At 41.2% G+C, this 115,343-nt stretch carries 90 protein-coding genes (1 of these 90 running past the window's edge); 54 read left to right on the top strand and 36 right to left on the bottom strand.

Going from position 1 to position 115,343, the window contains the following annotated elements:
- On the bottom strand, positions 1 to 1,121 hold a 1,121-nt coding region (locus G4D82_RS06100), incomplete at its 3' end, for a DUF4397 domain-containing protein (protein WP_166335633.1).
- Between the two features lie 288 nt (positions 1,122 to 1,409).
- Here G4D82_RS06100 and G4D82_RS06105 point away from each other — a divergent pair.
- Positions 1,410 to 2,030: a M15 family metallopeptidase gene (locus G4D82_RS06105; protein WP_166335636.1), complete on the top strand. Its 621-nt coding sequence runs from the start codon at positions 1,410 to 1,412 to the stop codon at positions 2,028 to 2,030.
- Here the strand turns inward: G4D82_RS06105 and G4D82_RS06110 are convergent.
- The 7 genes from G4D82_RS06110 to tsaD are packed head-to-tail and all read right to left on the bottom strand — an operon-like array spanning position 2,027 to position 9,056.
- The gene (locus G4D82_RS06110; protein ID WP_166335638.1) at positions 2,027 to 2,602 is read right to left on the bottom strand and encodes a hypothetical protein; all 576 of its coding nucleotides are present in this window, start codon (positions 2,600 to 2,602) and stop codon (positions 2,027 to 2,029) included. The genes G4D82_RS06105 and G4D82_RS06110 overlap by 4 nt on opposite strands.
- Position 2,603: 1 nt before the next feature.
- On the bottom strand, positions 2,604 to 3,785 hold the full coding sequence (locus G4D82_RS06115) for a THUMP-like domain-containing protein (protein ID WP_166335640.1): 1,182 nt from the start codon (positions 3,783 to 3,785) through the stop codon (positions 2,604 to 2,606).
- A gap of 2 nt (positions 3,786 to 3,787) precedes the next feature.
- Positions 3,788 to 4,876, bottom strand: coding sequence for an AI-2E family transporter (locus tag G4D82_RS06120; RefSeq protein ID WP_166335642.1), 1,089 nt, complete (start codon positions 4,874 to 4,876; stop codon positions 3,788 to 3,790).
- 4 nt (positions 4,877 to 4,880) lie between these two features.
- Positions 4,881 to 5,519 (bottom strand): DUF4159 domain-containing protein, encoded by a 639-nt coding sequence (locus G4D82_RS06125; protein ID WP_166335644.1) that lies wholly within the window; start codon positions 5,517 to 5,519, stop codon positions 4,881 to 4,883.
- Positions 5,520 to 5,525: 6 nt separating this feature from the next.
- Positions 5,526 to 7,292, bottom strand: coding sequence for a T9SS type A sorting domain-containing protein (locus G4D82_RS06130; protein ID WP_166335646.1), 1,767 nt, complete (start codon positions 7,290 to 7,292; stop codon positions 5,526 to 5,528).
- 29 nt (positions 7,293 to 7,321) lie between these two features.
- Complete coding sequence (locus G4D82_RS06135) at positions 7,322 to 8,032, bottom strand: 16S rRNA (uracil(1498)-N(3))-methyltransferase (protein ID WP_166335648.1); 711 nt, start codon at positions 8,030 to 8,032, stop codon at positions 7,322 to 7,324.
- Between the two features lies 1 nt (position 8,033).
- Entirely contained in the window at positions 8,034 to 9,056 is a 1,023-nt protein-coding gene (gene tsaD / locus G4D82_RS06140; protein ID WP_166335650.1) for a tRNA (adenosine(37)-N6)-threonylcarbamoyltransferase complex transferase subunit TsaD, read from the bottom strand.
- Positions 9,057 to 9,228: 172 nt separating this feature from the next.
- Here tsaD and G4D82_RS06145 point away from each other — a divergent pair, with 172 nt between their 5' ends.
- The 5 genes from G4D82_RS06145 (at position 9,229) to G4D82_RS06165 (ending at position 17,508) form a co-directional block, all read left to right on the top strand.
- Positions 9,229 to 13,695 (top strand): translocation/assembly module TamB domain-containing protein, encoded by a 4,467-nt coding sequence (locus tag G4D82_RS06145; RefSeq protein WP_235924312.1) that lies wholly within the window; start codon positions 9,229 to 9,231, stop codon positions 13,693 to 13,695.
- A 176-nt stretch (positions 13,696 to 13,871) separates the two neighbouring features.
- The gene (gene pfkA / locus G4D82_RS06150) at positions 13,872 to 14,858 is read left to right on the top strand and encodes a 6-phosphofructokinase (RefSeq protein ID WP_166335652.1); all 987 of its coding nucleotides are present in this window, start codon (positions 13,872 to 13,874) and stop codon (positions 14,856 to 14,858) included.
- 120 nt (positions 14,859 to 14,978) lie between these two features.
- The gene (gap, locus tag G4D82_RS06155) at positions 14,979 to 15,983 is read left to right on the top strand and encodes a type I glyceraldehyde-3-phosphate dehydrogenase (RefSeq protein ID WP_166335654.1); all 1,005 of its coding nucleotides are present in this window, start codon (positions 14,979 to 14,981) and stop codon (positions 15,981 to 15,983) included.
- Positions 15,984 to 16,200: 217 nt separating this feature from the next.
- Positions 16,201 to 17,052 carry a BadF/BadG/BcrA/BcrD ATPase family protein gene (locus tag G4D82_RS06160; RefSeq protein WP_166335656.1) on the top strand — a complete coding sequence of 284 codons (852 nt, stop codon included), beginning with the start codon at positions 16,201 to 16,203 and terminating at the stop codon, positions 17,050 to 17,052.
- An 87-nt stretch (positions 17,053 to 17,139) separates the two neighbouring features.
- A complete protein-coding gene (locus G4D82_RS06165; protein WP_166335658.1) occupies positions 17,140 to 17,508 on the top strand; it encodes a methylglyoxal synthase in 369 nt (122 codons plus the stop codon).
- 76 nt (positions 17,509 to 17,584) lie between these two features.
- Here G4D82_RS06165 and G4D82_RS06170 read toward each other — a convergent pair whose 3' ends face one another.
- Both G4D82_RS06170 and G4D82_RS06175 read right to left on the bottom strand, forming a co-directional pair.
- Positions 17,585 to 17,965, bottom strand: a complete 381-nt coding sequence (locus G4D82_RS06170; RefSeq protein WP_166335660.1) for a RidA family protein — start codon at positions 17,963 to 17,965, stop codon at positions 17,585 to 17,587.
- A 172-nt stretch (positions 17,966 to 18,137) separates the two neighbouring features.
- Entirely contained in the window at positions 18,138 to 20,897 is a 2,760-nt protein-coding gene (locus G4D82_RS06175; RefSeq protein ID WP_166336059.1) for a putative LPS assembly protein LptD, read from the bottom strand.
- A gap of 51 nt (positions 20,898 to 20,948) precedes the next feature.
- Here G4D82_RS06175 and G4D82_RS06180 point away from each other — a divergent pair, with 51 nt between their 5' ends.
- From G4D82_RS06180 to G4D82_RS06280, 21 genes are all read left to right on the top strand, one after another.
- Positions 20,949 to 22,103, top strand: coding sequence for an N-acetylmuramoyl-L-alanine amidase family protein (locus G4D82_RS06180; RefSeq protein WP_166335662.1), 1,155 nt, complete (start codon positions 20,949 to 20,951; stop codon positions 22,101 to 22,103).
- 48 nt (positions 22,104 to 22,151) lie between these two features.
- The gene (locus tag G4D82_RS06185) at positions 22,152 to 23,114 is read left to right on the top strand and encodes an MlaD family protein (protein ID WP_166335664.1); all 963 of its coding nucleotides are present in this window, start codon (positions 22,152 to 22,154) and stop codon (positions 23,112 to 23,114) included.
- 10 nt (positions 23,115 to 23,124) lie between these two features.
- Positions 23,125 to 24,459 (top strand): (Fe-S)-binding protein, encoded by a 1,335-nt coding sequence (locus G4D82_RS06190; protein ID WP_166335666.1) that lies wholly within the window; start codon positions 23,125 to 23,127, stop codon positions 24,457 to 24,459.
- 96 nt (positions 24,460 to 24,555) lie between these two features.
- Complete coding sequence (locus tag G4D82_RS06195) at positions 24,556 to 25,002, top strand: LNS2 domain-containing protein (protein WP_166335668.1); 447 nt, start codon at positions 24,556 to 24,558, stop codon at positions 25,000 to 25,002.
- A 67-nt stretch (positions 25,003 to 25,069) separates the two neighbouring features.
- Positions 25,070 to 25,858, top strand: coding sequence for a (Fe-S)-binding protein (locus G4D82_RS06200; RefSeq protein WP_166335670.1), 789 nt, complete (start codon positions 25,070 to 25,072; stop codon positions 25,856 to 25,858).
- Positions 25,859 to 25,953: 95 nt separating this feature from the next.
- Complete coding sequence (locus G4D82_RS06205) at positions 25,954 to 26,436, top strand: ABC transporter ATPase (protein ID WP_166335672.1); 483 nt, start codon at positions 25,954 to 25,956, stop codon at positions 26,434 to 26,436.
- A gap of 9 nt (positions 26,437 to 26,445) precedes the next feature.
- Positions 26,446 to 29,421, top strand: a complete 2,976-nt coding sequence (locus G4D82_RS06210; RefSeq protein WP_166335674.1) for a glycoside hydrolase family 3 N-terminal domain-containing protein — start codon at positions 26,446 to 26,448, stop codon at positions 29,419 to 29,421.
- Between the two features lie 78 nt (positions 29,422 to 29,499).
- Positions 29,500 to 31,194 (top strand): FISUMP domain-containing protein, encoded by a 1,695-nt coding sequence (locus tag G4D82_RS06215; RefSeq protein WP_166335676.1) that lies wholly within the window; start codon positions 29,500 to 29,502, stop codon positions 31,192 to 31,194.
- A gap of 81 nt (positions 31,195 to 31,275) precedes the next feature.
- Complete coding sequence (locus G4D82_RS06220; RefSeq protein WP_166335678.1) at positions 31,276 to 32,601, top strand: TlpA family protein disulfide reductase; 1,326 nt, start codon at positions 31,276 to 31,278, stop codon at positions 32,599 to 32,601.
- 84 nt (positions 32,602 to 32,685) lie between these two features.
- On the top strand, positions 32,686 to 33,819 hold the full coding sequence (gene bshA / locus G4D82_RS06225) for an N-acetyl-alpha-D-glucosaminyl L-malate synthase BshA (RefSeq protein WP_166335680.1): 1,134 nt from the start codon (positions 32,686 to 32,688) through the stop codon (positions 33,817 to 33,819).
- Between the two features lie 13 nt (positions 33,820 to 33,832).
- Positions 33,833 to 34,270: a protease complex subunit PrcB family protein gene (locus G4D82_RS06230; protein ID WP_207788134.1), complete on the top strand. Its 438-nt coding sequence runs from the start codon at positions 33,833 to 33,835 to the stop codon at positions 34,268 to 34,270.
- Positions 34,271 to 34,601: 331 nt separating this feature from the next.
- On the top strand, positions 34,602 to 36,959 hold the full coding sequence (locus G4D82_RS06235; protein WP_166335682.1) for a T9SS type A sorting domain-containing protein: 2,358 nt from the start codon (positions 34,602 to 34,604) through the stop codon (positions 36,957 to 36,959).
- 129 nt (positions 36,960 to 37,088) lie between these two features.
- On the top strand, positions 37,089 to 39,899 hold the full coding sequence (locus G4D82_RS06240) for a helix-turn-helix and ligand-binding sensor domain-containing protein (RefSeq protein ID WP_235924314.1): 2,811 nt from the start codon (positions 37,089 to 37,091) through the stop codon (positions 39,897 to 39,899).
- A gap of 294 nt (positions 39,900 to 40,193) precedes the next feature.
- Entirely contained in the window at positions 40,194 to 43,328 is a 3,135-nt protein-coding gene (locus G4D82_RS06245; RefSeq protein ID WP_166335685.1) for a glycoside hydrolase 5 family protein, read from the top strand.
- A gap of 12 nt (positions 43,329 to 43,340) precedes the next feature.
- Complete coding sequence (locus G4D82_RS06250) at positions 43,341 to 45,215, top strand: glycosyl hydrolase family 16 (RefSeq protein WP_166335687.1); 1,875 nt, start codon at positions 43,341 to 43,343, stop codon at positions 45,213 to 45,215.
- Between the two features lie 36 nt (positions 45,216 to 45,251).
- The gene (locus G4D82_RS06255) at positions 45,252 to 46,061 is read left to right on the top strand and encodes a glycoside hydrolase family 16 protein (protein ID WP_166335689.1); all 810 of its coding nucleotides are present in this window, start codon (positions 45,252 to 45,254) and stop codon (positions 46,059 to 46,061) included.
- Between the two features lie 39 nt (positions 46,062 to 46,100).
- Positions 46,101 to 49,577 (top strand): hypothetical protein, encoded by a 3,477-nt coding sequence (locus G4D82_RS06260; RefSeq protein ID WP_166335691.1) that lies wholly within the window; start codon positions 46,101 to 46,103, stop codon positions 49,575 to 49,577.
- 77 nt (positions 49,578 to 49,654) lie between these two features.
- Complete coding sequence (locus G4D82_RS06265) at positions 49,655 to 50,827, top strand: glycoside hydrolase family 17 protein (protein WP_166335693.1); 1,173 nt, start codon at positions 49,655 to 49,657, stop codon at positions 50,825 to 50,827.
- 68 nt (positions 50,828 to 50,895) lie between these two features.
- Positions 50,896 to 52,341 carry a glycoside hydrolase family 30 protein gene (locus G4D82_RS06270; RefSeq protein ID WP_394352285.1) on the top strand — a complete coding sequence of 482 codons (1,446 nt, stop codon included), beginning with the start codon at positions 50,896 to 50,898 and terminating at the stop codon, positions 52,339 to 52,341.
- Between the two features lie 12 nt (positions 52,342 to 52,353).
- Positions 52,354 to 53,784: an MFS transporter gene (locus tag G4D82_RS06275; protein ID WP_166335695.1), complete on the top strand. Its 1,431-nt coding sequence runs from the start codon at positions 52,354 to 52,356 to the stop codon at positions 53,782 to 53,784.
- A gap of 10 nt (positions 53,785 to 53,794) precedes the next feature.
- Positions 53,795 to 54,685, top strand: a complete 891-nt coding sequence (locus G4D82_RS06280; protein WP_166335697.1) for a glycoside hydrolase family 17 protein — start codon at positions 53,795 to 53,797, stop codon at positions 54,683 to 54,685.
- A gap of 69 nt (positions 54,686 to 54,754) precedes the next feature.
- On the opposite strand, the gene G4D82_RS06285 is transcribed toward G4D82_RS06280, so the two are convergent.
- Positions 54,755 to 55,246, bottom strand: a complete 492-nt coding sequence (locus G4D82_RS06285; RefSeq protein WP_166335699.1) for a hypothetical protein — start codon at positions 55,244 to 55,246, stop codon at positions 54,755 to 54,757.
- A 172-nt stretch (positions 55,247 to 55,418) separates the two neighbouring features.
- Here G4D82_RS06285 and aroC point away from each other — a divergent pair, with 172 nt between their 5' ends.
- From aroC to G4D82_RS06300, 3 genes are all read left to right on the top strand, one after another.
- Positions 55,419 to 56,480: a chorismate synthase gene (aroC, locus tag G4D82_RS06290; RefSeq protein WP_166335701.1), complete on the top strand. Its 1,062-nt coding sequence runs from the start codon at positions 55,419 to 55,421 to the stop codon at positions 56,478 to 56,480.
- A gap of 209 nt (positions 56,481 to 56,689) precedes the next feature.
- Positions 56,690 to 57,949, top strand: coding sequence for a dicarboxylate/amino acid:cation symporter (locus G4D82_RS06295; RefSeq protein ID WP_166335703.1), 1,260 nt, complete (start codon positions 56,690 to 56,692; stop codon positions 57,947 to 57,949).
- 64 nt (positions 57,950 to 58,013) lie between these two features.
- Positions 58,014 to 59,102 (top strand): T9SS type A sorting domain-containing protein, encoded by a 1,089-nt coding sequence (locus G4D82_RS06300; RefSeq protein ID WP_166335705.1) that lies wholly within the window; start codon positions 58,014 to 58,016, stop codon positions 59,100 to 59,102.
- A 53-nt stretch (positions 59,103 to 59,155) separates the two neighbouring features.
- On the opposite strand, the gene G4D82_RS06305 is transcribed toward G4D82_RS06300, so the two are convergent.
- Both G4D82_RS06305 and G4D82_RS06310 read right to left on the bottom strand, forming a co-directional pair.
- Entirely contained in the window at positions 59,156 to 59,572 is a 417-nt protein-coding gene (locus G4D82_RS06305) for a thiol-disulfide oxidoreductase DCC family protein (protein WP_166335707.1), read from the bottom strand.
- A gap of 5 nt (positions 59,573 to 59,577) precedes the next feature.
- Positions 59,578 to 61,746, bottom strand: coding sequence for an endonuclease MutS2 (locus tag G4D82_RS06310; protein ID WP_166335709.1), 2,169 nt, complete (start codon positions 61,744 to 61,746; stop codon positions 59,578 to 59,580).
- 191 nt (positions 61,747 to 61,937) lie between these two features.
- On the opposite strand from G4D82_RS06310, the gene ung reads away from it, so the two are divergent.
- The gene (ung, locus tag G4D82_RS06315) at positions 61,938 to 62,618 is read left to right on the top strand and encodes a uracil-DNA glycosylase (RefSeq protein WP_166335711.1); all 681 of its coding nucleotides are present in this window, start codon (positions 61,938 to 61,940) and stop codon (positions 62,616 to 62,618) included.
- On the opposite strand, the gene G4D82_RS06320 is transcribed toward ung, so the two are convergent.
- From G4D82_RS06320 to G4D82_RS06355, 8 genes are all read right to left on the bottom strand, one after another.
- Positions 62,605 to 63,201 (bottom strand): hypothetical protein, encoded by a 597-nt coding sequence (locus tag G4D82_RS06320; protein WP_166335713.1) that lies wholly within the window; start codon positions 63,199 to 63,201, stop codon positions 62,605 to 62,607. The genes ung and G4D82_RS06320 overlap by 14 nt on opposite strands.
- Positions 63,202 to 63,212: 11 nt before the next feature.
- Positions 63,213 to 63,794 carry a DUF3575 domain-containing protein gene (locus tag G4D82_RS06325; RefSeq protein WP_166335715.1) on the bottom strand — a complete coding sequence of 194 codons (582 nt, stop codon included), beginning with the start codon at positions 63,792 to 63,794 and terminating at the stop codon, positions 63,213 to 63,215.
- Positions 63,795 to 63,853: 59 nt separating this feature from the next.
- Entirely contained in the window at positions 63,854 to 64,786 is a 933-nt protein-coding gene (locus G4D82_RS06330) for a transglutaminase (RefSeq protein WP_166335717.1), read from the bottom strand.
- A 19-nt stretch (positions 64,787 to 64,805) separates the two neighbouring features.
- A complete protein-coding gene (locus G4D82_RS06335; protein ID WP_166335720.1) occupies positions 64,806 to 65,657 on the bottom strand; it encodes a substrate-binding domain-containing protein in 852 nt (283 codons plus the stop codon).
- 3 nt (positions 65,658 to 65,660) lie between these two features.
- The gene (locus G4D82_RS06340; protein ID WP_166335722.1) at positions 65,661 to 66,227 is read right to left on the bottom strand and encodes a GNAT family N-acetyltransferase; all 567 of its coding nucleotides are present in this window, start codon (positions 66,225 to 66,227) and stop codon (positions 65,661 to 65,663) included.
- A 98-nt stretch (positions 66,228 to 66,325) separates the two neighbouring features.
- A complete protein-coding gene (locus G4D82_RS06345) occupies positions 66,326 to 67,192 on the bottom strand; it encodes a nucleoside phosphorylase (protein ID WP_166335724.1) in 867 nt (288 codons plus the stop codon).
- Between the two features lie 111 nt (positions 67,193 to 67,303).
- Entirely contained in the window at positions 67,304 to 67,633 is a 330-nt protein-coding gene (locus G4D82_RS06350; RefSeq protein WP_166335726.1) for a translation initiation factor, read from the bottom strand.
- Positions 67,634 to 67,714: 81 nt separating this feature from the next.
- A complete protein-coding gene (locus G4D82_RS06355) occupies positions 67,715 to 68,665 on the bottom strand; it encodes an isopenicillin N synthase family dioxygenase (RefSeq protein ID WP_166335728.1) in 951 nt (316 codons plus the stop codon).
- Between the two features lie 177 nt (positions 68,666 to 68,842).
- Between G4D82_RS06355 and G4D82_RS06360 the strand changes: the two genes are divergently transcribed.
- Both G4D82_RS06360 and G4D82_RS06365 read left to right on the top strand, forming a co-directional pair.
- Positions 68,843 to 70,819, top strand: coding sequence for an alpha-ketoacid dehydrogenase subunit alpha/beta (locus G4D82_RS06360; protein WP_166335730.1), 1,977 nt, complete (start codon positions 68,843 to 68,845; stop codon positions 70,817 to 70,819).
- 153 nt (positions 70,820 to 70,972) lie between these two features.
- Complete coding sequence (locus tag G4D82_RS06365) at positions 70,973 to 76,063, top strand: T9SS type B sorting domain-containing protein (RefSeq protein WP_166335732.1); 5,091 nt, start codon at positions 70,973 to 70,975, stop codon at positions 76,061 to 76,063.
- Positions 76,064 to 76,115: 52 nt separating this feature from the next.
- Here G4D82_RS06365 and G4D82_RS06370 read toward each other — a convergent pair whose 3' ends face one another.
- From G4D82_RS06370 to G4D82_RS06425, 12 genes are all read right to left on the bottom strand, one after another.
- Entirely contained in the window at positions 76,116 to 76,955 is an 840-nt protein-coding gene (locus G4D82_RS06370; protein ID WP_166335734.1) for an SRPBCC family protein, read from the bottom strand.
- 64 nt (positions 76,956 to 77,019) lie between these two features.
- Positions 77,020 to 77,430 (bottom strand): OsmC family protein, encoded by a 411-nt coding sequence (locus tag G4D82_RS06375; RefSeq protein ID WP_166335736.1) that lies wholly within the window; start codon positions 77,428 to 77,430, stop codon positions 77,020 to 77,022.
- Positions 77,431 to 77,488: 58 nt separating this feature from the next.
- Complete coding sequence (locus G4D82_RS06380) at positions 77,489 to 78,238, bottom strand: maleate cis-trans isomerase family protein (RefSeq protein WP_317167562.1); 750 nt, start codon at positions 78,236 to 78,238, stop codon at positions 77,489 to 77,491.
- 158 nt (positions 78,239 to 78,396) lie between these two features.
- Positions 78,397 to 79,311, bottom strand: coding sequence for a fumarylacetoacetate hydrolase family protein (locus tag G4D82_RS06385; protein WP_166335738.1), 915 nt, complete (start codon positions 79,309 to 79,311; stop codon positions 78,397 to 78,399).
- Between the two features lie 247 nt (positions 79,312 to 79,558).
- Positions 79,559 to 80,668 carry a cupin domain-containing protein gene (locus tag G4D82_RS06390; protein ID WP_166335740.1) on the bottom strand — a complete coding sequence of 370 codons (1,110 nt, stop codon included), beginning with the start codon at positions 80,666 to 80,668 and terminating at the stop codon, positions 79,559 to 79,561.
- 110 nt (positions 80,669 to 80,778) lie between these two features.
- Positions 80,779 to 81,762 carry a carbon-nitrogen hydrolase family protein gene (locus G4D82_RS06395; RefSeq protein WP_166335742.1) on the bottom strand — a complete coding sequence of 328 codons (984 nt, stop codon included), beginning with the start codon at positions 81,760 to 81,762 and terminating at the stop codon, positions 80,779 to 80,781.
- A 27-nt stretch (positions 81,763 to 81,789) separates the two neighbouring features.
- The gene (locus tag G4D82_RS06400) at positions 81,790 to 82,215 is read right to left on the bottom strand and encodes an acyl-CoA thioesterase (protein WP_166335744.1); all 426 of its coding nucleotides are present in this window, start codon (positions 82,213 to 82,215) and stop codon (positions 81,790 to 81,792) included.
- Between the two features lie 80 nt (positions 82,216 to 82,295).
- Positions 82,296 to 83,816 carry a T9SS type A sorting domain-containing protein gene (locus G4D82_RS06405; protein WP_166335746.1) on the bottom strand — a complete coding sequence of 507 codons (1,521 nt, stop codon included), beginning with the start codon at positions 83,814 to 83,816 and terminating at the stop codon, positions 82,296 to 82,298.
- A 10-nt stretch (positions 83,817 to 83,826) separates the two neighbouring features.
- Positions 83,827 to 85,428, bottom strand: coding sequence for an AMP-binding protein (locus tag G4D82_RS06410; protein WP_166335748.1), 1,602 nt, complete (start codon positions 85,426 to 85,428; stop codon positions 83,827 to 83,829).
- A gap of 2 nt (positions 85,429 to 85,430) precedes the next feature.
- Entirely contained in the window at positions 85,431 to 86,282 is an 852-nt protein-coding gene (locus tag G4D82_RS06415; protein ID WP_235924315.1) for an alpha/beta fold hydrolase, read from the bottom strand.
- A 44-nt stretch (positions 86,283 to 86,326) separates the two neighbouring features.
- Positions 86,327 to 88,627 carry an oxidoreductase gene (locus tag G4D82_RS06420; RefSeq protein WP_166335752.1) on the bottom strand — a complete coding sequence of 767 codons (2,301 nt, stop codon included), beginning with the start codon at positions 88,625 to 88,627 and terminating at the stop codon, positions 86,327 to 86,329.
- Positions 88,628 to 88,678: 51 nt separating this feature from the next.
- On the bottom strand, positions 88,679 to 89,284 hold the full coding sequence (locus G4D82_RS06425; RefSeq protein WP_166335754.1) for a flavin reductase family protein: 606 nt from the start codon (positions 89,282 to 89,284) through the stop codon (positions 88,679 to 88,681).
- A 240-nt stretch (positions 89,285 to 89,524) separates the two neighbouring features.
- Between G4D82_RS06425 and G4D82_RS06430 the strand changes: the two genes are divergently transcribed.
- The 20 genes from G4D82_RS06430 to G4D82_RS06525 all read left to right on the top strand — a co-directional run bounded on the left by G4D82_RS06430 (position 89,525) and on the right by G4D82_RS06525 (position 109,505).
- Entirely contained in the window at positions 89,525 to 89,944 is a 420-nt protein-coding gene (locus G4D82_RS06430) for an IS1/IS1595 family N-terminal zinc-binding domain-containing protein (protein WP_166335756.1), read from the top strand.
- An 87-nt stretch (positions 89,945 to 90,031) separates the two neighbouring features.
- A complete protein-coding gene (locus G4D82_RS06435; RefSeq protein WP_166335758.1) occupies positions 90,032 to 91,315 on the top strand; it encodes a DcaP family trimeric outer membrane transporter in 1,284 nt (427 codons plus the stop codon).
- Between the two features lie 30 nt (positions 91,316 to 91,345).
- Positions 91,346 to 92,881, top strand: coding sequence for an MFS transporter (locus G4D82_RS06440; protein ID WP_166335760.1), 1,536 nt, complete (start codon positions 91,346 to 91,348; stop codon positions 92,879 to 92,881).
- 10 nt (positions 92,882 to 92,891) lie between these two features.
- Positions 92,892 to 93,119 carry a DUF6814 family protein gene (locus G4D82_RS06445; protein WP_166335762.1) on the top strand — a complete coding sequence of 76 codons (228 nt, stop codon included), beginning with the start codon at positions 92,892 to 92,894 and terminating at the stop codon, positions 93,117 to 93,119.
- A gap of 58 nt (positions 93,120 to 93,177) precedes the next feature.
- Positions 93,178 to 93,372, top strand: coding sequence for a hypothetical protein (locus G4D82_RS06450; protein WP_166335764.1), 195 nt, complete (start codon positions 93,178 to 93,180; stop codon positions 93,370 to 93,372).
- On the top strand, positions 93,365 to 96,049 hold the full coding sequence (locus G4D82_RS06455) for an ATP-binding protein (protein WP_166335766.1): 2,685 nt from the start codon (positions 93,365 to 93,367) through the stop codon (positions 96,047 to 96,049). Before G4D82_RS06450 ends, G4D82_RS06455 begins: the two co-directional genes overlap by 8 nt.
- Before the next feature lie 6 nt (positions 96,050 to 96,055).
- On the top strand, positions 96,056 to 96,427 hold the full coding sequence (locus tag G4D82_RS06460; RefSeq protein WP_166335768.1) for a response regulator transcription factor: 372 nt from the start codon (positions 96,056 to 96,058) through the stop codon (positions 96,425 to 96,427).
- Positions 96,428 to 96,440: 13 nt separating this feature from the next.
- Positions 96,441 to 98,336: an AMP-binding protein gene (locus tag G4D82_RS06465; protein ID WP_166335770.1), complete on the top strand. Its 1,896-nt coding sequence runs from the start codon at positions 96,441 to 96,443 to the stop codon at positions 98,334 to 98,336.
- A gap of 84 nt (positions 98,337 to 98,420) precedes the next feature.
- Positions 98,421 to 99,008 carry a TetR/AcrR family transcriptional regulator gene (locus G4D82_RS06470; protein ID WP_166335772.1) on the top strand — a complete coding sequence of 196 codons (588 nt, stop codon included), beginning with the start codon at positions 98,421 to 98,423 and terminating at the stop codon, positions 99,006 to 99,008.
- Entirely contained in the window at positions 99,005 to 100,090 is a 1,086-nt protein-coding gene (locus G4D82_RS06475) for an efflux RND transporter periplasmic adaptor subunit (protein WP_166335774.1), read from the top strand. Before G4D82_RS06470 ends, G4D82_RS06475 begins: the two co-directional genes overlap by 4 nt.
- Before the next feature lie 2 nt (positions 100,091 to 100,092).
- Entirely contained in the window at positions 100,093 to 101,316 is a 1,224-nt protein-coding gene (locus G4D82_RS06480; protein ID WP_166335776.1) for an ABC transporter permease, read from the top strand.
- A gap of 1 nt (position 101,317) precedes the next feature.
- Complete coding sequence (locus tag G4D82_RS06485; RefSeq protein WP_166335778.1) at positions 101,318 to 101,989, top strand: ABC transporter ATP-binding protein; 672 nt, start codon at positions 101,318 to 101,320, stop codon at positions 101,987 to 101,989.
- A gap of 93 nt (positions 101,990 to 102,082) precedes the next feature.
- Positions 102,083 to 103,990, top strand: a complete 1,908-nt coding sequence (gene acs / locus G4D82_RS06490; RefSeq protein WP_166335780.1) for an acetate--CoA ligase — start codon at positions 102,083 to 102,085, stop codon at positions 103,988 to 103,990.
- Between the two features lie 117 nt (positions 103,991 to 104,107).
- Complete coding sequence (locus G4D82_RS06495; RefSeq protein WP_166335782.1) at positions 104,108 to 105,241, top strand: NAD(P)/FAD-dependent oxidoreductase; 1,134 nt, start codon at positions 104,108 to 104,110, stop codon at positions 105,239 to 105,241.
- Positions 105,234 to 105,944 (top strand): methyltransferase domain-containing protein, encoded by a 711-nt coding sequence (locus G4D82_RS06500; protein ID WP_235924316.1) that lies wholly within the window; start codon positions 105,234 to 105,236, stop codon positions 105,942 to 105,944. Before G4D82_RS06495 ends, G4D82_RS06500 begins: the two co-directional genes overlap by 8 nt.
- Positions 105,941 to 106,993 carry a type III polyketide synthase gene (locus G4D82_RS06505; protein ID WP_166335784.1) on the top strand — a complete coding sequence of 351 codons (1,053 nt, stop codon included), beginning with the start codon at positions 105,941 to 105,943 and terminating at the stop codon, positions 106,991 to 106,993. The genes G4D82_RS06500 and G4D82_RS06505 overlap by 4 nt, the downstream gene beginning before the upstream one ends.
- 42 nt (positions 106,994 to 107,035) lie before the next feature.
- Positions 107,036 to 107,470, top strand: a complete 435-nt coding sequence (locus G4D82_RS06510) for a 3-hydroxyacyl-ACP dehydratase FabZ family protein (protein ID WP_166335786.1) — start codon at positions 107,036 to 107,038, stop codon at positions 107,468 to 107,470.
- A 1-nt stretch (position 107,471) separates the two neighbouring features.
- Positions 107,472 to 108,746, top strand: coding sequence for a beta-ketoacyl-[acyl-carrier-protein] synthase family protein (locus G4D82_RS06515; RefSeq protein ID WP_166335788.1), 1,275 nt, complete (start codon positions 107,472 to 107,474; stop codon positions 108,744 to 108,746).
- Between the two features lies 1 nt (position 108,747).
- Positions 108,748 to 108,999 (top strand): acyl carrier protein, encoded by a 252-nt coding sequence (locus tag G4D82_RS06520; RefSeq protein WP_166335790.1) that lies wholly within the window; start codon positions 108,748 to 108,750, stop codon positions 108,997 to 108,999.
- Positions 108,996 to 109,505 (top strand): 4'-phosphopantetheinyl transferase family protein, encoded by a 510-nt coding sequence (locus G4D82_RS06525; protein ID WP_166335792.1) that lies wholly within the window; start codon positions 108,996 to 108,998, stop codon positions 109,503 to 109,505. The genes G4D82_RS06520 and G4D82_RS06525 overlap by 4 nt, the downstream gene beginning before the upstream one ends.
- On the opposite strand, the gene G4D82_RS06530 is transcribed toward G4D82_RS06525, so the two are convergent.
- Both G4D82_RS06530 and G4D82_RS06535 read right to left on the bottom strand, forming a co-directional pair.
- On the bottom strand, positions 109,476 to 110,075 hold the full coding sequence (locus G4D82_RS06530) for a 3'-5' exonuclease (protein ID WP_166335794.1): 600 nt from the start codon (positions 110,073 to 110,075) through the stop codon (positions 109,476 to 109,478). The two genes, G4D82_RS06525 and G4D82_RS06530, sit on opposite strands and share 30 nt — an antisense overlap.
- A gap of 3 nt (positions 110,076 to 110,078) precedes the next feature.
- A complete protein-coding gene (locus G4D82_RS06535; protein ID WP_166335796.1) occupies positions 110,079 to 111,992 on the bottom strand; it encodes a DUF294 nucleotidyltransferase-like domain-containing protein in 1,914 nt (637 codons plus the stop codon).
- A 468-nt stretch (positions 111,993 to 112,460) separates the two neighbouring features.
- Between G4D82_RS06535 and G4D82_RS06540 the strand changes: the two genes are divergently transcribed.
- On the top strand, positions 112,461 to 114,092 hold the full coding sequence (locus tag G4D82_RS06540) for a T9SS type A sorting domain-containing protein (protein WP_166335798.1): 1,632 nt from the start codon (positions 112,461 to 112,463) through the stop codon (positions 114,090 to 114,092).
- A gap of 60 nt (positions 114,093 to 114,152) precedes the next feature.
- Here the strand turns inward: G4D82_RS06540 and G4D82_RS06545 are convergent, their stop codons facing one another.
- Positions 114,153 to 115,343, bottom strand: the 3' portion of a protein-coding gene (locus G4D82_RS06545) for a DUF2194 domain-containing protein (RefSeq protein WP_166335800.1). 2,766 nt of this gene lie beyond the right edge of the window; 1,191 of the gene's 3,957 nt are visible here — the last part of the coding sequence; its start codon lies off the right edge, out of view — the gene reads right to left on this strand; its stop codon occupies positions 114,153 to 114,155.

The raw sequence follows: 115,343 nt of genomic DNA on the forward strand, positions 1-115,343 counted from the left end.
CCGTGGTGAACCAATACATCGGTGTTTGAAGCGTTGGTCGCGGCTTCTCTGCCTTGTGCATAAATTGCTAGTCCGAAATCTTGGTTTGGAGTATATCCGGTTGGACTCACAATTCCATCTGCAACAATAACATAAGTTTGGTTGGCTGTCAAGGTAACAGTAGCATCGTAAATACTTTCAGCAGCAGAAGTACTCAAGCTAGGAGCCACATCGATTCTGATAGGAACACCGGCAGGAGCGTCGATGAAAGGTGTTGCAGTTCTGAACTTGAAGTTGTCTAATAATAATGTTCCGTTGAGATAAACATCAACAAATTCAGCCGCAGCATCTGCTGAGTTGTGAATGACTTGTAGTCTGGCAGTAGGAGTAACCAATGGTAAAGCCACCAAATCGCCTCCGGTTGGCAAAGCTACCCATAGCCCGAAAGCTGGTCCTTCGCTATTGTTGGCTGGATTCAAGAATCCGCTGGCTACTACAGTAAGCGCTTTTCCTTGAAGGGCCAAAGTAGCCAATGGCGCTGAATAGGTTGCTACAGTCACAGTTCCGCTTGCATCTCTGACATCGAGCGTATAGTTGGCTGTTGGCAATTCGAGATAGCTTGAAGAGAAGTCGGTGTAAGCAAGATCATTGACAATAGTTCCCGCCGGTATACTGGTTTCAACGACATCAACCGTCGGTGCATCGGTAGCTCCGTGGTGAACCAATACATCGGTGTTTGAAGCGTTGGTCGCGGCTTCTCTGCCTTGTGCATAAATTGCTAGTCCGAAATCTTGGTTTGGAGTATATCCGGTTGGACTCACAATTCCATCTGCAACAACAACATAAGTTTGGTTGGCTGTCAAGGTAACAGTAGCATCGTAAATACTTTCAGCAGCAGAAGTACTCAAGCTAGGAGCCACATCGATTCTGACAGGAACACCGGCAGGAGCGTCGATGAAAGGTGTTGCAGTTCTGAACTTGAAGTTGTCTAATAATAATGTTCCGTTGAGATAAACATCAACAAATTCAGCCGCCGCATCCGCAGAGTTGTGAATGACTTGTAGTCTGGCAGTTTGCCCTGATGCTACACTGCTAATCAGAAGCAGAAGCATCAATTTCAGATTGTTTGTAATTCTTTTCATAGTGTTTCATTTAGTTTTGCTGTAAAACTAGTTTAATGTTTTTAAAAAAAGATTAAACAAAAATAAATTTGTTTTTTTTTTAACTACTGTAAATCAGTGTATAAAGCTAAAGTTGAATTTTAATTAAAATTCCGATAAATAGTACACTATGTTGTTAAATATGAAAGCTTTACTTTTAGTTTAAACGAGAATTACTATTAAACAATTTTAAAAATTAGAGTTCTGTTGGGCTAGATTGCTAGAATATCCAGAGATTATTCTGTTTCTTTGTGAACAATCAAAAGCAAAATGAAATTCAGGTATTTGATCATCTTATTTTTAGTTCCTTCACTTCATTGTATCGGTCAAGAGGCAAAACCCAATGACACCACATTTGTCAATCTTAAAGATTACAGTCCGGATTTTATTTACAATATGAAATACGCCACCGAAGACAATTTCTTGAAAACTAAAGTTTATGATTGTGAAGCTTGTTATTTAAGATATAAAACAGTCGAAGCATTAATCGAAGCTAACGAAAGATTCCTAAAACGGGGCTATAAGATTGTGATTTTCGATTGTTATCGTCCGCTGGATATTCAGAAAAAAATGTGGCAGATTGTTTCTAACCCAGATTATGTAGCCGATCCTAAAAAAGGTTCGATACATAACCGCGGCGGCGCTGTCGATATCACTTTAGCAGACAGCACCGGAGCAGTGCTTGACATGGGAACATTATTCGATCATTTCGGTATCGAGGCCAGCCATGACTATGAAGATCTTCCAGATCAAGTAAAGCAAAACCGAAAATTGTTACGCAAAATAATGACGCGTTCAGGCTTCCGTATTTTTCAAAGCGAGTGGTGGCACTACAATCTGAAAAATGCCAGAAAGGAGAGCATTTCAAATTTTAAATGGAAGTGCGATTAGTCTTTGCCCTCGATGCAATGGAAATAATCAATGAAGTACTTTTCAGGCTCGGTTAGCGAACCGTCAATTTCTGATTTTATCGCTTTTCGGATGATATAATCTGCGTTCTCAGTGGCAAATTTGACGCGAATCATCGTGGTAGGGATTTTCTTCAAATCTTCGTAATCGCCTTTCGGAAAAATGAAATAACCGGTCAATACGCGGTTATTTATTCCTTTATCGTCTCGCACCAAAGTTCCGCAACTTTCTTGGTTCAGGTGCAGCAACGTGATGATTTTATTGTTTTCGAGTTGGATGAATAACTTCGAATTTTTATCGAAACACTTGGCTTTGATGAATCCTTCGCTTTTTTCCAAAATCTGCACATTTAGCATTGGCAAACCATCAGTAATCACAATAGAATGAAAAAGATAGCTTGAATTTCCAGCGAAGTTTCTTTCATACATCAAGTATTCTTTAGTGGTTTTGTAATTCCCAATCGAATCCGTGACGTTGGTAGTGAAATCACATGGTTTTTGTGCAAAAGTAGTCGTGATGGTCAGTAAAAAAACAGTCAAGAAAAAGCGTTTCATACTAGTTTTGAATTTTGGCGCAAATTAAAACTATTTTGCGGTTATTTACATCGGTTGTGAAAAAACAAAAACGGTCTCCGCCATTAGTAATTTTCCATTTTTTGCGTATAGTTTCCACAGTATCTGGAAAATTGCGAACGGTAATATTGGCTTTGGTCTGTTCTAAAAGTGTTTTCATTTCGCTTTTTTGGTAAGCGATGTTGTACTCGACTTTGAAAATTCTACCAGGAAAATCAACCAAGGTTTCCGCAGTAAATAGTTGCGAATGCGGATGCAATTTTTCAAGCCCGAATTGTAATCCAATGGCATTGAAACCACCTGATTTCATAATGGCTGCATTGGGTTCGTAAAGATATGTTTTTGGTAAACCGTAGCTCGGTTGCAACGATTCATTCCAATTAAAATCAAAATAGTCATCGCCATTTTTTTTGAGATTGATGGTACTAATTTTAATAACACCATTGTAGCCTTTTGATATTTCCCAAAGCAATTCCTTGACTTCGTTTTCAAGCGCAATGATGTGAATTTGCCTTACATTTCTTAGTTCGCTCAAACCTGCCGTAATATCGAGAATCGGTGCTGTTTTGATTAGTATCTGATTGGAATATTGAAAGTAGAAATCCAGTAATTCAGGAACATTTGGTTCGCAATCACGTAGCATAAAAACTTTTCCTTTCTGTTCATTACGCCGCGAAGGGTCAAGGTAAATCCAGTCGAAATTCTGTTGGAGTTCCTGTAAAATTTCCTTAGAATCTCCGGCGTGAAATTCACAATTCCCAACGCCTAATTGTTCAAAATTGTGCTTAACAATTGCAGAAAGCTTTTCATTGGCTTCACAATGCGTCACCATTTTGAAAGTTTTAGCAAAATAAAAATCGTCTACACCAAAACCGCCAGTTAAATCAATAAGGGTTTCGCCAGAAATTAGGGAAGCTTTGTAGGCAGCCGTTTTCTCAGAAGAAGTTTGTTCAATCGAAATTTTACTCGGATAAAGTATGTTTTTTGCGGCAAACCAATGGGGCAGCTTGTTCTTGGCTTTCTGCCTGCCTAAAATTTGTTCTAAAATTTGAGTAAATGGCAATTCTGGAAACGGATTTTTCTGTAACGCCAAACGATGGATATCCGCCTCAGTATGCGTTTCTATAAACTGCTGAATGTTGGGCGCAAGCAAGGAAAACTGCAAGTCTAGATATTTTTAGTAAACATTTGAATTAACACATTTTCAGGGAAAAATTCTTTGCCAATGACTTTTAAAATTGTAAATAGTGGCACAGCGACAATCATTCCGACGATACCGAAAAGAAAACCGGCGATGAGAATTACCAGAAAAATTTCCAGCGGATGCGAACTCACACTTTTAGAGAAAATCAGCGGTTGCGAAAAATTATTGTCGATGAATTGTACCAGTGAAAACCCTATCAAAACATAAATAGTAGTTGGTAAAGTCTCGGTTTGAAAATCGCCACCAAGATTATTAATCATTGTTAAAATCGCTGCTAAAACAGTAGCGATGATTGGGCCGATATACGGAACGATATTCAAAATGCCACACAAAAAGGCAATCACAATGGCATTCTCCACACCGAAAATCAGCAATACAATCATATACAAAATGAAAACCACCAGTAACTGAACGAGCAATCCGATAAAATAGCGCGAGAGCAACACATTAATCTTGTCTAATGAATTCAAGATTTGCTCCTCATGACTGTCGGGGATTAGTTTTTTCGCGCCCTCAATAAACAATCGTCGGTCTTTCAAGAAGAAGAAAGTAATAAACAGCACCGAGGCCAAACCCATTCCGAAACTGCTAATGGTGCTCAGTAAAGTATTTAAAAAGTCAGGAATGACAGTAATATTTAGGTTAGAAGCGTTTTTTTGACTTCTAAGTAAGGCTTCAGCATCAATGTGATGGCTTTCGAGAAATACAGTCAATTCATCCATCAGCCGGAGTATGTTTTGTTCGATTTCGGTCGTATTCAATAGCGACAAACTTTCTCCTTGATTGATAATCAGCGGAATAAACAAGAGCATAAAACCAACAATGATCAGCACAAAGAACACTATGGTAAAGGCTGCGGCCAAAGTGTGTTTGAACTTCAGTCGTTTTTTTAAAAAATCTAGTATCGGATTGCCAATCAAAGTGAGAATCAATGCCACGACTAAGTATAAAATAACGGTCTGAATTTGATATAGAAAATACACGCCAATACACACTGCTAGGATAATTCCCAAAGCCCTGAGGATTCCGTTGGCGATGATTTTTGCGGTCATTTCTTTAATTGTTAAAAACGTAATTCACGATGTTTGCCCCCATCTTTAGTGCTTTGGTGCGAACCTCTGCCGGATCGTGGTGTACATCAGCATCTTCCCATCCATCACCCAAATCAGTTTCAAAGGTATACAATAACGCCAATCTTTGATCGATAAAAATCCCAAAAGCTTGCGGACGTTTGCCATCGTGTTCGTGAATTTTCGGAACACCGCCGGTAAATGCATATGGTTTCTGGAAAATAGGATGGTTGGCAGGAAGTTCGACCAATTCTGAACCGGGCATTATTTTCTTGATTTCCTTGCGAATGAATTCGTCCATGCCATAATTGTCGTCGATGTGTAGGAATCCGCCAGAAGAAAGATAATTTCTCAAGTTGACGATATCGGCATCGCTAAAAACCACGTTGCCGTGACCGGTCATGTGCACCAGTGGATACGACATCAAATCTGGGCTGGAAGGTTGCACGACCGCTGGTTTGGGCTTCAATTTAGTGTGTATGTTCTGGTTGCAGAACTTGATTAGGTTAGGCAAAGAAGTTGGATTCGCATACCAGTCGCCGCCGCCATTATATTTAAGTAAAGCGATTTCCTGAGCAGAGCTACAGTAGCAAAATAAAAGTAAGAGTATCCAACTTCTTTTCATCCTATTTTATTTTTTCAAGATTTTGATCGAACGATGTTCTTGCTCGCTATCGAGTGTTAAAAAGTAAACGCCATTATTCAATTGTGCCACATTGATTTGCGATTCATTTTGATACGGATGCAACTGTAAAACTTGTTGTCCCAGTATATTATAAATGCGAATAGATTTGATAATTTCTTTCGACTTAACTGTAAGCTTGTCATTCACCGGATTCGGAAACACCGTAAACACGCCGGCTACAAATGTATCATTGGCCAACGAAACCAGATTTACGGTAACCGCAAAACGAGTAGGACTCACACCGCGATTGCTTTCGCATCCGTTGACAATTTGTGTGGCGTAGTAGGTGGTGTCGTCTTGTAACAAAGTAATTGACGGGAGCTGGTTTCCGCCCACAGCACTATCATACCAAGTAATGTTCTCGCCTTGAACTTCCAAGTCTGCCAAGGTTTGACCTTCAGTAAAATCTTGGGTTGGCGCGCCTGTCGGTGGTGAAACAACAGGAAGTACTGTCAATGAAAATGGTTTGACATACAAGCAACCAGTAATTAGGCTCTCGATGACCATATAAATCGTTTTGTCTTGCGTGAAAGTGTATGCTGTAGGATTCGAAATGAAGTTATTGGTCGTATTTTGCGCGTCTTCAAGATTTTCGTAGTATCTGATGTAATAATCTACTGCTGGCAGACCGTTCAAGACTGTGATATCGTTAGATGTCAAATTAGTAGAATAAATAAAAGGAAACTCCCTACAAACACTATAGTCTACAGGAACGCCTATGCCCGGATCAGGCATTAGAATATCAGTGACTGAATTAGAGCTGACTACGGTTGTCAGGTTGCAGTTTACGTAAGTCATTTGAACTTGGTACGTGGCATTTTCGGTAGGGCAGACCAGCATCGAATCTGAAGTTTCATTCAGAACCGGAACCGCATTAATTGTCCATTGGTAAGTAACAGGCAATGCGGCACCATTTGGGCTAAAACGCCAAGCTTCGTTGGTGGTTGACCAAGTACCGGTGTTGCGCGCCGCAGGAACCACTGCAGCCGTTCCGTTCGCGTTCTGCAATCCGATAAGGCCTGATCCTGAATTCCAAGTCGTGCAGGCGGTTCTGCTTTTTACAAAGACTTCAATAATATTGGTGCTTTCGTGAATCACTATTTGTGAAGTTTGGAGTCCGACGTTACTGTTACATTGGAACATCGGTAATTCATTAAAGTTAACCACAAACACCCGGTTGGGTGCCGCATTCACTCCGGTATCCAACACATAATAATTTACGTTTTGCAAACTTGGATTAACTACTGGTGGAACCGCGATATTAGTGTCTTGATAAACGCCATATATTGCATTTTTAACCGGGAAAGCGGCATTGGGAATAGTCTGGGTAAATTGCCACGGACAAGTTCCCGCTGGGTTGTTATTGGTTAAATCAAAAGTGACTAATCCGTTGCTTCCCACCAAAAGCGAATTGTAGCAATTGCCATAGAAACTAAAATTAAATGGCAAATTGATCTCCGGCGACCAAACATCGTCAGCAGAGGTGTTGATTGTTACGCCTCCAACAAAAGGAAAAATCGGGCTGTATGGAATACTCTCGACGGTATAATCGGTCGATGATTTTAAAGTAGCGTGTGTCGTGGTCAGCAAGCTGCACTGCCCGGGAGAACAAACCATTGACGGACTCTCTATACTGATTTGCGCCAAAGGAGTCTGCGCCGTAGTTATAAAGCTGAATGCCAAGAACACAAATATGAAGTAAAGTTTTTTCATGAGTTTTTGTTTGGTTTGTGGAGGTAATATTAGGAATTTTCATTGATAAAAACAACGCTATGGCAAGCAATAACAGCAGCTGTTTCGGTTCTCAGCCGTGTCTGACCTAGCGAAACTGGGACGAACTTTTTCTCTAAAGCTTGTTCGATTTCTTTGCTAGAGAAATCACCTTCAGGGCCAATCAAAATCGTTACATCGAGATTTGGTTTTAAAATATTTTTTAGTGTTTTTTTATCGGTTTCTTCACAATGGGCAATCAATAGTTGGCCTTCGTACGGTTGGTTGATGAATGCTTTAAATGAAACGGCCTCATTGAGTTTGGGCAAATAGAATTGTTTGGATTGTTTCATTGCCGAAACCAGAATTTTCTCGAGTCGGTCTGTTTTGACCACCTTTCGCTCAGAGTGTTCGCAGATGATAGGTGTAATCTCGGCAACTCCAATTTCGGTTACTTTTTCTAAAAACCATTCGTAGCGGTCGTTCATTTTAGTTGGAGCTACTGCCAAATGCAAGTTGAATTTTGATGGTTCGGCTTGTTGAGTTTCGACGATTTTGACACTGCATTTACTGTCTGATGCGATTGTGATTTCTACAACAAATAAAAAACCTAAACCATTTGTAACAAATAATTTATCACCTTCTTTTTTTCGGAGTACTTTAATGATATGTTTGCTTTCTTCGCGGTCGAAGTTGAAGCTCAAAGTACTAGAATCGATTTCCGGGTTGTAAAAAAGCTGCATATCAAAATTGGGTTCTGGCCTTAGAAATTACAGCAGCAGTCTCAAAACTTTTGTTCAAGTATTTCTGATAACCGACAATTCCAATCATGGCCGCATTATCTGTAGTATATTCAAATTTCGGAATGTAGGTTTTCCAGCCGTATTTTGCCTCGGCATCTTTCAATGTTTTTCGAATACCCGAATTGGCCGAAACACCACCACCAATGGCTACTTGCTTGATGCCGGTTTCTTCTACGGCAAGTTTGATTTTATCCATCAAAATCTCGATAATCGTCTGTTGAATCGAAGCACAGATGTCGGCCTTGTTCTCTTCGATGAAATTCGGGTTGGCTGCCACCTGTTTTTGAATAAAATACAGAATTGCCGTTTTCAATCCCGAGAAACTAAAGTCAAGCCCGGGGATTTTGGGTTTGGTAAAAACAAAGGCATTCGGGTTGCCTTCCTGAGCAAATTTATCCACTAATGGTCCGCCGGGATAAGGTAATCCAAGGATTTTAGCACTTTTGTCGAAAGCTTCACCTACAGCATCATCGGTCGTTTCACCAATAATTTCCATGGCGAAGTAATCATCCACACGGACAATTTGGGTATGACCACCGGAAATTGTCAATGCCAAAAACGGAAAAGTAGGTTTGTCAAAGCCTTCTTCGTCAATGAAATGCGCAAGAATATGCGCCTGCATGTGGTTCACGGCAATCAGCGGAATCTGCAAAGCAATCGCCATGGATTTGGCAAACGAACTTCCGACCAACAGCGAACCCATCAAACCTGGACCTTGAGTAAATGCTATGGCAGAGAGTTGTTCTTTGGTCACATTGGCTTTTTTCAGCGCTGCATCAATTACCGGAACGATATTTTGTTGGTGCGCACGCGAAGCCAATTCAGGAACGACGCCGCCATATTGGTTGTGAATCAATTGGTTGGCTACAACATTCGACAGCACTTTGTCGTTTTGCAATACTGCCGCTGCTGTATCGTCGCAGGAGCTTTCAATCGCTAAAATAAATATACGCTCATTGGGCATAAATACTGGTAAATTTTTGGTTGCTATTGCACTAAATGCTTTGAAAAAAATGCTATTTTTACAGCGCTGTCAAAATTAGCCAAATTTTATCAATTGCGCCGGTTCATAGGCATTAATTAAAAAATTAATAAAGAACATTCTCATAAAACGCGTTCGGAAAATAATAGTTCGTTTGCTGCTGCTGCTCATACTCTTGCTATTGGTGTTGGGTATCGCGTTGACCTTGCCAGTTGTACAAACTAAAATTGCACAGTATGCTACCGAACGTTTGAACCGCGAATACAAAACTGATATTGCTATCGGACAAATTGCCATAACTTCTTTTGGTGTGGTCAAGCTCAAGAAAGTGCTTATACGTGACCATCACAAAGACACACTGATTTTTGCCAATCGCATTCACACCGATATTCTCGATTTGAAAAGACTTATCGACGGCGACTTGCTTTTCGGAACGGTTCGATTCCATCGTTTGCTAGTGAATATGAAAACTTACAAAGGCGAGAAAGACACCAATATCGACAAATTCATTGCTGCTTTCGATGATGGTAAACCTTCTTCAGGGAAATTTCTGCTCAAAGCCAATACAGTTTATCTTGAAAATAGTCGTTTTATCTTAATCGACGAAAATCGCGAAGTACCTAAAGATGTTGATTTTACGAAACTCAATGCCAAAGTGACGGATTTTAAAATCAAAGGACCGAATGTCAATACGACAATACAAAAAATGTCATTTCAAGACCATCGCGGTGTTTTTGTTAAGCATCTTCAATCTGATTTTACTTACACCAAGAAAAATATCCTGCTTCAAAAACTAGAGGTGACGACTTTATATTCTCATTTCAAAGGCGAAGTGGCACTGAATTACCGTCGCGAAGACTTTCAGGATTTCAACAACAAAGTGCGTTTCGATATTGACCTCGACCAAGCGGAACTGTCAACCAATGATATTCGGTATTTCTACAACGAAATGGGGCCGAATCAGAACTTTTCGCTGAAGGCCAAAGTGACCGGAACCTTGAACAATCTCACTGCCCGAAGAATGCGTCTTATCGACAGCAAGAATACACAGATTATCGGCGATGTGAATTTCAAGAATCTTTTCGGCAACGACAAGCAGTTCTTCTACATGAATGGTACTTTCAGTAAAGTTTCCTCAAATTACAACAACTTAGTCAAGTTATTGCCGAATATACTCGGTACGAAATTGCCTACTTCGCTCAAAAAAATTGGCCAGTTCGATTTGCACGGAAAGGCCCAAATTACCGTGAAAACGATTGTGGCAGATTTTTATATGGCTACGGCGTTGGGTAACATTCAGTCGCAGCTCGATATGCGTGATATTGACAACATCGACAACGCCAAATACAAGGGCAATATCATACTCGAAGCTTTTGATGTAGGTGCTTTTTTAGGCAGAAATGACGTAGGCAAAGTAACGCTCAACATCGATGTCGACGGGCAAGGTTTCAAGCAGCAATACCTCAATACGGCTTTCTCCGGCGATGTATACAAGATTAGATACAACGGTTATAATTACAGCAAAATTATTGTCGATGGCAAGTTCAAGAATCCGGTTTTTGAAGGTAAGGTTTTCATCAATGACCCGAATTTGTTTCTAGATTTCAATGGTGCGGTGAGTTTGGGCAGGAAGGCCATCAACTATAATTTTGAAACCAAGATTGATTATGCCAATTTGCGCCAACTCAACTTTGTAAAAAACGATTCGGTATCGGTTTTTAAAGGCGATATCAAAGTGAACGTGGTCGGAAACACGCTCGATGATTTGCGTGGCGATGTGCATTTTACCACAACTTCTTACGCCAACAACAAAGACAATTATTATTTTGACGATTTTTCGCTGCATTCTAGTTTTGACCCAAATAATGTACGCACCATTTCGATAGAATCGCCAGATATTGTTCAAGGTAAGGTTGTCGGAAAGTTCGAAATCAATTCACTCAAGAAAATGCTGGAAAATTCTGCCGGTAGTTTGTATGCCAACTATTCGCGCAATCCGGTCAAGAAAGGGCAGTACCTCAAATTCGATTTTACGATTTACAACAAAATTGTCGAAGTGTTTTATCCGGGTATCGAAATCGGCTCTAATACCAGACTGCGTGGCAACATCGATTCGGATACCGATGATTTCAAGTTCAATTTTTCTTCACCTAAAATCAAGGCTTACAGCAATTCGTTTGATAATATCAAGGTCGATATCGACAATAAAAACCCGCTTTATAATACTTATGTTTCGCTCGATACAATCAACACCAAGCATTATAAAGTCAGTGATTTCAGTCTGATTAATATCACTACCAAAGACACTTTGTTTTTGCGCACGGAATTCAAAGGCGGCGATGCTGGCCAAGATGCGTATAGTCTGAATCTTTATCACACCATCGATGCCCAGCGTCAGAACATCGTCGGGATTCAGAAATCAGAACTCAAAGTCAATGATTTTCTCTGGTATCTCAACGAAAATGACACGCGCGACAACCGCATTATTTTCGACAAAAAGTTCAAGAATTTCAATATTGAAGACATCGTACTTTCGCACGACAACCAAAAGGCAAAGCTCACCGGAATCATTAAAGATAAGGCCTACAAAGATTTGAGTCTGAGCTTTAATCAGGTGCAACTCGAACGTTTGCTGCCTAGGATGGACGAGCGTTTTAAAACCACCGGAAGTCTGAGCGGTGAAATTTCGCTCAAACAAGACAATTCAATTTACCAACCGACTTCGGCTTTGCGTATTGACAATCTGAAACTTAATGATATTGCCCTTGGGGTGATGAACCTCAGTATTATGGGCGACGCGAACTTTCAGAAATTCTATGTCGATTCTTCGATTGAAAATGAAAATGTGGCAGCTTTTGAAGCCGAAGGAAATATTGAAATCATTGATAAGCAAACCAATTTCGACTTGGATTTGAATTTCGAGCAGTTCAACCTCGGGGTGCTTTCTTCGTTGGGCGCTGGTGTAATTTCGAACATTCGCGGTTTTGCGTCGGGCCGTGGCAATATCGGTGGCAATCTTGATGATTTGGATATCAATGGTCGTCTTTTAGTTGATAAAGCTGGGCTTGGCATTCCTTATCTCAACGTCGATTACAAAGTAGAAGACCAAACCGTAGTCGATGTCACCGAACGCAAATTCATCATCCGCAACGCCAACATGATTGATACCAAATACGGCACTACCGGAAAACTCTACGGCAGTATCGGTCACAAGGATTTCTCTGACTGGCGGCTTGATTTGGGTGTCGAATCTAAGCGAATGTTGGCTTTAGATACTAAAGACAGTGAAGATGCAGCTTATTTCGGAACTGCATACATGGATGGCGAGGCGACGATTACTGGTCCGATCAGCAATTTGTTTATTAAAGTAGACGGGAAATCCGAGCAAGGCACGACGATTAAAATTCCTATCAGCGATGCAGAAAGTACCGGCGATAATAATTACATCCATTTTGTGACCAAGAACGAAAAGTTCAATGTGAAGAAAGGAATTGCCCAAACACAGAAAAATGATAGCGGCGTAGAACTTGAGTTCAATTTCGATATTACGCCAGAAGCTGAGGTCGAAATTATTCTAGACCGAAATTCCGGTCACGGGATGAAAGGAAAAGGTTTTGGTTCGTTGCTGTTCAAAATCAACACGCTTGGAAAGTTCAATATGTGGGGCGATTTTCAAGCCTATGAAGGAACTTACAATTTCCGTTACGGCGGAATTATCAACAAACTTTTTACTATCAAGAAAGGCGGCTCTGTCACTTGGGAAGGCGATCCGATGCGGGCGAATCTGAATCTTGAGGCAGTGTATAAAACATCAGCAAATCCGGCGGTGCTTATTGAAAATCCGTCGTTCAACAAAAAAGTGGATACTGAAGTTGTTATTGGCCTCAAAGGAAACTTGAGCAACCCGCAACCTGATTTTACGATCAATTTCCCGACGGTAAGTTCGGTACTTAAATCTGAAATCCAGACCAAACTCGATGACAAAGATGTGCGTCAGAAGCAAGCCTTAGTACTTTTATCCACCGGTAGTTTCTTGAGTGTTGACGGTTTGAACCAAACTTCGATTACCAATAATTTATACGAGAAAGTGGGCGATATTTTCGGTTCGATCCTCAACGATAATGAAGATAAGATTGTCGTCGGTGTCGATTTGGTGTCGGCCGATAGAAATCCGGGTAGAGAAACTGATGGTCGCGTAGGTTTGACCGTTTCGACCAAAATCAGCGACCGCATCAGCATCAACGGGAAATTTGGTGTTCCCGTCGGTGGACTGACACAATCTACAGTAGTCGGAGATGTCGAGGTACAATACCGCGTGAATGAAGATGGCACCATGAACCTGCGCATGTTCAACAAAGAGAACGACATCAATTACATTGGGCAAGGCATCGGCTATACGCAAGGCATTGGTTTGACCTATCAAGTCGATTTTACCACGTTCCGACAATTGCTCGCGAAAATTTTCAAGAATCAGAAAATCGAAATCGTCAAACCAGTAGACAAAGTTTCCGACTCCGAAATGTCGCCCGATTATATTCAATTCGTCGATCCTAAGGGAAAGAAAGAAAAGAAATCGCCGTCGGAACCCCACAACCACGAAGCCGTTCCTACTGACGATTAATTTCTTGGCTCGTCTAGCAAAAATTCAGAAATCTGTGAATTTCCGTTCTTTTTACACCCCTTTTTTTAAAACTTATTAACGAAATCGTTTGAAATTCCTCGAAAACACTAAAGGAATAATAATAACCGGATTTTGATAACAGCTATTTGCTAATTTTACAATTCAAAAGCTAAAAAATGACTAAAACCATAAAAAAGATTGGCGTGCTGACTTCCGGTGGTGATTCGCCGGGAATGAACGCTGCAATTCGTTCGGTGGTCAGAACCTGCGCTTACCATCAAGTAGAATGTATCGGTATTTACCGCGGTTATCAGGGCATGATTGAAGGCGACTTCAAAGAAATGGGGCCACGAAGCGTAAACAACATCGTCAACAAAGGCGGAACAATTCTCAAATCGGCGCGCTCCAAAGAATTTATGAGTGCTGAAGGCCGTAAAAAAGCTTATGATCATTTAGTGGCTGCCGGAGTGGATGCTCTAGTGGTGATTGGTGGAGACGGAAGTTTCACCGGAGCCGAAATATTCAACAACGAATTCGGTTTTCCCGTGATGGGCATTCCCGGAACCATAGATAATGACATTTTCGGAACCAGCCATACTTTAGGTTATGATACCGCGCTGAACACGGTTGTAGAAGCTATCGATAAAATTCGTGATACCGCGAGTTCGCACAACCGCCTGTTTTTTGTGGAAGTGATGGGCCGTGATGCCGGTCATATTGCACTGAACGCCGGAATCGGAGCTGGAGCCGAAGAAATCCTGATTCCCGAAGAAGATTTAGGGCTAGAAAGATTACTCGATTCACTCAAGAAAAGTAAAGCTTCAGGAAAATCTTCCAGTATTGTCGTGATTGCAGAAGGCGATAAGATCGGGAAAAATGTGTTCGAGCTCAAAGATTACGTTGATGAGAATATGCCTGAGTATGACGTTCGCGTATCGGTTTTAGGCCATATGCAACGAGGAGGCGCGCCGTCTTGCTTCGATCGCGTTTTGGCAAGCCGTTTGGGCGTGAAGGCCGTCGAATCCATACTCGAAGGAAAATCCAATTATATGGTTGGGCTTATGGCCGATAAAGTGGCACTGACGCCGCTGGAACAAGCCATCAAAGGTCACACGGAAATCGACCGCGAGTTGCTAAGGGTTTCTGATATCATGTCAACTTAAGCGGTCAGCAATAAGCTATCAGCTGTTAGCTTTAAGAAAAGAAATTATAGAAATTATTATACAATCAGTAGGAGGTGACTAGCTAACAGCTAATCGCTGACTGCTAAAAGCTAAAAAAAAATGTCAAAAGTAAAATTAGGAATCAACGGTTTCGGTAGAATCGGGAGAATTGTTTTCCGCGAAACTATGAATAGAGATAACGTAGAAGTAGTAGCCATCAACGATTTGCTCGATGTAGATCATTTGGCATATTTATTAAAATACGATTCAGTTCACGGACGTTTCAACGGAACCGTAGAAGTAAAAGACGGCAAATTGTTCGTTAACGGAAGAAACATCAGAGTAACTGCCGAAAAAGATCCATCAAACTTAAAATGGGACGAAGTACAAGCAGAAGTCGTAGCCGATTGCACCGGAATTTTCACCACTTTAGAAATGGCCCAAGCGCACATTCGCGGCGGAGCTAAAAAAGTAGTCATTTCCGCACCATCAGCCGATGCGCCAATGTTTGTCATGGGTGTCAACCACTTGAAAGCTACTGCTGCAGACACGATTGTTTCCAACGCCTCATGTACCACAAACTGTTTAGCGCCACTGGCCAAGGTTATTCACGACAATTTCGGAATCGTAGAAGGTTTGATGACTACCGTTCATGCAACCACTGCCACACAATTAACCGCCGACGGCCCATCAAGAAAAGATTGGAGAGGCGGTCGTGCCGCTAGTGTCAATATTATTCCATCTTCAACCGGAGCAGCAAAAGCGGTTACTAAGGTTATCCCGGAATTGGTCGGAAAATTAACCGGAATGTCTTTCCGCGTACCAACTGTTGATGTATCCGTAGTCGATTTGACCGTGAAAGTAGCCAAAGAAACTTCGTACGAAGAAATCATGAAAGTGCTTAAAAACGCTTCTGAAACCGAATACAAAAATATCATCGGATACACCGAAGACGACGTGGTTTCGCAAGATTTCGTGTCCGATCCGCGCACATCAATCGTCGACGCCAAAGCCGGAATTGGCCTGAACTCGACGTTCTTCAAAATCGTTTCATGGTACGACAACGAGTACGGTTACTCAAGCAAACTCATCGATTTGTCGGTACACATTGCCGGTTTAAAATAAAAAAGTACATTTACCAAGTCCCGTTATTTCTTAATGGGACTTTTATTTTTTAGAAGCTCAATCCCGCTATCCGCTAAATCTTTTGCTCCATTGCATTACTCAAAAGGATACCGCTGCTATCGGGGCTAGGCATTCAACCCATAACAACAATTCATTAACTAACCAAAGTTGGGAAGCTCAGGCACTAAGGCACTCAGCAACTCAGGCACTCAAAAAAATGAAATTACTCGTAGACAGCGGCTCGACCAAAGCAGATTGGATTGCCATCGACGACCAAGGCAAAGTATTGTTTACCACGCAAAGCCTAGGGCTCAACCCTGAAGTTTTGTCTAAGGATGAAATCATCCACCGACTAGATGACAAATTCGATATCTCGCACAACAAAGACAAAGCGAGCCATCTGTTCTTTTACGGCGCGGGTTGCGGTACCGACCGGATGAAAAATTTCCTGACACAGGTTTTCGAAGAATATTTTACGCACGCTGCAGTTTCTGTTCACGAAGATACTTACGCTGCGGTTTACGCCACTACACCAAAAGACGCAGAAGCTATAGTTTGTATTTTAGGAACCGGCTCCAATTGCAGTTATTTCGACGGAAAAGTGTTGCATCAGAAAGTACAATCACTAGGCTATATCGCCATGGACGATTGCTCCGGAAACCGTTTCGGTCGCCATTTGTTGCGCGGTTATTACTTCAACAAAATGCCTTCGGAACTCGCTAAAGAATTCGAAGAAGAATACAACATCGAACCCGATTATGTGAAGAACAATCTATACAAAGAGCCGAATCCGAATGCGTATCTGGCTACTTTCGCCAAGTTCATCATCAAGCACAAAGACACCGATTTTTGCCGTAAGTACATCTTCGCAGAAATGGAAGATTTTGTAGAGAATTACATTAAGCAATTCGACAACTGCCATGATATTCCGGTGCATTTCGTAGGTTCAATTGCGTTCTATCTCAAAGACGAACTCGACGAAGTGCTCAAAAGACACAAAATAAAACTCGGCAATGTATTGCGCCGCCCGATCGACGGACTGATTGCTTATCACATACTAAATAAGTAAACACAGATTCCACAGATTATCACGGATTTTATTGTTTTTAATCCAATCTGTGTAAATTCGTGCAATCTGTGTTCAAACCCAATTCAAATGGAAATCGCCATCATCGCCCACGACCGAAAAAAAGCCGAACTGGTGCAGTTCTTAAATAAGAACAAAGACATCTTGAACCGCGAGAACATTAAGCTCATCGCTACCGGAACCACTGGCGGGCAAGCCGAAAAAGCAGGTTTCAAAGTCAAGAAAATGCTGTCAGGCCCAATGGGTGGCGACGCTCAAATTGCCGCGCGTGTGGCGGAAGGAAAAACCAAAATGGTACTGTTCTTCAAAGACCCGAATTCGAGCCACGCTCACGAAGTAGATATCAACATGTTGATCAGGGTTTGCGATGTCCACAATGTTCCGTTGGCCACCAACGAAGCTACGGCGCAATTGCTGTTGTTGGGTTTAAATAACTAATTGCCAGTTAGAAACTTCCATTAAAAAAAACCGGTGTTCAACATGAGCATCGTTTTTTTTAAACTATAAACTGCCACTATCTCATGGCAATCATCGAAATCTCGATATTTACGTCTTTCGGCAAACCGGCTACTTCAATAGTTTCTCTGGCTGGTGCTGTCGTTTCATTAAAATAGCTTCCGTAAACGTTATTCACTTTTGCAAAATCTTCCATATCTATCAGGAAAATAGAAGTTTTGATTACATTTTCAAAAGTCATCCCGGCCGCTTCCAAAACAGCTTTGAGATTTTCCATCACTTGTTTGGTTTCGCTTTCAATCGAGCCCAAAACCAATTCCATAGTTTCCGGGTTCAAAGCAATTTGCCCAGAAGTATATAACATATTTCCGGCTAAAACGGCTTGGCTGTAGGGTCCAATCGGCGCCGGTGCTTTTTCTGTGTAGATAATTTTTTTCATGATTATTTTTTATTTTTAATTACGACAAAAGACCGCTTCGCTGCAATAGACAAAACCACTTCGTTCCGATATTTTTCGTATGCTATAGGTGTTCCTTATCTCTTGCTTCTCATTTCTTGTCTCTCATCTCTTGTGTCTTGTCTCTTACTTCTTCTCGTTGCAGCTCACCAATCTATCTCAAAACTCTATCCGGCAAAGTCCGTTTTTCCCACTTAATATCGCTAAGCATACTCGACTTGATTCCAATAAAGAAACTCCAGAAAGCATTGGCTCCAAAAGGCGTCCAACTGAAATCCATCCGCCAGCTCATCAGGTTGCGCTCGAAACGGAATTGGGTGAAAGTCACTCCATCTTGTACAAAATCATAACCTGACGATACTCCGACTTTCCAGTTTTTGGAGAGTTCGGTATTGAGTGACATCATGAGTGAATTACCCGAAATCTGTTTTTCGCGTTTGATATTGGTATAAGTTAATTGATACGCAAGATTAATATCCCAAGGCACTTCGGATTTAAAAAAGCCTTTGAAATTGTCTTCCTCCTCTGAATCGTCATTGCCAAATTGGGTTTGTCTTCGGTCGCTGAAATCAGTGTTGGTTCCAAACAAATCGTCGTCGCGCCCGCCATTTCGGAGCCCTTGCGTGTTCTTGTTTTTATTTTTATTAGTTTCTCCGTCACGGCTAGACAACGAATAATTCAAAGTCATGTTGGCACTGGTCATTCTAAACAAGCTACCACCATTGTCTATGTTGAATTTTTCAAAAGTTCTTCCAGCGTTATCAATCGCATAAGGGTTGAGGGTCATGCCGAAGTTTACATTCATCTTGTTGTTGAACAATGCTGTTCCACCGCTCACCCGCAAAGGCGCCCAATGCAATGAATCGGCAGTGATATCATAACTGGTCGATAAATTCAAGTTGTTGAGCAGCATGACTTTCTTAGGTTCGGTTTTCGTAGTGTCTTTGTCGGTTACTTTGGCTTCGAAAGTATTGCTCAAGCTGAAACCCACATTACTCGAAAGATTTTTTCCCGGCGCGCCAAAAATACCTTGTTCGAATCGCGTGTATTCTTTCACCATAGTTCCGCTTCCATCGGCCGCATAAGTGTCGTAATACTGCTTAAAACTTGGCGTGTAGCTGTAAGAAACCGATGGGCGCATCACATGACGAATCGCTTGTATTTTTTTAGTATCACCAAATTTGAAAGTTCCGTAAATTGTGGTTCCCAAACTTGACGAAAACGAATAGGTACGGAAAGCATCAAATTTGTTCACCTCTGAAACGACTTCTTGGTTGGTCACGACATCAAAGCTTTTTCGAATCGTTTTTAAATACCAAACTTCTTCAAAATTCATTGAAGTTGTAGCGCTAAAATATTTGAAAACCTTGAAGTTAGTACTCAGTGGAATGCTGTGTTGAAAACCTAATTTTGCATTCTTGAACATTTCGGGTTTGAAGAACAATGAGTCGGTTGTAGCAATTCGATTTTCGCTTCTTAAATTATATTGGAGGTTGATGTTTTTAAAAAAGCCTTTCTTGATTCCTTCTTTCGGCGCAAAAGGAAATACACGGTCGACACTAAATTGTAAGGTTGGCAAAGTCATGTTGATTTGCTCGGTGTTGGTATTTTGTGAATGTGTGGCCGTAAGCGATAAATTGGCTTGCGGAATTGTATTGAACGTCTTGGAATATGAAATCGAAGAACTCAAGGTGTTGTTCAAATTCGATCCAACGTTCAACTGGCTGGCTGATTGACGAAAGTACTTACTGCTTCCAAAGTTGACCGAAGCTGAAAAACGAGAATTCGGATTGGCCTTTCCATCTTGTGAATGCGACCACTGAATGTTGTAGATGTTTGTTTTTGAGTAGTCTGGAAAGCCGCGCTCGCTGTTGATTAAGTTCTCATATCGCACATTGAAATTCCCACGAAATTTATATTTCAGCGCATAACTCGATTCAAAACGCAGTGCATAACTACCATTGGTGAAGTAATCTCCGAGAATGGCCAGATCGTAATATTTGCTGAGTGCCAGATAGTAACCGCCGTTTTGTAAGGAATAACCTCGATCATTATTGTCGTTAAAAGTCGGCACAATGATTCCTGATTGACTGGTTTCGGTCATTGGAAAAAAAGCGAAAGGCAAGGCCAGTGGTGTAGGAACATCTGCAATTACCATATTGGTGAGACCAGTAACCACTTTTTTCTTGGGTACAAATTTTAATCGGCTGGTACGGAAATAATATTCTGGGTCTTCGATGTCTTCGGCGGTCGTAAAGCGGGCATTTTTCAAAAAGTAAACAGAATCATTGACTCTTTTGGATACTTCAGCTTTTACTTTGAATTCGCCTTGTTCGGTTCTCGAATTCCATATCAGTGCTTTTTTGGTTTTGTAATTAAAACGTATCGAATCTGGTTCTACTGCATTGCTGCCTTGTTTGAAGTTCGGATATTGAGTGTAATTGCCTAACGAATCTTTAATACGTCCGGCATATACTTCGCTTTTGTCGTAGTTGAATACAATAATTCCAGCTTTTAATTCGATATCTTGGTAGTAGAGTTCGGCTTTGTCGTATAGAGTAATGAGCTTTTTTTTGTTGTCTATTTTGGCGTATTTTTCTGCTTTGTATTTGATTTTGCTCTCAAGAATCGGTTTCTTTGGTTTGACACTATCCGATTTAATGCTGTCGCCAATTTTGGTCAGATCGGCGATGTTGATTTTAGTACTATCTGCTTGCTTTTGAACCGGTATTTTAACCGATTGATTATTTAGTTCCTGAGCGTAATTTTTAGTAATTCCGATTGTTAGGAAAAATGCTGAAAAAACGATATGAAATAAGTTTGTACGCAAAGGTTTTAATGCTATTTTTGTAAAAATATGGCTTATTTCTGACGCGCCAACCGCCCAAAAAAATTTCGTCAAAAATAAGTAAATATCAAAACGAAACCTTTAGGGATTTCATAAAAATTAATTTTATTTGCAACCATGAATAAATCGCATAGAATCAAATATTTATTGCCTTTATTAACCTTTATTTTTTCTTTTTCCGTTTATAGTCAATCTAGTTCGAAATTTAAAGTAACCCTTGATGCCGGCCACGGCGCTCACGATTATGGAGCCATTTACCACGGCCATATTGAAAAAAATATCACCTTGGCGATAGTTCTCAAAGTCGGAAAAATTCTCGAAGCCAATCCGAACATTGAAGTGAATTATACCAGAAAGAACGACACATTTATCGAGCTTGTGGAGCGTTCGAGTATTGCTAATCGGGCTGATGCCAACATTTTTGTTTCTATTCACTGTAATGCCAATAAAAACACTTCGGCCTGCGGTAGTGAAACTTATGTAATGGGTTTGAATAAGAATGCCTCGAATTTAGCAGTAGCGAAAAGCGAGAACGCCGTTATTACGCTAGAGAAAGATTACAAACAGAAATATGAAGGTTTCGATCCGAACAACCCGAGTTCGATGATTGGAATTACGCTCATGCAGGAAGAGTATCTCGACAACAGCATTTCCTTAGCCAGTAAAATACAAGACCAATTTGCCAGCATCAACCGGAAAACTCGTGGTGTAAAACAAGCACCTTTCATGGTATTACACAAAGCTTACATGCCTAGAGTGCTGATTGAAACTGGTTTTATTTCTAATCCAGAAGAAGGAGCGATGCTTGATTCTGAAGAAGGCCAGCAGGAAATGGCCCAAGCGATTGCCAATGCAATTATCAGTTATAAAAAAGAGTATTTTGGTGCCAGCGGTTCCGATGTAATTGAGAAGCCATCCAAGAAAATGGCCCAAGAAACACCAGTTCTTAATGATACTCCGACTGTGGCTAAAAATGAACCAGTCACAGAGAAACAACCCGAACCTACAGTGGCACCAGCAGTTATTTTCAGAGTGCAAATTGCTGCTGCCAACAAAAAGCTCGAGCTAACACCTTCAAATTTCAAAGGCTTGAGTAATGTCAGAGTCACCACTGACGATGGTTTACTTTATAAATACACTTACGGCGAAACGGCTGATTATACTACCGCCAAGAAAAATTTAGAAGAAGCCAGAGCCAAAGGGTACACTTCTGCTTACTTGATTGCCTTCAAAGATGGCAAGCGCGTTTCGGTTCAGGAAGCCCTGAAATAAAGCAGGATTTCTGAATATTTATTTTAAATTTGCCTAAAAATCAAGATTTTGAAAATTACCAGAGAAATTAAAACTGCCATCCTCGTTATTGCGTCTATTTTATTGTTTATATGGGGCTATAGTTTTTTGAAAGGAAGAGATTTATTTACCTCATACAAAACCCTATACGTTCAGTATGACAATGTGGAAGGCTTGACCGCATCTGCGCCGATTACGCTCAACGGTTTAGTGATAGGAAAAGTCAATTCCATCAAATTTTCTGGTAGTTCCGGCAAACTCGAAGTCGAGATGCAAATCAAGTCTGATTTTCCCATTTCAAAATCATCTCTCGCTACCATTTATGAGTCTGGTCTCATCGGCGGCAAACAGATCATGATTGTTCCGAATCTCAAAGATACAAACATGACCGTTAACGGAGATCATTTGCAAAGCGATGTAAAGTTGGGGTTGACCGATATGGCTGCCGAGAAGCTTGCCCCATTGCAAGAGAAACTAGATCGGATTTTATCCAACGCAGACAAAATGCTCGTTGGAATCAACAACGTTTTGGATGCAAAAGGCCAGCAAGATTTGAAGAATACGTTGTCGGAATTGAGTCAAACTATTGCGCAATTTCATCAAGCTTCAGAGAAGATCAACGGTTTATTAGCTGATAACAAATCCAATATCAACGGCATGATGGGCGATTTCAAAAAGGTATCTTCTAATTTCTCGGCCATTTCCGATTCGCTCAAACAAGCCAATTTGGGTAAAACTGCCAAAGATTTGCAACTTACGCTCAGAAAAGTTGATGAAATTATGGCTGGTCTGAATTCAGGCAAAGGAACAGCCGGCAAATTGCTCAAAGACGAAGCGCTTTATAACAACTTCACAAAAACTTCAAAAGAACTCGAACTATTGCTACAAGATTTAAGGCTGAACCCGACACGCTATGTGAATGTGTCGTTGTTTGGCAAGAAAAACAAACCTTATGTAGCACCGCCAGCCGAAGAAACTAAAGAAAACAAATAAACCCGAGACCATGAATTATCTTGACAATATTTTATTTGCAATCTTGCTCGTGGTGGGCATTGGCTATTTTGCGCAGAACGTAAAAAAACTAATCCGCAATATTAAACTGGGACGAGAAGTGAATCGTTCCGATCGCTCTTCAGAACGTTGGGCGAACATGGCTTTAATTGCTTTAGGTCAATCTAAAATGGTCAAAAGGCCCGTTGCTGGTTTCCTGCACATTATTGTTTACGCCGGTTTTGTGATCATCAATCTTGAAGTACTCGAAATCATTATTGATGGGCTTTTTGGCACACACAGAGTCTTTTCTGGTTTAGGAGTTTTTTATGATTTTTTGATTGGCTCGTTTGAAATCCTGGCTTTGTTGGTATTAATTTCGGTAATTATATTTTTAATTCGAAGAAACATCATCAAACTCAAACGTTTCATCAGTTCGGATTTGAACGGATGGCCACGAAGTGACGCCAATTATATCTTGTATTTTGAGATTGTATTGATGTCGTTGTTTTTACTGATGAATGCCGCAGATTACCATTTGCAAAATGTTCCGGGCGGTTTCGGACATTATGCTCAAGCCGGCGCTTTTCCGGTTTCGCAATACCTCGCTCCAATTTTTGACGGAATGGATAATGCATTAGTTGCCTTGCTCGAACGCGGTTTTTGGTGGGTGCATATTGTCGGGATATTGGTGTTTTTGAATTACCTTTATTTCTCCAAACACCTTCATATTTTACTGGCTTTCCCGAATACTTATTACGCAGATTTGAATCAGAAAGGGCAATTCGATAATCTTGAATCTGTCACCAAAGAAGTCAAGTTGATGATGGATCCGAATGCCGATCCTTTTGCTGCGGCGCCTGCTGATGAAAATGCAGTTCCCGGAAAATTTGGAGCCAGTGATGTGCAAGACTTGAACTGGGTACAATTGCTCAACGCGTACACTTGTACCGAATGTGGTCGATGCACTTCTGCTTGTCCGGCGAACCAAACCGGTAAGAAACTGTCACCGCGTAAAATCATGATGGATACGCGCGATCGTCTGACTGAAGTCGGCAAAAATATCGATGCGAACAAAGGCGTTTTTATCCCCGATAATAAAACATTGCTCAACGATTACATCAGCCCCGAGGAGTTATGGGCCTGTACTTCGTGCAATGCTTGCGTGGAAGAATGCCCGGTCAATATCAGCCCACTTTCTATTATTATGGACATGCGCCGTTACCTGGTCATGGAACAAAGCGCAGCACCGATGTCACTCAACGCCATGATGACCAACATCGAAAATAACGGAGCACCTTGGCAATACAGTCAGCAAGACCGTTTGAACTGGAAAAACGAAAATTAAATTAAAAATCAAAACAAGCATAAAAATTCTCTTATAGGTGAGGTTAAGGGTGTTTTTAATCCAAATTGAATCAATTAAATTAGAAACAGAACGAAAATGAAAAAAGAAGACATTGAAAAGCAGTTGATTAGCGCAACAGAGAACGGACACCACATTAGTCCGATTTTGCCTGAGGGAATTAAGAATTACTTGATTGATATCGACGGAACCATCTGCGACGACATTCCGAATGAAGAGCCCGAAAGAATGTTAACCGCAGAGCTTTACCCCGATGCCCTGGTGACTTTGAACAAATGGTACGATGAAGGACATATCATCTTTTTCTTCACTTCAAGAACTGAGGCACATCGAGAGTATACTGAAATTTGGCTCAAAAAGCACGGTTTCAAATACCACGGAATTCTTTTCGGAAAGCCGCGTGGAGGCAACTACCACTGGATTGATAATCACTTGGTAAAAGCCACTCGTTACCGCGGAAAATTCACCGATTTGATCGAGAAAGAAGTAACCATCCAAGTTTTTGACGACGGAAAACACGAATAGAATGCCTGAGCTGCTTAGTGCCTGAGTGGTGAAGATTAGATTAAAATAATTCAGCAATTTAGATGATATGGAGCAATTGACAGTGCCGACAATGGCAGAAATGTTAGCCCAAGGAAAACAGCCCGAAGTTTTGTTTTGGGTAGGTTGTGCCGGAAGTTTTGATGACCGCGCCAAGAAAATCACCAAAGCATTTGTTCGCATCTTGAACCGTGCGAATGTTGAATTTGCTGTTTTGGGAACAGAAGAAAGCTGCACCGGCGATCCGGCTAAAAGAGCAGGGAATGAGTTCCTGTTCCAGATGCAGGCCATGATGAACATTGAAGTGCTGAATGCTTATGAGGCCAAGAAAATTGTTACGGCTTGTCCGCATTGTTTTAATACTTTAAAGAACGAATATCCCGAACTCGGCGGAAAATACGAAGTGATTCATCACACCGAGTTTTTGAAATCTTTACTTGATGGCGGAAGGTTAACCATTGAAGGCGGTCAGTTCAAAGGGAAGAAAATAACTTTTCACGACCCATGTTATTTGGGCCGGGCGAATAATATCTATGAAGCACCACGCGATTTAATCCAAAAACTCGATGCAGAGTTGGTGGAGATGAAACGCTCCAGGGCCAATGGTTTGTGTTGTGGTGCCGGAGGTGCTCAAATGTTTAAAGATGCCGAACCGGGAAACAAGGAAATCAATATCGAAAGAACAGAAGATGCGTTAGAAACCCAGCCGCAGATTATTGCTGCAGGTTGTCCGTTTTGCAATACGATGTTAACCGACGGCGTCAAAAATAAAGAGCGCGAAGCCGACGTTAAGGTGTTAGATGTGGCAGAGTTGATTGCAAATGCCCAAGATCTTTAATTAATTGATAATTTGTCGATTAAAGTCAAAAATTGCTTCGGGATTTTTGGATTCAATGAAATCTGAAATCTACCACCACCTAAAATCTAAATTAAATGTACGTACCCTTTGAAAGTTTACCGGCGGAATCCCGGGTTTGGATTTACCAATCGAATCGAAAATTTACCGACCAGGAGTGGGCCGAAGTGGAAGCAGAAGTGAAAAACTTCATCAATTCATGGGAAGCGCACGGAACTGGGCTCGAAGCTTCTTTTCTATTGAAATACAATCGTTTTATTATACTCGCGGTCAATCAAGAAGTGCAAATGGCTACGGGTTGTTCTATTGACAAGTCTGTTTCGTTCATCCAAAGCTTGGAGAAGAAATATGAAGCTGATTTGCTCGACAAGATGAACGTGACTTTTAAACTGGGCCAACACATCGCGCACAAACCGCTAATCGAATTCAAGAAAATGGCCAAAGACAAAGCCGTTTCTGAAAATACCATTGTCTTCAACAATTTGGTCAATACCATAGAAGAATTCACCGACAATTGGGAAATCCCGGCCGGAGAAAGCTGGCACAGTCGTTTCTTTTAATTTCTGTTGATGAAAAAATCCGTTTTACAAATTGGCTTTTGGTGCAGCATTGTGGTGCTAGGCATCTCTTGCGCGAGTAAGAAAAATGTGGTAACGCCAGCTCCAATCGCAACAGTTGAACCGCCAATAGTTACCGAAAACTTAAATCCGGATTACGAATCTACTATCGAGCAAAAGTGGGTCGACAGCGTTTATAACACTTTGACTTTTGATGAGCGAATCGGTCAGTTATTCATGGTGTCCGCTTATTCAAATAAAGATTCTTTGCATGCCAAATCGATTGATAAACTTATTCAGGAAAATAAGATTGGCGGATTGATCTTTTTTCAAGGCGGTCCAGTGCGTCAAGCCAAGCTTACGAATCGTTTTCAGTCTAAATCTAAAGTGCCATTACTCATTGGCATTGATGCCGAATGGGGTTTGAGCATGCGCCTCGATTCTACTTATCGTTATCCGTTCAATATGACTTTGGGAGCGATTCAAGACAAAAACCTCTTGGAAAAAGTCGGGCGTTATATGGGTGAAGAGAACAAACGCCTCGGAGTTCATTTCAATTTTGCTCCGGTGCTCGATATCAATACCAATCCTAAAAATCCGATTATTGGTTTCCGTTCTTTTGGTGAGAACAAAGAAAATGTGGCAGAAAGCGCTTTGGCTATGATGAAAGGCTATCAAAGCTTGGGATTACTGGCTACCGGAAAGCACTTTCCCGGGCATGGCGACACAGAAATCGATTCGCATCATGCTTTGCCCATGATTACTTTCTCGAAAGAACGCCTTGATTCTGTTGAGTTGTATCCCTACAAGAAAATGTTTAAAGCTGGCTTGTCTTCGGTCATGGTCGCACATTTAAACGTGCCGAGTTTGGAGCCAAGAGAGAATATTCCTTCTTCGGTTTCGCACAATATTATTACCGATGTTTTAAAAAATAAGTTGGGTTTTAAAGGATTGATTTTTACCGATGCGCTCAACATGAAAGCCGCCAAGAATTTCCGTGAACCGGGCGAAATTGACCTCGAAGCTTTTTTGGCCGGCAACGATATTTTACTTTGTGCCGAGAATGTGCCGGTGGCAGCGGAGAAAATCTGCATGGCCTATCAAGACTCCATGATTTCTGAAGCGCGCTTAGCCTATTCGGTAAAGAAAATTTTAAAGTATAAGTATCGGGTAGGTTTGAACCATTACCAACCGGTTTCAATTTCGCAGCTTCACAATGATATCAATCCGACCAAAAACGATGCTTTGCAATATGAGTTGTATGAAAATGCCGTCACAGTACTCAAAAACAAGAACGATATTCTGCCGCTAACGAATCTAGAAAAGGAGAAAATCGCCTACGTTAAAATTGGCGATGATGCCAATAGTGCTTTTGTTTCGACACTGAAAAAGTACACAGAAGTTACTGAGATCAAGGATGATGACCTAGAATGTGTAAAAGATACTTTGAAATTTTACACTAAAGTTATCGTAGGTTTTCACAAGTCGGATAAAGCCTGGAAAAGCCATGCGATGAGTGAGAAAGATATACTTTGGCTCACCGAAATCGCTAAAAACAATATCGTGATTCTCGATGCGTTTACCAAACCTTATGCGTTGATTCCGGTTGCTGCATTTGATGAAATTGAAGCAGTTGTGGTTTCTTATCAAAATAGTGATATTGCGCAAGTTGTCTCGGCTGAGATGCTTTTCGGAGCAGCAGAAGCAAAGGGGAAATTACCGGTTTCAATCAATGAACAGTTTCGCGCAGGCGACGGCTTATCGACCCAAAAAATCAATCGCTTAGGATTTACCGCGCCAGAGAATGTTGGCATGGATACTAAAGTATTGGCTAAGATTGACGAAGTTGCCAATAAAGCCATCAGCAAAAAAATGACGCCGGGCTTGCAAGTTTTGGTGGCTAGAAAAGGTAAAGTGGTGTATCAAAAATCATTTGGTTATTACACCTACGAGAACAAAATAAAAACGACCAATGCCAACCTTTACGACATCGCTTCACTAACAAAAATCATCGCAACATTGCCCAACGTAATGCAGCAATATGACCAGCAGAAAGTTACGATGGAAACGCCATTGAAAGCACTATTGCCCGTTTTTGAAAATTCTGACAAACAAGATATTCCATTCAAAGATTTGCTTTCTCATTACGCACGACTTCAGGCTTGGGTTCCGTTTTACAAAGCGACCTTAGACAGTTCTAAAATGCCATTGCCGAAGTATTATAGTAAGATTAAAAATGAGCAGTTTTCAAAGCAAGTAGCCGACAGTCTTTTCCTGCGCAATGATTACCACGACTCGATTATGAAAATGATTGTCGACAGTAAGCTTTTGCCTAAAAAAGAATACAAATACAGCGATTTTACGTTCATTATTTTAAAAGATTATCTTGAAAAAGTAACAGGAAAGTCACTCGAGGTTTTGGTACAAGAGCAATTTTTCAAACCCATAGGAATGAGCAGTACCTTGTACAATCCGTTACAACGCTTTGCCAAAGACAGTATTCCGCCTACCGAAGACGATCATTATTTCCGCCACCAAAGAATTCAAGGCTATGTGCACGATATGGAAGCTGCGATGGAAGGTGGAGTTGGCGGTCATGCAGGTATTTTTTCCAACGCGATGGATGTAGCGAAAATGATGCAATTGTACTTGCAAAAAGGCAATTACGGTGGGCATCAGTATTTTTCTGAGAAAACGTTCTCGGATTTTAATACTTGCTATTTCTGCGCAGAAGGCAACCGGCGTGGAATCGGGCTAGATAAACCGCAACTTCCCGGAACCAGTGGCCCAACTTGTGGCTGCGTTTCGATGGATAGTTTTGGTCATACCGGATTTACCGGAACCATTGCTTGGGCAGATCCGCAAACCGAATTGGTTTATGTGTTTCTGTCGAACAGAACTTTTCCAGATGCTTCGGTGAACCAACTTTCGAAAGAGAATATTCGCGAAGACATCCAAAAAATAATCTATGAGGCCATCATTAAATAGGGTGTTTTTTTTTAATAGACAATCGCTATTTTAATTCTCACAAAATCAATTACATTTGTTGCAACTTAAATCTGTTCTATGAAAAAGTATGTTTTATTATCGGCTTGTTTTCTTGCAATAGTTAATTTTTTTGTTTTGTCATGTACGCCAGATAGCGATCCGGAATCCAATCAGGTGAATGCGCCAAGAATTTTAACTACACCGGTAACTACAGTGAATCAAACCACAGCTACTTGCGGCGGTAATTTGCTCTCAAGCGGCAACGGAGTGATACTTTCTCGCGGAGTTTGTTACTCAACTTCACCCATGCCAACCATTGATGACAACCGTGTGGCCAATCCCGGAACTTTAGGCACATTTACTTGTACACTTTCAGGCTTAACTGCCGCTACTCAATATTATGTCAGAGCTTATGCTAAAAACAATGTAGCTACAGTGTATGGTCAAGAAATTACATTTACAACCACTTCAACACCCATTACTTTACCTACTGTTACCACTACAGCAGCAAGTGGCGTTAGCGACAACAGCGTGACTAGCGGTGGAAATGTCACTTCAATTGGTGGCGCGGCGCTAACAGCTAGAGGAGTTTGTTGGGCTACTACTGAAAATCCGACTATTTCTAACAGTGTTTTTAATGATACGGCGGCCACTTTGGGAGAATTTACAAGTTCCATCAGCGGTTTAGAATCTGGAACTACTTATTATTTAAGAGCTTTCGCCACCAACAGTGGTGGAACCGGTTATGGCGCGCAAATTACTTTCACTACTACCGGAACAAGTTCAGGTTCTTTGCCAGTACTTACTTCAACAGAGGCGAGTTCAATTACGGACACCTCTGCTTTAAGTGGAGGAAATGTGACTTCTGATGGCGGTTCGGCCATTACAGCTAGAGGTGTTTGTTGGTCAACAGGTCAAAATCCAACTACTGCCAATGAGACCAACGCGGTTTCAGGAACAACCGGAAGTTACGGGACTACTTTATCTAACTTACAGCCGGGAACCACTTATTATGTGCGTGCTTATGCGATTAATGGTGTAGGAACGGCTTATGGCAATCAAGTCAGCTTTACGACTACAGGTGGTTCAAGCAGCGGTCCAACAGAAGGCAACGCAGTTTGTAACGGAACCCAGCCTACCACAGTGGTGACTCTTACTTCTTCAACTGGAAAAGTTTGGATGGATAGAAACCTTGGAGCGAGCCGAGCCGCTACTTCAAAAACCGATCATTTCGCTTACGGTTGTTTGTACCAATGGGGAAGAGGTAATGACGGTCATGCCAGTATCAACTGGCTTAGAGGCGTGACCGGAGATTTTGGCGAACCTACAGCAGATCCAGTCAATGCAACCACTACAGTTCTTTCCAGTACTGATACTCCGGCTAATGCTTTGTTTATAATCGATGGAGCCAGTATGCCTTACGACTGGAGGTCTCCAAGCAATGACAATTTGTGGAATGGCGTTAGTGGAATTAACAATCCTTGTCCGTCAGGTTTTAGGCTGCCCACTATTGCAGAGTTCGAAGCAGAAATAACAGCTTATTCGATTGGCGGAGCAACGTCGGCTTTCAATTCGATTCATAAATTTCCATTAGCGGGCGATCGTGCTTTCGATTCAGGAGCTGTAAGGGGACAAGGACAAGATGCTTTCTTCTGGACTTCCTCAACTCAAGGCCATAATTCATTTAATGTATTGATTCAAACCTCTGATGTTTACACTAGTGAGGCTAATGGCAGAGCCGGTGGTTACTCAGTGCGTTGCATCAGAAATTAGAACTTGAAAATGATAGCTTAGAACTTCCTGATATTTACGGGAAGTTTTTTTTTTTGCTTGCTATCGAATTAAATTAATGATATGAAATTTTGGATACTATTATTGACTACAGTAGCTTTTTCGCAACCGAAATTTACTATAAAAGGTTACTTTAACGGAACGGTAAACAAGGAAATTATTTTGAAAGGGTTCAACGCGCTCGATGATACCGTTATAGATAAAACGACTACCGATGCCAATGGCAATTTTACGCTCACTTATCCTGAAACCTACGTCGGAGCGGCGGTGCTTGAAATTGTAAAAGGAAAGAAAATAGTTTTGCTTTTAAACCATGAAGACTTCACAGTGCAGTGGCCTGATTTGAGCAGTTCCAAAACTTTGTCGTTCACTAATTCTGTAGAAAATAAAACCTTTGATTCGAGCCAGACGTTGTATCAAAACACCCAAGAAAAAAAGGCCGGAATCACTCATCTATTACCGTTCTACAAAGATGAGCCTCAGAAATTGCAATTTTTCAAAACCGAATTAAGCCAACTCGAAAATGTAGTTTCCGATGATTTAAAAAAGATTGATTCAAAAGTTTATGCAGGTTACTATTTGAAAATTAAAATTTTGGCTGCCAATATGCAATTGAGTTCGAAGCGCTACCCGGAGCAATTAGCAGCGTATATCGATCAATTCAAGGAATTAGATTTTAGCGATGATAGACTTCTCCATTCGGGTTTGTATGATGAGTTGCTGCAAACATTTGTTGCGGTCAATATGAATCGCGAAGACAAATACCAGCGGCTTAACGAAGGAACAGATGCCGTATTGAAAAGTTTGAACGCAAAGCCAGAACTGAAGCAAAATTGCGCCGAGTACTTGTTCAATATTTATGAAAAGAAGAGTCTTTTTGAAGCTTCAGAACATCTGGCCATGTCAATGCTCAACGATAAAAACTGTAATTTAGACAGCAAACACCAAGCACTATTTGAACAATACCGCAAGATGGCTACCGGAAAAACAGCGCCTGATATTGTTTTTGAAAATCCACAAAAATCCCATTTGTACGACTTGAAAAATAGATATAAGTTGGTCGTTTTCGGCGCGAGTTGGTGCCAGAAATGCACCGAAGAAATTCCGAAGCTTAAAACCTTTTATGAAGATTGGAAAAACAAGTACAATCTTGAAATTGTCTTTATTTCATTAGATACCAAAAAAGCGGAATACGACCGTTTCGTGAAAGATTTTCCCTGGATATCCAACACCGACCTCAAAGGTTGGGAAAGCAAACCCGTGACTGAATATTGTGTTTTTGCCACGCCAACCATGTACCTGCTCGATGCCCAAAACCAAATCAAACTCAAACCCATTTCTGCCGAACAAATCAAGTCTTGGCTCGAACTGCATCAGAAAGATAATTAACGGGGGTTCTCAGTTTACTTTTTAACTTAATTTTTTAATAAACCACTGGCGGTATTCCTAAATTCGTGCAAGAAAATTTTGCCTATGAAAATTGCGATTGTTTGTTATCCGACCTTTGGTGGAAGTGGCGTTGTGGCTACCGAATTGGGTCTTGAACTCGCCCGTCGCGGTCACGAAGTTCATTTTATTACTTACAGTCAGCCGGTACGTTTGGCGCTGCTCAATGCCAATGTGCATTACCATGAGGTGCATGTGCCTGAATATCCGTTGTTTCATTACCAACCGTATGAATTGGCGTTGTCAAGTAAACTCGTCGATATGGTCAAACTCTACAAAATTGAGTTATTGCACGTACATTACGCGATTCCGCATGCCTACGCGGGGTATATGGCCAAGCAAATGCTCAAAGAAGAAGGTATCGATTTGCCGATGGTGACCACGCTTCATGGCACAGATATTACTCTAGTGGGCAACCATCCGTTCTATAAGCCAGCGGTCACTTTCAGTATTAATAAATCGGATATCGTCACGTCGGTTTCAAAAAGCTTGAAAGACGAGACTTTGAAATTGTTCCAAATCGATAACGAGATCGAAGTCATCCCAAATTTCATCGAACTCAATAAAGACATCGACAGTACCAGCATTCCTTGTTATCGTTCGGCAATGGCTAAAGACAATGAACGCGTGATTACACATATCAGTAATTTCAGAAAAGTTAAGAGAATTCCCGATGTCATTAAGATTTTTCATAAAATCCAACAACAAATTCCTGCCAAATTAATGATGGTCGGCGACGGTCCGGAAAAAGAAAAAGCCGAGAAGTTGTGCCGTAAACTGGGCATCAGCGATCAGGTTATTTTCTTCGGAAACAGCAACGAAATCGACCGGATTTTGAGTTATTCCGATTTGTTTCTATTGCCGTCCGAAACCGAGAGTTTTGGGTTAGCTGCCTTGGAAGCTATGGCGCTGGGTGTTCCGGTGATTTCGAGTAATTCCGGTGGTTTGCCCGAAGTAAATTTCGATGGAGTTTCCGGCTACTTAAGTCCAGTGGGCGATGTGCCAGCGATGGCCGAGAATGCGTTAAAAATCTTGCGAGACGATCAAGTTTTAGCCACTTTCAAAAACAAGGCTTTGGAAACAGCACGTCAGTTTGATATTCAGAATATTTTACCGCTGTATGAAGAATTGTACTTAAGAGCAATTAGTATTTATATGTAAATCATTTCTAAAAATGAATAATATTCAAAAAATTGTTGCCCTCGGATTGATGATGTTGCTGATTGGCTGCGGTGCAAAACATTCGACAAATGATGCCAAACCTTTGTTTGAGGTTCTGACCCAACAGGAAGATGGAGGTGCTAGTATTCGATTTTTTGAAATTTTAACTGAAGAGCGCGAAATAAAAATGCTTCAAAATGATGAATTGCTTAAAAATAAAATCAGTACTGAGGATTTAAAAACAGCCAATTTTGTTATTCTCAATATGGGCGAAAAAACTACGTTGGGCTATAGAATTGCGGTCAAGTCTGTAGAAGAAACCCCAAACCAAATCATCATCAAGGTGCAAGATACCGAACCTAAGTCGGTGAACGCTGCAGAAAAAGACGTTTACTATTATCCTTACTCAATTGTCAAAATAAATTCTAAAAAGGAAATAGTAGTTCAATAAGCTTACTTTTGACATCGAAAGGTTTCAGCCGAATGGTATCTATAAGTGAAATTGAATTTTTTTGGTGTTTTTCTTTTTTTTTACTCACAGTTTTGTTACGAAAACGTAATAGTTCACCGCAACATCACCACAACATTTTATGATTCTGCTTTTACAACCTGTTTTCTTTAATGTTTTTTTAAAGGCTTGTAAATGCTTGAAATAGCTTGTTTTATCAGATATTTCGAGTGTTTTTTTTCTATTGGATTCTGTATAGTTTTTATATATGTGGCCAATCACGATTCAAAACACTTCGTAGCTACATTTGGGAAAACACTAAATCACAGAAATTATGAAAAAAATTACGTTTTTTATATTTCTAATGGCCACTTCATTAGGATATTCACAAACCAACCCGATTGACTTCGAAGCAGCCGGAAATGGTGCTTCTTGGACATGGAACACCTTTGAAAACCCAAGCACGCCTTGTCCGCCACTGTTAATTATTCCTAATCCAGATGCTTCTGGTGCGAATACTTCTGCCACAGTAGCAGGTTACACACCGGTAGTTGGTGCTCCTTTTTATGCCGGAACTGAAACTGCACATGGTTCGCCTCTAGGAACTTTCAATCTAACTGCCGCCAATTGCATTGTAAAAATTTTAGTCTGGAAGCCTGTAATCAGCAATGTAGGGATAAAATTTGCCACACCAAGCGGAGCCTCTACTGGAGAAATCAATGTTGCCAATACTTTGGTGAACCAGTGGGAAGAACTGACTTTCGACTTCTCGAGTAAAATTGGTCAACCAGAATCTACCGGAATTGATCAAATTATCGTTTTCATCGATTCTCAAAACGGAAGAACCACAGACAATACTTGTTATTTTGATAATATTCGTTTTTTACCACAAACGGTTTCTGCTGACCAACCTACAGTAGCTGCACCAACACCAACTGTTCCTGCAGCAAACGTAATTTCAATGTTCAGCAATGCTTACTCGAATGTGAATGTGGATACTTGGAGAACCGTTTGGTCAGCAGCAGATTTAACTGATTTGCAGATTGCGGGCAACGATACCAAGAAATACTCGAACCTAGATTTCGTCGGAATCGAGACTACCGGAGCAAATTTAATCGATGCTTCGGCTATGAACTTTTTCCATGTAGATGTTTGGACACCAAATATTACTACTTTCCGCGTGAAGTTGGTTGATTTTGGAGCCGATGCTGCTTTTGGCGGAGGTGATGATACCGAGCAAGAATTGTCGTTCACACCAACATTATCAGGCTGGAACAGTTTCGAAATTCCGATGGCTGATTTCACAGGTTTAATCAACAGAAATCATATTGCACAGTTGATTTTTGCTGGTAGCCCGGCAGGTTCATCAACGGCTTTTATTGATAACGTATATTTTCACAATGCGCCTATTGTTAACCCAGACGAGCCAACTGTTGCTGCACCAACACCAACTGTTCCTGCGGCTAACGTAATTTCTATGTTTAGTAATGCTTACACAAATGTGAATGTGGATACTTGGCGAACTGTTTGGTCAGCGGCAACTTTGACTGATTTGCAGATTGCTGGCAACGATACCAAGAAATACTCAAACCTAGATTTCGTCGGAATCGAGACTACCGGAGCAAATTTAATCGACGCTTCGGCTATGAACTTTTTCCATGTAGATGTTTGGACACCGAACATTACTACTTTCCGGGTGAAGTTGGTTGATTTTGGAGCCGATGCTGCTTTTGGCGGTGGTGATGATACCGAGCAAGAATTGTCGTTCACACCAACATTATCAGGCTGGAACAGTTTCGAAATTCCGATGGCTGATTTCACAGGTTTGATCAACAGAAATCATATTGCACAATTGATTTTTGCTGGTAGCCCGGCAGGTTCGTCAACGGCTTTTATTGATAACGTGTATTTCCACAATGCGCCTATTGTTAACCCAGACGAGCCAACTGTTGCTGCACCAACACCAACAATTCCTTCAGCAAACGTAATTTCAATGTTTAGTAATGCTTACACAAATGTCAATGTGGATACATGGCGAACTGTTTGGTCAGCGGCAACTTTGACTGATTTGCAGATTGCCGGCAACGATACCAAGAAATACTCGAACCTAGATTTCGTCGGAATCGAGACTACCGGAGCAAATTTAATCGATGCTTCGGCTATGAACTTTTTCCATGTAGATGTTTGGACGCCAAATATTACTACTTTCCGCGTGAAGTTGGTTGATTTTGGAGCCGATGCTGCTTTTGGCGGTGGCGATGATACTGAGCAAGAATTGTCGTTCACACCAACATTATCAGGCTGGAACAGTTTCGAAATTCCGATGGCTGATTTCACAGGTTTGATCAACAGAAATCATATTGCACAGTTGATTTTTGCTGGTAGCCCGGCAGGTTCATCAACGGCTTTTATTGATAACGTATATTTCAGTACCACATCTTTAGCACTAAATAACTTTGATATTACTACTGCAACAGTTTACCCAAATCCAACTGAGAATTTACTACACCTTACTGCTCAAAAAACTATTGAAAATGTTTCAGTTTACAATCTTTTGGGGCAAGAAGTTTTAGTAGCTAAACCCTTAGTATCTGATTCAGATGTAGATTTATCAACACTTCAAAGCGGACAGTATTTGGTAAAAGTAACCGTTGCTGGAGCCACTACAACTACCAAAGTGATTAAAAAGTAAGTTTTTCGTTTTTGTTTTTTAAATCAAAAAAGCACGTTTCAAAAGAGCGTGCTTTTTTTTATGGATGCCATGGTGTTAAATTGTAAATCTATTTTATCTTTAGATGAATTTTTGAATCCCTTTTTCAAAATGCTACAGATTCGATTTACCTTGTATTGTGCATTGTTGTGGCCTTTTTTGGTTTTAGCACAAGAGTTACCGCCGATAGTGAAATACAGCCCGAGTCAATACGGAGCCGGCAATCAGAACTGGATGATAGCGCAAGACAAAAACCGCTATGTTTTTTTTGCTAACAATGAAGGCCTATTGGAGTACAATGGTTCGAACTGGAAACTTTATCCTTCTCCCAACGAAACCATCATGCGCTCGGTAAAAGTTATCGACAATAAAATCTACACTGGTTGCTTTATGGAGTTTGGCTACTGGAAACGAATGGCCGACGGACAATTGCAGTACTTTTCATTAAGCAATAAAGTCAAGAAAAAAATTCTAGACGATGAACAATTCTGGAACATTCTAAACTATGATCAATGGGTCGTTTTTCAATCGCTTAATCGGTTGTATATTTATGATAATGTAACGCATCAATTCAATATCATTAAGCCGAAGAATAATATAATTAAGTCATTTGCTACGGGCAATTCGATATATTTTCAAACCCAAAATGAAGGCCTTTTTGAGATTGAGAACGGCAAGAGCAAATTGGTTTGTAATCATCCTAAGCTGCAAGCTAACAGAATAATTAATGTTTTTGCCACCGACGAAGGCTTACTGATTCAAACCCAACTTGACGGACTTTATAAACTGGTTTCTGGCAATTTGTCAAAAATGAATATGCAGTCTGAAGCGGTGATTTCGGCAAGTAGCATTTACAGTGCTCAGCAATTATCCGATGGTACTTTGGCTTTAGGTACTATTTCGAATGGTCTTTTTATTGTTTCTGCTGAGGGTAAAATTCTGTATAATATTACCCAGAACAAAGGTTTGAGCAACAATACAGTATTATCTGTTTATGAAGATGCCGATAAAAATCTCTGGGTCGGACTCGACAATGGCATCAATTGCATTAACCTTCAAACACCGGTCAAGTGTTTCTATGACAATACCGGAATTTTGGGCACCATTTACACGTCGATTTTGCACCAAAACAAACTTTACATTGGCTCGAATCAAGGTTTGTTTTATAAAAATTATAATAGTGCCGAAGATTTCAAATTCATCGCTGGAACCAAAGGGCAAGTCTGGTCTTTGTTTGCTTATGATGGTAGTTTATTTTGCGGCCACGATTCTGGCACTTTTCTCATCGATAATGATCGCGCTCAATTGATTTTTTCGCAGTCCGGAACTTGGAAATTCTCGAGTATTCCAAATGCAAAGCACAAGTTGTTGCAAGGCAATTATTACGGGCTTTCGGTTTTAGAAAAAATCAATGACCAATGGGTTTTCAAAAACAAAATCAATGGTTTTAATTACTCTGCTAAATATTTCGAAATCAACAACAACAATGAAGTTTATTTGAGTCATGAATACAAAGGCGTTTTTAGGTTAAACCTAAATAATGATTTTACTGTCGTTACTCAGAAATTAGCTTATGCTTCTCCGTCTAAAGGGAAAAATGCCAGTTTGGCCAAATTCAATAACGATATTTATTATGCCTATAAAGACGGAATTTTCGTACTCAACCCCAAAACGAAACAGTTCGATAAAGACAATACACTAAGCAGAATTTTCGAAAAAGACGAATACACTTCCGGCAAACTTATCGTAGATTCATCCAACAAAATATGGCTCTTTTCCAAAAACTATATCCATTATTTTACGCTAAGCAAACTCAGCCATCAAATCAAGCAGAATATTATTCCGATTCCTGCTTCGCTTACCAATTCGATGTTGGGCTACGAGAACATCAGTCAATTATCTAATTCAGTCTATCTGATTGGCACTACTGATGGCTATTACACCATCAATATCAACGATTTGAGTTTTAAGAATTACGAGGTTTTCATCTCTAATGTGAGTGTGAATCAATTGAATTACAAGGATCGCAATTTCTCTATAGCTCAAGAAGGTGATTTTAAATCGTCAGAAAACAATATTGCGATTGGTTTTACGGTTCCCGAATACAACAAATACATCAACACAGAATACCAATATTTACTAGAAGGCTTTCAAGAACAATGGAGCGAGTGGAGTGCCAAATCGACTGTGAATTTCAAAAACTTATCTCCAGGAAGTTATGTTTTTAAAGTTCGGGCTAGGTTGGCCAATTCCGCTTCAGAGAAAATGGCTACTTATCGTTTTACCATTTCTAAACCTTGGTATGCTACCCATTTGGCGTTGTTGATTTACTTTGTATTGTTTTTGATTTTAGCTCGTGTTGTTCACAAAGCCTACAAGAGTTATTACCAAAAGCAAAAAGACAAACTCATTGAGGAAAACAATTTGTTGCTCGAAATCAAAGAACTTGAAAGTGAACGACAGTTGATGAAATTGCGCAATGAGCAACTTTCTCAAGATGTCGATTCTAAGAATAAAGCTTTAGCCGTGTCGACGATGAGCTTAATTAACAAAAACGAACTCTTGTCGGTAATTAAAGAAGATCTGAAGAATACCGGAACTGATGACGGCAATAGAAGTATTAAATCACTCATCAATACCATCAACAAAAACATTTCAGAAGAAGACAATTGGAATATTTTCAAAGAAGCTTTTGATAGTACCGACAAAGATTTTCTAAAGAAAATGAAGGCCTTGCATAGTTCATTGACTCCAAATGATTTAAGACTTTGTGCCTATCTCAGATTGAACCTTTCTTCCAAAGAAATTGCTCCTTTGCTCTACATTTCGGTTCGAAGTGTTGAAATCAAGCGATATCGTTTGCGTAAAAAAATGAACTTGCCTCACGAAATGGGTTTGGTTGAGTACATTTTGTCTATTTAAATCTCCGGTAGCAACATCATTTAAACTATACATTAACTATACAAACTGTTTTTTTGGAGCTTAAAATGAAGGTCAGCTTTTAGGGTTAACACCAATGAAAGCAAGAATTTTCAACTGTTGTTTGTGCTTAATTTGAAAACGATTATTGTATAGTTTCTATAAACACCCTTTTATTTTTCGGATGGGTTTTACAATTAAGTTTATAAAATCAACTTTTGAGTTTTTGACTTGAATGTAAAGTTGTGTCTGAATTTCTTACTGATTTTAATACAATCGAAAACCTGAATTATACACATGAAAAAAATTATTTTCTCAATTCTCGGTCTATTTTTTACCGGCTATGTATTCGCACAAGCCCAGCAGGTCATTGTCGAGAATAGCCCGAGCGGAACCAAACTCAAGGTAGACGGAAAGGATTTCATCATCAACGGAATGAACTGGGATTATTTTCCTATAGGAACCAATTATTCCTACAGTCTCTGGACCCAACCGGATGCTTTTATCCAACAAGCGCTTGATGACGAAATGGGCTTGCTCAAGAACATGGGTGTCAATACGATTCGCGTCTATTCAGGAATGCCAAAAAAATGGATTGAGTATGTCTATAATAACTATGGCATCTACACCATGATTAATCATTCCTTTGGTCGTTATGGTTTGTCAATAGATGGCGTGTGGAAACCTACCACAGAATATTCTGATGCCAAAACTCAAGCTTTACTTTTAAAGGAAACCAAGGATTTAGTGACCGAATATAAAGACACCAGAGGCTTGCTTTTGTTTTTGTTAGGAAACGAGAACAATTACGGTTTGTTTTGGGATGGTGCCGAGACAGAGAATATCCCGATTCAGGACAGAAAGTCTACCCAACGGGCTCATGCGCTTTATGCACTTTTCAACCAAGCGGCAAAAGAGATGAAGGCTATTGATACTAAACATCCGATAGCCATTTGCAATGGAGATTTGCTTTTTCTGGATTTAATCGCCCAGCACTGTAAAGAGGTGGATATACTTGGAACCAATGTTTATCGTGGTGTTTCTTTTGGCGATTTGTTTGAAAGAGTTAAAAAAGAATACGGAAAACCGGTTTTTTTTACAGAGTTTGGTGCTGATGCTTTTAATGTATCAACCAATGCCGAAGATCAATCTTCTCAAGCTTTTTACCTTAAAGGCAATTGGAAAGAAATCTATGAAAATGCTGCCGGTATGGGAAAAGCAGGAAATTCTTTAGGTGGTTTTACTTTTCAGTTTAGTGATGGTTGGTGGAAATATGCGCAAACCAAAAACCTCGATGTACACGACAACAATGCCTCGTGGTCTAACGGAGGTTATCAGAAAGATTATACTGAAGGCGAAAACAATATGAACGAGGAATGGTTCGGAATCTGTGCCAAAGGCGCCACTAACGAAAAAGGTTTCTACCAATTGTATCCACGTTCGTCCTATTACATGCTCAAGGAGATTCACCGTTTTAATCCATACAGCTCGGGTGCTTCATTATCAAGTCTGAATAGTTATTTCAACGACGTACAACTTACTGATGCCTCATTGCGTGCCAGAGCAGACAAGGCCGCCTTAGAAACAGAGAAAACTGGGAAAATCAGATTCAGTCGATTGGCCGCAGAGTTCACGACTTTCAATACTGGTGGCGAACTCATCACTACTCCAGAAGATGCTTTGCCCAATTCCACACAATACCCTAACCAATTGGGGTTTGATCACATGGAATCTTATTTTATAGGCGTAGCGGCAAATCCATCAGCCAATTCTAGTGCAAATATTGAGTTCAATGTTTTGGGCAATGTTGCTAAAAATCCAATCGATCAAATTTTTTACGAAAATAGAGGTAGGCCTGTAACAGTGAATTCAGATCAAGGCGATGTTACTCTTGAATCTAACAATCGAGTGCAAGTTTACAAAGCCAGCTACAACTGGAATCACAAATTATTCAATCTCAACGGATTTTACAGAACAGGTCATTATCACTGGAGTTATGAAGGAGATTTCTTCGGACTTTATCCTGAAGCGAACTACGGTTCTCAAATCGATATATACAACGGAGCGGCTCCGTTCGGTTTTGAAATGGAAGGCAAGAAAGGAATTAACGGCTTAAAAGCTGCTTTTGGTCCGCAATTATGGTGGGGCGCCAACCCAGCTTTTTTGTTGAAATATTCAAAAACAATATCAAACTTTAATTTGACCACTGTATATCATGAAGACATAGATCAGCAAGGCAACACCCAAAGTTCTTTTGCTGTACCTCAACCCAAAACCAGAAGAATGACTTTGCATGTGAATCGCAAGTTGGGCAAGTTTGCAATCGATTTGGGAGGAATTTGGGCAGGCCAGCCACTCAACGGAAGAGATTATCAAGTCTACAGAAAAGAAGCTGGTGTAGAAAAAGTTTACTTGAATCAAATTGAAGCCAAAGACAATTGGGGCGGAAAAATCAAATTTACATATACCGGAGGCAAGTTCAATTGGTACGGACAAGGTGCCGCAATGGGCTTGGTGGCCAATGGTGGTGGAGATTATACCCAGACTTTTACCGGTTGGCGTTTGAAAGACAGCGGCAGTGGCAATCAGTATAATTTCTTAAGCGGACTGACTTATAATGTTGGAAAATTCCAGATTGCACCGAATTTCTTGTGGCAAAAACCTATTGAAGGCCCGATACCGACTTCGGTGGCTGCACCAGGTCGTCCTAGAAATATTCTCGATGATCCATTTGTAGTTCGAGGCAACCGTGAGCAAGTGGCCGGAGAAATTTTATTTACCTACGATCCTACGCCGGGTACTTGGATGTATGAGTGGGACAATGACCGAAGTGAAGATGCCAAGTTTGCCATGAGTGCCGGTTTTGTTTACCGCCATTTGCCTACAACGCAAGATGCGGCCATCGGAATTTTTGGCGACGGAAGATCAACCTTTGCCTTTCCGGGTGCAGCTCCTGCAAAAGATTTATGGGAAGCCCATGCAAGATTGGTTTCAAAGATAAATCCTGATTTCGGAATCATTGCGAACTTATATGGAGGTGACGCTCAAGCTAATGGTAGTGATTCAAGAACCATCAACCGTTACGGTATGGATTTGAGAATGATTGTTCAAAAAGTAAAACTTAGCACCTTCATTAAAGTGAACGATTGGGGACCCTATGATTACCATCGTGATTTCAACCTCACTTTTCCGCTACAGTTGATGACCGATATTTCTACAGAAGTCAATAAACCCAATTGGTTTTTAATGCCGGGCACTAGAATCGGAATTCGCGGTACTTGGCGTTCGCTGGATCAGTATTCTCCGCGATACAATCCTACACAAATACTAAATGCAGCAGGGAATTGGGTTCCAGACCCAACTGCCATAGGATTTCCTGATGGTTCTGAATGGGAAATCAGAACCTACATTCACATCAATATTGGCAATTAAAACTTATAGATTATGAAATCAAATCATATTATTTTGACGTTTAAAACTTTGGCATTCTCGGTGTGGCTCTTTGTGGGCTTGAGTTGCGAAAACGACCCAAAGGATTTTCAACAAGCCACTTACTCAAAAAATCCAGAAGTTTTCATCGATGGGTTTAGCCCGACTCTGGGTTATGGGGCCTTCTCGGGCTCAGTGCTCACGGCTTTTCAAGTAGATAATGAGGTTACTTACAACAATTCAGCGGCTTCAATGCGCTTTGATGTTCCCAGCGTGAATGACCCTGATGGAACCTATGCTGGCGGTGTATTTCTTACTTCAGTTCCCAGAGATTTATCGGGCTATGATGCGCTCACTTTTTGGGCTAAGGCAACCAAAACGGCAAGTTTGGATGTAGTGGGTTTCGGAAATGATTTTGGCCTTAACAAATACCAAGCTTCGATTAACGGTTTGAATATTAATACGACTTGGAAAAAGTATATTATTCCGCTTCCAGATGCTTCAAAGTTGAAAGCTGAGAAAGGCATGTTACTGGTGTCGGAAGGTCCAGAAAATGGGGCAGGTTATTCTTTTTGGCTCGATGATGTGAAGTTTGAGAAACTCGGAACTCTGGCACATGGACAAGCTTCTATTTTTGCCGGCGACAACAAAACTGAAACTTCTTTCAATGGCGTACAAACCAATATTAGTGGGATTCAGTATGTAGTGAATTTGCCTAATGGAATCAATCAATCGATGTCGATTTCTTCGAGTTATCTTGATTTTGTTTCTTCTAATCCGGCAGTGGCTACAGTAGATGCTTCAGGGGTCATTTCCACCCTTGGTCAAGGAACAACAGTAATCACTGCTAGTTTGGGTAGTGAAAGTGCTGCGGGTTCGTTGACGCTAAATTCTTTTGGAACTTTTGTCAATGCGCCTCTACCAACTAGAGATCCTTCAACGGTAAAGTCAATTTTCAGTAATGCTTACACCAATGTTCCAGTTAAATACTATAATGGATATTACGAGCCATATCAAACCACGCGTTCTGCGGATTTTACAGTTGGTGGTGATGATGTTTTAAATTACACCAATTTTAATTTTGTCGGTATTGAGTTTAGCGAGCCTACTATTGATGGATCGAATTTATCACATTTACATGTAGACTTGTTTATGCCTAATCCGATAGTAGCCGGAACCACTTTCAAAGTCAATTTGGTCGATTTTGGAGCCAATGCAGCTTTTGGCGGTGGCGATGATACCAATCATGTTACCACTTTTTCACCACCAACGATTGTATCTCAAAATTGGATTAGCTTGAATATTCCGTTGTCGAGTATGACAGGTTTGGCCAGTAAAGCCCATTTGGCTCAGATTATTTTTGAGGGTACCAACATCCCCAATTTCTATGCGGATAATATTTATTTTTATAATGATGGTAGCGTTATTCCGGCAACACCCACTGTGGCCGCACCTACACCAACGACTCCGGCAGCCAACGTGATTTCAATCTTTAGTAACGCATACACTAACGTAGCGGGTTCCGATTACAACCCTAATTGGGGTCAAGCTACCGTGACTACACAAGTGAACATCGCAGGGAATACTACTCTAAAATATGCCGGACTCAACTATCAAGGATTGCAATTTGGAACTCCACAAAATGTCACTTCTAAAAACTTTTTGCATCTGGATTATTATACCGCCAATTCTACCAGTCTTAAAGTATATCTCATCAGTCCTGGACCGGTAGAAAAAGCTGTGGTATTAACGGTTCCAACCACCGGTGGCTGGCGTAGTATTGATATTCCTTTGACTTCATTTTCGCCTGTAAATCTGAGTAATTTGATTCAAATGAAATTTGACGGCAACGGTACCATTTTTCTAGATAACATTTATTTCCGTGACTAGTAACTCTTGTATTTGATCCCATCAACAATCAATCTTATGAAAAAAATATTTCTTTTCTCAATAGTTGCCCTAAGTATGACAGGGTGCAATTCAGACGACAAAGGCCAACAAATTGACAGTCGCAATTGGCAACTGGTCTGGAGTGACGAATTCGATGGTGCTTCCGGCGATTTGCCAGATGCATCCAAATGGGGTTTTGATCTCGGAACCGGAGCCAACGGCTGGGGCAATCAAGAATTGCAGCATTACACCAATCGTCCGCAGAATATTGCGCTGGATGGTGCTGGAAATTTAGTGATTACCGCTTTGAAAGAAAATTATCAATCCTCACAATACACCTCGGCACGCATCAAAACCCAAAATTTATTTTCACAAGCTTACGGCCGTTTTGAAGCCCGTTTGATTAGCCCTTATGGTCAAGGCATTTGGCCGGCGTTCTGGCTTTTGGGAGCTAATATCGATACCGTTTCCTGGCCGGCTTGTGGTGAAATTGATGTGATGGAAATTAAAGGCCAGCAACCCAGTATTGTTAACGGAACCATTCACGGCCCGGGTTATTCAGGCGCGAATGCTATTTCGGGTCGCTATGCATTGCAATACGATCGTTTCGATAAGGGCTATCACTTATTTGCCATTGAATGGGATGCGGATAAAATCGACTTTTTTGTTGATGGTTATTTGTACCAGCGAATTGAAAAATCAGATGTTCCCGGAGAATGGGTTTATGACCATCCGTTTTTTATGATATTGAATGTTGCTGTTGGCGGCAATTATTTAGGTAATCCGACCAATGATACGCCTTTCCCGCAAAAAATGACCATCGATTACGTTCGTGTTTATCGATAAGTAAATCCTACCCCTAAAACTATTTTCTAGCAGCCACCAATGAGTTCATTTCAAAATCAGATTCAGCAGCCCAACTCTAGCACAGTGAATGACGACCACCGTTTGCAAAAGGTTGATATTGACGGACAGCCATTTTATAAAATTTCCGGTTCCGATCAGATGCACCCTTTTTTTATGAGTATCGTCAGCGATTCGAATCATTGGTTGTTTATTTCCAGCAACGGAGGTTTGAGCGCCGGCAGAAAGAATGCTGATTTTGCATTGTTTCCGTATTATACCGATGATAAAATCGGTGAATTTGCTGATATTACCGGAAGTAAAACCATTTTCCAAGTTCAAACCCAACAGCGCACTTATCTTTGGGAACCTTTCTCCGAACGATTCAACGATTCATATCAGCTCAGCAGAAACCTTTATAAAAGTGCTTTAGGGCATTCTATTATTTTTGAAGAGATTTTCCATGATTGTGGATTGATATTTCGTTACCAATGGAACACGAGTCATCGGTTTGGTTTTGTGAGAACAGCTACACTAAGCAATCAATCGGAACAAGATTATCTCATTTCGGTTTTAGATGGGATTCAGAACCTGATGCCTTATGGGGTAAGCTCCGATTTGCAAACCAGTACCAGTAATTTAGTGGATGCCTACAAACGAAGCGAACTCCATTCCGAGAGTGGAATTAGTATTTATGCACTTAGTGCCATGATTGTTGACAAAGCCGAACCTAGTGAAGCCTTGAAAGCCAATGTCGCCTGGTCATTGGGATTCGATCATCCTTTGCATTTGCTTTCTTCGTTACAATTGAACGCTTTTCGGAAAAAACAGGCTTTGCTGCCGGAAGAAGATATTAAAGGAGAAAAAGGCGCTTATTTCATTCACACTAACTTGGCGCTAAAATCCAATGACAATAAAACTTGGCAAATCATCGCCAATGTCAATCAAAACCAGTCTCAGATTGTTGAATTGGCCGAACAACTACAAAATCCGGATGATCTTCAGCAACTCGTCCAATCCGATATAGAAAAAGGAAGGCAAAATCTCTTATCACTCAATGCCGCAGCCGATGGGTTGCAATATACCGCTGATCATTTCAAAGACACCCGCCATTTTTCAAATGTGTTGTTCAATATCATGCGCGGTGGAATTTTTGATTGCAATTACCAAATTGATAAACAAGATTTTGTGGGTTATTTAACCAAGGCCAATCGAATGGTCGTGCAAAGTCACCCAGATTTTATCGCTTCATTCCCTACAGTATTCTCTTTAGACGAGCTTCAACAACAACTTCAAAACATTGAAAGTCCAGATTTGTTTCGGTTGGCCACGGAATATTTACCTCTTAAATTCAGTCGCCGCCACGGAGATCCCAGCCGGCCATGGAACAAGTTTTCCATCAATACCCAAAGTGAAAAGGATGGTTCTAAAATTCTAGATTATCAAGGCAATTGGCGCGACATTTTTCAGAATTGGGAAGCCTTGGCGCTTGCCTATCCAAAGTTCATCACAGGCATGATTCACAAATTTCTAAATGCCACCACTTTTGACGGATACAATCCGTATCGCGTGACTAAAGACGGCTTTGATTGGGAAACTATAGAACCCGATAATCCATGGTCCTATATCGGATATTGGGGCGACCATCAAGTGATTTATTTGCTGAAGTTTCTTGAGTTTTCAGAGAAGTATTTTCCGGGAAAGTTGGCCTCTTTTTTCGATGAAGATTGTTTTGTATATGCTGCAGTTCCGTATACCATCAAAGCCTACGAAGAAATCCTGAGAGATCCCAAAAACACGATTGATTACAACCATACTTGGGAGAAGAAAATTCAACAGCGAAAACAAGAATTAGGAGCAGATGGTGCACTGTTATTTGGAGATGACCAGCAAATTTATCATGTAAACTTTATCGAAAAAATCCTGGCGATGCTGCTGGCGAAAATGGCAAATTTTATTCCTGAAGCCGGCATTTGGATGAATACCCAGCGCCCGGAATGGAACGATGCCAATAATGCTTTGGTAGGTAATGGCGTGTCGATGGTTACGCTTTCGTATCTGCACCGATTTTTGAAATTCTTCCAAGATTTGTTAGAGCATTCCGATCTCGAGCAATGTAAAATTTCCAGTGAAATGGTTGAGTTTTATCATGCCATTCGAGGTCAGTTAGAACATTTCAGTCCACTACTTCAAGGTACGATTTCGGATCGCGATAGGAAAAAAATCGCAGATGCTTTGGGTCAAGCAGCTTCAGATTACAGGCAGCATGTTTACCAAAGCGGATTTTGGGGCAAGAAAAGAACGATTTCCATTAGCGGTTTGAAGAATTTTGTTTCGGTGAGTTTGCAGTTTATCGAACATACTTTGCAAGCGAACAAACGTTCAGATGAGTTGTACCATGCCTACAATTTGATTTCGATTCAGAGTGATACCATTGAAATTTCTTATTTGCCAGAAATGCTAGAAGGGCAGGTGGCTATTTTAAGTTCTGGTTTTTTAAAAGGTCAAGACACATTAGATATTCTTGATGCGATGCGCCAAAGTGCTTTGTATCGAGCAGATCAGAACAGTTATATTTTGTATCCCAACAAGGCTTTACCAAAATTTCTGGAAAAAAATCTGATTCCTAAAAATAAAGTGGAAGCATCCGCACTTTTGGTCAAGTTGCTTCGCGATGCCAATACCGAATTGATTCAGCAAGACCTTCACGGCGATTGTCATTTTAATGGTGATTTTCGTAATGCCGATGATCTCAAACAAATACTTCGTGAATTAGGACAGCGTCCAGAATACCACCAAATGGTCGCACAAGAAGCTCAGCAGGTGTTGCAGATTTTTGAAGACGTTTTTAATCACAAAGCATTTACCGGACGTTCAGGCACTTTTTTCGCCTACGAAGGACTGGGTTCAATATATTGGCACATGGTTTCTAAGTTGCATTTAGCTGTGCAGGAATCTATTTTTAATGCCATACAAAATCAAGAAGATGCGGTTATAATAGACCGCTTGTTGAGTCATTATCAGCAAATTGGTCAGGGCATCGGAATTCATAAATCGCCGCGTGAATATGGTGCTTTTCCGACAGATCCTTATTCGCATACACCACTGCATCGTGGCGCGCAACAACCCGGAATGACAGGTCAGGTCAAAGAGGATATTCTCACCAGAATGGGCGAGTTGGGCATAGCGGTTTTTGAAGGTAGGTTGCAATTTAACCCCAAAATTCTATTCGCGTCTGAATTTCTAACCCAAGAAAAAACAGCACATTTCATCTTACCCAATGGCACGCCGAAAAGTATTGTTTTGTCAAAGGGCAGTATCGCATTCTCGGTAGCTCAGGTTCCGGTAGTTTATCAAAAAGGGTCGAACGCACAAATCCGGTTACAATTCATTGCGGGCAAAACTGTCACTGTTTCTGGATTTGTTTTAGATGAAGTTATCAGTGAGAAAATATTTTCTAGAGAATCTGATATTGAGTTGATTACTGTTGAAATAAAAGAAGAAGATTTAAGAAAATGAAACGATGGGCAAGCTTTTTATTTTTCACGCTAATTGCTTGTCAACATCAAGTCATACAAACTCATGATTCTAAGCCAATGACCGCAGCCCAACTATTAGGAAATCCGGAGTATCAAGCCATTTGCTATGGTGGTTATCGCACCAAGTCGCGTACTGACGAACCTACTTTGGCCGAAATTAAGGAAGATTTGTTATTGCTAGAAGCCATGCAGATCAAAATGTTGCGAACTTATAATGTTCACCTTCAAGAAGCTTCAAATGTTCTGAAAGCAATTACTGAGTTAAAAAAGGAAAAGCCAAACTTCGAAATGTATGTCATGTTGGGCGCATGGATAGATTGCGAAAATGCCTGGACTGATGCGGTACCCAATCACGAAAAAGAAAGTCTGCGAAATATAGTAGAGATTAAAGAGGCAGTAAGGCTTGCCAATGCGTATCCAGAGCTTGTCAAGATTATTGCAGTTGGCAACGAGGCCATGGTGAAATGGGCTACGAATTATTATGTTCAACCACGGGTTATCCTGAAATGGGTCAATCATTTGCAAGATTTAAAAAAACTAGGAAAACTTCCTGAAAACCTATGGATCACCAGCTCGGATAATTTTGCTTCTTGGGGCGGCGGCGATTCGCTATATCACAACCACGATTTAGAGCAGCTTATCAAAGCGGTAGATTATATTTCCTTGCACACTTATCCGATGCATGATACCCATTATCATCCGGTATTTTGGGGCGTTTCTTCAACAGAAGCGAGTTGGTCTGACAAAGAAAAAATCGATGCTGCAATGGTTCGGGCCAAAAATTACGCCGTGAATCAGTATGAAAGTGTTGTAAGTTATATGAAATCGCTCGGTGTTGATAAACCGGTACATATCGGCGAAACCGGTTGGGCTTCACATTCCAATGAACGCTATGGCGAGACAGATTCTAAAGCGACAGATGAATATAAAGCCGCGGTTTATTATAAACTGATGCGCGAATGGAGTACTGAGCATAAAGTAAGCTGTTTCTATTTTGAAGCTTTCGATGAACAATGGAAAGACCGAGAAAATCCTGAAGGTTCAGAGAATCATTTTGGGCTAATCAATTTAAATTCTCAGGCCAAATATATGCTTTGGAAACATGTCGATGCCGGCGTTTTTAAAGGGCTTACCCGCAACGGAAAACCTATTACAAAAACATATAACGGAGATGAGCAATTGCTTTGGCAAGCAGTCATGCCAATTTCTAAATTAATTGAAACTAAGTAATGTCGCTCCGAGTTCGTTTCATAGGTCATTTTTACCACATATTGATAATCAGTTTTATCATGCTTTCAATGATGCAAAATAGTTCGGCACAAAATCAACCCAATCTAACGGTATACGAGACTTCGGCCCAAGGGAATGCGTTAACGAAAATCAATCAGTTTCAATCGTTACCTAATCTGGTCGCGATTCAATTGGATGCAAAACAGCGATTTCAGACTATTACAGGTTTTGGAGGTTCTTTTACAGCTTCAACTGCCTATTTGCTCAATCGGTTAAGCGCTAAAAATCGGGAGAAAATTTTACAGGCTTATTTCGGAGAAAGCGGAGCGAATTATTCACTGACTCGCACACATATTAACTCCTGTGATTTTTCAACCCATCAGTATGCCTATGCAATGGTCAAAGACGATAGGGAATTGTCCCATTTTTCGATAGCAGAAGATCAAGCTACCCTAATTCCAATCATCCATCAAGCCCAGGCCATTTCCAAAGATGGATTCAAAATCATTGCTTCCCCATGGACTGCACCGCCTTGGATGAAAGACAACCAAAGCTGGGTCGGTGGGAAATTACTACCCGAGTACCGCGATACATGGGCTTTATATTATTGCAAATACATCGATGCTTATCATAAAGAAGGCATTCCAATTTGGGGTTTAACGGTCATCAACGAGCCGCACGGCAACGGAAATAATTGGGAAAGCATGCTATTTACGCCCAAGGAAATGACCGAATTTGTTCAGCAATACTTAGGACCAAAACTGGTGTCGGATGGCAAATCACAAGTAAAGATTTTAGGATACGATCAGAACCGCGCCGGTTTAAAAGAATGGGTAGATACCATGTATCAAAATGCAGCTACTTCAAAATACTTCAGCGGAACTGCCATTCATTGGTACGAAAGCACTTATGATTACTTTCCAGAAGCTCTAGATTATGCTCACCATAAATCGCCTCAGAAGCACCTTATTCAAACTGAAGCTTGTGTAGATTCTGAAATTCCGCACTGGCAAGACGACGCTTGGTATTGGAAAAAAGAGGCCACAGATTGGGGTTGGGATTGGGCTAGTGCCGAAGACAAGCATTTGCATCCGAAGTATGCTCCGGTGAATCGATATGCGACAGATATCATTGGTTGTTTGAATCATTGGGTAGATGGTTGGATTGATTGGAACATGGTTTTAGACCAACAAGGCGGACCAAACTGGTTTAAAAACTGGTGTGTGGCGCCAGTGATTGTAAACCCTGAAACCGATGAAGTTTATTTCACACCGCTCTATTATGTAATGTCGCATTTTAGCAAATTCATTAGGCCTGGAGCAGTAAAAATTGGTTGTAAGATAGAACATTCACAACTCATGAGTACGGCCGCTCAAAATCCGGATGGAACAATTGCCTTAGTGATTTTCAACCCAACAGAAGAAATTCAAGCTTTACAGATACAGTATCAAAACTCAAAACAAAATATATCCATTGCTGCAAAAGCCCTGCAAACAGTGGTCATTCAACCTTAAAGTAATAGTATTATGGAAAATCAATCCGTCCATTCTAGAGAAAGAGTTCCCTTAATTCAGAAAGCCGCTTTTGGCGCAGGCCATTTGGTCAATAATTTATTGCCGGGTGCTTTGAGTGTGTTTTCATTTTTTCTGCTCACCGCCTTTGGTATGGATCCATTTTTAGCCGGGATTCTCGGAGGTTTGCCCAGAATTTACGATGCAATATTGGATCCCATTATTGGGCATATTTCAGACAACACTAAATCCAAATGGGGCAGGAGAAGACCTTACATTTTTGTAGGTGCCATCTTGAGCGGATTGCTCTTTGCTGTTTTATGGCAACTCGACCCCAAGGCAACTCAAATGTATAATTTTTGGTATTTCCTGATTTTTTCATTGATTTTCCTCACCGGTAATGCCATTTTTGCCACACCGCTTATTGGTTTAGGGTACGAAATGACTTCCGATTATAATGAGCGCACCAGACTCATGGGATTTTCGCAAACTGTGGGGCAAATTGCCTGGATGATTGTTCCTTGGTTTTGGGTGATTATAGCCGATCCGGATATGTTTCCCTCACAAGCTGAAGGTGTTCATTACTTGGCTATTATTGTTGGGGTTATCTGTCTGATTTTAGGAATTTTGCCTGCACTTTTCTGCCGCGAAATTGATTTGACCAATCTTGAAAATAAAGAACCGGTCTCGGCCAGTAACCTTTCCCAAAGTTTTGTTGAATTGTTCCGTAGCATCAAACAAATCATCAAAAACAAGCCTTTTCTAAAGTTGTGTGCTGCTACATTTTTGGTGTTCAACGGGTTTCAGATGGTGGCATCGTTCAGTTATTTTATTATTGTTTTTTATCTTTTCAATGGCGATTACGGAATGGCCGGCACTTGGCCTGCTTGGTTTTCTACCATTAGCGCAGTGTTTACGGCTTTTTTAATCATTCCTATTGTCACCATGATATCTAACAGATTCGGAAAAAAGAATGCCTTTATCATCTCAACCATTTTATCCATTATTGGTTACGGCTTAAAGTGGTGGGGATTTTCTCCGGATAACCTTTGGCTGATGTTCATTCCGTTGCCACTGATTTCATTCGGTTTAGGCGGATTGTTTACTTTAATGATGAGCATGACTGCCGACGTTTGTGATTTAGACGAACTAGAAAACGGTATGCCTAGAAAAGAAGGAACTTTTGGCGCTATTTATTGGTGGATGGTCAAATTAGGTCAAGGCATAGCGCTAGTGTTGGCCGGTTGGGTTTTAGAAGTGATTGGTTTTGATGCCGGAAATCCGATACAAACTCAGGAGACAATTACCAATTTAAGGCTTTTTGACATTTTTATCCCTATAATTACTGCCGCTATTGCCATTTGGGTGATGTGGGATTACAATTTATCCGAAGATAAAGCCAAAGCCATCAAAGACGAACTCGTAGCCCGAAGAGGCGAATTATAATTCTACAACCATGTCATTCAGAAAAGAAAATATATTACAACTTAGCGGCGCAGATTATAGCCATACTTCGCCAACGGAACTCAAAAAAATATTTCTAGAAACCTTAAAACAAGGCATGCACGGACTTTGTTTTAGCTTATATGAAGACGGTCAGCAGCCCGGTGATATTATCGCGGAAGACCAAGTCCGAAGAAGAATGGAAATTATTGCACCTCATACCCAATGGGTGCGTTCTTTTTCCTGTACTGAAGGCAACGAGCTGATTCCGGTTATTGCACGTGAGTTTGGTTTGAAAACTTTAGTAGGTGCTTGGTTGGGCAAGGATGCTGAAAGTAATCAGAAAGAAATTCAAGCCTTAATCCAGCTCGCCAAAGATGGATTTGTTGATATTGCAGCAGTTGGCAATGAGGTGCTTTACAGAAAAGATTTAACCGAAGACGAACTTTTATCGGCCATCGAGCAAGTCAAATTAGCGATTCCAGATATTCCTGTTGGCTATGTCGACGCTTACTACGAGTTCACCATCAAACCCAGAATTACCGATGCATGCGATTTGATTCTGAGCAATTGCTATCCGTTTTGGGAAGGCTGCTATCTAGACTATTCCTTGGTTTATATGAAACAAATGTATCAGCAGGCCCTTGAAGCCGCAAAAGGAAAGAAGGTAATTATTACAGAAACAGGATGGCCTAGTCAAGGAGAAAGTTTGAAAGATTCGCATCCCGGAGCAGAAAACGCAATGAAATATTTCATCAATACACAACGATGGTCAAAAGAAAGCCAAATTGATATCTTCTATTTTTCTTCTTTCGACGAATCTTGGAAAGTAGGAGCGGAAGGCGAAGTGGGAGCCTATTGGGGCTTGTGGGACAAAAACGAAAAACTCAAATACCAGCACTAGACTGATTTCAAAAAACAAACCCGTCGGTTTTCTGAGCCAACGGGTTTATTTTTTGTGGTAATGGAGTTATTAAAACTGATAACGCACGCCGAGCGCAATATCTGATCCGTAGTTGTTTTTGTAATATCCTTTTCCACCAAATTCCGGACGGAAATCCAGCGAAATCATCAACGGGATGTCAAAATCATATTCAATTCCGATGTCTCCCGCAATAAAAGCAAATGAACCACTGTCGTCTAAATCGTTATCATAACGATCATCATAACGCCAAGAACCCAATCCGCCACCAGCTCCGGCGTACCAATTGAAACCTCCGTCAATGTTCCATACCCACTGGTAAAGCCCCGTCAGTTTAATTGCTGAAACTCTTTTGCTGTTTCTCCAGCCCAAATCCGCCTCAAGACGATTGGCATCTCCCAAAGCACGTTGATAGGAAACCTCAGCGCCAAATCCGTCGTTGTCGCCCAAACGCAAACCAAGCGCATTGTCAGAAATTTTTTGTGCCTGTGTAGTCAAGGCAAACCCAATAGCCATCAGTGATGTAAAAAACAGTTTCTTCATAATTTTTTGATTTATTTGGTGCAAAAATAAACCTATTTGCCCAAAAGTTTGTACTCAATAAAACTTTATTGTGTAGAATTTATTGTACAAATCAACAGGCGAATGCACTTACGACCCGACATTAATTTTGAACTTAACCCAAAAACCCTACATTTGTTTAAAACAAGAAAATATGGCTGGAAATAGTTTCGGAACCTTATTCAAACTCACTTCATTTGGCGAATCACACGGAGAAGCAATCGGCGGAATCATCGAAGGTTGCCCACCGAACATCGACCTTGATCTTGAAGCCATCCAAACCGAACTTTCCCGTCGCAAGCCCGGCCAATCGGCTATCGTCAGCCAGCGCAAAGAGGCAGACCAAGTACAATTTCTGTCAGGAATTTTCGAAGGCAAAACCACCGGAACTCCAATAGGTTTTATCATTGCCAACGAGAACCAAAAACCGCAAGATTACAATCATCTTAAAAACACTTATCGCCCGAGCCATGCCGATTACGTATACGAGAAAAAATACGGAATTCGCGATTATCGTGGCGGAGGCAGAAGTTCCGCGCGAGAAACTGCTTGCCGAGTAGTAGCCGGAGCTATTGCCAAACAAATTTTGCCGCAGATTAAAATCAATGCTTTTGTATCTTCGGTCGGCGATATTTTCATAGACAAACCCTATCAAGAACTCGATTTTTCTCAAACCGAGTCTAATGCAGTACGTTGCCCTGATGCCGCTACGGCCAACAAAATGGAAGCTTACATTCAGGAAATCCGCAAACAAGGCGATACTATTGGTGGCACTGTGACTTGCGTTATCCAAAATGTGCCGATTGGTTTGGGCGAGCCGGTTTTCGATAAATTGCACGCCCAACTCGGTAAAGCCATGCTGTCAATCAATGCTGTGAAAGGCTTCGAATATGGTAGCGGTTTTTGTGGCGCCCGAATGAAAGGCAGCGAGCACAATGATTTGCACGAGTCCGACGGAAGTACGAAAACCAACCTTTCCGGCGGTATCCAAGGAGGCATTTCCAACGGTATGGATATTTATTTCCGCGTGGCCTTTAAACCGGTAGCTACCATTATGCAAGAGCAACCAACGCTCGACAAAGACGGAAATATCCTCAATACTCAAGGCAAAGGCCGTCATGATCCGTGCGTGGTGCCGCGCGCAGTTCCTATTGTCGAAGCCATGGCCGCCATGGTTTTGGCCGATTTTTATCTGTTAAATAAAATGTATCAATAAAGATGTTCAGAAGCTTGATCCTGCTGTCCGCTCTATCTTTCGCCTTGAACCCCAAGGCAAAAGGATGCCGCTGCCATCAGGGCTAGGGCTACCATAACCCACAAATCACCATAGAAAAGCAGAACCCGACACCATAAAACAAAAATTTAAACCCAAGCTTTGCGTCTTTGCGAGAAAATAAACGCAGAACAATAGAATCTCCAAAAAATATGAAAACCAAATCCTCAATCTTTTCGAATCTCACGACCCAAATCTTGATTGCCATGCTGGTCGGAGTTTTTCTCGGCATCATCATCCACAACAATTGCTCAGAAGATGCAGCCAAAGAATTTAGCGGCTACATCAAAATGCTCGCAACCATCTTTATTCGCTTGGTGCAAATGATTATTTCTCCGCTGGTGTTCACAACCTTGGTGGTTGGCATTGCTAAACTCGGCGATATCAAAGCGGTCGGCAGAATAGGAGGAAAGGCGCTCGGCTGGTTTTTTACTGCTTCATTCATTTCGTTGCTTATCGGAATGTTTTGGGTCAATGTGTTGCAACCCGGCGTTGGTTTGAACTTGTCCGATATTGATTTGAATACCGCGAGTGAAGTCACCGAGAAAACACAAAATTTTTCCGCACAGAATTTCGTCGAGCACATCATTCCCAAAAGTATTGTAGAGGCCATGGCTACGAATGAGATTTTGCAAATTGTAATCTTCTCAATATTCTTCGGATTGGCGGCAGCTTCTATCGGCGATCATGCCAAACCAGTGGTGAATGCCTTAGATAAAACTTCTCACATTGTCTTGAAAATGGTAAACTATGTCATGAAGTTTGCTCCGATTGGAGTTTTTGGAGCCATAGCCGGAGTTTTTGCCGTTCGAGATTTTGGCGATTTGGCCCTAACTTACGCTAAGTTCTTCGGCTCATTTTTGGTGGGAATTACCTCTTTGTGGGTAGTGCTTTTATTGGTAGGTTATGTTTTTTTAAAATCGAAAATGTCAAAGCTGCTCAAACATATTGTTAGTCCACTTATTATTGCTTTCGGAACCACCAGTAGTGAAGCTGTTTTTCCAAAACTTACCGAAGAACTCGAACGCTTCGGCATTAAAGACAAAATTGTTTCATTTATGTTGCCTTTGGGTTATTCGTTTAATCTCGATGGCAGTATGATGTACATGACTTTCGCGAGTATCTTTATAGCGCAAGCCTACGGAATCGATTTGAGTACGGGCACCCAAATGACGATGCTCTTAGTTCTAATGCTCACCAGCAAAGGAATTGCTGGCGTTCCAAGAGCCAGTCTTGTGGTGGTGGCGGCCACTTGCGGCATGTTTAAAATTCCCGTTGAAGGCATTGCTTTGATTTTACCTATCGATCATTTCTGCGACATGTTCCGAAGCGCCACTAACGTTTTAGGAAACGCTTTGGCCACTTCGGTGGTAGGAAAATGGGAAAAAGAAGATGAATCTAAAATATTTTAAACCAACGAATTGTAAAGCAAATATTGGTAAATTGCAGACTATCTATAATTTTAAAATCAACAATATGAAAAAACTATTACTCAGCTTCATGGTGCTGGCCGGATTTCAGAATATGGCAGCGCAAACCGTTCTTTATTCTGAAAACTTTGATGCCATGCCTGTAGGAAATATTGGCACAGATATTACCGGCGCAACGGCTTCCAATGGCTTTTACACCTTATCGACCAATTACGATCTTGATCCGGCTGCTGCGACCACCGGAACCAATGCGTCCAACAACAATTTTCAGGTTATAGCCAGCACGACCAATCAAGGAAATGTATTCCAGATAGAAGGCACCAACGGCGACAAAGGCCGCAGAAATATGTGGTTCGACGGTTTCTCTGACCAATGGATTTTTCGCGGCGAAGGCAATGACATTCTCGAAATCGAATTTGACCTATACACCGGAAACACTTCAGGAACGAGTTTGAATACCAAAGGCGTTTACATTTATGACCCAACAGCCGGAAAAGTACTTGGAGGTTACGTATTTAATACAAAAACATTAGTGATTTCCGGGATTGCCTATTATACTAGTGCGACTGCTCCAATCGGGAATTACTTATTTTTCCTAGGTACCGGAGCCACCAACATTGTTTTACCGGCAGATTCATGGGTGCGTTTAGGTGTTAGCTTCAACAAAACTACCGGAACAGTCAGATGGAAAGGGCCAAATATTAATGGTCAAGTCGTAGGCGCGGCTACTGGAACAGAACCTGATCGTGTAGCTATTGTATCTAGAAGCGGAACCACTACAACAGCACCGGTTCAAACCAATACTGCGGCTGCGGTGGGGCTGTTTGATAACATAATTGTACGTGCCACAGCAACTGACGGGTTATTGGGCGTGGATGAGGTGGTATTAGTGCAAAACACAGATTTTATGATCCAACCCAATCCAGCCAACAACGTCATTAATATAGCAGGCAATGGAAGTGCTCTAATCCGCGAAGTTGCTTTAACCGATGTCAACGGAAGAGTTGTAAAATCACAAACTTTCAACAACACCACCGACCTAGAGATGAATATCTCAGATTTGGCTTCCGGTATGTATTTGGTGAAAATTACGTCTGACCAAGGCGCGAGCATCAAGAAAATCTTGAAGAACTAAGTAGTTAAAAAAACAAAAAGCCGCTGTTTCTATTTTGAGAACCGGCGGCTTTTTTATTCTAAAAATTTAGCTTTTAATTCTGCGGTGGGAATTAAACAATTGTCTTTTTTACCATACCATTTGTATCGATTGGCTGCAACATAATCGTATAATAAATTTCGCAAACCGGTGGGAATAATTCTAAAAACAGTTCCCAAATGAAAGAAACCGCCCAAACGTTTGGCAATCTGTAGTGCCGCATTCGATTTGTAATAATAAGCCACGCCGGGTTCATAGAGCACAATCGAATCGATATTTTTCGGGTTGATGCCGATATGATCCAAAATTTTCTTTCCTAAATCAGATTGCAAAGCCACGTAGCGAAAACGATCTTCCTTATCGTGCTTGATGACAAACTGCACCGAGCTTTCACACAAATTGCAAACGCCGTCGAAGAGAATGATGCTTTTATTTTTAGGTAAATCGAGCATGATTTTTATTTTGCAGATTCAACAAATTCCAACACATCTAGGCTTACTGTCGAAGTAAATAGGCCATAATTCACCACGGCTTTGTTTTTTTCGATTTTGTCGATGCTGCCAATGGCTTTTCCGTCGGGCATTCTCACGCGGTCGCCTACTTTTAGAATGGGTTTGGGTTTTTCTACGACTAGGCTGGCTTTGAGCTTTTTCTCTTTTTTCTCTTTGCGGATTTTCTCGACCTGAACCGCTACTTCTTTAACAATTTCCTTTTGCTGGATTTCTTTAGACTTGACTTCTTTTGCCGTAGCTTTCTTGCGTTTGGAATTCTCGATTTCGACCATTTTCAAAAATTCGCCAATGAGTTCTTTTTTGTTTTTATTGTTGAAATATTTCTGGGCAATATCATCGATTTTCTGGCCCATATAAATCAAGCGCTGGTTGCTGTCGTAGAGTTCTTGATAGCTTTCGAGTTTTTGCTTAATTTTCAGGTTAATCGATTCCATTTTTTTGCTTTCCTCGCGCGCTTTGATTTCTTCTTCTTTTAAAGTTTGCGAGGTTTTTTCCATTTTGGAACGCTCTTTCTGCAAATTCGCAATGGTCTTATCGAACCTGACTTTACCAACTTCAATCTTCTTTTTGGCGCGATTGATTAGTCCGTACGGAATGCCGTTCTTTTGCGCCACCTCAAACGTAAAGGAACTTCCGGCCTGACCTACGACCAGTTTATAAATCGGTTCGAGAGATTTCTCGTCAAAGAGCATGTTGGCGTTGGTTGCAAATGGCAATTCGTTGGCTAATATTTTCAAATTTGAATAGTGCGTAGTAATGATGCCGAAAGCTTCACGGTGGTAAAATTCTTCTAAGAAAATCTCAGCCAAAGCGCCACCGAGTTCTGGGTCTGAACCGGTTCCAAATTCGTCGATCAAGAACATGGTTTTTCGATTGCATTTCTTCAGGAAATAATTCATGTTCTTTAAACGGTAACTGTAGGTACTTAAATGATTTTCAATAGATTGATTATCGCCGATGTCGGTCAGAATTCGGTCGAACAAAAAGGTTTCACTGCGTTCGTGCACCGGAACCAACATACCAGATTGCAACATCAATTGCAGCAAGCCGACCGTTTTCAAAGAAATTGTTTTTCCACCGGCATTTGGCCCAGAAATTACAACAATTCTTCTTTCCTGGTGCAACTCGAACGTTTGCGGATAAGTTGGTTCGTTTTTTTGGTTGTTATTCAAAAGTAGAATAGGATGGAAGGCATTTCGAAAATACAGCCTGCGCTCGTCGTTAATTTTCGGTAAGATTCCTCCAATCCGTTTGGCATATTTGGCTTTCGCGGCTATCACATCTACATCGCTAAGGAAATCCTGATATTGCACCAGCATCGGCAAGTAGGGCCGAATCATATTGGTAAGCAACTTCAAGATTCGGGTTATTTCTTCCTTTTCTTCATATTCCAAATTGGCCAACTCACGCGAATATTGCAAAGTGGTTTCCGGCTCAATGTAGGCAATACTTCCGGTTTTTGACGAGCCCATAATGGAACCCTTGACCTTGCGTCGGTACATTGCTAAAACCGCCAAAACCCTACGGTTCTGTACAATCGTTTCGCGAATTTCATCTAAGTAACCCAAGCTGTTGTAATGCGTCAGCGCCATGCCGAAACTCTGGTTCACTTTACCTCGAACGGTAGTCATGCTGCGTCTTATATCGAGCAACACCGGCGACGCATTGTCTTTGATTTCGCCGTATTTATCAACAACTTGTTCAATATGGGTAATGATCGCCTTGGTCAATTCGATTGTAGAAGAACGCTGATATAACTTCGGGTAATATTCTTCAAACTTCTTCAGGAACGCCAGCAACGTATTGGTGGTTTCAGAAATAGTGGCAATTTTCCTGAAACTGCCTACTTCCAGAAAACTGTCTTCGATGCCCAAGAATTTGATTTCGTTGGTAATCGCATCAAAACCGTGGTTCGGAATTGCGTTGTTATTGTCAAACGACGACAAGTATTCTGAGGTTTGCAGCAAAGCATCCATCAGCACCGCCGATTCCTTGAAAGGCGTGATTTGCAAAGCTTTCAGTTTGCCTATTTCCGTGTTGCAAATGCCTGAAACCGTTTCCAGCACTGTCGGGAATTGTAAATCTTGTAAAGTTTTTTCAGTAATACTGATCATGGGCTTTGAATTTCCGGAACAAATTTACTCAAACCACCGGGAACTCTGATTTCTAATTCCGATTTAATGGTTAATTATTTTTCGGGTAAGGAAGTGACATAAATCTTACAGCGAAGCGGTCTTAAAATCTTAAAGCGAAGCGGTCCAAAATTCTGCTAGCAATTCTTTATTTTTACAGCAAATTTCCTGTAATGAACGTTACCATCGAACCCACTTGGAAAGCCGTTTTAGCCGATGAATTCGAAAAGCCGTACTTCGCCCAACTGATTGATTTTGTTAGGTCGGAATACCAACAACACACTTGTTATCCGAAAGGCCAACAGATTTTTGCAGCGTTTGACGCTTGTACTTTTGAAGACATCAAAGTGGTGATTATCGGTCAAGATCCTTATCATGGCGCTGGGCAAGCCAATGGTTTGTGTTTTTCGGTCAATGATGGCATTTCGTTTCCGCCGTCGTTAATAAACATTTTCAAAGAACTCCAAACTGATTTGCAACAACCTTTTCCTGCAACAGGAAATCTCGAACATTGGGCCAAGCAAGGCGTATTGCTTTTGAACGCCACACTCACTGTTCGCAAAGGCGAGGCCGGAAGCCATCAAAACAAAGGTTGGGAAACTTTTACCGATGCCGTCATCGAACACATTTCACGCGAAAAAAATGGAGTAGTCTTCTTGCTTTGGGGTGGTTTTGCCAAAAAGAAAGGCGCCAAAATCGACCGTAGCAAACATTGTGTTTTAGAATCCGGGCATCCGTCGCCGATGAGTGCCAACCAAGGTAAATGGTTCGGCAACAAGCATTTCAGCCAGGCCAATGACTACCTTAAATTACTCCACAAAAAACCAATAGATTGGGCAGTTAATTTACAGTAAAATAAAAATAACCGTTGGCGTCTAGGTTCAGCGTGTTGGGCGAATTCAAATTCAGGAACAAGTTGTTGTTGGCACTTTCAGAGCGCAATTCTACGATATTGCTTTCATCGCTGTTGTAACCGAAGCTCAATCGGTAATTTCCGGAAGCCAAATTCTGAATTACTGCACGGTATTCATAGGTTTGTGTAATTTCATTGTAAACCGACTTAGCCAACACAAACGATCCGGTTTCAGAATTGCCAATCGAAGTAAGGATTTGGTTGCTGGCGATTTCAATATAATCCCAGTCGTCTCCATTTTGCTTTTCAATTTCGTACGAAAAATTCAGTTTGGCAGCACCACCAGTAGTTTTGTATATATCCAACGGCTTTGATAAACCGGTAACACTTAGTAAGCGGTCAATATCGGCCACAACAAAAACAGACTGGTCTTCTGGAACGTCGGAAGTTTCTATCACCACCAAATTGGGCGAAGTAGCAAAAACATCGTTGTAAAATTCACTGTCTTTATTAGAGCAATCTGCCGCCATTAAAACAGTAGCTAAGGCCATAAAAAAGAAATATTGTAGGGTTCTAGTTTTCATAATATGCAGAATTAAAATCGATAGCTAACACTCAAACCCACACGCGATAGAATGTCTGGGCTTTTGTCTTTGTTAAATAGATTAGACCCTAAACCAACAAGAAACTCAATTCCGAATTGGTCCATGATGTAATATTTGTAGCCCACAGCGGCACCCATGCCTAAATCGACATAGCTATTCTTTTCAATGGCATAATAATGATTGTTGGCCGAATCAGTAAGCAATAGGATTTCCCTAAAATCGCCTCCATTGATGTTGGTAAAAATCTCAGCAAAATAAAAGCTCCGAGCACCTTGCGACATATTGTAGCGAACAAAAGGAATGATTTCATATTTGGTAAAAAAATTCACATTGCCTTGGTCAAAATCGTCTTTGTTTTTTTTGTTGGCCGAAAACACACCAGCGGTTCCTACGGAAAATTTTTTGTTTAGAAATCGTTCGTAAGTTAAATTGACTCTTGATAATCCGAGCCCGACAACGTCAACACGGAGTTCGTTTTTACGAGACAAAATAGGCGAAACCGGCGTAGTTTCTTGAGCGTTAGCCACTATAACACCGAGAAGAATTATAAAGAGCAATATGGATTTTTTCATAGTTTGGAAATTGATTGAGCTAAGATATAAAAACCATCGAATTAAACAGTATAGCAAAATCAATTAAAAGTGAGTGCGCCCAATATTTCTTCAGACATAAACGGTCCGCCGGGATAAGTGGCCGTATAATCAAGGTTGAGCCATATTTGACCGCGTTCGTCCTGATGGTAATGGATTTGGTTGCCTTTACTTTCGCTTACAAATAGTACTTTTTTGATTAGGTAGTTGATGGTTTCTAAATCTGCCTTTGACCCGATTAGTATTTCCGGATAAATATGTCCGCCGGTATGAATCAGCCGCGGTGTTCCTCCGATCGATTTCACACAAGCTGCCATTAAAATAGAATGGTCGTCGCAATCACCAGAGAAGTAGCGCAAAGATTCTGATGCTTTGGCTATGTAATCTTTGCCTTTCGGGTCGCTGACGTAATTCCAGCGTGAATTGATTTCCTTGAATACAGCAAAACACTGAATAATAGTTCTGTAGTTGGAATAGCCGCGGATGCCTTTAAAATCTTTGGTGGTGGCCATGAGTGCAAAATCCCTGACGTGTGGGTTTTCAAATTCTACCGCATTAATGATTTTAGTTTTGTTCGGAAAGGGTAGCAATTTCGAGATGATAATGTCTTGTGGGTTGGGGTTTTCGTTCATGGCGTAAATCATGTACTGATAATCTTCGGCCACACTTCTAAAACCGTATTTTCCCGATACGCTGCCAATGACAAGTGCTACTAAATACAGAGCAATACACACAATAATAACTGTTCGCATTAATCTCAAAACAAGCTGAATGACCGCCAGAATCAACACAAACAACAAAATTTGATCGAGTTGAAAATACCAATTTGGGTCAATTAGGTTTTGGTGCGCGATGATAAAAACAGGAATGGCAATCAAGATGTTCAACGCAAAAATAATCACATTATCCCAAGGTTTTTTGACCTGCAGGGATTGTTTGACTTTCTGAATCGCGTGAACGGTCTTTTGGATCATGAGTAGCTAAAACCTAAAACTATAGCGTTTTGACAATTTGAGCAAAAGTACCTTTTTTATCTATTAAGTGAAGTTCGAGCAGTTGATTTTGTACGTTGTTTAACACGCTTTCGGAAATGGGTTGCTGTGACCATTCGGTTAGCGATAGCCATTGTTGGATGTCATCTATTTTCTGGTGGTATCTGTTTGCCAAAATTGCGTCGATGCCAGAAATGGTTTTGAAATCCGAAGTAGCCTCATTGATAATCTTAAGTAGTTTTTGAATGAGTTCGGGTTGCGATTGCAAAAGTTTTTCGCTCACCGCGATCACAAAACAAGGCCAAGGTGTTGGGCAATCGCCCAGATTTCTGAAAACGCCTTGGTCGACAAGTGGTTTGGTCATGAAATGTTCCCACATGAAATAATCTGCAGTTCCTTCGGTTAAGGCTTTCACTGCGCCGTCAATGGTATGGACGATTTCGAACTGCAATGCGTTTGTGTCCCAGTTTTGCTGATGTGCATTAACATAAGCCATCAATTGCGAACCTGAGCCTAATCTGGAAATAGCCGCTTTTGTATTTTCTAAGTCGGTGATACTTTTATAAGGAGAATTTGCTGCCACGTGAATGCCCCAAAGTAAAGGCGATTCCACATAAACTTGAATAATCTTTGACGAATTGCCGGCCAAAATGTCTTTGACGATGCCTTCAGTTAAAATCACGGCGATGTCGGCTTCGCCCGAGCGCAACATTTGACAAAGTTTGCCGGTGCCTTCGGGAACGTCGGTCCATTCTAGGTTGATTTGCTGTTGGGTGAATTTTCCGCTTTCGATAGCTAAATGCCAAGGAAGATTGAAATGTTCGGGAACGCCCGCGATTTTTATGGTTTGCATTGGTTAGAATATTTGTGGTGAAGAGCCGGAGTGTTCTGATTTTTCGGCTTTCCACCAGTTCCATTTTGCGCCATCGGGCTCGGTATAAGTTTCCATGAACCGGAAACCGGTTTTGTTCAGGATACGGTTAGATGCTTCGTTCTCGCTGTGTGTGTAAGCGTGCAATGTTTCTATTTCTAATTGCTGAAATCCGTAATCTACCCATGCTTTGGTAGCTTCGGAAGCATAACCTTTGCCCCAATATTCTTCGGCCAATCGATAACCATAGTCGTAGAAATTGGTGTTGCCATTTTCGGTATGATCGTCGACGAATTTAATACCGGTCCAGCCAATAAACGCTCCGGTTTCTTTTAAAATGGTGGCGAACCGGCCAATTTTATTGCGCTGGTATTGCTCATGAATATAACCAATCACTTGGTGAATCTCGTCGATGTGCTGCACCGGTTGGTTCCATAAATATTGGTGCACATTAGGGTTTTGGTCCATAGCGAACATGGCCGGAGCATCGGTTATTTCTACTGGGCGTAATAATAGCCGATCGGTTTCTAAGGTAAAAAGATTGTGTTTCATGGTTCGGTTGCCCTAGCCCCGATAATAGCGGTTATCCTTTTGCGCTGGGGTTCAGCGCGAAAGATAGTAGCGGATAGCGGGATTAGCTTCTAAAAATATTACTCAGCCAATTTATCTAAAGTATAGGCAATCAACGCATCGACGGCTTTGTATGGATCGTCGCTGAAAGTTCCTGTAGCGCGGTTGGCAATGATGGCGTTGAGCGACAAACACTGGTGTCCGAGCAGTTTCCCGAGGCCGTAAATGGCGCCGGTTTCCATTTCGAGATTGGTCATTTTCATGCCGTTGTATTCGAACTTGTCCATCTTGCTGTTGAGTTGCGGATCTTGAATGTTCAAGCGCAACACGCGGCCTTGCGGGCCATAAAATCCGCCTGCGGTTCCGGTGAAACCTTTGAAAATCTTGTCGCTTTCAATTCGCTTTTCAAGAGTTTCGCTGCCTTTGATGACGTACGGACGGCCTTTTTTCATGTCCCAATTGGTTTGCTGGATGAAGGCATCTTCGAGGTTTTTCTCGGAAATGTCGTCAATTAAATAGGAGCGGAGCATGTTGTCGAGGCCCAATCCGTATTGGCTCATCACGAAACTGTCGCAAGGAATGTCTGCCTGCAAAGAACCGGAAGTTCCGATGCGCACAATATTCAGCGAAGTTAGGTTGGGTTTGATCTCGCGGGTGTTCAAATCGATATTCACTAACGCGTCGAGTTCGTTCATGACGATATCGATGTTGTCTGGGCCGATTCCGGAAGACATGACCGTCATGCGTTTGCCTTTGTATGTGCCGGTCTGGGTTTTGAATTCGCGCTTTTGGGTAGAGAATTCGATGCTGTCAAAAAATTGCGTGATTTTTTCTACGCGGTTCTGGTCGCCGACGAAAATGATGTCTTGGGCAATGTGTTCGGGTTTAAGGTTCAGGTGATAGACGCTGCCGTCGGGATTAAGTATAAGTTCTGAAGATGCAATCATTTGATGTAATGAATAATTAATAATTAATAATGAATAATGAATAATTAATAATGGAGGATGCGAACATAACAAATAATTATTCATTATTAATTATTCATTATTAATTTACAATCAGCCTCCGACTCTTTTGACTTTGAAGCCCTTGTTTTTGAGGATTTCCATGATTTTGTCGCGGTAGTCGCCTTGGATGATAATCGAATCGTCTTTGAAAGTGCCGCCTACGCTGAGTTTGGTTTTGAGTTCTTTGGCGAGAATTTTAAAATCTTCGTCCGAGCCAGCGTAACCTTCGATAATCGTAATCGGTTTGCCTTTTCGTTTTTCGAACTTGCAAATCATGGGTTCTTTCTGCACAAAAAGTTCGTGGTCTGTTTCGGTTGGTTCCGGCTCATCAGATGGAATATGATCAGGAAACAGGTTTTTGAGTTGGTCTTGTAAATCCATCGTTCGTGAATTTCAAAAAACAAATTCCAAATCCCGGGAATCGGAACTTGGAATTGTCTATTGGAAAAATTGGGTTAAATACTATTTTTTGATTAGCCCTAAATCGACCAGACGCTCGTTGAGGAATTCACCAGCGGTAATGTCTTCGTATAATTTAGGATTCTTTTCATCTATACAGTTTTCAAGGCAATCCAAACGCATTTCACTGATCGGGTGCATGAAGAATGGAATCGAGTATCTCGAAGTGCCCCACAATTCTCTAGGCGGATTGACCACTTGGTGAATTGTTGATTTCAATTTGTTATTGGTATGGCGTGAAAGCATGTCGCCTACGTTGATGACCAATTCGTCTGGTTCTGCGATAGCGTCAATCCAGTCGCCGTTGTGGTTTTGTACTTGCAAGCCTTTTCCTTGCGCGCCCATCAATAAGGTAATCAAGTTGATGTCGCCGTGAGCAGCAGCACGAATGGCATTTTCCGGCTCGGAAGTAATCGGCGGGTAATGGATCGGTCTCAAGATAGAGTTTCCGTTGTAACCGTATTGATCGAAGTAGAATTCGTCCAAACCTAAGTGTAAAGCCAGCGCTCTTAAAACATAAATTCCTGTTTTTTCGAGCATTTTGTAGGCTTCTTTTCCGGCAGTGTTAAAACGAGGAAGCTCTTTTACTTCCACATTATCCGGATATTCAGATGCGTATTTGGAATCTTTGTCTACATACTGACCGAAGTGCCAGAATTCCTTTAAATCGCCTTCTTTCTTTCCTTTGGCGTGTTCTTTACCAAAAGACACATAACCGCGTTGCCCGCCAATGCCGGGAATTTCGTAACTGTATTTGGTTTCTAAAGGCAGGGCGAAGAACTTTCTGATCTCGCCATACAATTCCTCTACCAATTGGTCATCGAGAAAATGACCTTTAAGTGCCACAAAGCCAATGTCTTCAAAAGCACTTCCGATTTCATTTACAAATTTTTGTTTACGTTCCGGGTTACCCGAAAGGAAATCACGCAAGTCCACACTAGGAATGTTTTGCATACTAAAATTTTTTTGTTAATAACTAAAAGGGCTGCGAACCCTTATAGCAACAAATGTATATAATAATTTTATGAAAAAATTTTAAAAGTTATCAACAATTCAAAAAAAAGGTGCATTTATAAACCATCCTATAATTTTTTTATACTTTTGAGCAGTTTTAACACCCAATCACCAATAATGAATTTTGAGAGAAAACATTTAAGCGACGACCAATTACTCGATTTATACAAAAGACTACTCAAGCCCCGCCTCATTGAGGAAAAAATGCTAATCCTGATCCGTCAGGGCAAAGTGTCCAAATGGTTTTCCGGAATTGGGCAAGAAGCTATATCGGTGGGTGTTACCGCAGTTTTAGAACCCGATGAGTACATCCTGCCGATGCACCGTAACTTAGGTGTTTTTACCGGCAGAAACATTCCTTTGTCGCGTTTGTTTGCGCAGTGGCAAGGCAAGGCGAGTGGCTTTACTAAAGGCCGCGACCGCAGTTTTCATTTTGGAACTCAAGAGTACAAGATTATTGGAATGATATCGCACCTAGGACCGCAATTGGGTGTTGCCGACGGAATTGCCTTAGCCAACAAACTCAAGAAAAATGGTAAAGTAACGGCCGTTTTTACAGGTGAAGGCGCTACTAGTGAAGGTGATTTTCACGAAGCCTTGAACATTGCTTCAGTATGGGATTTGCCGGTTTTGTTCGTAATCGAAAACAATGGTTACGGATTGTCTACTCCAACCAACGAGCAGTATCGCTGTGAAAATCTGGCTGATAAAGGAATTGGCTATGGCATGGAGAGCCACATCATCGACGGAAATAACATCTTAGAAGTTTACATTGAACTTTCAGAAATTGTTGCCTCGATGAAAACCAATCCGCGTCCGGTGCTGTTGGAATTTAAAACATTCCGTATGCGCGGTCATGAGGAAGCCAGCGGAACCAAGTACGTACCCCAGGAATTGATGGATTTATGGGCGGAGAAAGATCCGGTGGAAACCTATCGTCGTTACCTGATTAAGCAGAACGTTATGACTAGCGCGCAAGATGAGGAATGGCGCAACGAAATCAAGAAAGAAATTGATGATCATTTGATGATTGCCAATTCAGAGGCTGATATTGAGGCTGATTATGAAGAGGAATTGAATGATGTATATAAGCCGTATGATTTTGAAGAAATTAAGCCGACTGATGAAACTGAAAACATTAGATTTATAGATGCCATTTCCCAAAGTTTAAGACAGTCGTTCCAGCGTCATGACAATTTGGTGATTATGGGGCAAGATATTGCAGAATATGGTGGCGCTTTCAAAATTACCGATGGCTTTGTCGCTGAATTTGGAAAACACCGCGTCATTAATACACCGATTTGTGAAAGCGCTGTAGTTTCCGCAGGTATGGGTTTGTCTATTAATGGTTATAAAGCGATTGTAGAAATGCAATTCGCAGATTTCGTTTCCACAGGATTTAATCCGATTGTGAATTATTTAGCGAAAGTCCATTACCGTTGGCAGGAAAAAGCTGATGTTGTGGTCAGAATGCCTTGCGGTGGCGGAACTCAAGCTGGTCCGTTCCATTCGCAAACTAACGAAGCTTGGTTTACTAAAACGCCCGGTTTGAAGGTGGTTTATCCGGCATTTCCTTACGATGCGAAAGGGCTTTTGGCAACCGCAATCAATGACCCGAATCCGGTTTTGTTTTTTGAACACAAATTGCTTTACAGAAGTGTTTATCAAGACGTTCCAAAAGATTATTATACCTTGCCATTCGGAAAGGCAGCAACGCTTCGCGAAGGTAACGACATCACGATTATTGCATTTGGCGCGGCCGTTCACTGGGCGCTGGAAACATTAGATAAAAACCCTGATATTTCTGCAGATTTGATTGATTTGAGAAGTTTGCAACCATTAGATAAAGAGACCATTTATGCGTCAGTTAAGAAAACCAACAAGGCGATTATTGTTCAAGAAGATAGTCTTTTTGGTGGTGTGGCCAGCGATATTTCGGCAATGATTATGGAAGATTGCTTTGAATTCCTCGACGGTCCGGTGAAACGAGTGGCGAGTTTGGATAGTCCGATTCCATTTACGAAAGCACTTGAGGAGCAATATTTACCCAAAGAACGTTTTGAAATAGCATTGTTGAAATTGCTAAAGTATTAAGATATACCTTGTTAATTCTTGAAAAGAGCACCTGATTTTGAGTGCTCTTTTTTGTATTCTATAATTTTGTTTTTTTAGGTTTTATAGCCTTTGATTTTGGCAATATTTATTATCTTGTACCGCGTTTATTATCTGATTTTAAAGAACCTGAAAATGATTCAAAAGATTACCAAGTCTCTATATTTATTTGTTGCCGTTTTTGTAACCCTTGTGGGTTATTCTCAAAATTTAATTACAAATGGTGATTTTGAGAGCGGTGGAGCTGGAGTAGGTTTTCAGACCAACTATTTTTTAGTGAGCTCTAACAGCGGGCCGAGAAACTATGCAATTGTTAGTGCTCCGGGCACTATCAATGCCAATTTCAACAATGCTTGTATCGATCATACTGCTGTCGGTAATAAAATGATGGTGGTCGATGGTGCTAATTCTGGGCCTAACAGTGATAAAGTCTGGGAAGCTTTAACTTCGACCGGAGGTGGCGGTGGAATTCCCGTTACTGTTGGAACAACATACACATTCAGCTATTGGATACAATCGATTTCGACCACTAATACTGTGGCTAATTCGGCAGATATTCAAGTTAAAATCAATAATGTAGATATTCTTCCAACCACTGGAAGCAGTATTTGTCCGGTGGCGCTTTGTGGTTGGACTCAAGTAACTTACACTTGGGTAGCCAATTCAGGATTTGCTCAGATTTGGCTCTTTGACCGGCAAACTTCGAGTGCAGGAAATGACTTTGCATTGGATGATATTTCATTTACAGCAGCACCATCACCTTTGTCATTAACTTATTCTATCACTAATCAAACCTGCGTTAATACTACTGATGCTACAATTTTTGGTTACGGTCGGGGCGGAACTCCACCGTATGTGAGTTATACTTTATCCGGACCAATCCCATCAGTGACTAATGCCACCGGACAATTTACTGGGTTGACAGCTCCTGGACCTTATACGCTATTGGTTACTGACAGTGCAGGCGCAACTTCGCAACAAACTGGTATTTCTTTGGCGGTTCCGACTGGATTGAATTTAACGGCAGCTGCGACTACTATTTGTGCCGGCGGTTCAACAACACTTACGGCAACTGGCGGCGGTACTTACACATGGAGTGTAAACCCAAGTACAGAAACTGTTCCAACTGGAGCGAATCCAACAGTAAGCCCAACAGGCACGGCGACTTACACGATTAATTCTACAACTACAACGCCCGATAATTTAATTTACAATGGTGATTTTTTTCTTGGAAACGTAGGTTTTACAAGTGATTATAACTATTACAATCCTAGTAATCCAACCAATGCCCAAAAGGCTTACGGAGTAGTCACTAATGCGAATACATGGGAAGTTGGTTTTGCCGCGTGTAACGACCATACTACTGGAACTGGAAGAATGCTTGTGGTAGATGGATCGACTACAAATAATGATAAAGTTTGGTGTCAGACCGTACCAGTAACTGCTGGTCAGAATTATGCGATTCGTTATTGGGTTCAAACCTTGGCTTTGCCCAATCCGGCGAATATTGAGGTCACCATCAATGGCGTGTCTATGGGAACATCGCTTGCGCCTTCCACGACTTGCAGTTGGGGACAACAATCTTACAACTGGAATGCAGGTGCCAGTACTACCGCTGAGATCTGTTTTTATAATCGCAATATCAATTCTAACGGAAATGACTTTGCCTTAGACGATATTACTTTCTCAAGAACAAATACTTGTGTGTTGCCTCCTAAGTCGATTACCATCAATGTTACTCCCAATAATATTGTACTCAATATTACCAATCCTAATTCTATTTGTGCGCCCGGAACAGTTGATATTACGGCTCCAGCAGTGACCGCCACAAGTACTTCAGGAACGACTTTATCTTATTGGGCAGATGCTGCGGCTACGTCCAGTCCGCTAACGTTGGCTCAAGCCCAAGCGATTGCCACCAGTGGCACTTACTATATTAAAAGTACTTTAGGCTCTTGCTCGGTGATTCGCCCTGTTGTAGTGACCATTGCTACAAGTAGTTCGACACCGGCGCCTACGGTTGTTACTCCGGTTTACCTCTGTAACGGAAGCGTAGCTACACCAGTAACTGCCACTGCTTTACCTGGCGCTACCTTAAACTGGTATAATGTAGCCTCTGGAGGCACTGCCTTCCCCACCGCACCGACACCATCAACAGCAACAGATGCCTTAAATTCTTATTGGGTGAGCCAAACGATTGGGACTTGTGAAAGCCCTCGAGTTCGGTTGAATGTATTTGTAAACTCACTTACCGGAACAATATCAATGTTCTGTGATAATACCCGAATTACGACCAATCCCCCGACTTCCATCTTAATGGACTGGAACAATTTAGCTGGCGGAAATGCAACTTATAACTATACTTATTCGATTAATGGAGGGCCTGCAGTAACGGGAAGCACCACGGCGTCATCACTAGAAATATTTGGTGTATTGCCAGGTCAAAGTGCTACGATGACTATTCTATCTGCGGTGGGATATCCTTGTATAGCATCTCAATTTCCGATGAGCAACACTTGTACGAATTGTGCTAGTACAACAACTCCTACCTTTACACTTCCGACTTCTATTTGCCAAGGTTCAACAGCTCCGGCACTTCCAGCAACATCCAACAACGGTATTACGGGTACTTGGTCACCTGCCATAATCAGTAATACTACTGGAGGTAATTATGACTTTACTCCGGATCCGATTTTGTTTCCTTGTGCTGATCCGTTTACTCAAACCATTACAGTTGTCAATCCACCCAACCCTGGAACTTTGAGTGCCAATCCGGGAGCGAATATTTGTGTAGGCGGCACGGCAACACTCAGTTCAACAACTAGTGGTGGAACGTGGAGTTCTACCAACACTGCTGTTGCAACGGTCAATCCGTCTACCGGAGTGGTCACTGGGGTCAGTGCTGGAACCAACGTGATTATAAAATATACAGTATCCGGAACCGGAGGTTGTTTGCCAGTTGATGCTCAAATCTTGATTAATGTGTCAGCGCCTCCAGTTGCAGGAACATTAAGCGGAGGAAATACAGCAATTTGCGTAGCTGATACCACTACATTCATCCCTTCAATTTCTGGAGGAACTTGGTCTAGTCTGCAACCGACAATCGCCAGCGTAAATGCGACATCAGGTTTGGTTACCGCCTTAGCGGCCGGACAGGCCACTATTCGTTACACCATATCAGGAACCGGTGGTTGCGCAAATGTTTTTGTAGACAAAGTGGTCACAGTTTCAGCTATTCCAAGCGCCGGGATGTTAAGTGGTGTTCAAGCCATTTGTGTCGCAGGAACCACTACCTTTCAATCCACTGAAGCCGGAGGAACATGGAGTATTAGCCCTACCGGAATTGCTACCATATCCAGCACAGGGAACATTGTCGGTGTTGCTGCCGGAGTGGCTACAGTGAGCTATATTGTCAATGGTACCGGAGGTTGTCCTGCTAGTGCGCCAGCTACCAGAAACGTAACCGTTACCGCTGCACCAAATCCAGGAACTTTGAGCGGTGGACAGAATATTTGTCAAGGCTCGACCACGGTTTATACCCCAACAGTTACCGGCGGATCTTGGTCTTCTCTTCAGCCGAATATCGCTTCAGTGCATCCAACTTCTGGTGTTATTACCGGTTTGGCTGTTGGTCAAGCGACCATTAAATATACTGTAGCAGGAACTGGAGGTTGTGGCCCTGCTGATGTAACAAGAATTATAAATGTCAATCCGAATGTCACTCCAACTTTTAATCCCGTTGCTGCAATTTGTGAAGGAAACGCGATTAGCCCGCTGCCGACAACTTCAACTAATGGCATCACCGGAACATGGTCTCCGGCATTAAACAATACTGCCACTACACAATATACTTTCACACCGACTACAGGCTTATGTGCCAATCCTACTATATTAACTATTACGGTTAATCGTAGGGAAGTGCCATTATTTGCTGGAATAACTCCTCAATGTCAAGGAGACACGCCACCGGTATTGCCCAATTCTTCGGATAATGTACCGCCGATTTCTGGAACTTGGAATCCGCCAACGGTAAGTACTGCAACACTAGGAACCACTTTTTATACTTTCAATCCATCAGCCGGACAGTGTGTCTCGACAACTTTAACTCAATTACCTATTACCGTAGTTCCGGTGATTACGCCGAATTTTGCCTCAATTGCTCCTATTTGTGACGGAAAAACAGCTCCGATTTTAAGCACGACTTCCCCCAATGGAGTAGAAGGTACTTGGAATCCGGCTATCATTAGCAATACACTAACAGGAAATTATTTGTTTACACCTACGTCCGGCCAATGTGCCTTATCGCAAACCTTGAGCGTTTCGATTATTCCCCGAACCGTTCCTGATTTTGCAACGATACCAGCTTTTTGCAAGAACAGTACACCGCCTGTTTTGAATCTGACTTCGCCTAATGGCATTACTGGAGTTTGGAATCCATCAGTTATAGACAATACGGTTAGTGGTAATTTTCCTTATGAATTTGTACCTGATGAGGCCACCGAATGCGCTACACGACAAACAATATATGTTACTGTCACTGAACCTATTTCACCAGGATTTCCAGATTTGGCGTTCTGTACCGGAAGTTTAGTTCCCGCATTACCAACAGTTTCCCCTAATAATATTACAGGTAGTTGGTCTCCGGCAACAATAGACAATCTCAACAGTGGTGCTTATCTCTTCACGCCAGATTTAGGAGAATGTGCTATTGCGCAGACGATGAATGTAACCATCAACCAATATACTTTAGTGGCTATTGACGGTATAGTGACGAATTATTTCGACGAGAACCAAGTCATTACTGTATTGGCAACAGATCCCGGAAATTATTTGTACCAATTGGATTATGGACCATTACAGCAAAGCAACGTATTTCAGAATGTTCCAGCCGGTACACATGTGATTAAAGTAGTAGATGCTAACGGTTGCTCTAGTCCTTTAACTCGTGACGTTTTGGTAATTAATTATCCTAAGTTCTTTACTCCGAACGATGACACTTACAATGATACTTGGAACATCAACGGATTGAATCAGCAATTGAGTTCAAGAATTTTCATTTTCGACCGATATGGAAAACTGCTCAAAGAAATTTTCCCGAGCGGCAAAGGTTGGGATGGAACCTACAACGGCAATCCGCTACCGGCTGACGACTATTGGTTCAGCGTAGATTATCAGGAAAACGGGCAATCAAAAAATTTCAAAGCGCATTTTTCACTCAAACGATAAACAAAAAAAGCTTCCACAAAACGGAAGCTTTTATTTTAAATGATTGAGGCAATCAATTATTCTCTACATATTTTTTGAAATTGTCTAAGATGCTTTGCCAACCGGATTGCTGCATTTCAAGTGGATGCTGGTTCTCGGCTTCAAAGGTTTCTACAATTCGAATTTGCCCGTCAATAGGAGCAAAGAGGATAAATACTTTGCGTCCGCCGATGATGGCATAACTCAATTTTTCGTGGGGCTTTACTTCGATGTAAGTCCCTTCAAAATCAAAACTCGAACTGCCATCTTTGGCAGCCATCGTATAACTGAAATGCGCGCCAACTTTCACATGATTGGTCGCTTTAGGCGTGTGCCAATCCTCTGAAGCGTTATTCCAATTAACGATGTGTTTCGGGTCAATCCAATAGTCCCAAACCTTGTTCATGTCTGCATTTACAGCGGTCATCACGGTGATGTAATTTTTTTCTGAAAGCTCTTTCACAATCGCTAAAGCTTTAGGAAAAGCCTCATTGAAATAGTCTGCCATTTCGTTCGGAAAATCAACACTTACCGAAAGTTTGATTTGTCCTTCAACTTCTTCCAAAGTGTAACTTTCAGTCGTGCCAGACCACGCCGGGCTTTCTTCTTGTGGCTGCTCTTGATGGTTTTTAACTTCCCCCAAATGTTGGAACACCATCATTTTATTGCGCTCTAGCTTTACAATTTCGCTATACATACCGTTGCCGTCTGGGCCCAGAAAATGAATTCGACTGTTTTTCTTCCAATCTGATTTGGCGTATGAGCCTACATGAAAAGCACTTGTCCATTGCATATATGAGCCTTCATCCCACAAGGTTTGCCAGACTTTTTCTGCCGGAGCACTTATGGATATTTCAAACAGATGTGCTTTCATTTTATAGTGTATTAGCATGAGATAGGGGTTTAAAAAAAAAGCACCGGAGTGCTTAGTTAGTATATTAGTTCAACTGGTAATCTACCGAAATTTCTGTGTTGAGCAGTTGTGAAATCGGACAGTTTTTCTCGGCATCTTTGACCAAATCGGCAAATTCCTGTTCACCAATGTTGGGAACTTTGGCACTCAAAGTCAGGTGAGAACGAGTAATTTTTCCGTCTTCAAAAGTGATCTCACATTTGGTTTGTAATTCTTCAGGAGTATAACCCGCGCCGCTTAAATTGAAGCTTAGTTTCATCGTGAAACAACCTGAGTGTGCGGCAGCAATGAGTTCTTCGGGGTTGGTCCCGACGCCATTTTCAAATCGAGAACCAAACGAATATTGTGTCTTATCGAGAACCGTGCTTTGGGTAGTCAGATGACCTTTGCCTTCTTTTCCGGTGCCATTCCATACGGCAGTTGCATTTCTTTTCATAGTAATTGTTGTTTAGTTTTTTTTTAAGAAGGCCTAATTTACGAAAAAATCGAATCGATTAATATTTTCCACTCAGCAATTCACCGCCAATTCCAGACTTTGCGTCGATGCCCAATTTCTTCATCATTTCATAAGTAGTACAAACGGCTGCCGAGGTTACCGGAATTCCAATTTCTTTCTGGATCAAATCAATCGCGGGCAATGATGGCATTTGTACGCAAGCCGAAGCCACAAGCACATCAACGTTTTTTAAATCCAATCGCTTATAAATTTCAAGTAAGTTCATCGGGTCTTGCGCAGCCACTTCCAAATTGTCCGGAATTTCCAAAGCAATCGAATCGACGACTTCAAAACCTTGATGCTCTATATAATCAACCACCAAATCGGTCAGCGGTCTCATATATGGCGTAATCACTGCCACTTTTTTCGCGCCCAGCACTTTCAAGCCATTGATTAAAGCGCCGGCACTCGTTACAATCGGTGTCGGAAAACCATTGGCCACCGTTTCTTGGTGCAAGTTCACTTCAGACACGCAATGGTAGCCGCGGCCCATGCTCATAATGGCTACCAAACAAGCGTAACCCATCACATCTACGTGTGCATCAGAGAGTTCTTGTGCGCATTTTAGGCTCATCGCATCCATGGCTTCGAGTTCTTCCTTAGTGACCTTTTTCATGCGCATCCGGCTTGAATGGAAAGTAAAACGCTCTGGCAATATTGTCTCCCGCGCACGAAAAACCGCTGGTATCTCAGTTTCCATCGTCACGTTAGACGAAGGCACAATCTGGCCGATTCTATATGTTCTCATTATTCACTATTAATTATCAGTTATTCTCTTAGGGCGTGCCACCGGCTCCGCTGCGCTGCACCGCTGTCGCGTTTTCCGCTGCAATTCCTCGCTCGTGCCTCGCTGCGGGATTTCCGCTGCAACCGCTCACGCGAACCAGAGGCTGCAATTACTTCAGGTTAAACATTAATTTCTTTCACCGTATTGACGATGGTTCCAATACCTTCTACGGTAGCTTCCACGACGTCGCCGTTCCAGAGCCATTCTTGCGGGCTTCTGCCTGCGCCAACACCAGCCGGTGTTCCGGTAGCGATAATGTCACCGGGTTCAATCGTGAAAACGGTACTTAAATCTTCAATCAGTTCGTTGACGTTGAACAGCATGTATTTGGTATTGGCGTTTTGTTTTTCCACACCGTTTACTTTAAGTGACAAATTCAAATTGTGCGGATTGGGAATTTCGTCTTTGGTCACGAGAATCGGCCCCATCGGCGCAAAAGTGTCTTGTCCTTTCGACACAATCCATTGGCCGGCACGGCGGCAATCGCGCGCAGAAATGTCGTTGATGACCGTGTAGCCAAAAACATAATCGAGCGCATTTTCTTTTTTGACATATTTGCCCGGTTTGCCGATGACCACGGCGAGTTCAACTTCCCAATCGAGTTGTTGGGTGAGTTTTGGGTTCAAAAGGATTTCTGTATTGGTTCCAGTAACAGCTGTAGGCGGTTTGGAGAAAATGATGGGTTGTTGCGGCAGCTCTTTGGACGTGTCTAAAGTTCTAGCGCTTTCGGCTACGTGTTCGGTAAAGTTGAGTCCGATGCCGATGATGTTCTTGCGCGGTTTCGGAATCGGGGCGAGAATCGTTATTTCGTTCATAGAAAACGAGATGTCAATTAAGTCTGCTGGATCGCATTTTTGCATCAGCGAGTTGACTTCGGCTACAATGTGTTCGCCCATGTCGATAAAACCGAGTAGGGTGCTGGGCAGTTTGTATTGCATCACATCGCCGAAATTGGCCATGTCAATCACTTGGTTTTCATGTATAAATCCGAGGCGTGGTTCGGAGTTCTGGGTTTGATAGGTGAGTAATTTCATTTCTTTTTGAGTTGCTGAGTGCCTGAGTGCCTTAGTGCCTGAGTTTTGACAGAAAGGCTGGTTATATTTAAATTTTATGATTGAAGTTCTTCTAATCTTGACTCTTGTTTCTAGTTTCCATATCTCATCGGTTTTCAATCCATTGACCAGACGCTTTATTGATTCAAGTTTCTAGCCCCGATTGAAACGGCATCCTTTTGCCGCTTTTTCAGCGGGAAAAGATAGAGTGTAAAGCGGGAATCAGCTTCTAAACCAAAATCTGATAACCGTTATTTTCTTCGTAGGCTTTTTCCTGATACAAGCCCAACTTTTCAATGGTAGGCAAATCGTTGAACGAGAACAGGCAGGCATCTTCGGTATCGGATAAATTCACGTGTTCGTGCCAAGCCCAAGACGGAACGCAGAATATGTCGCGCTCTTTCCAGTCGAAGCGTTTCCCGTTAATCACCGAATAACCTTTGCCTTTCGCGCATTGGTAAACGAACGAACCGGTGTGTTTATGAGCTTTCGTATGTTCGCCCGCGCGCAACAATTGCATCGACGCGCCCATGGTCTGCATCACGTGGCCACCAGTCAGCGGATTGGTGTACTGCATGATGATGCCGTCGTAAGGCGAGCCTTCATTGACAATCGCAGCTTGCAATAGGGCAGGATAAACGAGTTTCCAAGAGTATTTGAACAGTGGCGAATAAGGCTTGTCCCAAACCAAATCAGGCGAAACCAAACCGGCAGCGCTAAAAGTCATCGGCAAATGATTCACCGGAGCTATTAACGGTTGCGGTCCGTCGTAAACTGCGTAATCATTGGCTTCCAAAGCATTCACCAGTGGAATGTCTAGTCCGTCTTGCCAGATGCAGGTTTGGCCGTCGGCTTCAACACCGTGTTCGTGCCATGCGGAATTCGGCGTGATTACAAAGTCGTTGACCTCGAGCATGATTTTATTACCATCGACTACCGTGTAACCTTTAGCGCCTTCCATGATAAAGCGTAGGGCTGAGGCTTTATGACGGTGCGCTGAAGTGCTTTCCCCGGGGCGCGTCACTTGGATTCCGGTGTACAACCAACCTACAGCGGCGCTGACATCTTTGCGTTTGTCATTCACTAAATAAACCACGCGGCGGCCTGCTTGTTCTGGCGTAACGAGTTCGGACGATTTGAGCACCAACTCGCGCAGGTCTTCGTATTTCCATAACATCGGAACAGAAGAGGAGCGAGGTTCCCAAGGTTCGATATCGTTGGCCACGGTCCAGAGCGCCCCGGCACCGAGGGCTTCGAGTTCTTTATAATAGGCTTCGAGCTCAGGTGTGTCTTGAACTCGGGCGCGGCCTATAACGTCGTCGGAATGTTTTGTTTCCATAGCTGGTTTGAAATGATTTTGAACACTAATTTACTTTGTCAGTTCGGCTGAAGCCTCGGGTCACTAATTTTCACGGATTAAAAAATCTGTGATCATTTGTGAAATCTGTGTTATCCCTTTTTATTAAATTCTTCGTGATTGTCAATGAATGTAATCTTTCGTGTTGGAGCCGTATTGACCCGCAAGTCGAAAATATCGAAACGGTTGTAATGCCCCAGAATGTCGTGCATTTGTTTAGGTTGGATGCATTTTTCCAAATCGATTTCTGCGTAAACGATGCCTTCGTCGTCAATTAGTGGTTCGCCGATGACAGCGCCGTTCGGGCCGATGAATCCTGAAAAAGCCGAATTTTTACGCGTTAAAAGTACGTCGGCATCGGGCACATCTGCTTTCAGGATTTCCATAATTTCTTTTGAAATGGTCGAGCAAGAAACAATCGTAAAGAGTTTCCCTTCAAACGAATGCGCGGCTGCTCGAATTTTAATCGCCTCAGCCATGTTGTAATCTGGAGGCGCTACGGGAAGTGAAATATAATTGGCGATGTGGATCAATTCGCCTTGCGACAACAAAGTAAAACGCGCTAAAGTATTGGTGTTTTCCCCGCAAGCCAAAGTACCAATCGGGCCGATTTCGGTTTTGTATACTTTTAATGACGAGCCGTCGCCCGAAGTCCAGGTGAGTTTTTCAGCCCAGGTTGGAACTAGTTTTCGGTGTTTCCCAATCAGGTTTCCTTGGTTGTCGATGATGAGATTGGTATTGTAGATTTCTCCGTAGCTGTCACCGCGTTCGTTGATTCCGATGACAATATGAATGTTGTGCTCTTTGGCTGCGTTACAGATTCTATCGATTTCGACACTGGGCACACTAACTGAATTTTTATAAAGCAGTTCGTACCATTTGCTGCCCTGGACCGGCGTCATGATCCAGTTCCAATACGGATAACCCGCGATAAAAACTTCGGGAAAAGCAATGAGTTGTGCGCCGTTGCTGCTGGCTTCTTTGATAAAAGAAATGGCTTTGTCGATCGTTTTGTCTACATCGAGGAAAACTGGTGAAGTCTGTACCGTGGCGGCTTTAAATTTTGGAAACTCCATGGTTGTTGGCTGTTGGTTGATGGATATTTATCCGATGGTAAATTTAGTGAGTTTGGCTTTCATTTCCTCGTTAAAAGGTTCGGCTTTGATATCATTTCGGTCTTTATTAAAAGCCACATTGACTAAAGTAACTTCTCCTGATAATATGGGTTTTCCAGTTTCGTCTATGAATTCGAATCCGCACAAAACAGAAGCAAACCCGATGTGGATCACCCAGAGTTTTTTCATAATCACTTGGCCCAAGCGCGCTGGGTTTTTGAATTGTACCTTCAGATCAACAGTCGGGATGCCGTTGGTTTCGTGCATTTCGTAAAACGGTCTTTCGAGTTCTTCTTCGAACCAATCTTCGACTAAGGCATTGAGCATTTCAAGAAACCTTGGGTAAAATACAATACCAGCATAATCAACATGTGCAAAACGGATTTTTTCGGTTTTTAGGAAAATTTGGTTCATACAAAATCAGCTAATGATTTGAGGTTAAAATTTTTCAGCGGAAGCTTTCCTCCAAAAGTAATCAAAACTTTCTCATCGTTTTATTCTTTGATGAATTTGGTTTGGTAAGTTTCACCGCCGGTTACAACTTTAATCAAATACAAACCAGCAGCAAGGTTTTCAACTGAAACAGCATTTTCGGTTACGGTTTGATGGACTACAGTTTTTCCATAAATATCAGTTATTGACAGGCTTTGAACTGGGTTTGGAGTTTTGAAATATAAATTGTGGGCTACTGGAATTGGGTATATTTCAAGCTTATTTTTCTCAAAGGCATTATTGCCCAGATTTTCAGCTGTAAGTTTAACAAGCCAAAAATCAAAACCGCCGGCATTGTTGGTTAAATCGCCATCATTAGAAGTACTAGGTGAAATAGAAACAAAACCATTGTCTACAGTAGGTACAAAAGCATTAATGGATTCAGAAGCTGTACCGCCATATCTTTGCTGCCAGAGTATTTCGCCCGAATTATTGGTTTTGACGATCCAAACATCTTGCTCGCCCAAACCAGAAACTAAGTCGCCGTCTTCTGAGGCAGTTTCTCCTGCAAAAATGAAATTACCATCAACTGTTTCATGAGCAATACTCAAAGATTCGTCTAAAGAACCACCATAGATTTTTTGCCATTGTAGAATGCCATCGCCGGTTAGTTTAACCGTCCATGCATCAAAGAGTCCATGCTGGCCGGCAAAATCTCCTTCGACAGAATCTGACTGGCCTGATGCAATATAACCGCCGTCTGATGTTGTCTTAATATCGTATAAATAATCATCACCCGAACTTCCAAAAGTCTTTTCCCAAATGAGGTTTCCGTCCGGACTGAGTTTGACAATCCAGCCGTCAATAGAACCATGGTTGATCGATACATCACCATCGCTCGAATTGGTATGCCCCACGATGATCAAATTATTGTCATTGGTAGGCAAGATTTTATTGATGAATTCTAACTGACTGCCACCCAATGTTTTTTGCCAAAGGATTTCGCCAGAAGAATTCAATTTTACAATCCAAGCATCGGCTTGCCCGTGGTTGCTATTGATTTGGCCGTCTGTAGAGCTGGTATGTCCGGAAAAAATATATCCGCCTTCACCCAACTCGATGATATGGAACGAATTTTCAATCGAACTTCCGCCATAAGTTTGAAGCCATTGCAGGTTTCCATCGGCATTGAGTTTCATAACCATAACGTCAAACAATCCGTGGTTGGTAGTAATATCACCGTCGGTAGAATCGGTATAACCTGAAATCAGGTAACCGTTGTCGGCAGTTTGCTCTATTGAAATTCCTACGTCATAACCTGAACCTCCAAAAGTTTTCTGCCATTGAATGTTTCCGTTGGCATCGGTTTTAACTACATAGATATCAAAGCTGCCGCGATAATTTTGTCCGATGAAAAAATCGTTCGAGAAAGTACTTCCCAGTGCAATATAGCCACCGTCGTTAGTAGGTTTGATGTCATTGCCCAAATCCATGGCTGAACCGCCTAGTGATTTTTGCCATTCGATAGTTGGTGCCTGAGAATAAGAATTGATGGCCAGTAGCAATACTAGAAGTTTTTTCATTTGATTGGATTTATTTCAGCTTGAATCGTTGGATTTTTCCGGTCTCAGTTTTGGGCAATGTATCTACAAAATAAATTACTCTCGGATATTTGTATGGCGCAGCTACTTCTTTGAACCACAATTTTATGGAATCGGCCAAATCATTCGATGCTTTATTTTTTTCTTTCAAAACAATGTGCGCACAAACCACCATGCCGCGCTCATTATGAGGCAAACCTACTACCGCACATTCTAAAATTTCCTCGTGTGTCAATAATACGCTTTCGACTTCAATTGCAGCAATGTTATAGCCTGAAGAAATAATCATATCATCGCCACGTGCCACAAACCAAAAATAACCTTCTTCATCTTGACGAAAAATATCACCTGTTATGTTCCAGCCATTTTCAACGTATTCTTTTTGTTTTTCGATGCGGTTCAGGTATTTGCAGCCGGTGATGCCACGAACAGCCAAACGTCCGGCCTCATTTCTGGGCAATTCGTTTCCGTCGTTGTCAATGATTTTGGCTTGGTAGCCCGTAATGGCCACACCGGTAGCGCCGGGTTTCATGTTGTTGTCGTTGGACGAAATAAAGATATGCAGCATTTCAGTTGCACCAATGCCGTCGATGATTTTCAGACCCGTCGCATCGTACCAATCTTGCCAAACTTTCAAAGGTAAAGTTTCTCCGGCTGAAACACATTTGCGCAAACTTGAAATATTGTATTCTTTGACTTTAGTTGTAATTACGCGCCAAGCAGTAGGTGCAGTAAAGCAAATCGTAATCTTGAACTTTTCAATGGCTTCGAGCAAAACCTCGGGTGAAGGTTTTTCAATCAGAAAGGTCGAAGCGCCAAAATACATCGGAAACAAAACCAAGCCGCCTAAGCCGAAAGTAAACCCAAGTGGCGGACTTCCGGTAAAAATATCATCGCTGCTCGGTTGTATGGAATACACAGGAAAGGCTTCACAAATGTTCAGGATATCTTTGTGGTAATGCGCCGTCATTTTGGGCAAACCGGTGGTTCCGGAGGTGAAGCCAATCAATGCCACGCTATCAGATTTCGAATGGAAATTATCGAACGATTTCGGTTTTTCGTGCATGAGTTTTTCCAAGTCAGCACTGTTGCTTTCTGAACCATCGAAGTAACAAACCTTTTTCAGAAACGGAGATTGTACCAGTTTCATCTCTTCATCCAAAGCGAGGTCGCAAAGCGCATGGGAAATTTCGGCGCAGTCAATAAAAGTAGTCAGTTCTTTAGACCGAAGTAAAGGCATCGTAGCTACAACAATTCCACCGGCTTTGAGTACAGCATACCAGCAAGCGACCATCATTGGGTTGTTGGCAGAACGCAGTAAAACGCGATTTCCTGACTGTAAACCTAAATCGTCTACGAGCACATGGGCAATTTGATTCGCTTTTTCAAAAAGTTGGCGATAAGTCCAGTTTGTCTCGAAAGTGCGCAAACAAATAGCTTCGCCATGACCGTTTATTACATGTTCATCGAGCAAACGCGCCACGCAATTGAGCATTTCTGACTGCTGGAACTGCGGCGAATCGTATAGATAATTGGGTTGAAACTCTGTAGGCGGTAAATAATCGTGTGCGAAATTGTCTTGATAATGTTTCATCATTAACTGTTTAAGAAACTTTCTACGTTAGCGAAATAAATCTCAGGTGCGTCCAGCCATCCGTAATGAGCGCAGTTTTTCATCAATACGAGCTTTGAATTCGGGAAAGTAGCAGCGATTTTCTCAGCGGTTTCGACGGTCAGGATATCATTTTCGCCTTGAAAAACCAAAACGGGTTGGTGGAAATTTTTGAATTTTTTGGCGCAATCGTACTTGATTTTGAACAAATCCTGAATCACTAAAGTATTGATTTCAGCATTGAATTGCAGCAGTCGTTCGGCAATAATTGGGGCTTTGGATTTGTCGTAAACATAAGCATAGGCCAAATATTTTGCGCGGCCTTTTCGGGTTTCGAGTGAAGTATCACCATTGTTTTGCTTCTTTTCAAAATATGCCAGGCTGTCTCGTTGGGTTGGGGAAAGATGCTCAAGTTGTCTTTGACGAACGTAAGTGGTAAATTCCATATTGATGCCACCGGAATTTGAAAGAATCATTCGATCTATATACTCGGGATGTTTTGTAGCATAATAAGTAGCTAATATGCCGCCGAACGAATGCCCGAGAATGGCCCATTTGTCTATTTTTAAATACTTGCGGAGGTTTTCCATGTCTTGAACCATCAAATCCATGGTGATATTTTTACTACTGATAGCCACTTCAGATTTGCCTGTGCCGCGTTGGTCGTAGGTAATTGTTTGGTAATTGAATTTAGCAAGTTCTTGAGCGATATAAGTAAAACCGTCGCTGTTCATGCCCGGACCGCCGTTGATAATCAATAAAGGTTTTCCCTTGCCGAATGTGCGGTAATACAATTTAGAATTGCCGCTATCAATGATATAATCAGTCTGTGCCATGACTGATGTTGAAAGTAAAAACAATAGTAAACATCCGACTTTCATTAGGGTTGGTGGCTTTCGGGTTTGAGTGCTTTTTTCATCGCTTCGGTATTTTTTCTAATCGATTGTTCTAATGGATACAAATGTGAAATTCCAGCTTTGTATTGATTCGGAATATCAGTAGGTTCAAAATTCTCGTAAGCTTGAGCATGGCGAACAAAATTCGGATCCAATAGTAGGGGTCTGCCCAAAGCCACCAAGTCGGCACGACCATTAAGCAAAATTGTGTTGATTTGATCTATATCTTGGATGTAACCAGTTGTAATCGTTGGAATATGAACGGTGTTTCTAACCATGTCTGAAAAAGGCGTTTGCCACATTCGACCCACTTGAGGTTTCTGATGTTCTACGGTATTTCCTGTAGACACATTGATGATATCGGCACCAGCATTTTTAAAGGCTTCACAGATGAAAATTACTTCGTCTTCGGTGATTCCGTTTTCGGTCCAATCTGAAGCGGAAACACGAACAGACATCGGTTTGTTTTCGGGAAAAACTTCACGCATGGCTTGGAAAACTTGCAATGGAAATTTTACCCTGTTTTCAATTTTGCCTCCGAATTTGTCTTTTCGTTTGTTGGTGAGTGGGGAAAGAAACGAGGCGAGTAAAAACCCGTGATGCGCTTGCAATTCGATCATGTCAAAACCGGCTTCTTCTGCAAATATCGTCGCATTGACGAATTCTGAAACGATATTGTCCATGTCAGAAACGGTCATTTCTCTGGGCGTGGGCATCGCGTCATTAAACGGAATTGCAGAGGCGGAAATCAAATCCCAACCGTGTTTGGCCAGCGGAATATTGTTTCCCTTTGACGGTACGTTGACCGAGCCTTTTCGGCCGGAATGTCCTAACTGAATTCCTATTTTAGACTTGCTGTATTTATGAACGTAATTTACAATTTTCTTCCACTTAAGCATTTGTTCTTCAGACCAAATTCCGGCACAACCTAAAGTGATTCGGCCCGTTTTTGAAACCGCGGTCATTTCGGTCAAAATCAAACCAACACCTCCGGTAGCGCGTGCTCCGTAATGCACCAAATGCCAGTTAGAAACCAAGCCGTTTTCAGCAGCATATTGGCCCATCGGCGACATGACAATTCTATTTTTGAGTTGCATATCGCGAAGGGTAAATTCGGTAAAAGCCGCCGGAGTTTTTACCTTGAAATTGCCAATGCTGCAATTGAATTCGGTAAGCACTTTCTCGGCAAAGGTGGCATCGCGTAAGGCCAAATTCTCGTAAGTTACTTTTTTGGAGCGCGTCATTACGCCAAACGCAAACTGCATAAAATCGTGATGCATGTGGCGTTCGATTTGTTCAAACCATTCGAGCGAAACTGTTGCGGCATGTTGTATCATCTCCACGCGGTTGCGGCGGAGTTGTTCGTATTTATCGAATGCTTTTTTTGTGTCGGTCTGATGTTCAATCACCGAATCAGCTAAGGCAATGGCACATTCCATCGCGAGTTTGGTTCCTGATCCGATAGAGTAGTGGGCTGTGGCTTTAGCGTCGCCTAGTAAAACAATATTCTCGTGATGCCAGTTGTCATTGACCACGTGTGGAAATTGTCGCCAATGCGATTTGTTCGAAATCAGCGGGTGTCCGTCGAGTTCTTCAGCAAAAATAGCACTGAGTTTTTGAATCGTATCTTGTTCGTTGGTAGTTTCAAAACCGGCGTTGTTCCATGTTTCTTCAGTACATTCGAAAATCCAGGTGCTCATACCTTTTTCGTATTGGTAAGTATGAGCTATAAAAGTACCGAAATCAGTAGTTTTGAAAAAATAAGTAAAAGCATCAAGTGGTTTGGTTGAGCCGAGCCAGACAAATTTATTTTTCTTGAATGTGATTTGCGTTCCGAATTGTTTTTGATGTTCGTCACGTATCGCGCTATTAATACCGTCTGAAGCGATGATGTAAGTCGAATCCTTGAATTGGGAAAGATCGCTAACATTCTGTTGAAAGTGCAAATTAACGCCTTCTTCTTGACAACGCTGTTGCAAGAGTTGTAAAAGGGTTTTTCTCGAACAACCGCAAAATCCGTTGCCTGAAATACGCACAGTTTCTCCGTCGCGAACAATGTCTAAATCGTCCCAATAGGCAAATTTGCTGCGAATCAGTTCGTAAGATTTTGGATCGCGCGAGAGAAATTCGCTTAAAGTTTCATCTGAAAAAACAACGCCAAAGCCGAAACTGTCATCGGGTTGGTTGCGTTCGTAAATGTCGATTTGGCATTCAGGATGGGCTTTTTTTAATAAAATGGAAAAATACAATCCGCCCGGACCGCCACCGATTACTGATATTTTCATAATTATTTAGCAAGATCGCAAACCAATCATTTCCTTGATTTACGATGGTTATTAATTCCTTTTGATTGAGAAAACTTCTCCCAATCTCGCATAGTTAGAACCGGCCAAACGAGCGATGGGTTGATATAAATCGATATTGATTTTCATGTCATCCAGTATAATATCTTCATCTATATGGAACATCACGACTTTTCCAATTAGAATTGTAGAGCCTCCGTTTTTATGGTTCTCCAATGTGTAATGATGCACCAGTTCGCATTCCATAGCAACAGGACTACCTTGCACTCTGGGCGGTTTCACTTTTAAGGAAGGAATTGGGGTAAGTCCGGCAAAGTCGAATTCGCTTTCATCTGATGGGATTGGATTTGCGGTATCATTCATCTGCGCCGCCATCGCCTCAGTCACCATGTTCACGACAAATTCTTTTTGTTCTAAAACGTTGTGCAGTGTGTCTTTAATTTGGTTATTGCTTCTAGACGCCGAAAACATAATGTGTGGAGGATCATCTCCAACTGCATTGAAATAGGAAAAGGGTGCCAAGTTGTAAATTCCATTGGTGCCTATCGAGGAAATCCAACCAATAGGTCGCGGAATAATAGTGCCGGTGAGTAATTTATAAATAGACTTTTGGTCCATTTGCTGTGGGTCGAGTTGCATAGAACGATTGAATATTGGTCTTACAAATAAAGTGAATTAATGTTTATTTTGAAATGATTGGGTAAAAAAGGTTTTTGGTTTACCGCTTTAAGTGATTATAGTTGCAATTCCTTAAATTCATTGGTATAATTCAATAAAAACTATTAAAAACAAGAAGGTGTAAAATTTTTCTTTGAATTTTTTGCGATATCTGTTTTGATATAATTGCTAAATAAGTATATTTATGCAAAATTTATATATATGGAAATTTTAACCTGTCCTAAATGCAAAAACAACGAAGTAGTAAAAAGCGGTGTAATCAAAGGCAGGCAAAGGTATTGCTGCAAAAAGTGTAAATATTATTTCACAGTATATAAACTCGGAAAAAAAATCGATGACTACTATGTGACTAAAGCACTTCAGTTGTATTTGGAAGGATTGAGTTATCGTGAAATAGAGCGAATTATTGGGGTTTCGCACGTCACGGTGAGCAATTGGGTTAAAGAGTTTAAAATCAAAAAACCATCTCATGCCGATTATCATCCTACGTATAAGATTTTTAACCATTTAGAACTAGTCGAATACTTAAAAAACAAAGAACTTTTGTCTGGTGCAGGTATGATTATTACCGAACTCGGCGACAAGTTCATGCTTATAAAATGGGAGCGTTTTAAAGATTAGCTATAGTGCTTTACAAAAAGATATACCAAAATTTTTTTCAGCGGCAATAAATTAGAATTTGGTTCCAACAAAACCAAAAACCAATTTATGATGAAAAAAAACTATGTATTGCTTTTGCTGGCCTTGACAATCGGCAAAGCTTTAGGCCAAAGTTCGAGCCCGGCTGCGGCTCCGGCAGAGAAAGAATGGGATGTCAGTTTGTACGGTTTTATCCGCACAGACTATATCTGGGACACTAGAAAATCTTCTCAAGTGCGCGAAGACAATTTGAACCTGTATCCGCTCGATGAAGCTCTAGATGTAAATGGAGACGATATCAACAAAGCACCACAATCGAACTTCTTAGCAGTCACTTCCCGATTGGGTGTGAAAGTGAAAGGGTCAAAAGTTTGGGGTGCTAAAACCTCCGGAACTATTGAAGGTGATTTCTTTGGAAATTTTGAAGGCTCGACGATCGGTTTGTTTCGTCTCAGACACGGATATGTGAACCTTGATTGGGAAAGAACTAGCTTGACTATGGGACAAACCTGGTATCCGCAATTTATTCCCGAAGTATTTCCGGGCGTCGCGAATTTCAATACCGGAATTATGTTCAACCCATTTGGTTGGGCAACTCAAGTGAAAGTAAAACACATGCTAACCAAAGACCTTTCGTTCACGGCTGTGGCTTATAAAGAAAGAGAATTTACCACCCAAACTGCCACTGGAGGTAGCCAGAATTCGGCTTCATTAAACTCGGTTTTACCGACGTTGCACGGACAATTTCAATACAAAAACAAGAGCGTTATTTTGGGTGTCGGTGGCGAATTCAAGTCGTTGCAACCGCTTACATCAAATGGCAGCACCACGAATTTACTCGCTTCCGATGAAAAGGTTAACAGTACTTCATTTTTCGGTTACGCGAAATATTCCAACGAGAAAATTTCAATCAAAGCTTACGGAATTACAGGCGGCAACTTAGCCAATTTAGTGATGCTCGGCGGGTTTACGGGAAAAACAGAAGCTGGAAAAGTCGAAACGTATAAAGCCATTCAAACCACTGCCTATTGGGTTGATATTGCCAGTAACGGAAAGGCGGTTGCACCCGGCATTTTCTTCGGTTACACTAAAAACCATGGTTCCGGAAACGACGATTCGGTAGCCACATTTGCCAACTATTCCCGAGGCGTCAGTGGCAATAGAGTAGTAGATAAAGTTTGGCGTTTGTCAGGCCGCGTCGATTTCAAACAAAACAAATTCAGAATCTCGCCCGAGCTTGAATATACAGTAGCCACTTGGGGCGATTTGGTGAAAAGTAATGCCACAGCATACAACAATAAAAAAGATTTAGGTAATTTTAGAACCATGATTTCGTGTTCTTATTCCTTTTAATTAACTCACTAACCTTAAAACCAACATTTTATGACAAACAGATCAACAAAAGGAATCTGGAAAGTGATTTCCGCTTCTTCGATGGGAACGATGATCGAATGGTACGACTTCTATATTTTCGGAAGTTTGGCTGTGGTGATCTCGACCAAATTTTTTCCGGCCGATAACCCAACCGCGGCATTTTTATCGACCTTGGCTACTTTCGCTGCCGGATTTGTAGTGCGTCCGTTTGGGGCACTTTTCTTCGGTCGATTGGGCGATTTGATTGGAAGGAAATACACTTTCATGGTCACGCTTTTACTTATGGGCGGCGCGACTTTTTTAATCGGTTGTATTCCGAGTTACGAAACCATCGGTTTTTTTGCGCCATTGCTCGTACTGATTCTTCGATTACTCCAAGGATTGGCTCTCGGCGGTGAATATGGCGGAGCAGCCACTTATGTAGCCGAACATGCTCCGGTAGGCCAACGCGGCTATTGGACTTCTTGGATACAAACTACCGCTACGGTCGGATTGTTCATTTCATTAATGGTCATCTTGGCGACCAAAAACGTGTTATCCGCTGAAGAATTTGATGCTTGGGGTTGGCGTGTGCCTTTTTGGGTTTCTATTTTAATGGTGGGCGTTTCGTACCTTATCCGTAAAAATATGTCTGAATCGCCGGTATTTGCTAAAGCGAAATCCGAAGGAAATACCAGTACCAATCCGCTCAAGGAAAGTTTTGGGCATCGATACAATCTTAAATTTGTCTTGCTGGCTTTGTTCGGAGCGACGATGGGGCAAGGTGTGGTTTGGTACACCGGTCAATTTTATGCTATGAGTTTCATGAAAACCGTCATGTCGATTGATTCTTCTCAAGTCGATACCTTATTAGGGATTGCCTTGGTTCTCGGAACACCTTTCTTCATAGTTTTCGGTTGGCTCAGCGATAAAGTGGGCAGAAAGTACATCATGATGGGCGGAATGTTGTTAGCGATTTTGCTCTATCGCCCAATTTACAAAGCGATGTACGAAACCACTAATGTTAAAAACAAAACCGAAATTATCGAGCAAACCAAACTTGTCGCCGAACTTAAGGAAAACAAGAAACAAACCTTAGATTCCATCTACACCACCAACAAAACCTATACAGACGGAACCACTTTTGTTGAAGTAAAAACGGTTTCTTTGGAAAACGGTAAAGCCATGATTGTCGATGGCAAACCCAAAGTAGAAACCAAAACCACGGTCACTATTAATAGTCATGACGAGTGGATTTTGATTTTCTTGATTTTTATTCAGGTGATTTTCGTTACCATGGTGTATGGGCCGATTGCCGCTTTCTTGGTAGAGATGTTTCCGGTTAAAATTCGCTATACTTCGATGTCATTGCCATACCATGTCGGAAACGGTATTTTCGGAGGGTTACTTCCAGCGATTTCAACTTACTTCGTAACGCACGCCAAAGACGCCGGCGATCCGGAATTCTATCTCGAAGGCTTGTGGTATCCGATTGTAATTGCATCGATTTGCTTGGTCATCGGAATGGTTTACATCCAGAATAAGAATAAAATTACTCATCATTAAAAAAATAAATATGGACCAATTAAAAAGAGTTTTAGGAATGGTATGGCTGGCTTTGGCAGTAGCCGCAGCTTACTTCTGTATATTTGAATTCGGATTGCCCAAATTTCAGTCCGGAAAACAAGACGATTTGGTGTTCGGTATAATCATTTTGTTTGTACTTACTCCGCTGATTGTAGCCGGTTTAGGAACCTTTGGCTACTATGCACTGATGGGCGAATACGATCATTCCAAACGATAAATAGTAATGCTGCAATCTCTGTACTCACCGCAGGGATTGCAGTTTTTTAATCATAAAGATGAAGAAAAGACACATCCAGAAATTGCTGCTGCTGAGTTTTGTTTTGCTGCTGGCCTTTAACTTTCCAATTTTGCTGTTGTTCAATTCAGCCGAGTCGGTGTTAGGCATTCCGGTGATTCTTTTCTACGTCTTTATACTTTGGCTTATTTCGGCACTAATTTCACTGATTATCTTCAAAAAGTTCAATGAGTAGTTTCGGTTTGTTGTTGGTTTTACTGCTCTATCTCGGATCGCTGTTCTTCGTGGCGCAGTGGGCCGAAAAAAAAGGCAATTCGAAATGGACGAACAATTCGTATGTCTATTCCTTGTCTTTGGCAGTTTATTGTACAACTTGGACTTACTATGGCAGTATCGGTGTAGCGGCCAATTCAGGTTTGAATTACATTCCGATTTATTTAGGGCCGGTTTTGATTTTTCCTGCCTGGATATTGATTCTAAAGAAAATCATCCGCATTTCACGTGTTAACAAGATTTCAAGTATTGCCGATTTTATCTCGTTGCGTTACGGAAACAGTAGATTTCTGGGTGCGTTGGTAACCATTATTTCGATTGTGGCGATTTTACCCTACATTGGTTTGCAGTTGAAAGCCATTTCGGAAACTTTCCACGTCGTGACTAAAAGCCAAAACAGTCACAATGTGCTCTCGGATTCATCTACTTATGTGGCGATTGTACTGGCTTTATTTGCGTCATTCTATGGTTCACGCTATGTAGATGCTACCGAAAAACGCAAAGGAATTGTCACCGCGGTAGCTTTAGAATCAGCGATTAAATTGTTTTTCTTTTTGATTCTCGGGATTTATGTCACGTTCTTTGTTTTCGACGGATTTCAAGACATTTACAATCAAGCATCGGTAATTCCCGGATTTAAAGAAAAAAACACGGTCAATGGTTTGGAAGGCGGCATGAACTGGCTGATGTATTGCATCTTATCGTTGTTTGCAATTTTTCTTTTGCCGAGGCAATTTCACATGTCAGTAGTAGAGAACAATCGCGAAAGGCATGTTCGTACGGCCATTTGGCTCTTTCCGCTTTATCTGTTACTGTTCAATATTTTTGTGTACCCGATTGCTTGGGGCGGCAATATTCTTTTTGATGGCAAAGGCTTTAATTCGGATATGTATTCGTTGTTGATACCACAATTTTTTAACAACCAGACCATGACCTTATTGGTTTTCTTTGGCGGATTGTCTGCTGCTATTTCGATGATTATTGTTTCTTCGATTACCTTGGCGACGATGCTCAGTAACAACCTTTTGATTCCATACGGATTGCTGGGTTCATTGGCGGCAGAAAGTCAAGTGGAAAACAATGACCGGATTGTGCGCATTAGAAGAATCGGAATTTTCCTGATGATTATTCTTGCTTATATCTACTATAGGTATTTCATTTTAGGATTTTCACTGGTTTCTGTCGGCATGATTTCTTTTGTGATTATCGCACAACTCGGCCCGGCGTTCTTCGGAGCGATTTTCTGGAAACGAGGTTCGCTGCGTGGTGCATTGGCTGGGATTATTACGGGAATAGTGGTTTGTTTTTATACGCTAATGTTGCCGTTTTTGCTGAGTTCCATTCATCCGGAAAGTCGTTTTTTTAAAGAAGGGATTTTCGGCATCGATTTGCTCAAACCCTTTCAACTTTTCGGTTTGGATTATCTCGAACCGGTTCCGCACGCTTTGTTTTGGAGTTTGCTGTTCAACTTTGTGGCTTATCTTTTTGTTTCAGTGAGTTTTAAAGGAAACTATCGCGAGCGCAATTACGCCGAGATGTATGTCGATATCAACCGTTACATTACCAACCACGAGAATGCTTTTGTTTGGAAAGGAACCGCTTACGTGAAAGATATTGAGAAAGTGCTCATCCGATTTTTGGGCGAAGAACGAACCCATCGCGCGATGAAAATCTTCAAGCTCAAATACAATATCGACAAAGACAACACCATGGCAGACGCACGTTTGATTAAGTTTGCCGAGAATTTGCTTACCGGGCATATCGGTACGGCTTCCGCTAAAATCTTGATAGAAGGCGTGACCAAAGAAGACAAAATCAGTTTGCCTGAAGTGCTTCGGATTTTGGAAGAATCTAAGGAGAATATTGTCATCAACAAGAAACTAATCGCGACTTCGAACGAGCTCAAAATCATTTCCGAACAACTCAAGAACGCCAACCAATCGTTGATGCTCAAAGACAAACAGAAAGACGAATTTCTCGATACGGTCACCCACGAACTTCGCACGCCAATTACCGCTATTCGTGCTGCTAGTGAAATTCTTTATGACGATGATGAAATTCCGGAAGAACTCCGTAAGCAATTCCTGAAAAACATCATTTCAGAATCCGATCGTTTGAACCGCTTGATCGACAAAATCCTAGATTTGGAAAAACTCGAAACCGGAAAGCAGAAAATTAACATGTTGCCGGGCAATATCGTGCAAACCATTCGCGAATCTGTCGAGCCACTGAACCAATTGCTTGTCAATAAGAATATTTCGCTTACTTTTATCGACAGTGAAAACGAGGTGCATTGCCGTTACGATCACGAGCGGATTGTTCAGGTGATTACGAATCTGGTTTCAAACGCCATTAAATTCTGTGATGAAAACCAAGGTGTGATTAAGGTAGAAGTCGAAGAAGTTCCAGATTTGGTGCGGATTCACATTTTCAACAACGGTAAAAATGTCGTTGAGGAAGATATTGAAGCCATTTTCGACAAGTTCTACCAATCGCAAAACCAGAACATCAAAAAGCCGATAGGCAGTGGGTTAGGGCTTGCGATTTCCAGACAAATTGTCGAATTGCACCACGGCGAAATCTGGGCCAGAAACCACCAACCAACAGGCGTAACTTTTACCTTTACATTGCCAAAATAAAGCACTATGAAAAAAATCCTGATTGTTGATGACGAACCGAACATTTTGATGTCGCTCGAATATACGTTTCGCAAAAGCGGCTATGAAGTTTTTATTGCCCGAGACGGTAAAGAAGCGCTCGAAATCCTTCAGGTTGAAGTGCCGCACTTGATTATTCTTGACATTATGATGCCCAACGTAGATGGCTATGCTACTATTGAATTTATTAAAAATGAACCCCAATTGCAATTTTGCAAAGTGATTTTCCTTTCGGCCAAAAACAAAGAATCCGACATTGAGAAAGGAATGGGCCTTGGTGCCGATGCCTACATGACCAAACCGTTTTCGGTCAAGAAACTCATCGAACAAGTGCAATCACTGCTGCAAGAAGCTGATTAAAACACAACAAAAAATGAATTATAAAGAATTTTATACCCAAAGCATCCAAGAACCGGAGCGCTTTTGGGCCGAACAATCCCGTGCTATTTCCTGGTATAAAGAACCAAATAATATCCTGTCAAAAGGCCAAAACGATTATCCGTTGTGGTTTGCCGACGGCGAGTTGAATGCCTGCTATTTGGCGCTTGACAAACACATCGTAGACGGATTTGGCCATCAAACTGCTCTTATTTACGATTCTCCCGTTACTCAAACGGTAAAGTATTTTACTTACAATGAAGTCAAATCTGAAGTGGCGCGTTTGGCTGGCGGATTATTAGCGCTAGGATTGAAAACCGGCGACACAGCGGTAATTTACATGCCGATGATTCCGCAAGCTGCTTTTGCCATGTTGGCCTGTGCGAGAATTGGTGTAACGCACGCCGTTGTTTTCGGTGGTTTTGCGCCTCACGAGTTGGCCATTCGAATTGATGATTGTAAACCCAAAGCGATTATTACCGCCTCATCCGGAATTGAAATTGACCGACTGATTGCCTACAAACCTTTAGTTGACGAAGCCATTGTACTGGCTCAGCACAAACCTAAAAAAGTAGTGGTATTCAATCGCAAACTTGGCGCAAGAGTGCCATTTAAAAAGTATGATGTTGATTACGATGCTTTGGTTTACGGCTCGGAAGAAGCGCCTTGTGTGGCTCTTTGCTCAACTCATCCGCTGTATGTTTTGCATACTTCAGGAACTACCGGAAAGCCTAAAGGAATTGCCCGCGACACCGGCGGTTATGCAACGGCGCTCAAGTTTTCAATGCAATATATTTATGGTGTTCAACCCGGTGAAATTTTCTGGGCGGCTTCAGACGTGGGTTGGGTGGTTGGCCACAGTTTTATTGTTTACGGGCCATTAATTAACCGGAATACTACCGTTATTTTTGAAGGAAAACCTATCCGAACGCCCGATGCTTCTACCTTTTGGAGAGTCATTAGCGAACATCGTGTTAATGTCATGTTTACCGCTCCGACGGCGATTCGCGCCATCAAGAAAGAAGATCCAAACGGCGATTTCATCAAACAATATGATTTGAGTTGTTTGCGAACCCAGTTTTTGGCTGGCGAACGTTGTGATGTGGCGACTTTAGATTGGTACCGTGAGCACATTCCAATTCCCGCGATTGACCATTGGTGGCAAACAGAATCCGGTTGGCCGATGATTTCCAATATGATTGGGGTGGAAGCACCTAAGATAAAACCCGGTTCGGTCGGAAAGTCGGTTTGCGGTTTTAATATTAAGATTTTTGGTGAAGATGGAACCGAACTCAAAGCTGGAGAGGAAGGTTACGTGGTGATTCAATTGCCTTTACCACCGGGTACTTTGCTTGATTTATGGCAAGAACATGAACGATTCAAAGCGGATTACCTTAACCAGTTTCCGGGCTACTATTTTTCTGGTGACGGTGGCTGGATTGATGAAGACGGGTTTGTCTATATTACTGGCCGGGTTGATGATGTAATCAATGTAGCGGGGCACCGACTGTCAACGGCTGAGATGGAAGAAATTGTCGCGTCGCACCACTCGGTAGCAGAATGCGCGGTGATTGGGGTGAATGATGAACTCAAAGGGCAAACTCCGCTGGCCTTGGTGGTCATGAAATCGGGCGAAACGATAGAGCATTTTCAGTTAGAACAAGAAGTGGTGCAGTTGGTCAGAAAGCAGATTGGTGCAGTGGCAGCCATGCGCGATGTAGTTATTGTGCAGCGCTTGCCCAAAACCCGTTCGGGGAAAATCCTAAGAAAGTTGCTCCGAACTATTGCTGACGGAAAGTCATTTCAAGTACCATCGACCATTGATGATGAAGCCATTATTGATGAAATCAAAGCCGTTTTGCAGGCACATAAAGTAGCCGCATTCAAATAATTTTAAATTTAAAACCAATGTTATGTTGATGTTGGTTTTTTTATTTTACTTTTGCGAAGTGAATGTTCACTAACTTATGTTCCAATGATTCAACAAACTTCTACCAGACAAATAGAAATCATAGAAGCCGCCGGGCGATTGTTAATGAAAAGCGGTATAAAAGGCTTGACTACAAAGAATCTCGCGCAGGAAATGGGTTTTTCCGAAAGTGCGCTTTATCGGCATTTCAAGAATAAGGAAGATATCATCGTGCTGCTCATTGGACATCTCGAATCGAATATCAAAGACAGGCTAGGGGAAGTTAGTCAAAGCAAACTTTCAGGCACAGAGAAATTGCAGGCGATTTTCAAGAGCCAGTTTGCCTATTTCAGCCAAAATCCGCATTTTATTATTGCGATTCTCTCAGAAGGTTTGTTTGACGAAACCGAAAAAATTCACTCGGCCGTAATGAAAATCATCAGTTTTAAACTTCAGTTGTTGGCCGGAATCATAGAACAAGCGAAAGAGGAAAATCAAATTACGGATGAAGTTCCTACCTTGGATCTGGTTCACATTCTCATCGGAAGTTTCCGTTTGATGATGCTCCGTTGGAAACTGTCCCAATTCCAGATCGATTTGAATCTCGAAGGCAATCGCATCATCCAAACCAATCTTAAATTGTTCAAGAAATGAAAAAAATACTAGCCGCAATCATTTTGGCATCGGTTGTTTCGTGTCAGTCATCACAGGAAATCCGGCCTATCAAACAAGATATTCAGGAACTGGTTTTCGCATCCGGACAACTCGAATGGGACGATTCTTATAACCTCACCGCGCAAACCGACGGCGTATTACAAGCACTGGATTTTGAAGCTGGCGATTACGTCAACAAAGGAAAAGTGCTGGCAAATATTGACAATCCGGTGAATCAGATTAACGCGCAAGTGGCAGAGGAAGAACTCCGGATTTCGAACCAAAATGTCACAGACAACGCACCAGCATTACAACAATTAGCACAAAGCATCGAAATTGCCGAAAGCAAGTATTTGCAAGACAAGAAGAACGCCGAACGTTATCAACGGCTGCATCAGAACAACATCGGCTCGCAAGTGGAGTTCGAAAATGCACAGCTGGCCGCCAAAAATTCGTTATCAAACTGGAACGGACTCAAAAAACAATATGCGCTTTTAAAACAACAAGCCCGACAGCAACAAATTGCCAGCAAAGGCCAATGGCAGAGCAACAAGGTTTTAAAAAATTACAATTCGATTGTAGTGGCCGAAAGTGGAACCATCGTCAAGAAATTCAAGAACAATGGTGATTTTGTAAAAAAAGGCGACGTGATTGCCATTGTCGGCAACCAGAAAAAAACGCAGGCTGTACTCAATGTTGACGAGAACAGTATCGGGAAAGTAGCGCTGGGTCAGTCGGTGTTTGTCAAATTGAACACTAACAAGGAGAATATTTTAACCGGAAAAGTTTCAGAAATTCTGTCGGCTTTTGATACGCAAACCCAATCGTTTATCTGCAAAGTCACTTTCGACAAGCCTCTAAATCACACGATTTACGGAACCCAACTTGAAGCCAATATTTTGGTGGGCGAAAAGAAAAACGCACTGCTGATTCCGCGTAGTTATTTGGGTTTTGGCAACAAGGTCAAGGTAAAAGGCGACGACGAAAATACAATAATTAAAACCGGAATTATTTCTACCGAATATGTTGAAGTGCTCAGCGGCATTGACAGCCAAACGACTTTATTACCGCTAAAACCCTAACGATGAACATCAGCTCAGCCATTGCCAAAACATATCTGTTCTCGAACAAGAAACTCACAGCTGTAGCGGTTTTGGGCGTCGTTTTAGGTATGTCGATTTACATTTTTATGAACAGCATGATGGTCGGTTTTGATCGAAGTTCCATGGCCTCCATCTTTAAATCCAATCCGCATATTCGTTTGTATAAAGATGATGAAGTGAGCCAACCGTTACTTCAAAGCAAGTCTACTACGCCGATAATTATAAACCCTAAAGTGGTTCCGGTTACCAATACGATTATCAACCCGAACTTAATTATAGAGACAATTCTAAAACAAAAAGAAGTTACCGTAGTGACGCCGCAGGTAAATACCAACGTTTTTTACAACAACGGCAAGTCGCAAATTTCGGGGCTTTCAGTGGGAATCAAACCCGATGAAGCCAATTTGATGTATGATATTAAGTCGTTTGTCGTGGAAGGAAACTTTGATTTGCTCAAGTCTAACACCAACGGAATTGTGATTGGCAGCGGCATTTCCGAAAAAATGAACCTCGACGTCGCAGACAACCTGAACCTTACTTCTTCTAAAGGCGTCAACCGCACGTTTAAGATTGTCGCGATTTTCAAAACAAACAACTCCAACACCGACAAAACCAAATCTTATATCAATATCGCAGCGGCACAACAACTTTTAAAAGAAGGTTCGAGTTACATTACCGATATCAACATCAACATCACCGATCCTGAAAATGCCGAAATTGTGGCCCAAAAAATAGAATCCGTTACCGGTTATAACGCCGAAGGTTGGAAGCAAGCCAATGAAACCCTGATGGCTGCCAATAAAATGCGCAAAATCATTATCACATTTGTTTCATTGACGATTTTGCTTGTGGCAGGTTTTGGAATTTACAACATTCTGAACATGACCGTTTCTCAGAAAATCAATGACATTGCAATTCTCAAAGCGATGGGTTTTAAAGGTAAAGACGTCATCCAGATTTTTGTCACACAAGCGGTTTCGATTGGCGTGATGGGCGTTTTGGGCGGAATGCTGCTGGCTACTATACTAATTACGGTGCTCAAGCGCGTTTATGTTGGCGGTGATATTGGTTATTTCCCGATTGATTATGAAATGAAAAAGTTTATACAAGGCGTGGCCATTGGGCTAATCATCACTTTTTTTGCCGGATACATTCCTGCGAAGAAGGCTGCCAATGTAGATCCGGTTGAAATTTTAAGAAAGTAAGATGAAGATGCTTCAAACCAAAAATATAGACAAATATTTTTACCAGCCTACTGAATTTCAAGTGCTGAAGAAAATCAGTTTCGAGGTCAAGAAAGGGGAATTTCTTTCGATGATCGGGAAATCGGGCAGCGGCAAATCGACACTATTGTATATTTTGTCTACAATGGATACCGATTACAATGGCGAACTCTGGATTGACAACCAACTCGTTACAGGTTTAACACCGAATGAATTGGCCGAGGTGCGGAATCAGAAAATTGGTTTTGTATTTCAATTCCACTATTTGTTGCCAGAGTTTTCTTGTTTGCAAAATGTGATGATTCCTGCGCTTAAATTAGGGAAACTTTCGGTCGCCGAAATAGAAGAGCGCGCTTATCAAAAACTTGATATTTTAGGGCTAAAAGACCAAGCACTCAAACCGGCGAGCAAGCTTTCAGGCGGCCAACAACAACGGGTTGCCATTGCCCGGGCGCTCATCAATGACCCTTTGATTATCATGGGTGACGAACCGACGGGAAACCTCGATAGCAAGAACACTTCAATAGTGTTTGATATTTTTCAGGAGCTTACTAGGAATTTCGGACAAACAATTATTGCCGTGACGCATGATGATGATTTTGCCCGAAAAAGCGATCGTATTATCGAAATGAAAGACGGCGAGATTTTGGTTTAATCGGGTTGATTTGTATATAGTAAATTAGCAATAATATTCTTTTTCAATTTAACAGAATCATTACATTTACATTACTATTCTAAAAAACCAACCATGAGTTATTATAAGATTGACAACCTCGAAAAATATTTTAAGCATTATAACAAATCCATTCGCGAACCTAGGAAGTTTTGGGGAAAAGTAGCTGAAGAAAACTTCACTTGGTACCAACACTGGGACAAAGTCATGGAGTTCAACATGGCCGAAGCCGAAATCAAATGGTTTACCAATGCCAAGGTGAACATCGTTAAGAATTGCATCGACCGTCATTTGGCCAAACGCGGGAACAAAACAGCCATTATCTTCGAGCCCAACGATCCGAATGAAGCTGCGCAACATATTACTTATAACGAATTGCACCAACGGGTTTCAAAAATGGCCAATGTGCTGCGCGAACAAGGCATTGCAAAAGGAGATCGGGTTTGTATTTACTTGCCTATGATTCCGGAATTGGCTGTAGCAGTTTTAGCTTGTGCGAGGATTGGTGCGATCCATTCGGTGGTTTTTGCCGGTTTTTCTGCTTCGGCGGTTGCTTCTAGAATTGATGATAGCCAGTGTAAAATGGTGATTACTTCTGATGGCGGTTATCGCGGAAACAAATCGATCGATCTCAAAGGCATTGTGGATGAAGCTTTGGAAAAATGTCCTTGTGTTGAGAAGGTACTTGTGGTCAAAAGAACCAACACCAACGTGAACATGAAAGAAGGACGCGACCAATGGTTGCAACCTTTGCTCGATGCCGCCTCAGACAATAACGTAGCGGAAATCATGGATTCAGAAGATCCGCTATTTATTTTGTACACTTCTGGCTCAACGGGAAAACCTAAGGGCATGGTGCATACTACCGCAGGTTACATGGTCTACACGGCTTATACATTTAAGAATGTTTTCAATTATGAAGAGAACGATATTTTTTGGTGCACGGCAGACATTGGCTGGATTACTGGTCATTCTTATATTCTATACGGACCATTGCTCAATGGCGCTACGACAGTAATTTTTGAAGGCGTTCCTTCATATCCTGATTTCAGTCGGTTCTGGGAAGTTATTGAAAAGCACAACGTAACCCAGTTTTACACCGCGCCAACAGCCATTAGAGCATTGGCCAAAGAAAGTTTGGATTATGTACAGAGATTTCCGTTAAGTTCTTTAAAAGTGATAGGTTCAGTAGGCGAGCCGATTAACGAAGAAGCTTGGCATTGGTACAACGACCACGTAGGAGGGAAGCGCTGCCCGCTGGTAGACACTTGGTGGCAAACCGAAACCGGAGGCATTTTGATTTCTCCGATTGCTTTCGTCACGCCGACCAAACCAACTTATGCCTCTTTGCCGTTACCCGGAATCCAGCCGGTGCTCATGGACGAAAAGCGCAATGAAATTGAAGGCAATCAAGTGACCGGAAGTTTGTGCATCAAATTTCCTTGGCCATCCATTGCCCGAACGATTTGGGGCGACCATCAACGTTATAAAGACACTTATTTCTCGACTTTTCCAGGAAAATATTTTACTGGCGACGGTGCTTTACGAGATGAAGTCGGTTATTACAGAATTACCGGAAGGGTAGACGATGTCGTCATTGTATCAGGTCACAACCTCGGTACTGCGCCAATTGAAGACGCGATTAACGAACATCCGGCGGTGGCTGAAAGTGCTATTGTTGGTTTCCCACACGACATCAAAGGCAATGCACTCTATGGTTATATTATCTTGAAAGAAATTGGTGAAGGCCGCGACCGTAACAACTTATCGATTGAAATCAACCAATTGATTTCTGATCAAATCGGCCCGATTGCCAAACTCGATAAAATTCAGTTTGTTTCCGGTTTGCCTAAAACGCGCTCCGGCAAAATTATGCGGCGTATTTTACGGAAAATTGCCGAGGGTGATTTCTCAAATTTTGGAGATATCACGACACTGCTGAATCCTGAAATCGTAGACGAAATCAAAGCAGGAAAATTATAAAAGCAAAAACCGTTTCACTAAAGAAGCGGTTTTTTTATTGCGACGCAGCCGTGAATTATATAAATTTTTCGCGTCACGATCAACTTTTCTAGCGCCATATTGACTAGCTTTACCACAATGGAAAAAGCACCGGAAATAGTAATATTAGGCGCAGGCTTGGCTGGTTTGACCGCGGCAATTCATTTGTCTAAGCTCGGTCACAAGGTTACTATAATTGAAAAAAGTACTTTTCCGAAACACAAAGTTTGTGGCGAGTATATTTCCAACGAAATCGTTCCTTATTTGCAATGGCTCGGTATTGATTTAGAAAGTTTGCAGCCGGCGCGCATTTCTTCTTTGCATTTTTCGACAACAACCGGCAAGTCTATTCGCTCCGAGTTACCGATGGGTGGTTTGGGTTTGAGCCGTTTTGCACTCGATTTTTACATGTATGAAAAAGCGTTGTCGCAAGGTTGCAAATTCGTCCATCAAACAGTAACTGATGTTGGTTTCGAACGTGAGCAGTTTACCATCGATTTACTAAACGGTGAAAGTCTCACAGCAGATATAGCAATCGGCGCCTACGGAAAACGCTCCACCCTCGATCAAAAACTCCATCGAAATTTCATTTCTAAGAAATCGCCGTGGCTGGCTGTAAAAGCGCATTACCGTGGTGAATTTACGCCAAACGTAGTTGGTTTACACAATTTTAAAGGTGGCTATTGTGGCGTGTCGAAAGTGGAGAACAACCTAATAAATATCTGCTATCTGGCCGATTATGAAACTTTCAAAACCTATCGAAACATCGAGCAATACCAATCTGAAGTGCTGTCGGAAAACCCATTGTTAAGAAGCATTTTCCAAAGCCTTGAACCTGTTTTTGAAAAGCCGCTAACCATCAGTCAAATCCATTTCGATAAAAAGAATGTGGTGGAAAACCATCTGCTCATGATTGGCGACAGTGCCGGAGTAATACATCCTTTATGTGGCAACGGTATGGCGATGGCGATTCATAGCGCTAAAATGCTAAGTGAGTTGATTGACGATTATTGCCATATGAAAATCAAAACCCGCAAAGCACTAGAAATTGAATATGCTGTGCTTTGGAACAAAACTTTTAAAACCAGATTGCGTGCCGGAAGAATGCTCAGCAGTATTTTACAACGACCGCAACTATCAAATTTTTTAATCCGTATTTTTATTCAATATCCACCGTTGTTTTCACAGGTCATCAATCGAACGCACGGAAAAAAAATAGCTATTCATGATTAGTACCAAGCATAGAACAGAGAAGCCCGAAATCATGGATGATTTTAACCTGCAAGGCCATTTGCTGACCGATGCTTTGGATAAAATAGCAGCAATTAATAAATGGCTTGGTGGTAATCAACTTACGATTAAAAGTGTCAAAAAATTGCTCAAAGATTGGTCAAAGGAAAAACCGGTTCATATTGTTGATTTGGGTTGCGGTAATGGCGATATGCTTCGAAGTTTGGCTAATTACGGTTGTAAAAATGATTTTAATTTCAAGCTTACAGGTATCGATGCCAATGCATTTACGACCAATTATGCTAAACAATCTTCGTTGACTTATCCGAACATTGAATATGTTGCTGCGGATATTCTTGAGTTCGATTTTAAGCAACAACCTATAGATATTGTGCTCTGTACACTTACTTTGCATCATTTCAAGAACGAACAAATTATGGCGCTCTTGAACCGTTTGAATCAAACTGCAAGCAAAGGTATAGTGGTGAATGATTTGCATCGAAGCAAAATCGCTTATTATTTGTTTCAATTGCTTTGCCTGATTTTTCGCTTGAACCGAATGTCTAAAGAAGATGGGCTAACTTCGATTTTACGTGGCTTTACCAAAGACGAATTGGTATCATTTTCCAAGAATTTAAAATTTGCCCGATATAGTATTGTCTGGAAATGGGCTTTTCGTTACCAATGGATTATCTATAAATCATGAGTGTTAAAATTACTACCGTTGCCAAAGTTTTGCCCCAGTATTCGCGTTCAACTGACGAAATTATTCCGTTGGTAAAACAATGGTTAACGGGTCAGGATGAGCGTTTCATTCGAAAAGTAATCAAGATTTTCGAAGGTGCTGCCGTTGATAAAAGGTATTCGATTATGGATCCAATGGAAGTTTTTAGTGCCACATCGTTTGAACAAAAGAACGAAATTTATGTTCGTGAAATGATTGATTTAGGCGAGAAAGTGCTTCGTTCGGCCTTGCAAAAAGCGAATTGGCTACCGCAAGATGTAGATTATATCATTACAGTAAGTTGCACCGGAATTATGATTCCGTCCGTTGATGCTTACCTGATTAATAAAGTTGGGTTAAAACATGATATTGTGCGGCTTCCGGTAACCGAAATGGGTTGTGCCGCTGGTGTTTCCGGAATCATTTACGCGAAGAATTTCCTAAAAGCGAATCCTGGAAAAAGAGCTGCTGTAGTGGCGCTTGAATCTCCAACGGCTACTTTTCAGCTCGACGATTTCTCGATGGCCAATATCGTGAGTGCTGCTATTTTTGGTGATGGTGCCGCATGTGTTTTGCTTTCGTCGAACGCTGAGGATTCTGGGCCAGAGATTATTGATGAAGCGATGTATCATTTCTATGATCAAGCGCATATGATGGGTTTTAAACTCACAAATTCAGGTTTGCAAATGGTGCTAGATGTCGAAGTTCCTGAAACCATTGCGAAGCATTTTCCGGATATTATTCGTCCATTTCTAGCCAAAAACAATTTGAGTTTGGAAGCCATCAACCATTTAATATTTCATCCTGGCGGTAAAAAAATAATGCAAACTGTAGCAACTTTGATAGAAAGTTCGGGTCAGCATCTTGAAGCTACCAAAGAAGTACTGCGTTTATATGGCAATATGTCTAGTGTTACTGTACTATATGTTTTAGAGCGAATATTGGAGAGAAAACCCAAATCTGGCGAAAAAGGTTTGATGTTGAGTTTTGGGCCCGGATTCTCTGCTCAAAGAGTGCTACTAGAGTTTTGAGAACAATGGAATTTGAGTCAATTTGTGTGTAAATTAGCGTAGATGAATAGTAATGAAATTATAGCCAAGTTGCCCTATAGCAAGCCTTTTCTATTTGTGGATGAAATTCTGAAAATCAATGAAAATGGAGTCGAGGGCTGTTTTACTTATGATGAAAATCTCGATTTCTATCGAGGTCATTTTAAAAGCCAACCCATTACACCGGGCGTCATATTGACTGAAACTATGGCACAAATTGGAGTAGTATGTTTGGGTGTCTTTTTAATGAATAATCAGTTGGTATCAAATGGTTTAATTGCCTTAACATCAACTGAAATAGAGTTTTTAAAGCCTGTTTTTCCTGACGAAAAAGTTACTGTTACTTCTGAGAAAATCTATTTCAGATTTGGCAAACTCAAATGTAAAGTCAGTATGAAGAACAGTCAAAATGAATTGGTTTGTCAAGGCATTATCGCCGGAATGATTGTGAATTTTTAACATGAAAAGAAGAGTTGTTATTACCGGATTAGGCGTTGTGGCACCCAATGGAGTAGGGGTTACTGCGTTTCTTGAAGCCATACAAAATGGTATATCGTGTATTAAATTTAATCCTGAGTTAGATCGGTTGCAATTCTCGTGTCAAATCTCGGGAACACCTGAAATTTCAGACGCTCTAAAAGAAAAATACTTTACTACTTTGGAATTGCGAAATTTCAACTCCACCGGGATTTTATATGGCGTTGTTGCAGGAATGCAAGCATGGGCTGATGCCGGTTTGCCTATTGTAAGCCAAGATGTACCGGATTGGGATTCTGGAACTATTTTCGGCACCGGTACTTCAGGTATCGATAAATTTCGCGAAAGCATTTACAAGATTGATGACTTTCAAACTCGGAAACTAGGTAGTACTGCTGTTGCCCAAACTATGAATAGTGGCGTAAGTGCTTATCTGGCCGGCAAATTGGGCTTAGGAAATCAAGTTACGACCAACTCCTCAGCTTGTACTACAGGAACTGAAAGTATTCTGATGGCTTACGACCGAATTGTTTCCGGACAAGCCCAACGCATTTTAGCCGGTAGTACTAGCGATTCTGGGCCTTATATTTGGGGCGGTTTTGATGCCATGAAAGTCTGTACCTTCAAACATAATCACGAACCTGAAAAAGGCTCACGTCCGATGAGTGCTAGTGCTTCTGGATTTGTACCGAGCAGTGGAGCCGGAGCTTTAATTCTTGAAGATTTAGAAACTGCTATGGCTAGAGGTGCTAAAATATATGCAGAAGTTTTAGGTGGAAATATCAATTCTGGCGGGCAAAGAGGTGAGGGAACAATGACAGCACCAAATTCTGTTGCCGTGCAAAGATGTATCATAAAAGCGATCGAAAGTGCAGGCATCTCTGCTCAACAAATTGAGGCCATTAATGGGCATTTGACTGCCACGAGCAAAGACAGCCTTGAAATCTTGAATTGGGTTGCAGCTTTGAATAGAAAAGGAAAAGATTTCCCTTATATTAATTCGTTGAAGTCGATGGTTGGGCATTGTTTGTCTGGCGCAGGTAGCATAGAAAGTGTGGCCACTGTGCTTGAGTTATGTCACGGATTTATTTTTCCAAATTTGAATTGTGAGGATTTGCATCCCGAAATTGCCGAAATCGTAGCAAATGAGCGAATTCCTCAACGCATGGTGGAAAAGCAAATAAATATTATAGCTAAAGCAAGTTTTGGTTTTGGTGATGTTAATGCTTGTGTTATCTTTAAAAAATATACCCAATAGTATGGAAAATACTGAAATTGTAAACCAGCTCATAGCCATTGTCAAGCCATATGTAACTGAAGTTGAAGCCTTAAACGACCTCAATGAGAATACAGATTTCATCAACGATTTAAAAATCAATTCAGCGAATTTAGTCGATATAGTGCTCGATATTGAAGAAGTTTTCGGCATTGAAATCGACAACGAATCGATGCAGAAAATGCTAACTGTGAAAGCCACGGTTGAAATTATTCAAAACAAACTAAAGATATGATTGGCAATGATATCATTGATTTGGAATTGGCTTCTAAACAAAGTAATTATCAACGAAAAGGTTTGATTGAAAAGTTATTTAATCTGCCTGAACAGCAGTTGATTTTAGGTGCCGATCAACCCGAAATTTTTTTCTGGAATTTATGGAGTAGGAAAGAAGCGGCTTATAAAATTTACCATAGAGCCACTAAAATTAGAGCTTTCAATCCGAAACAATTTAGTTGTGAATTGCCTTTTTATATTAATGGTATTTTGCTAGGAAAGGTAGTTACCAACCATGATTTTTATTGGGTTAGAACTACTATCAATTCATCTTATATATATAGCGAAGCGGTTTTGAATAGTGAAGATTTCCATAATATTAGTGAGGTTGACCTTGTCAATATTGAGAAAGATTTAAACGGAATCCCATATCATAAAATCTCCAATAATCCAATATCGGTAACCCACCACGGAAATTTTGAAAGACGAATTCAATTAAATAGGCAAATTGAGCCGCGACTTTAATTTTAGGAACAATAGCGCAATGGTGTAAGCATCTTCAGATGAAGCATAGCGGTCGCTTCTAGTAATTTTAAATGCTTTGCAAAGGTCATCGATAGAAAATTGCTTGTCGGTGATATCACTCAGTTTCCTATACATAATCTCGACGTCGAGTGCCTCGTTCTTAATCCGACTGCACCCCATTTTATACAAAGCTTCATTAATCATTTCAATATCAAAATGGATGCGATGCCCAACCAAAATCGCGTTTCCTATATATTCAATAAAAGCTTGTATGGCTTCAGGTTCACCTAGTTTAGGCAAGTTACTTTCAATGATAAACTCGTTCGAAAGGCCATTGTCGTGTAAATATCGGTACTGCAAAAGAACCACTTCAAAATGATCTTGCACTACGATACTATTGTTTTCCACTGCAATTGCACCTATTGATAGAATTACGTCTTTGCTAGGATTCAAACCAGTTGTTTCGGTGCTGATGACCACAAATCTAGTAGCTTTTTTCTCAAACTTTGAAACATAATTTTTCCAAAATTCGGGATACTCTTTGTTGATATTTTTAATCCAATCGAACATAACTTAAGAGAATTGGGTCAGTTGAAATGAATCTTTGATGAGTTCTTCAAGATCTTTAATCGGATTGAGTGCATTTTTAAGAATTTCACGATCGGCTTTAGACATTTCCTCTATGTTAATGTATTGTCCTGAACTGTCGGTTTTCAAACCTTCTAAAACACGGAATTTACTCAAAATTAGAAAGGCTTCAGCGCAATTCAAATAAATTTCAGAATGTTTTGGATCGACCATAGCTAATTGCTTGAATCGTAAGTAGGTGTTGTTAATTCCTCGGATATTGTTGTTCATTGTAAATAACCTTGCACCGTCAATTAGTGGCATCAAAGCACGGGTTTTAATGTCGAATTTGTCTTTGTTAGGTCCGTCTTCCTCCAGATTGAATTTTTTAAAGAAACTCAGTGGCGGAGGCTTTCTCAGGGCATCATTTCCTAAATAATCAAAGAAAAGTTTGCTCTTTTTGATGTTGGTAAAAATCACATTGGTAATGGCTTCTTCAATTTTGGTTTCTCCGAAAGCAATTTCATAATCAAAGAAAATACTGCTAATTTCGTTGCTTACTTCGCCGGGTGTATTCATCCAATTTTCATATTGTTTGGTCCAGTCTGTTAGTGATTTACACCATTGAATGTTGTTGGCAGCATGTCCGTTTGGGCAAGGCGGATAACCCACTTTTTCAAGGTTTCCGATAGTTTTTTTTGCAAGTTTCAAAAAGTAATCCTTGACTTCACGGTATTTTTCTGCAGCCACATCTTCAAAAACTAGAATACTGTCTTGGTCGGTTAATAGCAATTGCTCTTTTCTGCCTTGACTTCCGATGGACAGCCAGGCAAAACGAGCAGGAGGTGAGCCCAATTCTAAAATCGATAATTCTACCGAGCGCTTGATGATAGCGAGATTGATTTCGCCGGTGATATTGTTGATGTGTGTAAGCGGAATGTTCTTGGCAATAGACGACTGAATCATATCGGCCAGTTTGGAACGCACTTTCTTTAAATCTTTTGCGTCTTGAGAGCGTTTGATCTCTTTGATCAGAATACCAGGATTACTGGCTTGAGCAACAATTAAATCGTGCTCGGCAATCATGCCCTTGATTTCTGATTTCTCAGAACCGTCTTGCGTTACACAAATGTGGCTGATATTCGATTTAAGCATAAGCAGTTGGGCTTCAGCTAAGGAAACATTTTCAGCTACCGTGATTACAGGTGATGACATGATTTTATCTATCGTGGCGGTTAAAGGAAATCGACCAGTAGCTATTTTGGTGCGCATTTCTGTATCGGTAACAATACCAATCGGGAAATTATTTTCAGTAACCAAAACACTATTACTCAAATTGTCAGTCATGAGTTGCGCGACGTCTTTTACGATGCTATTTGGAGTCGTTTTGAGTGGTGCTTTATTGTAAGTAAGCGATTGGAAATATTGTATTTCAGATTGTTGCCCGCCACTATATACAACGTTATCAGACAATAATTTACCTCGGTTTTGATCACTGGGATGGGTTGAATTGTTGGCAAAGCTTTCTAACAAGAAATTTAACACTTCTGCATTTTGAACCACAAAAGGGCGGAAAGTAGCAATCGGAATAGCGTAAACAACAGACTCTTCACGCGCTTTGGCCGTCATCATGTAATTGTTTTTTGCAAAGAACGGACGAAGCCCAAAAACATCTCCTTCAATACATTTATTTAAGAGTGTTTCTTCAGCATCTGAAATAACCGAAAGATTAATTGCGCCTGAAGCTACCATATAGAAGCAATCGTGCAAAGCATCGTCAATTTTGAATAGGATTTTGTGTTTCTCTAAATTAATCACACGAATGCTTAAAGCAACGGTGCGCAATTCATCTATAGTAAGATTGTTGAAAGGTGGAAAATCTTTAAGAAAGTCAGCGATGCGTTCGGCAATTATATTCATAGTTCTCATTTTGTAATGTAAATCCGTAACAAAAATAAGAAATGTATTGCTCTGATGAAGTAGAAAGAGGTTGAAATATAAAGTCGAATAAGTTCTATAACCAAAATTATCTATTTTACATAATATAAATTATGGTTTAAATATTTACCTTGTTGACTTCTAAAAATACTAAATATTTTTTATGTTGATTTTGACACAAATTTTAAGTTATAAACAACAAAAAATCAGATTGTTAAAAAGTTTATTGATGAAAAAATACAGTTTATCGTACAAAAAATCAAAATTTAAAAAGATTAATCTTACAATACTGAATGTTTTGTGTAGTTCGTCGATGAAATTTAATTTTTTAACATTTTAAACGATGATTTGTGTAGTTTATCTATATACATTTGCCATGTTCGTGTTCATACCCAAAACTCAAACATTAAACTCAAGTTAAACTAATTAAGCTATTCAACCTACAAAACTATGAAGAAACAACTCACCTTATTGGGTTCACTTCTTTTTGCTTTCGGAAGTGCTCAAACCGTAAATCTTACTTATACAGCTTCAAGTGCAGTAATTTCAAATCCTGAAAGAGGATTCTACAAGCACACTTCAACCGGATCAACTCTAAATCAAACCAGTCTTACTAATTATCGTTTGAATAACAACATTACTTTGATTTACAGAAATTTTGAGTTGAATGATTTTAAAACCGGCCCAATCTCAGCAGCATATCTGACGAGTATGCAAAGTGATTTTACTAAAATCAGAAATGCCGGAATTAAATGTGTGATTCGTTTCACCTATTCAAGCGATACTGACGATTCTCCTAGAGATGCTTCAAAAGCCACAATTCTAAGCCACATTGCGCAATTAAAACCAATTCTTTTAGCCAATGCCGATGTAATTGCTGTAGCACAAGCCGGATTTATCGGTACTTGGGGCGAATGGTTTTATACTGATCAGGCTGAGTTTGGCGGTTGGGGTTATAATCAAACGAACCTTACACAAACTAATCTAGACAACCGTAAAGAAGTGGTTAACGCCTTTTTGGGTGCTTTGCCACTGGATCGAATGATTCAACTCAGAAAACCAGCATTTAAATACGATTTGTATTCAACGGTTCCATTGACTAATTCACAAGCGTTCAACCAATCGGCCATTGCTAGGCTTGGGCATCACAACGATTGTTTCTTAGCTTCTTCTGATGACAATGGCACTTATGATAACGTTACAACAGAATATCCTTATTTGGCACAGGAAACCAAATTTTTACCAATGGGTGGCGAAACTTGTGATTTAAATGCACCAAGAACTGATTGTACCACAGCTTTGTTTGAGATGAATAAATTCCATTGGTCATACCTCAATTTAGATTATTATCCTGATGTTATCGATGGTTTTCAAACACAAAACTGTTTTGTAGATGTACAGAAAAAATTGGGTTATCGTTTCGAATTAAAAACAGCTACTCTGCCTACTTCTGTTGCTTTAGGATCAACTTTACCAATTGTACTTAAAATTGTAAATCAAGGATTTGCTTCGCCATTTAATGAAAGAAAGGCATATATAGTTTTGAAAAATTTAACGACTAACCAAGTGTATCCGATTCAGTTGAATACCGATCCAAGATTATGGTTGGGTCCTAATGAAATCACTATTGCTCAAAATCTAACTTTGCCAACTAATTTGACTACTGGCAACTATAAAATGTATTTGCATCTTCCTGATAAAGCTCCAACTTTGGCAGCCAGACCAGAGTATGCTATCCGTTTTGCTAATGACAATATGTGGGAAAGCATCACCGGTTATAATAGTTTGAATCATACTTTAAGTGTAACATCAGCAGCTTTGGCAACAATTGAAAATGCCAAACTCAACATGGCTATTTATCCAGTTCCTGCTAAAAACGAAATGAGTATTGAATTGGAAAACATTGATGATTACACCATCACACTTTTCAATTCTATTGGACAAAAAATAAATGCTACAGTTTTATCTACGGCTTTGAACAAAGTAACACTCAGCACTAGCAGTTTGAGTGATGGACTTTATTTTATTGACTTAAGTAAAGGAAGTATTAAAGACACTCGTAAATTTATTGTCAAGCACTAATGATTGATTAAGCAATAAATGAAAAAGGGATATCAAACTTGATATCCCTTTTTTGTTGGTTTATTTTTTCTTTCGGTATTTCTTTTGAAAATTGTGTTTGATTCCGAATAAAATAGAGTTTGAATAGAATTTAGATTGCTCAAAGACTTCCAGATTAAAACTTAAGGCAGTAAAGTCGAAAATCTGATAAGACAATTCTGTGTTGAGGCGTTCAAAGTGACCACTAAAGCTATCTAAAAAGGCTCCGGCTTCTATTCGTGCACCGAATGTTGGCGTAGTATATTTCCAACCTAGTCCTCCTCCACCGTAAATACGATTTTTAATAATCCAATACGGATATCCAATGCTTAAATCACGAGAACCATGTGAAACCTGTGATTCAATGTATGGAATGAATTTGGATTTTTTCTCATCTCCTTTATCTAACATCATCCTTAGAGTTAAGGAAGCATCGTAGCTGTCGTCAGTATCATCAACCTGAAAAATCCCATTTCCGATTTCGGTGTATTTTTTTCTAGATAATGAAATACCGCGGTTTGGATCGATAATAGGTCCGATGGTATCACGCGAAAGGAATCCTTCGGTATAGTAATTTCCTTCGAAAGAAAGGCTCGCATTGATATATTTTCCGATGTAAAAATCCTGATAGATGTTGGCCAATACTTGGTAGATTTTTTGATTCACACCAGGGGCTGTTTCTACAGGCTGCAAATTCAGACTAGCCGAACGATAATTTCTTTCCTTAGATCGAGTTAATCCTGCTCCAAATTGGTAGTAAGTATTTGATGATTTGTCAAGTTCTACCCTTGCCCTGCTCCAGTATTGAGGTTTATTTTCCCTGGTTGGTGTTGTAAGCTTGTATTCAAGACCGATAAGGTTGTTGTCGCGATTGTCTTCGTATTTTTTCTTGGTTACCTCCAACTCATAATATTTGGCATAATTTACCCCAATGCTATGTAGAAAACCTTTTTTACTGTAATGATTATAAGAAACAAAATTTCTCTGAAATGCTGGATTTTTCTGGTTCGTTTCTAAATATGAATTAAAATCAATGAAATCTCCAATGGCCAAACGAATGTCTTTTTGAAGTTTAGCCAACACATCTGGGTAAAATAATGCAGCGTGGTTGGCAATTAAATCTTGTTGCAAATCCATGTTTTCATAAACCACATCACGATTCAAAGTTTTTCGTAATTCTTCTTTTTCATAGATGTTGCTCAGCGAATTGGCCAAAACCCATGAATCCTTGAA

Source organism: Flavobacterium lotistagni, assembly GCF_011392125.1.
In the GTDB taxonomy this organism is placed as follows: domain Bacteria; phylum Bacteroidota; class Bacteroidia; order Flavobacteriales; family Flavobacteriaceae; genus Flavobacterium; species Flavobacterium lotistagni.

What these genes read in the sequence shown, in the direction of transcription:
- G4D82_RS06105 (WP_166335636.1), top strand. Translation starts at nt 1,410, where the DNA reads ATGAAATTCAGGTATTTGATCATCTTATTTTTAGTTCCTTCACTTCAT.
- G4D82_RS06110 (WP_166335638.1), bottom strand. Translation starts at nt 2,602, where the DNA reads ATGAAACGCTTTTTCTTGACTGTTTTTTTACTGACCATCACGACTACT.
- G4D82_RS06120 (WP_166335642.1), bottom strand. Translation starts at nt 4,876, where the DNA reads ATGACCGCAAAAATCATCGCCAACGGAATCCTCAGGGCTTTGGGAATT.
- G4D82_RS06125 (WP_166335644.1), bottom strand. Translation starts at nt 5,519, where the DNA reads ATGAAAAGAAGTTGGATACTCTTACTTTTATTTTGCTACTGTAGCTCT.
- G4D82_RS06130 (WP_166335646.1), bottom strand. Translation starts at nt 7,292, where the DNA reads ATGAAAAAACTTTACTTCATATTTGTGTTCTTGGCATTCAGCTTTATA.
- G4D82_RS06135 (WP_166335648.1), bottom strand. Translation starts at nt 8,032, where the DNA reads ATGCAGCTTTTTTACAACCCGGAAATCGATTCTAGTACTTTGAGCTTC.
- tsaD (WP_166335650.1), bottom strand. Translation starts at nt 9,056, where the DNA reads ATGCCCAATGAGCGTATATTTATTTTAGCGATTGAAAGCTCCTGCGAC.
- pfkA (WP_166335652.1), top strand. Translation starts at nt 13,872, where the DNA reads ATGACTAAAACCATAAAAAAGATTGGCGTGCTGACTTCCGGTGGTGAT.
- gap (WP_166335654.1), top strand. Translation starts at nt 14,979, where the DNA reads ATGTCAAAAGTAAAATTAGGAATCAACGGTTTCGGTAGAATCGGGAGA.
- G4D82_RS06160 (WP_166335656.1), top strand. Translation starts at nt 16,201, where the DNA reads ATGAAATTACTCGTAGACAGCGGCTCGACCAAAGCAGATTGGATTGCC.
- G4D82_RS06165 (WP_166335658.1), top strand. Translation starts at nt 17,140, where the DNA reads ATGGAAATCGCCATCATCGCCCACGACCGAAAAAAAGCCGAACTGGTG.
- G4D82_RS06170 (WP_166335660.1), bottom strand. Translation starts at nt 17,965, where the DNA reads ATGAAAAAAATTATCTACACAGAAAAAGCACCGGCGCCGATTGGACCC.
- G4D82_RS06180 (WP_166335662.1), top strand. Translation starts at nt 20,949, where the DNA reads ATGAATAAATCGCATAGAATCAAATATTTATTGCCTTTATTAACCTTT.
- G4D82_RS06190 (WP_166335666.1), top strand. Translation starts at nt 23,125, where the DNA reads ATGAATTATCTTGACAATATTTTATTTGCAATCTTGCTCGTGGTGGGC.
- G4D82_RS06195 (WP_166335668.1), top strand. Translation starts at nt 24,556, where the DNA reads ATGAAAAAAGAAGACATTGAAAAGCAGTTGATTAGCGCAACAGAGAAC.
- G4D82_RS06200 (WP_166335670.1), top strand. Translation starts at nt 25,070, where the DNA reads ATGGAGCAATTGACAGTGCCGACAATGGCAGAAATGTTAGCCCAAGGA.
- G4D82_RS06205 (WP_166335672.1), top strand. Translation starts at nt 25,954, where the DNA reads ATGTACGTACCCTTTGAAAGTTTACCGGCGGAATCCCGGGTTTGGATT.
- G4D82_RS06210 (WP_166335674.1), top strand. Translation starts at nt 26,446, where the DNA reads ATGAAAAAATCCGTTTTACAAATTGGCTTTTGGTGCAGCATTGTGGTG.
- G4D82_RS06215 (WP_166335676.1), top strand. Translation starts at nt 29,500, where the DNA reads ATGAAAAAGTATGTTTTATTATCGGCTTGTTTTCTTGCAATAGTTAAT.
- G4D82_RS06220 (WP_166335678.1), top strand. Translation starts at nt 31,276, where the DNA reads ATGAAATTTTGGATACTATTATTGACTACAGTAGCTTTTTCGCAACCG.
- bshA (WP_166335680.1), top strand. Translation starts at nt 32,686, where the DNA reads ATGAAAATTGCGATTGTTTGTTATCCGACCTTTGGTGGAAGTGGCGTT.
- G4D82_RS06230 (WP_207788134.1), top strand. Translation starts at nt 33,833, where the DNA reads ATGAATAATATTCAAAAAATTGTTGCCCTCGGATTGATGATGTTGCTG.
- G4D82_RS06235 (WP_166335682.1), top strand. Translation starts at nt 34,602, where the DNA reads ATGAAAAAAATTACGTTTTTTATATTTCTAATGGCCACTTCATTAGGA.
- G4D82_RS06240 (WP_235924314.1), top strand. Translation starts at nt 37,089, where the DNA reads ATGCTACAGATTCGATTTACCTTGTATTGTGCATTGTTGTGGCCTTTT.
- G4D82_RS06245 (WP_166335685.1), top strand. Translation starts at nt 40,194, where the DNA reads ATGAAAAAAATTATTTTCTCAATTCTCGGTCTATTTTTTACCGGCTAT.
- G4D82_RS06250 (WP_166335687.1), top strand. Translation starts at nt 43,341, where the DNA reads ATGAAATCAAATCATATTATTTTGACGTTTAAAACTTTGGCATTCTCG.
- G4D82_RS06255 (WP_166335689.1), top strand. Translation starts at nt 45,252, where the DNA reads ATGAAAAAAATATTTCTTTTCTCAATAGTTGCCCTAAGTATGACAGGG.
- G4D82_RS06260 (WP_166335691.1), top strand. Translation starts at nt 46,101, where the DNA reads ATGAGTTCATTTCAAAATCAGATTCAGCAGCCCAACTCTAGCACAGTG.
- G4D82_RS06265 (WP_166335693.1), top strand. Translation starts at nt 49,655, where the DNA reads ATGACCGCAGCCCAACTATTAGGAAATCCGGAGTATCAAGCCATTTGC.
- G4D82_RS06270 (WP_394352285.1), top strand. Translation starts at nt 50,896, where the DNA reads ATGATGCAAAATAGTTCGGCACAAAATCAACCCAATCTAACGGTATAC.
- G4D82_RS06275 (WP_166335695.1), top strand. Translation starts at nt 52,354, where the DNA reads ATGGAAAATCAATCCGTCCATTCTAGAGAAAGAGTTCCCTTAATTCAG.
- G4D82_RS06280 (WP_166335697.1), top strand. Translation starts at nt 53,795, where the DNA reads ATGTCATTCAGAAAAGAAAATATATTACAACTTAGCGGCGCAGATTAT.
- G4D82_RS06285 (WP_166335699.1), bottom strand. Translation starts at nt 55,246, where the DNA reads ATGAAGAAACTGTTTTTTACATCACTGATGGCTATTGGGTTTGCCTTG.
- aroC (WP_166335701.1), top strand. Translation starts at nt 55,419, where the DNA reads ATGGCTGGAAATAGTTTCGGAACCTTATTCAAACTCACTTCATTTGGC.
- G4D82_RS06295 (WP_166335703.1), top strand. Translation starts at nt 56,690, where the DNA reads ATGAAAACCAAATCCTCAATCTTTTCGAATCTCACGACCCAAATCTTG.
- G4D82_RS06300 (WP_166335705.1), top strand. Translation starts at nt 58,014, where the DNA reads ATGAAAAAACTATTACTCAGCTTCATGGTGCTGGCCGGATTTCAGAAT.
- G4D82_RS06305 (WP_166335707.1), bottom strand. Translation starts at nt 59,572, where the DNA reads ATGCTCGATTTACCTAAAAATAAAAGCATCATTCTCTTCGACGGCGTT.
- G4D82_RS06310 (WP_166335709.1), bottom strand. Translation starts at nt 61,746, where the DNA reads ATGATCAGTATTACTGAAAAAACTTTACAAGATTTACAATTCCCGACA.
- ung (WP_166335711.1), top strand. Translation starts at nt 61,938, where the DNA reads ATGAACGTTACCATCGAACCCACTTGGAAAGCCGTTTTAGCCGATGAA.
- G4D82_RS06320 (WP_166335713.1), bottom strand. Translation starts at nt 63,201, where the DNA reads ATGAAAACTAGAACCCTACAATATTTCTTTTTTATGGCCTTAGCTACT.
- G4D82_RS06325 (WP_166335715.1), bottom strand. Translation starts at nt 63,794, where the DNA reads ATGAAAAAATCCATATTGCTCTTTATAATTCTTCTCGGTGTTATAGTG.
- G4D82_RS06330 (WP_166335717.1), bottom strand. Translation starts at nt 64,786, where the DNA reads ATGATCCAAAAGACCGTTCACGCGATTCAGAAAGTCAAACAATCCCTG.
- G4D82_RS06335 (WP_166335720.1), bottom strand. Translation starts at nt 65,657, where the DNA reads ATGCAAACCATAAAAATCGCGGGCGTTCCCGAACATTTCAATCTTCCT.
- G4D82_RS06340 (WP_166335722.1), bottom strand. Translation starts at nt 66,227, where the DNA reads ATGAAACACAATCTTTTTACCTTAGAAACCGATCGGCTATTATTACGC.
- G4D82_RS06345 (WP_166335724.1), bottom strand. Translation starts at nt 67,192, where the DNA reads ATGATTGCATCTTCAGAACTTATACTTAATCCCGACGGCAGCGTCTAT.
- G4D82_RS06350 (WP_166335726.1), bottom strand. Translation starts at nt 67,633, where the DNA reads ATGGATTTACAAGACCAACTCAAAAACCTGTTTCCTGATCATATTCCA.
- G4D82_RS06355 (WP_166335728.1), bottom strand. Translation starts at nt 68,665, where the DNA reads ATGCAAAACATTCCTAGTGTGGACTTGCGTGATTTCCTTTCGGGTAAC.
- G4D82_RS06360 (WP_166335730.1), top strand. Translation starts at nt 68,843, where the DNA reads ATGAATTTTGAGAGAAAACATTTAAGCGACGACCAATTACTCGATTTA.
- G4D82_RS06365 (WP_166335732.1), top strand. Translation starts at nt 70,973, where the DNA reads ATGATTCAAAAGATTACCAAGTCTCTATATTTATTTGTTGCCGTTTTT.
- G4D82_RS06370 (WP_166335734.1), bottom strand. Translation starts at nt 76,955, where the DNA reads ATGAAAGCACATCTGTTTGAAATATCCATAAGTGCTCCGGCAGAAAAA.
- G4D82_RS06375 (WP_166335736.1), bottom strand. Translation starts at nt 77,430, where the DNA reads ATGAAAAGAAATGCAACTGCCGTATGGAATGGCACCGGAAAAGAAGGC.
- G4D82_RS06380 (WP_317167562.1), bottom strand. Translation starts at nt 78,238, where the DNA reads ATGAGAACATATAGAATCGGCCAGATTGTGCCTTCGTCTAACGTGACG.
- G4D82_RS06385 (WP_166335738.1), bottom strand. Translation starts at nt 79,311, where the DNA reads ATGAAATTACTCACCTATCAAACCCAGAACTCCGAACCACGCCTCGGA.
- G4D82_RS06390 (WP_166335740.1), bottom strand. Translation starts at nt 80,668, where the DNA reads ATGGAAACAAAACATTCCGACGACGTTATAGGCCGCGCCCGAGTTCAA.
- G4D82_RS06395 (WP_166335742.1), bottom strand. Translation starts at nt 81,762, where the DNA reads ATGGAGTTTCCAAAATTTAAAGCCGCCACGGTACAGACTTCACCAGTT.
- G4D82_RS06400 (WP_166335744.1), bottom strand. Translation starts at nt 82,215, where the DNA reads ATGAACCAAATTTTCCTAAAAACCGAAAAAATCCGTTTTGCACATGTT.
- G4D82_RS06405 (WP_166335746.1), bottom strand. Translation starts at nt 83,816, where the DNA reads ATGAAAAAACTTCTAGTATTGCTACTGGCCATCAATTCTTATTCTCAG.
- G4D82_RS06410 (WP_166335748.1), bottom strand. Translation starts at nt 85,428, where the DNA reads ATGAAACATTATCAAGACAATTTCGCACACGATTATTTACCGCCTACA.
- G4D82_RS06415 (WP_235924315.1), bottom strand. Translation starts at nt 86,282, where the DNA reads ATGGCACAGACTGATTATATCATTGATAGCGGCAATTCTAAATTGTAT.
- G4D82_RS06420 (WP_166335752.1), bottom strand. Translation starts at nt 88,627, where the DNA reads ATGAAAATATCAGTAATCGGTGGCGGTCCGGGCGGATTGTATTTTTCC.
- G4D82_RS06425 (WP_166335754.1), bottom strand. Translation starts at nt 89,284, where the DNA reads ATGCAACTCGACCCACAGCAAATGGACCAAAAGTCTATTTATAAATTA.
- G4D82_RS06430 (WP_166335756.1), top strand. Translation starts at nt 89,525, where the DNA reads ATGGAAATTTTAACCTGTCCTAAATGCAAAAACAACGAAGTAGTAAAA.
- G4D82_RS06435 (WP_166335758.1), top strand. Translation starts at nt 90,032, where the DNA reads ATGATGAAAAAAAACTATGTATTGCTTTTGCTGGCCTTGACAATCGGC.
- G4D82_RS06440 (WP_166335760.1), top strand. Translation starts at nt 91,346, where the DNA reads ATGACAAACAGATCAACAAAAGGAATCTGGAAAGTGATTTCCGCTTCT.
- G4D82_RS06445 (WP_166335762.1), top strand. Translation starts at nt 92,892, where the DNA reads ATGGACCAATTAAAAAGAGTTTTAGGAATGGTATGGCTGGCTTTGGCA.
- G4D82_RS06450 (WP_166335764.1), top strand. Translation starts at nt 93,178, where the DNA reads ATGAAGAAAAGACACATCCAGAAATTGCTGCTGCTGAGTTTTGTTTTG.
- G4D82_RS06455 (WP_166335766.1), top strand. Translation starts at nt 93,365, where the DNA reads ATGAGTAGTTTCGGTTTGTTGTTGGTTTTACTGCTCTATCTCGGATCG.
- G4D82_RS06460 (WP_166335768.1), top strand. Translation starts at nt 96,056, where the DNA reads ATGAAAAAAATCCTGATTGTTGATGACGAACCGAACATTTTGATGTCG.
- G4D82_RS06465 (WP_166335770.1), top strand. Translation starts at nt 96,441, where the DNA reads ATGAATTATAAAGAATTTTATACCCAAAGCATCCAAGAACCGGAGCGC.
- G4D82_RS06470 (WP_166335772.1), top strand. Translation starts at nt 98,421, where the DNA reads ATGATTCAACAAACTTCTACCAGACAAATAGAAATCATAGAAGCCGCC.
- G4D82_RS06475 (WP_166335774.1), top strand. Translation starts at nt 99,005, where the DNA reads ATGAAAAAAATACTAGCCGCAATCATTTTGGCATCGGTTGTTTCGTGT.
- G4D82_RS06480 (WP_166335776.1), top strand. Translation starts at nt 100,093, where the DNA reads ATGAACATCAGCTCAGCCATTGCCAAAACATATCTGTTCTCGAACAAG.
- G4D82_RS06485 (WP_166335778.1), top strand. Translation starts at nt 101,318, where the DNA reads ATGAAGATGCTTCAAACCAAAAATATAGACAAATATTTTTACCAGCCT.
- acs (WP_166335780.1), top strand. Translation starts at nt 102,083, where the DNA reads ATGAGTTATTATAAGATTGACAACCTCGAAAAATATTTTAAGCATTAT.
- G4D82_RS06495 (WP_166335782.1), top strand. Translation starts at nt 104,108, where the DNA reads ATGGAAAAAGCACCGGAAATAGTAATATTAGGCGCAGGCTTGGCTGGT.
- G4D82_RS06500 (WP_235924316.1), top strand. Translation starts at nt 105,234, where the DNA reads ATGATTAGTACCAAGCATAGAACAGAGAAGCCCGAAATCATGGATGAT.
- G4D82_RS06505 (WP_166335784.1), top strand. Translation starts at nt 105,941, where the DNA reads ATGAGTGTTAAAATTACTACCGTTGCCAAAGTTTTGCCCCAGTATTCG.
- G4D82_RS06510 (WP_166335786.1), top strand. Translation starts at nt 107,036, where the DNA reads ATGAATAGTAATGAAATTATAGCCAAGTTGCCCTATAGCAAGCCTTTT.
- G4D82_RS06515 (WP_166335788.1), top strand. Translation starts at nt 107,472, where the DNA reads ATGAAAAGAAGAGTTGTTATTACCGGATTAGGCGTTGTGGCACCCAAT.
- G4D82_RS06520 (WP_166335790.1), top strand. Translation starts at nt 108,748, where the DNA reads ATGGAAAATACTGAAATTGTAAACCAGCTCATAGCCATTGTCAAGCCA.
- G4D82_RS06525 (WP_166335792.1), top strand. Translation starts at nt 108,996, where the DNA reads ATGATTGGCAATGATATCATTGATTTGGAATTGGCTTCTAAACAAAGT.
- G4D82_RS06530 (WP_166335794.1), bottom strand. Translation starts at nt 110,075, where the DNA reads ATGTTCGATTGGATTAAAAATATCAACAAAGAGTATCCCGAATTTTGG.
- G4D82_RS06535 (WP_166335796.1), bottom strand. Translation starts at nt 111,992, where the DNA reads ATGAATATAATTGCCGAACGCATCGCTGACTTTCTTAAAGATTTTCCA.
- G4D82_RS06540 (WP_166335798.1), top strand. Translation starts at nt 112,461, where the DNA reads ATGAAGAAACAACTCACCTTATTGGGTTCACTTCTTTTTGCTTTCGGA.